The 115,343-nt window shown below is 64.4% G+C and carries 87 protein-coding genes and 1 tRNA gene (1 of these 88 cut by a window edge); 45 read left to right on the top strand and 43 right to left on the bottom strand.

Annotated features, from left to right (window positions below; all coding sequences use genetic code 11):
- The first annotated feature begins 132 nt into the window (after positions 1–132).
- The gene (locus VLA65_RS00690; RefSeq protein WP_284989842.1) at positions 133–1,125 is read left to right on the top strand and encodes a stage II sporulation protein M; all 993 of its coding nucleotides are present in this window, start codon (positions 133–135) and stop codon (positions 1,123–1,125) included.
- A gap of 140 nt (positions 1,126–1,265) precedes the next feature.
- Positions 1,266–2,456 carry a TIGR01906 family membrane protein gene (locus tag VLA65_RS00685; RefSeq protein WP_332601518.1) on the top strand — a complete coding sequence of 397 codons (1,191 nt, stop codon included), beginning with the start codon at positions 1,266–1,268 and terminating at the stop codon, positions 2,454–2,456.
- A 117-nt stretch (positions 2,457–2,573) separates the two neighbouring features.
- Here the strand turns inward: VLA65_RS00685 and VLA65_RS00680 are convergent, their stop codons facing one another.
- Positions 2,574–4,220 carry a dolichyl-phosphate-mannose--protein mannosyltransferase gene (locus tag VLA65_RS00680; protein WP_332601517.1) on the bottom strand — a complete coding sequence of 549 codons (1,647 nt, stop codon included), beginning with the start codon at positions 4,218–4,220 and terminating at the stop codon, positions 2,574–2,576.
- 155 nt (positions 4,221–4,375) lie between these two features.
- Here VLA65_RS00680 and rsmI point away from each other — a divergent pair, with 155 nt between their 5' ends.
- Together rsmI and VLA65_RS00670 are read left to right on the top strand one after the other, a co-directional pair.
- Positions 4,376–5,218, top strand: a complete 843-nt coding sequence (rsmI, locus tag VLA65_RS00675; RefSeq protein WP_284989869.1) for a 16S rRNA (cytidine(1402)-2'-O)-methyltransferase — start codon at positions 4,376–4,378, stop codon at positions 5,216–5,218.
- Positions 5,219–5,406: 188 nt separating this feature from the next.
- Positions 5,407–6,888 carry an NAD-dependent succinate-semialdehyde dehydrogenase gene (locus tag VLA65_RS00670; RefSeq protein ID WP_332601516.1) on the top strand — a complete coding sequence of 494 codons (1,482 nt, stop codon included), beginning with the start codon at positions 5,407–5,409 and terminating at the stop codon, positions 6,886–6,888.
- A gap of 217 nt (positions 6,889–7,105) precedes the next feature.
- On the opposite strand, the gene VLA65_RS00665 is transcribed toward VLA65_RS00670, so the two are convergent.
- From VLA65_RS00665 to VLA65_RS00655, 3 genes are all read right to left on the bottom strand, one after another.
- Positions 7,106–9,481: a DUF3488 and transglutaminase-like domain-containing protein gene (locus VLA65_RS00665; protein WP_332601515.1), complete on the bottom strand. Its 2,376-nt coding sequence runs from the start codon at positions 9,479–9,481 to the stop codon at positions 7,106–7,108.
- 155 nt (positions 9,482–9,636) lie between these two features.
- Positions 9,637–11,055: a DUF58 domain-containing protein gene (locus tag VLA65_RS00660; RefSeq protein ID WP_284989836.1), complete on the bottom strand. Its 1,419-nt coding sequence runs from the start codon at positions 11,053–11,055 to the stop codon at positions 9,637–9,639.
- 23 nt (positions 11,056–11,078) lie between these two features.
- Positions 11,079–12,155 carry an AAA family ATPase gene (locus VLA65_RS00655; protein WP_307052638.1) on the bottom strand — a complete coding sequence of 359 codons (1,077 nt, stop codon included), beginning with the start codon at positions 12,153–12,155 and terminating at the stop codon, positions 11,079–11,081.
- 188 nt (positions 12,156–12,343) lie between these two features.
- Between VLA65_RS00655 and VLA65_RS00650 the strand changes: the two genes are divergently transcribed.
- From VLA65_RS00650 to VLA65_RS00630, 5 genes are all read left to right on the top strand, one after another.
- A complete protein-coding gene (locus VLA65_RS00650; RefSeq protein ID WP_284989834.1) occupies positions 12,344–13,228 on the top strand; it encodes a TatD family hydrolase in 885 nt (294 codons plus the stop codon).
- 266 nt (positions 13,229–13,494) lie between these two features.
- Positions 13,495–14,646: a resuscitation-promoting factor gene (locus tag VLA65_RS00645; protein ID WP_059387941.1), complete on the top strand. Its 1,152-nt coding sequence runs from the start codon at positions 13,495–13,497 to the stop codon at positions 14,644–14,646.
- 107 nt (positions 14,647–14,753) lie between these two features.
- A complete protein-coding gene (gene rsmA, locus VLA65_RS00640; RefSeq protein WP_284989832.1) occupies positions 14,754–15,635 on the top strand; it encodes a 16S rRNA (adenine(1518)-N(6)/adenine(1519)-N(6))-dimethyltransferase RsmA in 882 nt (293 codons plus the stop codon).
- Complete coding sequence (locus tag VLA65_RS00635; RefSeq protein WP_284989831.1) at positions 15,632–16,609, top strand: 4-(cytidine 5'-diphospho)-2-C-methyl-D-erythritol kinase; 978 nt, start codon at positions 15,632–15,634, stop codon at positions 16,607–16,609. Before rsmA ends, VLA65_RS00635 begins: the two co-directional genes overlap by 4 nt.
- A gap of 39 nt (positions 16,610–16,648) precedes the next feature.
- The gene (locus VLA65_RS00630; RefSeq protein WP_284989830.1) at positions 16,649–18,484 is read left to right on the top strand and encodes an ABC-F family ATP-binding cassette domain-containing protein; all 1,836 of its coding nucleotides are present in this window, start codon (positions 16,649–16,651) and stop codon (positions 18,482–18,484) included.
- 913 nt (positions 18,485–19,397) lie between these two features.
- On the opposite strand, the gene VLA65_RS00625 is transcribed toward VLA65_RS00630, so the two are convergent.
- Positions 19,398–20,084 carry a TetR/AcrR family transcriptional regulator gene (locus tag VLA65_RS00625; RefSeq protein ID WP_442880124.1) on the bottom strand — a complete coding sequence of 229 codons (687 nt, stop codon included), beginning with the start codon at positions 20,082–20,084 and terminating at the stop codon, positions 19,398–19,400.
- Positions 20,085–20,273: 189 nt separating this feature from the next.
- Here VLA65_RS00625 and VLA65_RS00620 point away from each other — a divergent pair.
- From VLA65_RS00620 to VLA65_RS00590, 7 genes are all read left to right on the top strand, one after another.
- A tRNA-Gln gene (locus tag VLA65_RS00620) sits at positions 20,274–20,345 on the top strand.
- A gap of 154 nt (positions 20,346–20,499) precedes the next feature.
- Entirely contained in the window at positions 20,500–22,008 is a 1,509-nt protein-coding gene (gene glmU, locus VLA65_RS00615) for a bifunctional UDP-N-acetylglucosamine diphosphorylase/glucosamine-1-phosphate N-acetyltransferase GlmU (RefSeq protein WP_284989829.1), read from the top strand.
- On the top strand, positions 22,005–22,985 hold the full coding sequence (locus VLA65_RS00610) for a ribose-phosphate diphosphokinase (RefSeq protein WP_028266439.1): 981 nt from the start codon (positions 22,005–22,007) through the stop codon (positions 22,983–22,985). Before glmU ends, VLA65_RS00610 begins: the two co-directional genes overlap by 4 nt.
- A gap of 403 nt (positions 22,986–23,388) precedes the next feature.
- Positions 23,389–23,961 (top strand): 50S ribosomal protein L25/general stress protein Ctc, encoded by a 573-nt coding sequence (locus VLA65_RS00605; RefSeq protein ID WP_284752518.1) that lies wholly within the window; start codon positions 23,389–23,391, stop codon positions 23,959–23,961.
- Positions 23,962–24,082: 121 nt separating this feature from the next.
- Positions 24,083–24,667 (top strand): aminoacyl-tRNA hydrolase, encoded by a 585-nt coding sequence (pth, locus tag VLA65_RS00600; RefSeq protein WP_332601514.1) that lies wholly within the window; start codon positions 24,083–24,085, stop codon positions 24,665–24,667.
- 189 nt (positions 24,668–24,856) lie between these two features.
- Positions 24,857–27,577 carry a helix-turn-helix transcriptional regulator gene (locus tag VLA65_RS00595; protein ID WP_284989828.1) on the top strand — a complete coding sequence of 907 codons (2,721 nt, stop codon included), beginning with the start codon at positions 24,857–24,859 and terminating at the stop codon, positions 27,575–27,577.
- Positions 27,555–30,314: a LuxR C-terminal-related transcriptional regulator gene (locus VLA65_RS00590; RefSeq protein ID WP_332601513.1), complete on the top strand. Its 2,760-nt coding sequence runs from the start codon at positions 27,555–27,557 to the stop codon at positions 30,312–30,314. Before VLA65_RS00595 ends, VLA65_RS00590 begins: the two co-directional genes overlap by 23 nt.
- A gap of 169 nt (positions 30,315–30,483) precedes the next feature.
- On the opposite strand, the gene VLA65_RS00585 is transcribed toward VLA65_RS00590, so the two are convergent.
- Entirely contained in the window at positions 30,484–30,723 is a 240-nt protein-coding gene (locus VLA65_RS00585) for a hypothetical protein (RefSeq protein WP_172465510.1), read from the bottom strand.
- A gap of 46 nt (positions 30,724–30,769) precedes the next feature.
- Here VLA65_RS00585 and VLA65_RS00580 point away from each other — a divergent pair, with 46 nt between their 5' ends.
- From VLA65_RS00580 to VLA65_RS00560, 5 genes are all read left to right on the top strand, one after another.
- Positions 30,770–33,304 (top strand): helix-turn-helix transcriptional regulator, encoded by a 2,535-nt coding sequence (locus tag VLA65_RS00580; protein ID WP_332601512.1) that lies wholly within the window; start codon positions 30,770–30,772, stop codon positions 33,302–33,304.
- Positions 33,301–35,982, top strand: coding sequence for a helix-turn-helix transcriptional regulator (locus tag VLA65_RS00575; RefSeq protein WP_332601511.1), 2,682 nt, complete (start codon positions 33,301–33,303; stop codon positions 35,980–35,982). Before VLA65_RS00580 ends, VLA65_RS00575 begins: the two co-directional genes overlap by 4 nt.
- A 494-nt stretch (positions 35,983–36,476) precedes the next feature.
- The gene (locus VLA65_RS00570) at positions 36,477–37,859 is read left to right on the top strand and encodes a nucleotide sugar dehydrogenase (protein ID WP_284989824.1); all 1,383 of its coding nucleotides are present in this window, start codon (positions 36,477–36,479) and stop codon (positions 37,857–37,859) included.
- Between the two features lie 31 nt (positions 37,860–37,890).
- Entirely contained in the window at positions 37,891–38,895 is a 1,005-nt protein-coding gene (locus tag VLA65_RS00565) for a dTDP-glucose 4,6-dehydratase (protein WP_059387927.1), read from the top strand.
- Between the two features lie 121 nt (positions 38,896–39,016).
- On the top strand, positions 39,017–39,790 hold the full coding sequence (locus tag VLA65_RS00560) for a hypothetical protein (protein WP_059387926.1): 774 nt from the start codon (positions 39,017–39,019) through the stop codon (positions 39,788–39,790).
- A 204-nt stretch (positions 39,791–39,994) separates the two neighbouring features.
- Here VLA65_RS00560 and VLA65_RS00555 read toward each other — a convergent pair whose 3' ends face one another.
- Complete coding sequence (locus tag VLA65_RS00555; protein WP_332601510.1) at positions 39,995–41,158, bottom strand: chitinase; 1,164 nt, start codon at positions 41,156–41,158, stop codon at positions 39,995–39,997.
- A 488-nt stretch (positions 41,159–41,646) separates the two neighbouring features.
- On the bottom strand, positions 41,647–41,967 hold the full coding sequence (locus tag VLA65_RS00550) for a hypothetical protein (RefSeq protein ID WP_332601846.1): 321 nt from the start codon (positions 41,965–41,967) through the stop codon (positions 41,647–41,649).
- On the opposite strand from VLA65_RS00550, the gene VLA65_RS00545 reads away from it, so the two are divergent.
- Both VLA65_RS00545 and VLA65_RS00540 read left to right on the top strand, forming a co-directional pair.
- Positions 41,915–43,096, top strand: a complete 1,182-nt coding sequence (locus VLA65_RS00545; protein WP_332601832.1) for a polysaccharide deacetylase family protein — start codon at positions 41,915–41,917, stop codon at positions 43,094–43,096. The two genes, VLA65_RS00550 and VLA65_RS00545, sit on opposite strands and share 53 nt — an antisense overlap.
- The gene (locus VLA65_RS00540) at positions 43,093–44,475 is read left to right on the top strand and encodes a glycosyltransferase family 2 protein (RefSeq protein ID WP_332601509.1); all 1,383 of its coding nucleotides are present in this window, start codon (positions 43,093–43,095) and stop codon (positions 44,473–44,475) included. Before VLA65_RS00545 ends, VLA65_RS00540 begins: the two co-directional genes overlap by 4 nt.
- 125 nt (positions 44,476–44,600) lie before the next feature.
- On the opposite strand, the gene VLA65_RS00535 is transcribed toward VLA65_RS00540, so the two are convergent.
- Positions 44,601–45,338, bottom strand: a complete 738-nt coding sequence (locus tag VLA65_RS00535) for a hypothetical protein (RefSeq protein WP_307052629.1) — start codon at positions 45,336–45,338, stop codon at positions 44,601–44,603.
- A gap of 28 nt (positions 45,339–45,366) precedes the next feature.
- On the opposite strand from VLA65_RS00535, the gene VLA65_RS00530 reads away from it, so the two are divergent.
- From VLA65_RS00530 to VLA65_RS00510, 5 genes are all read left to right on the top strand, one after another.
- On the top strand, positions 45,367–45,576 hold the full coding sequence (locus VLA65_RS00530) for a hypothetical protein (protein ID WP_332601508.1): 210 nt from the start codon (positions 45,367–45,369) through the stop codon (positions 45,574–45,576).
- Between the two features lie 540 nt (positions 45,577–46,116).
- Complete coding sequence (locus VLA65_RS00525; RefSeq protein ID WP_332601507.1) at positions 46,117–48,771, top strand: helix-turn-helix transcriptional regulator; 2,655 nt, start codon at positions 46,117–46,119, stop codon at positions 48,769–48,771.
- Positions 48,772–48,872: 101 nt separating this feature from the next.
- Positions 48,873–50,207 carry an aminotransferase class V-fold PLP-dependent enzyme gene (locus VLA65_RS00520; RefSeq protein ID WP_332601506.1) on the top strand — a complete coding sequence of 445 codons (1,335 nt, stop codon included), beginning with the start codon at positions 48,873–48,875 and terminating at the stop codon, positions 50,205–50,207.
- On the top strand, positions 50,204–50,716 hold the full coding sequence (gene sufU, locus VLA65_RS00515) for a Fe-S cluster assembly sulfur transfer protein SufU (protein ID WP_059387921.1): 513 nt from the start codon (positions 50,204–50,206) through the stop codon (positions 50,714–50,716). Before VLA65_RS00520 ends, sufU begins: the two co-directional genes overlap by 4 nt.
- Positions 50,717–50,784: 68 nt before the next feature.
- Positions 50,785–50,922, top strand: coding sequence for a hypothetical protein (locus VLA65_RS00510; protein ID WP_172465507.1), 138 nt, complete (start codon positions 50,785–50,787; stop codon positions 50,920–50,922).
- Positions 50,923–51,309: 387 nt separating this feature from the next.
- Here the strand turns inward: VLA65_RS00510 and nhaA are convergent, their stop codons facing one another.
- The 3 genes from nhaA to VLA65_RS00495 form a co-directional block, all read right to left on the bottom strand.
- Entirely contained in the window at positions 51,310–52,617 is a 1,308-nt protein-coding gene (gene nhaA / locus VLA65_RS00505) for a Na+/H+ antiporter NhaA (protein WP_332601505.1), read from the bottom strand.
- Positions 52,618–52,799: 182 nt separating this feature from the next.
- Complete coding sequence (locus VLA65_RS00500; RefSeq protein WP_059387919.1) at positions 52,800–53,021, bottom strand: SCO4848 family membrane protein; 222 nt, start codon at positions 53,019–53,021, stop codon at positions 52,800–52,802.
- A gap of 1 nt (position 53,022) precedes the next feature.
- Entirely contained in the window at positions 53,023–53,520 is a 498-nt protein-coding gene (locus tag VLA65_RS00495) for a DUF2505 domain-containing protein (protein ID WP_284989813.1), read from the bottom strand.
- Positions 53,521–53,664: 144 nt separating this feature from the next.
- Here VLA65_RS00495 and mfd point away from each other — a divergent pair, with 144 nt between their 5' ends.
- Together mfd and VLA65_RS00485 are read left to right on the top strand one after the other, a co-directional pair.
- A complete protein-coding gene (mfd, locus tag VLA65_RS00490) occupies positions 53,665–57,381 on the top strand; it encodes a transcription-repair coupling factor (RefSeq protein WP_306961244.1) in 3,717 nt (1,238 codons plus the stop codon).
- Positions 57,382–57,387: 6 nt separating this feature from the next.
- Positions 57,388–58,191, top strand: coding sequence for a metal-dependent hydrolase (locus tag VLA65_RS00485; protein ID WP_332601504.1), 804 nt, complete (start codon positions 57,388–57,390; stop codon positions 58,189–58,191).
- 9 nt (positions 58,192–58,200) lie between these two features.
- Here VLA65_RS00485 and VLA65_RS00480 read toward each other — a convergent pair whose 3' ends face one another.
- The 8 genes from VLA65_RS00480 to VLA65_RS00445 all read right to left on the bottom strand — a co-directional run bounded on the left by VLA65_RS00480 (position 58,201) and on the right by VLA65_RS00445 (position 65,011).
- On the bottom strand, positions 58,201–59,703 hold the full coding sequence (locus VLA65_RS00480; protein WP_332601503.1) for an OmpL47-type beta-barrel domain-containing protein: 1,503 nt from the start codon (positions 59,701–59,703) through the stop codon (positions 58,201–58,203).
- Positions 59,700–60,209, bottom strand: a complete 510-nt coding sequence (locus VLA65_RS00475) for a hypothetical protein (protein WP_306961253.1) — start codon at positions 60,207–60,209, stop codon at positions 59,700–59,702. The genes VLA65_RS00480 and VLA65_RS00475 overlap by 4 nt, the downstream gene beginning before the upstream one ends.
- A 16-nt stretch (positions 60,210–60,225) precedes the next feature.
- Positions 60,226–60,987, bottom strand: coding sequence for a COG1470 family protein (locus VLA65_RS00470; RefSeq protein ID WP_332601502.1), 762 nt, complete (start codon positions 60,985–60,987; stop codon positions 60,226–60,228).
- Positions 60,988–61,164: 177 nt separating this feature from the next.
- Positions 61,165–61,620, bottom strand: coding sequence for a hypothetical protein (locus tag VLA65_RS00465; RefSeq protein ID WP_332601501.1), 456 nt, complete (start codon positions 61,618–61,620; stop codon positions 61,165–61,167).
- A 257-nt stretch (positions 61,621–61,877) separates the two neighbouring features.
- On the bottom strand, positions 61,878–62,102 hold the full coding sequence (locus tag VLA65_RS00460; protein ID WP_284989806.1) for a hypothetical protein: 225 nt from the start codon (positions 62,100–62,102) through the stop codon (positions 61,878–61,880).
- A 53-nt stretch (positions 62,103–62,155) separates the two neighbouring features.
- A complete protein-coding gene (gene deoC / locus VLA65_RS00455) occupies positions 62,156–62,860 on the bottom strand; it encodes a deoxyribose-phosphate aldolase (RefSeq protein ID WP_284989805.1) in 705 nt (234 codons plus the stop codon).
- A 94-nt stretch (positions 62,861–62,954) separates the two neighbouring features.
- Positions 62,955–63,860: an FAD-dependent oxidoreductase gene (locus tag VLA65_RS00450; RefSeq protein WP_332601500.1), complete on the bottom strand. Its 906-nt coding sequence runs from the start codon at positions 63,858–63,860 to the stop codon at positions 62,955–62,957.
- A gap of 140 nt (positions 63,861–64,000) precedes the next feature.
- A complete protein-coding gene (locus VLA65_RS00445; RefSeq protein ID WP_332601499.1) occupies positions 64,001–65,011 on the bottom strand; it encodes a LacI family DNA-binding transcriptional regulator in 1,011 nt (336 codons plus the stop codon).
- Positions 65,012–65,145: 134 nt separating this feature from the next.
- Between VLA65_RS00445 and VLA65_RS00440 the strand changes: the two genes are divergently transcribed.
- Positions 65,146–66,603, top strand: a complete 1,458-nt coding sequence (locus tag VLA65_RS00440; protein ID WP_332601498.1) for a sugar porter family MFS transporter — start codon at positions 65,146–65,148, stop codon at positions 66,601–66,603.
- On the opposite strand, the gene VLA65_RS00435 is transcribed toward VLA65_RS00440, so the two are convergent.
- From VLA65_RS00435 to nirB, 3 genes are read right to left on the bottom strand one after another with little or no spacing between them, the layout of a single operon-like run.
- Positions 66,600–67,760, bottom strand: a complete 1,161-nt coding sequence (locus VLA65_RS00435; protein ID WP_332601497.1) for a uroporphyrinogen-III synthase — start codon at positions 67,758–67,760, stop codon at positions 66,600–66,602. The genes VLA65_RS00440 and VLA65_RS00435 overlap by 4 nt on opposite strands.
- A 10-nt stretch (positions 67,761–67,770) precedes the next feature.
- Positions 67,771–68,805: a uroporphyrinogen-III C-methyltransferase gene (cobA, locus tag VLA65_RS00430; protein WP_332601496.1), complete on the bottom strand. Its 1,035-nt coding sequence runs from the start codon at positions 68,803–68,805 to the stop codon at positions 67,771–67,773.
- Positions 68,806–68,817: 12 nt separating this feature from the next.
- A complete protein-coding gene (nirB, locus tag VLA65_RS00425) occupies positions 68,818–71,451 on the bottom strand; it encodes a nitrite reductase large subunit NirB (RefSeq protein WP_332601495.1) in 2,634 nt (877 codons plus the stop codon).
- A gap of 279 nt (positions 71,452–71,730) precedes the next feature.
- On the opposite strand from nirB, the gene nirD reads away from it, so the two are divergent.
- Positions 71,731–72,102, top strand: a complete 372-nt coding sequence (gene nirD / locus VLA65_RS00420) for a nitrite reductase small subunit NirD (protein WP_284989798.1) — start codon at positions 71,731–71,733, stop codon at positions 72,100–72,102.
- 51 nt (positions 72,103–72,153) lie between these two features.
- Here nirD and VLA65_RS00415 read toward each other — a convergent pair whose 3' ends face one another.
- From VLA65_RS00415 to VLA65_RS00390, 6 genes are all read right to left on the bottom strand, one after another.
- Positions 72,154–73,902: a phospho-sugar mutase gene (locus tag VLA65_RS00415; protein ID WP_332601494.1), complete on the bottom strand. Its 1,749-nt coding sequence runs from the start codon at positions 73,900–73,902 to the stop codon at positions 72,154–72,156.
- Positions 73,903–74,054: 152 nt separating this feature from the next.
- Positions 74,055–75,710 (bottom strand): glycoside hydrolase family 32 protein, encoded by a 1,656-nt coding sequence (locus VLA65_RS00410; protein WP_332601493.1) that lies wholly within the window; start codon positions 75,708–75,710, stop codon positions 74,055–74,057.
- Positions 75,711–75,815: 105 nt separating this feature from the next.
- Positions 75,816–77,420, bottom strand: a complete 1,605-nt coding sequence (locus tag VLA65_RS00405) for a glycoside hydrolase family 68 protein (RefSeq protein ID WP_059387908.1) — start codon at positions 77,418–77,420, stop codon at positions 75,816–75,818.
- 505 nt (positions 77,421–77,925) lie between these two features.
- Positions 77,926–78,660 carry a YcnI family copper-binding membrane protein gene (locus tag VLA65_RS00400; RefSeq protein WP_332601492.1) on the bottom strand — a complete coding sequence of 245 codons (735 nt, stop codon included), beginning with the start codon at positions 78,658–78,660 and terminating at the stop codon, positions 77,926–77,928.
- A gap of 117 nt (positions 78,661–78,777) precedes the next feature.
- A complete protein-coding gene (locus VLA65_RS00395; RefSeq protein ID WP_332601491.1) occupies positions 78,778–79,380 on the bottom strand; it encodes a hypothetical protein in 603 nt (200 codons plus the stop codon).
- 105 nt (positions 79,381–79,485) lie between these two features.
- On the bottom strand, positions 79,486–80,286 hold the full coding sequence (locus VLA65_RS00390) for a purine-nucleoside phosphorylase (RefSeq protein WP_306961275.1): 801 nt from the start codon (positions 80,284–80,286) through the stop codon (positions 79,486–79,488).
- Positions 80,287–80,431: 145 nt separating this feature from the next.
- On the opposite strand from VLA65_RS00390, the gene VLA65_RS00385 reads away from it, so the two are divergent.
- Positions 80,432–81,847, top strand: coding sequence for an NAD(P)H-quinone dehydrogenase (locus tag VLA65_RS00385; protein WP_059387905.1), 1,416 nt, complete (start codon positions 80,432–80,434; stop codon positions 81,845–81,847).
- Between the two features lie 100 nt (positions 81,848–81,947).
- On the opposite strand, the gene VLA65_RS00380 is transcribed toward VLA65_RS00385, so the two are convergent.
- Positions 81,948–82,196 (bottom strand): type II toxin-antitoxin system RelE family toxin, encoded by a 249-nt coding sequence (locus VLA65_RS00380; protein WP_442880122.1) that lies wholly within the window; start codon positions 82,194–82,196, stop codon positions 81,948–81,950.
- Positions 82,197–82,254: 58 nt separating this feature from the next.
- Here VLA65_RS00380 and VLA65_RS00375 point away from each other — a divergent pair, with 58 nt between their 5' ends.
- The 3 genes from VLA65_RS00375 to VLA65_RS00365 all read left to right on the top strand — a co-directional run bounded on the left by VLA65_RS00375 (position 82,255) and on the right by VLA65_RS00365 (position 86,741).
- Positions 82,255–83,589 carry a DUF222 domain-containing protein gene (locus tag VLA65_RS00375; protein ID WP_332601490.1) on the top strand — a complete coding sequence of 445 codons (1,335 nt, stop codon included), beginning with the start codon at positions 82,255–82,257 and terminating at the stop codon, positions 83,587–83,589.
- The gene (locus VLA65_RS00370; protein ID WP_332601489.1) at positions 83,478–84,077 is read left to right on the top strand and encodes an HNH endonuclease signature motif containing protein; all 600 of its coding nucleotides are present in this window, start codon (positions 83,478–83,480) and stop codon (positions 84,075–84,077) included. Before VLA65_RS00375 ends, VLA65_RS00370 begins: the two co-directional genes overlap by 112 nt.
- Before the next feature lie 465 nt (positions 84,078–84,542).
- Complete coding sequence (locus VLA65_RS00365) at positions 84,543–86,741, top strand: hypothetical protein (RefSeq protein ID WP_332601488.1); 2,199 nt, start codon at positions 84,543–84,545, stop codon at positions 86,739–86,741.
- A 672-nt stretch (positions 86,742–87,413) separates the two neighbouring features.
- Here the strand turns inward: VLA65_RS00365 and VLA65_RS00360 are convergent.
- From VLA65_RS00360 to VLA65_RS00350, 3 genes are read right to left on the bottom strand one after another with little or no spacing between them, the layout of a single operon-like run.
- Positions 87,414–88,976: an FAD-dependent oxidoreductase gene (locus VLA65_RS00360; RefSeq protein WP_332601487.1), complete on the bottom strand. Its 1,563-nt coding sequence runs from the start codon at positions 88,974–88,976 to the stop codon at positions 87,414–87,416.
- Positions 88,973–91,201, bottom strand: coding sequence for a molybdopterin oxidoreductase family protein (locus tag VLA65_RS00355; protein WP_332601486.1), 2,229 nt, complete (start codon positions 91,199–91,201; stop codon positions 88,973–88,975). The genes VLA65_RS00360 and VLA65_RS00355 overlap by 4 nt, the downstream gene beginning before the upstream one ends.
- 1 nt (position 91,202) lies before the next feature.
- Positions 91,203–92,609, bottom strand: coding sequence for an MFS transporter (locus VLA65_RS00350; protein ID WP_370872196.1), 1,407 nt, complete (start codon positions 92,607–92,609; stop codon positions 91,203–91,205).
- 290 nt (positions 92,610–92,899) lie between these two features.
- Here VLA65_RS00350 and VLA65_RS00345 point away from each other — a divergent pair, with 290 nt between their 5' ends.
- On the top strand, positions 92,900–94,309 hold the full coding sequence (locus VLA65_RS00345; protein ID WP_332601485.1) for an MFS transporter: 1,410 nt from the start codon (positions 92,900–92,902) through the stop codon (positions 94,307–94,309).
- Between the two features lie 189 nt (positions 94,310–94,498).
- Here the strand turns inward: VLA65_RS00345 and VLA65_RS00340 are convergent, their stop codons facing one another.
- From VLA65_RS00340 to VLA65_RS00300, 9 genes are all read right to left on the bottom strand, one after another.
- Positions 94,499–96,307, bottom strand: a complete 1,809-nt coding sequence (locus VLA65_RS00340; RefSeq protein WP_284989788.1) for an acetyl/propionyl/methylcrotonyl-CoA carboxylase subunit alpha — start codon at positions 96,305–96,307, stop codon at positions 94,499–94,501.
- A gap of 149 nt (positions 96,308–96,456) precedes the next feature.
- Positions 96,457–97,131 carry a Maf family protein gene (locus VLA65_RS00335; RefSeq protein WP_059387898.1) on the bottom strand — a complete coding sequence of 225 codons (675 nt, stop codon included), beginning with the start codon at positions 97,129–97,131 and terminating at the stop codon, positions 96,457–96,459.
- A 170-nt stretch (positions 97,132–97,301) separates the two neighbouring features.
- Positions 97,302–99,824: an MMPL family transporter gene (locus tag VLA65_RS00330; RefSeq protein WP_332601484.1), complete on the bottom strand. Its 2,523-nt coding sequence runs from the start codon at positions 99,822–99,824 to the stop codon at positions 97,302–97,304.
- Between the two features lie 26 nt (positions 99,825–99,850).
- A complete protein-coding gene (locus VLA65_RS00325) occupies positions 99,851–100,537 on the bottom strand; it encodes a TetR/AcrR family transcriptional regulator (protein WP_332601483.1) in 687 nt (228 codons plus the stop codon).
- Between the two features lie 37 nt (positions 100,538–100,574).
- Positions 100,575–101,027, bottom strand: coding sequence for a YbjQ family protein (locus VLA65_RS00320; protein WP_332601482.1), 453 nt, complete (start codon positions 101,025–101,027; stop codon positions 100,575–100,577).
- 99 nt (positions 101,028–101,126) lie between these two features.
- On the bottom strand, positions 101,127–102,539 hold the full coding sequence (locus VLA65_RS00315) for a dicarboxylate/amino acid:cation symporter (RefSeq protein WP_332601481.1): 1,413 nt from the start codon (positions 102,537–102,539) through the stop codon (positions 101,127–101,129).
- Between the two features lie 230 nt (positions 102,540–102,769).
- Entirely contained in the window at positions 102,770–104,455 is a 1,686-nt protein-coding gene (locus tag VLA65_RS00310) for a DUF885 domain-containing protein (RefSeq protein ID WP_332601480.1), read from the bottom strand.
- 255 nt (positions 104,456–104,710) lie between these two features.
- On the bottom strand, positions 104,711–104,962 hold the full coding sequence (locus VLA65_RS00305) for an acyl-CoA carboxylase epsilon subunit (protein ID WP_332601479.1): 252 nt from the start codon (positions 104,960–104,962) through the stop codon (positions 104,711–104,713).
- A complete protein-coding gene (locus tag VLA65_RS00300; protein ID WP_284989782.1) occupies positions 104,959–106,542 on the bottom strand; it encodes an acyl-CoA carboxylase subunit beta in 1,584 nt (527 codons plus the stop codon). Before VLA65_RS00300 ends, VLA65_RS00305 begins: the two co-directional genes overlap by 4 nt.
- 211 nt (positions 106,543–106,753) lie before the next feature.
- Between VLA65_RS00300 and VLA65_RS00295 the strand changes: the two genes are divergently transcribed.
- The 8 genes from VLA65_RS00295 (at position 106,754) to VLA65_RS00260 (ending at position 115,081) form a co-directional block, all read left to right on the top strand.
- Positions 106,754–107,653 (top strand): SDR family oxidoreductase, encoded by a 900-nt coding sequence (locus VLA65_RS00295; protein ID WP_306961297.1) that lies wholly within the window; start codon positions 106,754–106,756, stop codon positions 107,651–107,653.
- Between the two features lie 47 nt (positions 107,654–107,700).
- Entirely contained in the window at positions 107,701–108,609 is a 909-nt protein-coding gene (locus VLA65_RS00290) for a biotin--[acetyl-CoA-carboxylase] ligase (protein WP_332601478.1), read from the top strand.
- Positions 108,602–109,237, top strand: a complete 636-nt coding sequence (locus VLA65_RS00285; protein WP_332601477.1) for a PH domain-containing protein — start codon at positions 108,602–108,604, stop codon at positions 109,235–109,237. Before VLA65_RS00290 ends, VLA65_RS00285 begins: the two co-directional genes overlap by 8 nt.
- On the top strand, positions 109,227–110,390 hold the full coding sequence (locus VLA65_RS00280; RefSeq protein ID WP_284989780.1) for an adenylate/guanylate cyclase domain-containing protein: 1,164 nt from the start codon (positions 109,227–109,229) through the stop codon (positions 110,388–110,390). The genes VLA65_RS00285 and VLA65_RS00280 overlap by 11 nt, the downstream gene beginning before the upstream one ends.
- Positions 110,390–111,184 (top strand): PP2C family protein-serine/threonine phosphatase, encoded by a 795-nt coding sequence (locus VLA65_RS00275; RefSeq protein WP_332601476.1) that lies wholly within the window; start codon positions 110,390–110,392, stop codon positions 111,182–111,184. Before VLA65_RS00280 ends, VLA65_RS00275 begins: the two co-directional genes overlap by 1 nt.
- A gap of 107 nt (positions 111,185–111,291) precedes the next feature.
- Positions 111,292–111,915, top strand: coding sequence for a hypothetical protein (locus VLA65_RS00270; protein ID WP_332601475.1), 624 nt, complete (start codon positions 111,292–111,294; stop codon positions 111,913–111,915).
- A gap of 65 nt (positions 111,916–111,980) precedes the next feature.
- The gene (gene ligA / locus VLA65_RS00265) at positions 111,981–114,257 is read left to right on the top strand and encodes an NAD-dependent DNA ligase LigA (protein ID WP_332601474.1); all 2,277 of its coding nucleotides are present in this window, start codon (positions 111,981–111,983) and stop codon (positions 114,255–114,257) included.
- Positions 114,254–115,081 (top strand): inositol monophosphatase family protein, encoded by an 828-nt coding sequence (locus VLA65_RS00260; RefSeq protein WP_307052598.1) that lies wholly within the window; start codon positions 114,254–114,256, stop codon positions 115,079–115,081. The genes ligA and VLA65_RS00260 overlap by 4 nt, the downstream gene beginning before the upstream one ends.
- Before the next feature lie 84 nt (positions 115,082–115,165).
- Here the strand turns inward: VLA65_RS00260 and VLA65_RS00255 are convergent, their stop codons facing one another.
- On the bottom strand, positions 115,166–115,343 hold the end of the coding sequence (locus VLA65_RS00255) for an LLM class flavin-dependent oxidoreductase (RefSeq protein WP_306961308.1). 1,178 nt of this gene lie beyond the right edge of the window; the window shows 178 of its 1,356 coding nt (coding positions 1,179–1,356); its start codon lies beyond the right edge, outside the window — the gene reads right to left on this strand; the stop codon is at positions 115,166–115,168.

Genomic DNA, 115,343 nt, shown 5'->3' with positions numbered 1-115,343 from the left:
CCAAGCATTGCCACGACCTCCGCAGGACCGGACGGCTCCCGCTGGATCGAGTCTAACCGCGGCCGCCGATGCGGAGGAGGGCTTTGCGTGGATGTGGGACTGTTTGGGGAGGGTGGGGATTAGGGTAGAGCCGTGGACATGGATGCCTTCTCCGTGGTGAACGGGACCAAATGGGCCCGCTTGCACGAGCTCGCGCACAAACGACGCCTGGACGGCGGCGAAGCCGACGAGCTGCTGCGTTTGTACCAAGTGGTGTCATCACACCTGTCCCTCATCCGGTCCGTGGCCCCGGAGAGCGCACTCTCCGCCTCCTTGTCGGCGGCCCTCGCCCAGGCCCGCACGCGCTTCACCGGGGCACGATCGAATTTCATGGAAGACCTCGCCCGCTTTTTCGTGGTGTCCCTGCCAGCCGCGTTCTACCGATTGCGGTGGCTCACTGTCTGGTGCGGGGTTTTCTTCTGCCTTGTGGCCGGTGCCTACACGTTCTGGATCGGAACGTCCCCGGACGCCTTGAGGGCCCTCGGAAGCAGCAACGCCGTGAAGCAATACGTCGACCACGACTTCGTTGACTACTACTCCGAGAACCCTGCTGCATCCTTCGCCGGCGCGGTCTGGACCAACAATGCCTGGATAGGGGCGCAGGCCGTGGCCTTGGGCATCACCGGATTCTGGGTACCCTACATGCTGTTCGGGAATGCCCAGGGCCTGGGAGTTGCGGCTGGCGTGTTTGCCGCCACCGGCAAGATGGACGTGTTTTTCAGCTACATCCTCCCGCACGGCCTCATGGAGTTGACGGCTGTGTTCATCGCCTCCGCGGGCGGTCTCCGCATTTTCTGGGCGATGGTTTCACCGGGTCCGAGGCGCAGGATGCAGGCAGTCGCGGAAGAAGGCCGTTCCCTGATCACGGTGGCCCTGGGCCTGGTGCTTGTCCTGTTCGTTTCCGGACTCGTCGAGGCCTTCGTCACGCCGAGCCCGCTTCCCGTGTGGGCCAAGATCCTGATCGGTTCGCTCGTTCTCGCGGCATACTGGATCTATGCCTTGGTGCTGGGCGGGCGGGCATTCCGCGCCGGCGCCACGGGTGACCTGGACGCAAACGACGCCGGATACCGGGAGATTGCCGCCTGACGGCACCCGGGTCCGGCCGCAATCCGACGTCCGCCGGGGTGGCTCATCGTCTCTCCGCGAGGGCTGACGGTAGGCTCGATGGCAGAGAAGATTGCCAGCGGACCGTTCCTGCTCCGGCATGTGAATCCTACGGAAGTGAAATGCAAGTGACCGAGAAGAGCCCGATCCCCAAAGATCCGGACGCGGATATCCACGACGACGGCGACGAGCCGGCCTTCGAATGGATGAAGCCTGCGGCCAAGTCCGCAGCCACTGATGCACGTCCGGCCGGGGCCCCTGACGGAGCCCGGGACTCTTCGAGCACGCGGGAGCCCGAAGAGGGCAGACCGGGAGACGGCGCCGTGGGAGCGGCAACCGCAGGCGAAGCTGCACTGCCGCCCGCGGGACGGCCCGTGGCAGGACCTCCCGTCGCAGGACAACAGGCGGAGAGCCGGGCAGACCGCAAAGCCGCCGAGGCTGCGGAGGCCGGACAGGAACCAGCCCTCTTCGCGGAGCCCCTGCCGACGTCGGCCCTTCAGGTCCGCCCCCCGGAAGCCGAAGTGGAACGCCGCAACCACGAGCGGGAGCAGGCCGCCAACGCCAAGCCGCTGGCCCCGCGCATTTTCCAGGTCCTGCTGGCCGTCTTCTACCCGGTGGTCCTCCTGGTGCTGGCAATCCGCGCCGTGGCGAGCCCGCTGTTCTTGTGGGTGGAGTACTACCGGCCGGGATTCCCTGGCGACGGCTACGGCTTCAACGCCGATGACCGGATGACTTATGGGTCCTACGCCCTGGACTATCTCAGCAACTGGTCCGGGCCACGCTACTTGGGCGAGCTCGTCAACCAGAACGGCGAGAAGCTGTTCAAGGAAGGCGAAGTTTCCCACATGGCCGACGTCAAGACCGTGATGCTCTCCGCATTCGGAGCCGGCGCGCTCATGATCATCATCGGCATCATCGCCATGCTCTATCTGCGCAAGCGAAGCACGGGCGGAATCCGCCGCGGAATGTTTGCCGGTTCGATCGTCACTTTGGTGCTCATCCTTGGACTGGGCACGCTTGCGGCCTTGGGCTGGCAGCAGTTCTTCACGGACTTCCACCACATTTTCTTCGCCAACGGCACCTGGACATTTGCGCTCGACGACACGCTGATCCGCTTGTTCCCGGGGCAATATTGGATGGACTCCGGGATTGCGATCGGTGCATTGGTCTTCATCACGGCCCTGCTGACACTCATCTTCACCTGGCCTACCCGCCGTCGTCGCGGACTTGCACCCAAGAACCAAGCTGCTGCGGAACACAGCGCGGATGCGGACCCGGAGGTCCGCGCGGAAGCCGGCACGCCGGAGAAGTAGCACCACCGCAACAACGAGGAAAGCGGTCCGCCTGGGAGTCTCCAATCCCAGGCGGGCCGCTTCGTTCATGCGGGGGTGTTTAGTGTGCGAGCCGTCCTGGCCTTCCGGTCAGGCCGCTCAGATCCAGGACGGCATCCACATGCGCATCCGCCAGTCCTGGTAGCTGATCACTTCCGCCGTCCACACCGGATAGAAGAACGCCGACAACAGCACGGCAAGGACCACCACAAGGCCCACCAGGTACAGGCCGGAGCGGCGCCGCCATGGAGGAGCCCCGCTCCTGCCGAGCACCAGTCCCAATCCATAGACGAGGGCCAGCACGAGGAAGGGCTCGAAGGAAAGCGCATAGAAGTAGAACATGGTGCGCTCCGGGTACATGAACCACGGCAAATACCCGGCGGCGACCCCGGCCAGGATGGCCCCTGCCCGCCAGTCGCGCCGTCCCGCCCACCAGAACAGCACCACAAAGAGCGCAATCGTGGCACCCCACCAGACCACCGGGTTGCCGACCGACAGGATCGCCGAAGTGCAGTTGGGCAGATCGCAGCCGGGAGTGCCCGGCTTGGGGGACTCATAGTAGAACGATGTGGGCCGCCCCATGACAAGCCAGGTCCACGGACTCGCCGAATACGGGTGCGGCGAGCTGAGGCCCTGATGGAAGTTGTAAGCCTGCACGTGGTAGTACGCCAGGGAGCGCAACGGCCCGGGAATCCAGCCCCACGTGGCGGAAGGATTCGTGTCGGCCCAGTGCCGGTAGTAGGCGTCGTTGGAAAGGAACCAACCGGTCCAGGTCGACAAATACACGGCAGTCGCCGCGGGAATCATGGTGAAGAACGCCGGAATGCCGTCCTTGATGATGCCTGCGCTGGGCCAGCTCCGGATGCCCGCAATGCGCCGCGCGCTCATGTCCCAAAACACCGTCATCAAGCCGAAAGCAACAACGAAGAACAGCGCCGACCACTTGGTGCCGACCGCCAAGCCGAGGCAGACACCCGCCGCCAGCCGCCACCACCGGAATCCGAGCCACGGGCCCGAGGCGAGGTGCACCGCCGTCGGACGGCCGTCCTTGGCTCCGCCCGCCAGCGCGGCAAGCCGTGCCGCCAAGCGGCGTCGTCCGTCGTCGCGGTCCATCAGCAGGGCGCCAAAGGCGGCGAGCAGCCAAAACATCAGGAAGATGTCCAGGAGCGAGGTCCGCGACATGACCAGGTGGTGGCCGTCCACGGCGAGCAACAGTCCCGCCACCGCGCCCAGGATGTGGGAACGGAACAGCTTCAGCGCGATCAAGGCGACCAGGAAGATGGAGAGCGTGCCGGTCAGAGCCGCGGAAAACCTCCAGCCGAAGGAATTGTCCGAACCAAAGAGCCACATCCCGAAGGCGATCATCCATTTCCCTACCGGGGGATGCACCACGTACTCGGGGGAGTTGAGCAGGACGTTGGGGTTGCCCGCATTGAAGGCATCGTTGGCCTTGTCCGGCCAGCTCCGCTCGTAACCGCTGACCAGGAACGAGTAGGCATCCTTGACGTAGTAGGTCTCGTCGAAGACGAGGCTATGCGGGTCACCGAGGCGGACAAAACGCAGAATCCCGCCGATCACGGCCGTGATGGCGGGGATCAGCCAGAACCACAGCCTCAACGACGGCGGATAATCCCGCCAGCTCTGGATGGTTCCAATGAGCCGCGTCCGCAGGGCCTCGGCCGTGAAAGCCTCCCGGGGCCGTATCAACCAGGTTTGCGGGGCGGGGCGCAGGGAGGTATCGGTCACTCAGCCCATGCTACCTTTTGCCTCCGGTAGCTCCCTGAAGGCCGGAGGCGGAGCCAGGGCATTAGGCTTGTTGGGTGACTGAACAGCTGAGCTCTCCGGATGAAACCACCGTTCCTGATTCGGCGGAGTCCCTTGAGGCGCACGCGCTTCCTGACCTGCCCGACGGCGTAGGCCGGATAGTGCTGGCTGCCACTCCCATCGGCAACGTTGGCGATGCCTCCAGCCGGCTCATCGAGTTGCTGCAGACGGCCGACATCGTCGCAGCGGAGGACACCCGGCGCCTGCATCGGCTCGTCCAGTCGCTCGGCATCACCGTGTCCGGCCGGGTCATCAGCTACCACGAGCACAACGAGGCCGCCAAGACCGAGGAACTGCTGGACCACGTCCGGGCCGGCAAGACCATCATCATGGTGAGCGACGCCGGAATGCCCGCAGTGTCCGACCCCGGCTTCCGCCTCGTGGAGGGAGCCGTGGCCGCAGGGCTTTTCGTCACCGCCTTCCCCGGCCCGTCCGCCGTGTTGACGGCCTTGGCGCTATCGGGGCTGCCCACCGACCGGTTCTGCTTTGAAGGATTCCTGCCCCGCAAAGCCGGAGAACGCAGCTCCCGGCTTGCGGACCTCGCCGACGAACGCCGGACGATGGTGTTCTTCGAGGCCCCGCACAGGCTTGAGCCAATGCTCCGTGCCTTGCACGAGCGTTTCGGCTCGGACCGTCGCATCGCGGTCTGCCGCGAATTGACGAAGACCTACGAGGAAGTCATTCGGGGAACCATCCGGGAATTGCTCGAGTGGGCCGAAAACAACGAGGTCCGCGGCGAGATCGCCGTCGTCGTCGCCGGCGCCCCCGAACAGGCGCCAGGCAAGCCTGAGGACCATGTTGCCGCCGTCAATGAACTCATCGCCCAGGGAATCAGGCTCAAGGAGGCGGTGGCCGCAGTGGCCGAGGACGCCCGCATCAGCAAGCGCGAGCTGTACTCTGCCGTGCTCGCGGCGCGTTAGGCCGTGCTTGCGGCGCGGTTGCTTCAGCCCCCACTCCGGGGCTGTGCAACTGCACAAACTCTTGCGCCCGCGGCAGTGCGCGAAGGCGTAGACACTGCTTCGCGGCGGGCAGTACCGTGACAGTAATTCCACAAAAATCAAGTGTTGGTGCATCCCTACAATGTGCGCTGACTGACGAAGGAGTCACTGTGACTGTTACCGCCGATCGCGAAAGCGAACTTCTCGCCTCCGTTCCCACGGGGCTGCTCATCAACGGCCAGTGGCTGCCTGCCGCGTCCGGCAAGACGTTCGACGTCGAGGATCCCTCCACCGGCAAGGTGCTTGTGAGCATCTCCGACGCCGGAGTGGAAGACGGCGCCGCGGCGATGGACGCTGCCGCAGCCGCCCAGGCCTCCTGGGCCCGTACCGCTCCGCGCGAGCGTGGCGAAATCCTGCGCCGGGCATTCGAGCTGGTCACGGCACGTGCCGAAGACTTCGCGCTGCTCATGACCTTGGAAATGGGCAAACCCTTGGCCGAAGCCCGCGGTGAAGTAGCCTATGGAGCCGAGTTCCTGCGCTGGTTCTCCGAGGAAGCCGTCCGCGTCAGCGGCCGCTACTCCGCGGCTCCGGACGGCAAGAACCGCATCCTCGTCCAGAAGAAGCCGGTTGGTCCCTGTCTCCTGATCACCCCGTGGAACTTCCCGCTGGCCATGGCCACCCGCAAGATTGCCCCCGCGGTGGCCGCCGGCTGCACCATGGTCCTCAAGCCCGCCAACCTGACCCCGCTGACCAGCCTGCTCTTCGCACAGGTCATGCAGGAAGCCGGCCTCCCCGCAGGCGTGCTCAACGTCATCCAGACCTCCACGGCCGGCGCCGTCACCGGGCCCCTGATCAAGGACGACCGCCTGCGCAAGATCTCCTTCACGGGTTCCACCGCCGTCGGACAGGCCCTCATGCGCGAAGCCGCGGACAAGGTCCTGCGCAGCTCCATGGAACTCGGCGGCAACGCCCCGTTCGTGGTCTTCGAGGACGCCGACCTGGACAAGGCCGTCGAAGGCGCCGTCGCGGCCAAGATGCGCAACATGGGCGAGGCTTGCACTGCAGCCAACCGCTTCATTGTGCATGACTCCATCGCTGACGCCTTCGCCGACAAGTTCGCTGCCAAGATCTCGGCACTGAACACCGCGCGCGGTACCGAACCGGACTCCACGGTCGGCCCGTTGATCGACGGCAAGGCCCGAAACGGGGTGCATGCACTCGTGTCCGACGCCGTTGCCAACGGAGCGGTCGCCGTCACCGGCGGTGCCCCGGTGGACGGCCCGGGCTACTTCTACCAGCCCACCGTGCTCAAGAACGTGTCCGCGGACGCGCGCATCCTGAAGGAAGAAATCTTCGGGCCCGTTGCGCCGATCATCACCTTCAAGAGCGAGGATGAGGCCATCAAACTGGCCAACAACACCGAATACGGCCTGGTGGCCTACGTCTACACCAGGGACCTGAACCGTGGACTGCGCGTCAGCGAAAAGATCGAGACCGGCATGCTCGGCCTCAACGCAGGCGTCATCTCCAACGCCGCGGCACCGTTCGGTGGCGTGAAGCAGTCAGGCCTGGGCCGTGAAGGCGGTTTCGAAGGCATCGAGGAATACCTCACCACGCAGTACGTCGGCATCGCGGATCCCTACGCCGACTAGTAGGACTTCGGCGGACCTCTCGCAACGGGGAACTGCCGTTGAGTGAAAGGCAGGGCACCGAAACCTTTGGGTTCCGGTGCCCTGCCTTTGCCGTTCCAAGCCCAACTGATCCCCACCGCCACCCTCGCCTCGCAAGCTCGGCCAGGGAACCCTGGCGGCGTGGCCCCTCACTGTCGTTTTAGGCGCCCATAACGACAACAACTGCTAGTGAGTTGGGTCAGGGCCGCCAGCGGATGGAACTGAACAGCCTTTGCCAGGATCCTGCCGCACGGCGAGCCGCGGCGGTGGACATGCCACCCAGCCAACGGAAGGGCGTCGATAGGAGCTGGAACCACCGGGACATCAAGGATGGCGGGAACCAATCCGCACGGAAGGCCTCGAACCATGTGGCATTGCGCCGGAACGCCGCACGGACAGCCGCGATCCGGATCGGGGCCGGGTTCGCTTGCTCTGCCGCAGTGTCCGCAGGGACGCCCGCCGGGGGACCGTAGCGCTGCCGTTCGAAGTCGCCCGTGAGCGAGGCGACTGCGTGCTGCCCGGCGTCGTCGTCGGCTCCCGACGGCGACGCTGCCGCCACGGGCGCGCCGAGCACAGCCGAGTTGCTCAATCGGGCCGCGAAATGCCGCGGCGTTTCGCTCGGCACCGGCGGAACACCGTAATCCGTGGCGAGGTCCTGGAGCTCAGCCCACGCCAGGACCGGACCACCCGGCCTCAGGCGCCGCGCCCGGATGCCGGAGCGGACCAGCCGCGGGGAGGCCACCAACACCGCCAAAAGGAGCGCCGCTGCGGTGACGTACAAAATGGCCGCGGAACCGGTGCCCGTGCCCGATCCGATCCCCGGACCCGCAACGGGCGGTACAGCGGCGGTGCTCGGCGCGGGAGTCGAGGCACCCGGGGCCAAGTTTTCGTCATGCAGGTTGGTGCTCGGGCCGCCCGCTGCAACAGGGTCGCTCGCGTAGGGCGGGACCACGCCGCGGGAAGGGGTTGGTTCGAAGGCGACCCAACCGACTCCCTCGAAATAGAGCTCGGGCCAGGCATGGGCGTCGCGGGCATCCACCTGGTATTCGGGAAGGGGTTCCTGTCCCGCCACGGCAACAGTGGCCCCCGTGGCGTGGCCCGGCGCGTAGCCGACGGCGATGCGGCTCGGGATTCCCTCCAGCCGTGCCATGACGGCCATCGCGGAAGCGAAGTGCACGCAATAGCCGCTCTTCTGCTGCAGGAAATCCGCCAGCACGGACAGGCCGTTGCCGTCATAACCGCCCTGGACGGGAGCCTGCAGGGAGTAGCTGAACTGGGACGAGCGGAGATAGTTCTGGATCGCCATCGCCTTGGCATAGTTGCCGTTGGCGCCTGCCGTCACTGTCTTGGCGGTGTTCTTCACAATGTCAGGAACATTGCTTGGCAACTGGATGAAATCCTGCGAGATGGAGGTGGGCTTGGCATTGTCCTGGCTCAACGTCGCGGACGTCACGGAAGGCAGCGCCGAATATACCGTGTACTGCTGGTTCCGGGTGGTGCTGTCCTCGCCGCGGATGCTCAGTGTCTCGGGATCCCAGGACCAGCGTCCGCTCAGGCCGTTGACGGCGGTCGGGGCATAGGGGACCGGGAGATACGGGCTGGTGAACTGTCCGGTATCGACCACGGTCAATTGGCGGACCAGCTCGGCGGGGAGCGGGTAGTCGGGCGCCATCCGGCCAGGCCCGATGCGCCGGGAGGCTTCGCGGTCGTCCGGCGCCCAGGTATCGCCGTCGAACTTGTCAATGGTGACGGAACGCAAGTACACCGGGGCCGTGGAACTCGTGGCGTAGGTGATGCTGCCGTCACCGGTGGGATTCCGCAGGCTGTTGCCGAGCGTGATCATGGGATTCAGGCCGTTGGAGACGCCCCAGGGATTCAGCCTCGAACCGACCGGAAACGTCCCGCGCTCAAAGCCCGGAACCGCCAACGGCAACAGCAGCCCCAGCACCAGGGCCACGCCACCGATCACCATGGACCGTTTGAGCTGCCCCGTACCGTGGGCGTTGTCGGTCTGCAGCCTCGAGTCCGGTGCGAACCACTGGCTGCAACCCAGGATCAGGATGAATCCGGCGGCGGCAGCCAGGAATCCGGGCAGGCCGCCGCCTTGCGGCTTGATGGTCGCCGGGAACACGAGGACTACCAGCAGGCCCAGTCCACTTGTCGCGGGCATGCCGAGCGGGACGGCCAAGGCATCGATGAGGATAGCTACCAAGCCCAGCCCCGCGCACGCAACGAAAACTATTCCGGCGTTCGGGGAGACGGGCGCCGTCTCAGATACCACCGTTTCGCCGGCCCGTTTCAGGAATTGGCCCAGCGTGTCAAGGGTCGCGCCGGAAGGAATGAAACCCGCGATGCTTTCCGGCCGGAAGAACGTGAAGTCGAGGATGAACACCAAGGCGAGAAACCCGCCCAAAGTGGTGAGTACCGGGTGGACCCTCAAGGCACGAAGGACGGCGAGGGTCAATCCGACGACGAACACCGTGGTGATAGCGGGAACCAACCACGCCCAGCCCCTGAAAACCCCGTTGAGGGAGAGCGAGGCTCCGAGTACGGCGAAAGCGATGGCCGCCGACATTGCCCAAGGGTAGGCTCCAGGTCCCGGCTTCCGCGGGGAAAGGAGCGCCCTTCCCGGACCGCTGGACCTTCCCGGACTGTTGGAGGATGGGTCACTTGTCCCCGGCGGCTCCGGGCTCGGGGGCCGTCCCGGAGGGCCGTTCCTGGAGGTTGTGGTCATCGTGGCACCGCCGCGCCACGGCGGACGTCCATCGCTGCGGCAGCAGCTGCGAGGATCTCTCCCTGATCGAAGCCGGCCCAGGCGGCGGGAAGGTCCGTCCTCGAGCTCACGGCGACGGCACGCCATCCGCCCAGCTTGAGGGCTTCGATGACAGGTTGGACATGGCGCGGGTGGTCGGTAACCACGAGGGCAAATGCGTTGGCCCCGTAGCCGGCGGCCGGCGCCAACGCCCGGGCCTCGGAGAGCGGCATGTTGCCCAGCAGCGCGAGAACGGGGCCACGGAGGCGGTGCGCGGCCAGCTTGTCCATCAGGTGGTCGTCGAAGGGGGCCTCTGCACCCTCGACGGCGGCGGTTTCTTTACGGCCGCGCTCGCCGTGGACGTGCCGTGGACCGCTGAGCTGGATGGCGGCGAGGCTTTCGGCAATGGACTGCAGGCCTCCCAAACCACTGAATTCCTCGGTTTCGGGATACGGGGCGGAGCGGGATGAACGGAATGCGGGGTGTCCCGCGGCATCCAGGAACCGCAGCGAATAGTTGCGATCGGCGAGGTGGGTGCTGATCGACATCGCCGCCGTCACGACCCATTCGAAGTTCTCGCTGCTCACCAGTTCAAAAGCGTCGTCGTGCGCAGGGCCGAAGACCGCGGCCGGGCCGGACACGAAAGCGGAATAGCGCTGGTCCAGGATGATGGTCGCCTCTGGCGTGGTGACGGATTCCTCTTGCCGCACCATGAGCTCTCCGTGCCGCGCTGTCGCGGCCCAGTGGACGCGTCGCATGGGGTCCCCGTGCCGGTATTCGCGGGTCATCACGTCGTCGTCACTGGGGTTGGCGCGGATCCGGGTGGCCGTCACGCCGTCGTTTCCGCGCGCCCCGGCCAGGCCGGTGGCGGGGAGTTCGACGGCGGCAGGCGTCACGGTGAGGATGTCGCCGTCGTCGATCTCGTGGCGGTGCAGCGACAAGCCGAAGGGATCGCAGAACTCGGCCGTCACCGGACCGATCTTGAACTGGCCGCGCTTACCGGAGCGCAAATGGTATTCATAGCGGCTGGTGCCGCCGGAAGCGGCGCGGGCAGGAAAGCGAAAGGCCGGAGGTTCGCCGAAGCGCGGCGGCAACTGCTCCTCCATGATCACCGGCCCGGCGGCTGCACCGGTCCGTGCCACTGCCAAGCGCACCGTGGCCGTGGAAGAGGTTTCCACGGAGGAGGGATGGAATTCGCGGAACACCTGGAAGCGCGGTTTGAGGATACGGACCCCGGCAAGCGATACCAGCGGCAGCACCAACAGCAGGATCCCCAGGGCCAGCAGATCCCGCCTGCCCATGATCTGGGCAAGCAGCAAGGAACCCACGCCGCTGGCAAGCAAGCCCCACCCACGGGTCGTGAACAGATGCTTCGGAAGTAGATCGACCAGCGCCATGCCTGCCCCCCTTCTTCGTTTCCCTAGGCGCCGCGGCGTTCCACGCCAGCGTCCTGGCTGACGGGGAGGGAGGCCAGGATGGCCCGGATGATGCTCTGCGGAGTGTCACCGGAACTCGCGGCCTTGCGGTCAAGGATGATGCGGTGTGCCAGGACGGACTCGGCGACGGAAATGACGTCGTCGGGAAGGACGAAATCCCTGCCGTCAAGGGCGGCCGTCGCTTTGGCCGCCCGCAGTAATTGCAGCAGGGAACGCGGGCTGGCTCCGAGGCGCAGGCGGGCGCTGTCCCGTGTGGCCCGGCCCAAGGCAACCGTATATTCCTTGACGGATTGGGAAACATAAACCTGCTGTACCGTGGCGATCATTGCCGCGACGTCCGCGGAAGTGACCACAGGGGTGACTTTGGCAAGGGGTGAGACAGCCTGATGCGTCTCGAGCATCTCGATCTCCGAGAGCTTGTCGGGGTAGCCCATTGAGATGCGGGCCATGAAACGGTCCCGCTGCGCCTCCGGCAACGGATACGTTCCTTCCATCTCGATGGGATTCTGCGTCGCGACAACCATGAACGGTTCGCCCAGTTGGTACGAATGGCCGTCCACTGTCACCTGGTGTTCCTCCATGCATTCGAGGAGGGCGGACTGCGTCTTCGCGGAGGCGCGATTGATTTCGTCGCCGATCACGATGTTGGCGAACACCGCACCCATCCTGAACTCGAACTGCCGCGAGGACTGGTTGTAGATGGAGACGCCCGTGACATCCGAAGGAAGCAGGTCCGGGGTGAACTGGATACGGCTGACCTTGCAATCGATGGTCCGGGCGAGGGTCTTGGCGAGCAGCGTCTTGCCAACGCCCGGCACGTCCTCCACCAACAGGTGGCCTTGGGCGAGGAGCACGGTGAGGGCAAGCGTGGCGGCCTCGGCCTTGCCGTCGATCACTTTGTTGATGGCCGCCAGGATCTTCTCGCTGGCAGCATGGAATTGCCCAGGATCCATGACGCTCGGCTTGTGCCCGTTAAGGGACTCGCGCTCAGGCGGCAAGGCAACCACGGCCTCGTCCCGTAGCAACTCTTCGTCAACGGTGCCGTGTCGCTTTGAGTCCATGGACAATCCCCTCAGCCATGACAGAAACCCCAGCCGGGCCGCGGTGCCCTGGCCGGGATATACCGCCTTTTGTACCAGACTACCCAGCCTAGGGCCGCCGCAGACAGAGGCATGTTCTTGAGGAATGGATACACGGGGGATTAGTTCGCGGTCCGGAAGGCATCAGCAGGGAAAGATAGGGTGGATCCATGTGCAATTCCCTCCCACCGGCTTCCTACCGCGCAACTGAAACCGGCGATTCCCGCAAGGAATACCCGCCGGCTCCCGAACCGCTGCCGGTCCCCGTGATGGACAACCACACGCACCTAGATTTCCGGCACGGCCTGCTCGAAGTAGCCGTCACGGATGCTTTGGACGCCGCCGAAGCCGTGGGGGTCCAGGGCGCCGTGCAGGTAGGTTGCGACCTTGAGTCATCGCGGTTCACGGTCCAGGCGCTGGACGCGGACCGGCGGCTCCTCGGAGCTGTCGCGATCCACCCCAACGATGCCCCCGTGTACGCGGGACGCGGAGAGCTGGAATCGGCGCTCGCGGAAATCGAGGAGCTTGCGGCGCATCCTCGGGTTCGTGCGATCGGTGAGACCGGCCTTGATTTCTACCGCACCCATGGCGACGGCCTGGTGCACCAGCGCCATTCGTTCCGCCGCCACATCGATATTGCGAAGCGGCTGGACCTCACCCTCCAGATCCACGACCGTGACGCGCATGACGACGTCGTCCAGGTTCTCCGGGAGGAGGGGGCCCCGGAGCGGGTGGTGTTCCATTGCTTCTCGGGCGATGAAGAACTGGCCCGGATCTGTAACCTGAACGGCTGGTACATGTCCTTTGCGGGCACCATGACGTTCAAGAACGCCGCCAATCTGAGGGACGCGCTGGCCATCGCGGATCCGGAACTGGTGCTCGTCGAAACGGATTCCCCGTTCCTCACGCCGCACCCCTACCGGGGCCGTCCGAACGCGAGCTACATGGTGCCGTACACCGTTCGTTCCATGGCCGAAGTGACCGGAACCGAGCTTTCCACGCTGTGCTCGCAACTGGCCCAAAACACCGTCGCAACGTACGGTTCCTGGGACTGAGCCGAATCCGGTTTACATACCCAGTATGTAAAAATCTTGGTCACTTTATAACGCTTCGGTTACAGTGGGTAACCAGTAGCCGGGGTCGGGGAAGGCCTTCGGACAACTAACTCCGTTCGCAATTGGTGTTTTCAGTTGAATTGAGTGTGGCGGCGCACAACTCCGCTGCAGTCCTCCAGCATGCTTCGGCAGGCATCCGGGACCGCGGCAGGAGGCCCCTGTGCGCTTTTCCCCGTGCCCGGATGGTCCAAAAGTTACGGGCAAACATGGTTAAGTTCTTCACCACGGGCGGCAAGTTCAGTTTCGTCAAAGTCGGTGCGCAGCTGCTGGTGCTTTCGGCACTGGTGCTGGGAGTGGTTGCTTTTACAGGCAACAACAAATCAGTCACCCTCAACGTCGACGGCAAAGTGAGTTCCGTCCAGACCTTCGGCAACACCGTTGACCAAGTGGTCAAGGCAGCCAAGGTCGATCTGAAGGCTGAAGACCGGGTATCCCCGGCCTTGGACGCCTCGGTGCAGAACGGTTCCATCATCAACGTCAACCTGGCCAAGGCCGTCACCGTCAGCCTTGATGGCGCCCAGCGGACCGTCAACACCACCGCCCCCAACGTCGAAGGCCTCGTTTCCGAGCTCGGCGTCGCGAGCGCATCGGCCGTCTCGCAGCCGAAAGACACGCAGCTGGCCGTCTCCGGATCCTACGTTTCGATCCTGACCCCCAAGACGATCAGCCTGATTGTCGACGGTCAGAGTTCGGCAAAGACCACGACGGCGGCCGACGTGGGCACCGTCCTCAGCGATGCCGGCGTCTCGCTTGGCGCCAACGACCGGGTTTCGCAGCCCAATTCGGCTCCCGTTGTCCAGAACATGGTGATCAAGGTTTCGCGGGTGGACACCAGCAAGACCGCCACCGAGACCGAGAACGTCCCGTTCGACACGGTCACGACGGAAGACGCCACCCAGTTCAGCGACCAGAAGACGGTCACCCAGGAAGGGGTCCTCGGGCTGCTCAGCAAGACGTTCAAGCTCGTCCTTGTGGATGGCCGTGAGGCTTCCCGGACGTTGGTCTCCTCTGACGTCACCGTCAAGCCGGTCTCCGCGAAGGTAACGGTCGGAACCAAGGAACGCCCCAAGCCCGCACCTGCCGCAGCTGTTGCCTCCGGACCTACGGGTGCGCCGAACGAGGCAATGTGGGACAAGATCGCACAGTGCGAGTCCGGCGGGAACTGGGCCATCAACACCGGCAACGGTTACTACGGTGGCCTGCAGTTCGACATCCAGACCTGGATCGGTTCCGGCGGTGGCGCTTACGCTCCCAACGCCGCCGCCGCCAGCAAGGCCCAGCAGATCGACATCGCCAACCGCGTCTACGCGCAGCGCGGCCTGTCTCCGTGGGGCTGCGGATGGGCAGCATCCAGCTAGGCAAAAATGAACGTGGCCGGGTCCGGAATTTTTCGGGCCCGGCCTTTTCGCGTGCTGAAGCCAAGAGGCGGCGCTCCCGCCGGTCGCTCAGACGATACGATACCTAGGTGACTGAACCGAATTCCGAACCCGCCGCCGTCGCGCCCCTTCTGGGAGCTGCGGACATCCGACGGCTCGCCGAGGAAATCGGTGTCCGCCCCACAAAGACCCTGGGCCAGAACTTCGTCATCGACGGCAACACGATCAGGAGGATCGTCTCCGCCGCCGGTATTGATCCCGAGGAAACCGTGCTGGAGGTCGGCCCCGGGCTGGGTTCGCTGACGCTCGGCCTGCTCGACGCCGCCAAGACAGTTGTCGCCGTCGAGATCGATCCCGTACTGGCCGGCAAGTTGCCGGAAACGGTGCGCACGTGGCGCCCGGAAGCCGTGGACGAATTCCACCTGGTCCTCTCCGACGCCATGAAGGTCACCGAACTTCCGGTTCAGCCCACGGCTCTCGTGGCCAACCTGCCGTACAACGTCGCCGTCCCCGTGGTCCTGCACCTGCTCCAACATTTCCCGAGCCTGCAACACGGGCTGGTCATGGTCCAGGACGAGGTGGCGGACCGGCTGGCCGCGGGGCCGGGCTCCAAGATCTACGGAGTCCCCTCGGTCAAGGCCGCCTGGTACGGCCACATGCGCAAGGCCGGCGTGATCGGCATGAATGTGTTCTGGCCGGCCCCCAAGATCCACTCCGGCCTGGTGTCCTTCACCCGCGGCGCGCCGCCGGCAACGCACGCCACGCGCGAACAGGTCTTCGCAGTCATCGACGCCGCTTTTGCCCAGCGGCGCAAGACGCTCCGCGCGGCCCTCGCGACATGGGCGGGGAGCGCGGCGGAGGCCGAACGTTTCATTGTCGCTGCAGGCGTTGATCCGACTGCCCGCGGAGAGGTGCTCGATATCAACGCGTTTGTCCGGATCGCCGAGGCACGCCACCCCCTGGACGCATGAATCCGGCAATCGGCGGTGCGAACCGCGGGCGCTTCGTCGCACGGACCGTACGCGTCCGGGCACCCGGCAAAGTGAACGTTTCCCTCAACGTCGGCCCCTTGCGGCCCGACGGCTACCACTCTGTGGCCAGCGTGTATCTCGCGGTGTCCCTGTACGAGGAAGTAGCCGCAACGAGCACGGAGGGGACCGGGATCACGGTCAGCATCGCTCCCTCAAGCACCTTGGACCTCGACGGTGTGGACATCCCGCTGGACGAGCGGAACCTGGCCTACAAGGCTGCCGCCATCATGAGGGATGTCTCGGAGAAAGCCACGGGCGTGCATTTGGAAATCACCAAGCGCGTCCCCGTCGCCGGGGGCATGGGCGGCGGCTCGGCCGACGCCGCGGCGACACTCCTGGCCTGCGATGCCCTCTGGAACAGTGGTTTGTCACGCGAAGAACTGGCCCACCTTGCAGCCGAGCTGGGCGCGGACGTGCCGTTCTCGCTTCTCGGAGGTACCGCCGTCGGGCTTGGCGTGGGCGACGAACTCTCACCTGCCCTCGCAAAAGCGCAGATGGACTGGGTCCTCGTCTGCGCAGACTACGGACTTTCCACACCCGAGGTTTTCCACACCTTGGACAGGCTTCGGACCACCGAGGGACTCGACATCCCCGAACCGCTCGAGGTGGACGCCAAGATCCTCCAGGCGCTGCGCGACGGGAATCCCGATGCCTTGAGCAAAGTCCTCATCAACGACCTCCAGCGCGCCTCGATCGAGCTGGCCCCGCAATTGCGGGACACCATAGGGATAGGGGAGTCCAGCGGTGCCCTGGCCGGGATTGTTTCCGGTTCCGGCCCCACCGTGGCTTTGCTTGCCCACAACCCCCGGGCGGCCGAGGGGCTCGCCGAGGATCTTCGGCACCTGGGACACAACGCCCTTGCTGTGCACGGCCCGGTTCCGGGTGCCCGAATCATCTCCGATACCCTTCTTTGACACGTCGCCCTGACTGTTCACACCAGAAAGTAGTACCCAGTGGCCCACCTGCTTGGCGGTGAAAACCTCACCGTTTCATTCGCAACCCGCACCATCCTCGACGGCGTAACCCTTGGTTTGGAGGACGGCGACAGGATCGGCATGGTCGGGCGCAACGGCGACGGCAAATCCACGCTGATGCGCTTGCTGGCATTGCGCTCGACGCCGGACTCCGGCCGCGTCACCAAACGCGGCGACGTCAACGTCGGCTACCTCGACCAGTCCGACGTGCTCGACGGCGACCTCACGGTCGGCGCCGCGATCGTCGGCGACCAAGCCGACCACGAATGGGCCGCGAACCCCAAAATCCGCGAGATCATGGGTGGCCTCGTGGCCGACGTCGATTGGCACGCCAACGTGCATGCCCTCTCCGGCGGACAAAAGCGCAGAGTCGCCCTGGCCAAGCTGCTCATCGAAGACCACGACGTCATCATGCTCGACGAACCAACCAACCACCTCGATGTGGAAGGCGTCGCCTGGCTTTCCCGGCACTTGAAGACCCGCTGGCGCGCCAACCAAGGCGCGTTCCTTGTGGTGACTCACGACCGTTGGTTCCTGGACGAAGTCTGCAACCGGACGTGGGAAGTGCACGACGCCATAGTGGACCCGTTCGACGGCGGTTACGCTGCCTACGTGTTGGCCCGCGCCGAGCGTGACCGCACGGCGTCCGTCGTCGAAAGCAAGCGCCAACAGCTGGTCAAGAAGGAGCTGGCGTGGCTGCGCCGGGGCGCCCCTGCGCGCACGTCCAAGCCCAAGTTCCGCATCGAAGCCGCCAACGAGCTGATCGCAGATGTTCCTGATCCGCGCGACTCGGTGGCCCTCAGCAAGATGGCAACCGCCCGCCTCGGCAAGGACGTGCTGGACCTTGAAGGCGTCTCCCTGGACTTCAAGGGGGACGACGCCGGCCGGAAGCTCTTCGACGACGTCACCTTGCGCTTGGCTCCGGGACAGCGGCTGGGGCTGGTGGGCGTCAACGGTGCCGGAAAGTCCACCCTCCTGAGGCTCCTTAACGGCGAGATCACGCCGAGTTCAGGCAAGGTCAAGCGCGGCAAGACTGTTGTCACGGCGGTGCTCAGCCAGGACGTCAAGGAACTCGATGACGTGTCCGACCTTCGCGTGATCGAGGTCATCGAACGCGAGAAGCGCTCCTTCAGCGTGGGCGGCAAGGAATTCACGGCCGGCCAGCTCGTGGAGCAGCTCGGGTTCACGAAGGAAAAGCAGTGGACTCCCGTCACCGACCTTTCCGGCGGCGAACGGCGCCGCCTGCAACTTCTGCGTCTGCTTGTGGGCGAACCGAACGTCCTGATGCTCGACGAACCCACCAACGACCTCGATACCGACACGCTTGCCGCCGTCGAAGACGTCCTGGACGGCTGGCCCGGCACGCTGGTTGTTGTCAGCCACGACCGCTACTTGCTGGAACGCGTCACGGATTCCCAAATGGCACTCCTGGGTGACGGCAAGCTCCGCGGACTTCCGGGCGGCGTGGACCAGTACCTGGAATTGCGCGAAGCCGCGCTGGCGAGCGGCGCGGTGACCGGCGGCGCGTCGAGCGGCAGCGCGAGGCCGACGGCGGGAAGCGGCTCGAGTGCCGCAGCCTCCGGGCCCAGCGAAGCGGAGAAGCGCGAAGCCCGCAAAGACCTGAACAGGATCGACCGTCAACTGGGCAAAATCGCGCAACAAGAAGAGAAGCTCCACGTCCAAATGGCGGCCAAGTCCCAATCCGGCGACTTCGACGCCCTCGGCGAACTGAACACCAAGCTCCAGGAACTCCTCGACGAAAAAGAAGGCCTAGAGCTCGAATGGCTCGAGGCGGCGGAGATCCTGGGGGAGTAGGCGGGCTGGGACGGGCGCCGGCATCCTTTGCGGTTGCCTTTGGTGCCTGAGCCGGCGCTTCCGCGTCGCTTAGACACGGCCCATATGTGGGCCTGCGGTCGCTGAGCGACCTCCGGCCCACGAAGGGCCGCGATGCGCTCCTTTCGGAAGAACCGCCTCCGGCGGGGGTAAGTCACCTCGCGGGGGCGGACTGCCGGCGTCGTCCGCCAGCGGTGGGATGGGTAGGGGGCCGTGGAACTCGAGGCACAAGGGAGACTTCGGCAATTCTTGACACACAAATTTGCCAGCGACACAGATCGAGAAAATCAATGCGCGGATTCCAGTGCCGATAGGAATTTTGCGCGTCGTCGGGGCACATCGGCGTCGGAGGTCCGGGCGCCAATCGAAGCGGTTGTTTGGTGAATCGGGGGCGATTCTCGACACCCAAATTTGCCAGCGACGCAGAAAGTGAAAACCGCTGCGCGGATTCCAGTGTCGATAGGAATTTTGCGCGTCGACGGGGCGCATCGGCGTCGGAGGTCCGGGCGCGGGTCGAAGCGGCTGTTTGGTGAATCGGGGGCGATTCTCGACCCCCAAATTTGCCAGCGACGCAGAAAGTGAAATCCGATGCGCGGATTCCAGTGTCGATAGGAATTTTGCGTGTCGACGGAGCGCCTCGGCGTTGAAGGCCAGGCGCCAACCGGAACGATGGCAAGAGCGGTGCTGCGGGCCTTCGGGTAGGAGCGCATCGCGGCGCATCGGGGTTTGGAGGTCGCTCAGCGACCGGAAGACCCCATATGCGCTGTGTCTAAGCGACGGCGAAGGGCCGTTGCGCCGCGGAGGCGACCACGGAAACGCAACCGCGGAGGCGACCGCGGACACGTGGGAAGGCGACTACGGACGCAACCGCAACCGCAAAAGCCAACCAGACGCCCTAGCCCTCGCTCCGGAGTTCCGGCTCCTTTTGCAGGCCCGTCAGGCCGTTCCATGCCAGGTTGACCAGGTGGGCGGCTACCGCGCGTTTGTCGGGCTCGCGGTGGTCCAGCCACCATTGGCCGGTCATCGCCACCATGCCCACGAGCATTTGGGCATACATGGCGCCGTCGGCTGCGCTGAAACCGCGCCGGGCGAATTCGTCGGCGAGGAGGTCCTCTACGCGATCGGCCACGTGGGAGAGGAGGGTGGAGAAGGCGCCTTCGGGCTGGGAGGGCGGGGCGTCGCGCATGAGGATCCGGAAGCCGTCGCTCCGCTCCTCGATGTAGCCGAGCAAGGCAAGTGCCGCCTGTTCAACGAGGACGCGTGGTTTGGCTTCGGCGGCGAGGGACTCGTTGATGGCGTCGAGGAGGATCCGGAATTCGAACTCCACAACCTGGGTGTAGAGGCCTTCCTTCGAGCCGAAGTGCTCGTAAATCACCGGCTTGGACACGCCCGCGGCGGCTGCGATTTCGTCGATGGTCGTGGCGTCCAGGCCGCGGGCGGCAAAGAGGCCCCGGCCAATTTCGATGAGCTGGGAGCGGCGCTGGGCGCCTGTCATCCGGGCACGGACAACCTGGGCTGCGGGTGGGTGGTTGATCACCCTGGAACCCGTCGACTGCCGGGGAAGTCCTGTGCTGTTGCTCACGCATCCATCATGCCTTATGGCAAGCGTGAAGCGGCCTCTGGAGTGCCCGCCAATACCGCTGGAAAGGACTCGGGGTTGCGCCAAGTCGCGAACACCGCGATGGTCATGGCAAACTAGATTCTTGTGTGTGCGACCCGGTCAATCGGGAACCCCGCGGACCCTGCGTCCGCAAGGGCTAAGTGCGCACGGTCCGCTCTGGTGTAATGGCAGCACCCCGGCCTTTGGAGCCGTGGAGTATAGGTTCGAATCCTATGGGCGGAACTTGTCGGTGGTCTGCCGGCGCCGCCTCTGAAGGCACCGTCTCTCCCGAAGCTGTCCACTGGCTGCACGGAAGGCTGTGAATCGGCAAGAGTAGGATAGAGCAGATGCCGCAGCCGGGTTCGCCCGGACGTAACCGAGCAAGGAGAGCGACTTCGTGAGCCCCGATACTACTGGCCCCGCCGCTGTAATTGTCCTAGCTGCCGGAGCCGGTACGCGGATGAAGTCACGGACTCCCAAAATCCTCCACGAAATCGGCGGACGCTCCATGGTGGCGCACGCCATCCTCGCAGCGCGCTCCATCGATCCCCGGCAGCTGGCCCTCGTGGTCCGCCATGAGCGGGACCTCGTCGCCGCGCACATTGAACTGATCGATCCCGACGCCGTCATCGTGGACCAGGACGATGTTCCGGGAACCGGGCGCGCGGTGGAAGTAGCCCTTGACGCCTTGGACGCGAAGGCAGAACTCACTGGCACGGTAGTGGTCACCTACGGTGATGTGCCTTTGCTGACCGGTTCCCTTCTGTCCGAGCTGGTCGCCACGCATGAATCCGAAGGCAACGCCGTGACGGTCCTGACCGCGGTGCTCGACGACGCCAATGGCTATGGCCGCATCCTTCGTGCCGAGGACGGCACCGTGCTGGGCATCCGCGAACACAAAGACGCGAGCGACGCCGAACGTTCCATCCGCGAAGTCAACTCCGGCATCTACGCTTTTGACGCAAAAGTGCTTCGCGAGCAGTTGCGCAAAGTGACCACCGAGAACATCCAGCAAGAAAAATACCTCACTGACGTTCTCGAATTGGCGCGCGACGCCGGAGGCCGGGTTTCCGCCGTCGTCACCGCCGACCGTTGGCAGGTCGAGGGCGCCAACGACCGTATCCAGCTCGCCGCGCTCGGCGCAGAGCACAACCGCCGCATCATCGAGGCGTGGATGCGTGCAGGCGTCACGGTCGTTGACCCGGCCACCACCTGGATCGATTCCACCGTCACACTGGACGAAGACGTCCGCCTCCTGCCCAACACGCAGCTCCACGGCACCACCACCGTGGCGCGCGACGCCGTCGTCGGCCCCGACACGACCCTCACCGACGTTTCGGTGGGCGAAGGCGCGAAGGTGACCCGCACCCACGGCTCAGGATCGACCATCGGTGCGGGAGCCAGCGTTGGTCCGTTCACCTACCTGCGTCCCGGCACTGTCCTTGGGGAGACCGGCAAGATCGGCGCCTTCTACGAAACCAAGAACGTGACGATCGGCCGCGGTTCCAAGCTGTCCCACCTCGGCTACGCCGGCGACGCCGAGATCGGCGAGGACACCAACATCGGCTGCGGCAACATCACGGCCAACTACGACGGCGAGAAGAAGCACCGCACGGTGATCGGCTCCGGTGTACGGACCGGTTCCAACACTGTCTTCGTGGCCCCCGTAACGATCGGCGACGGCGCATACAGCGGCGCCGGTGCCATCATCCGCAAGGACGTTCCCGCCGGAGCCCTCACCCTGAGTGTCGCTCCCCAGCGCAACGCGGAAGGCTGGGTCATCGCCAACCGGCAGGGCAGCAACTCGGCCCAACGGGCGCAGGCTGCGCAAGCCGCGCTTGGCTCCACTGCCACCCCCGATTCCTCAAGTACTCCGGCAACCACAGAAGAGGGCACACAGGCATGAGCGAAATTACCGCACACGGCGAGAAGAAACTAGTTCTCGCCGCCGGACGGGCCCACCCCGAGCTGGCGCAGGAAATCGCCAAGGAGTTGGAGACCGAACTCCTGCCTATCGACGCCTACGACTTCGCGAACGGCGAGATCTATGTGCGCTCAGCGGAGAGCGTCCGTGGCACCGATGCCTTCGTCATCCAGGCGCACCCGGCCCCGCTGAACAACTGGCTCATGGAGCAGTTGATCATGATCGATTCCCTGAAGCGCGCGTCCGCGAAGCGGATCACGGTTGTGTCGCCGTTCTACCCGTACGCCCGGCAGGACAAGAAGGGCCGCGGCCGCGAGCCGATCTCCGCCCGCTTGGTGGCAGACCTTTACAAGACCGCCGGCGCGGACCGCATCATGTCGGTGGACCTGCACACGTCCCAGATCCAGGGGTTCTTTGACGGCCCGGTGGACCACCTCATGGCCATTCCGCTGCTTGCCGACTACATCCGCACCAGGGTCGAAGCGGACAACATCACCGTTGTCTCGCCGGACACCGGCCGTGTCCGCGTTGCGGAACAGTGGGCCGAGCGCCTGGGCGGTGCGCCTTTGGCGTTCGTCCACAAGAGCCGCGACCTCACGGTGCCGAACCAGGCCGTCTCGAAGACCGTCGTCGGGCAGATCGAAGGCCGCACCTGCGTCCTGATCGACGACATGATCGACACCGGTGGAACGATCTCCGGCGCCGTCCAGGTCCTCAAGAACGCCGGCGCCAAGGACGTCATCATCGCGTGCACCCACGCCGTCTTCTCCGAGCCGGCGGCACAGCGCCTGGCCGATTCCGGTGCCCGCGAGGTGGTCGTCACCAACACCTTGCCGATTCCGGCCGACAAGCGCTTCCCGCAGCTCACGGTCCTGTCGATCGCACCGTTGATTGCGCGCGCCATCCGCGAAGTGTTCGACGACGGTTCCGTCACCAGCCTCTTCGACGGCAACGCCTGATCCCCACCGGCTCCCAGCCTTCGCAAGCTCAGGCCGGGGCCCTCGCCGGCGTGGGCCCACTCATCGCTGGTCCAACCCAACTGGCTCGCATTAGTTGTCGTTATGAGCCCTCAAAACGACAACTAATGCGAGCCAGTTGGGGCGGGGCGGGGCCGTTTTCCCTTTGGCGGGACCCGGCTGCTAAACTCTTGGGGATACCTTGGCGAGGGAGAGCACATCCGGGTTAAAACCGGATTGCGGGTCTCCGTTATCGACTGGGTCTGAATCTCCTTCAACGAAGGCGGACCGCACCTGCTGCTCAGCGGCTGGCATTCCGCCGGGCGTGGAAGGTCACCACAGACCTCCGCCCTTGCTGATCGACTTGCCGGCAACTCGCCGGCGCCACAGTAATCAAGGAGTACACATGTCTGAGCAGAAGCTCGCAGCAGAACTGCGCACTGAATTCGGCAAGGGTTTCGCCCGCCGCGCCCGTGCAGCCGGCCAGATCCCCGCCGTCATCTACGGTCACGGCGCTGAGCCCATCCACATCAACCTCCCGGGCCGCGCCACCACCCTGGCCGTCCGAGTTTCCAACGCCCTGCTGGCCCTGGACGTCAACGGCGAAGAGCACCTTGCCCTCGTGAAGGACATCCAGCGCGACCCGATCAAGCAGATCATCGAGCACATCGACCTCCTGACCGTCCGCAAGGGCGAAAAGGTTACCGTTGACGTTGCCGTCCACGTTATCGGTGAAGCTGCCATTGGCGCTGTCGCCAACCAGGAAGCCACCACGGTTTCCCTCGAAGCCGAGGCTACGCACCTGCCCACCTTCGTCGAAATCAGCATTGAAGGCCGCAAGGCCGGCGAGCACGTCCACGCTTCGGACATCGTCCTCCCGAGCGGTTCGGAATTGCTCACCGATCCCGAGACCCTCATCATCAACATCTCGGAGGCCACTTCGGAGGCCGAAGAAGAGGCAGCTCCTGCCGCTGAGTAGTCGTTCGGTTTATTAGTCTTTCCGACTAATTGCGGCATTAGCCTTAGCGGGTGGCCGGGTCCCTGAGGGGTCCCGGCCACTTCTTTTTCATTCCACACTCTTGATTCCCTAGGATGACTCCATGACAGACACCTGGCTGATCGTAGGCCTTGGCAATCCCGGCGCTGAATACAGCCACAACCGCCACAACGTCGGCCAAATGGTCCTGGACGAACTGGCCTCACGGATGGGCGGAAGCTTCAAAGCCCACAAGGCCCGGGCGCAAGTGGTCGAGGGCAGGCTGGGGATCGGCGGACCGCGCGTAGTGCTGGCGAAACCGATGAGCTACATGAACGTTTCCGGGGGACCCGTATCCGGCCTGGCCAGGTTCTTCGACATCGCCCCTGATCACGTTATTGCCGTCCACGACGAAATTGATATTCCCTTCAATACGGTCAAGCTGAAGATCGGCGGCGGAGAGGGCGGGCATAACGGCCTGCGGGATATTTCCAAGGCCTTGGCTACAAAGAACTACTTGCGGGTTCGCGTGGGGGTGGGCAGGCCGCCCGGAAGAATGGACACCGCGGATTATGTCCTCAGGGATTTTGGAGCTTCCGAGAAAAAGGAGCTGCCATTCCTCCTGGATGAAGCTGCGGATGCCGTCGAGGTATTGATGACTCAAGGTTTGCTTGCCGCCCAGCAGAAGTTCCACCCCGTCAAGGCCTAGCAGCGTGGGCCTACGTGCACTCATTTCGGTGGTTAACAAGTACCCTGATCGTTAGTCGGCTGGCTAATTGATTCACGCCGATCGCTATGATACTTTGCAAATCACTGCTGGGGGTGAAGAGGAAATACAAAAGCAAACGACCCGCTGAACGTCACGTCCGCCAGAGCTGCGAAGGTAGCGTGATCTAAATTGCGAGCAACACCGGAGTCTGAAACAGAGCGACCCGCAACGGAGCGGCAAGCACTGGGCGCTGCAGAGCGTCGAAAATGGTCGTCCCTGGTCCGGCAGGATCTTCAGAACACGGTTATCGACGCGCTCGGTGACCCGTCTTTGTACGGAGTGGTGGTGGTTGGCGCGCCGGGCGTCGGCAAAGCGACTTTCGCCCGTTCGGTTGAGGCCCGGCTCACTCCAAAGACTCACGTCCTGCACCTCCACGGCTCCACTGACGTCAGCACTCCTTTTGGGGCGCTGGCCCATCTGGTGGCGAGGCTTCCCGTCGATGCCGCAGATTCCCCTGGCGCGATCATCCACGGCATATCGCATTTGATAAGTTCGGACGCCGCGGGGCGCGAAGTGCTCTTGGTCCTTTCGGAACTGCCCGCTTTGGACAGCATGAGCACGGCCCTTCTGGTGCACTTGTTAATCAGTGGGACAGCGAAAGTCCTCGTCACTGTCCGCCAAGCCACAGACATGCCAGAAGACCTGATCAGGCTGTTGAAAGACGGCCTCCTGGACGAAGTTGAACTTCAGGTTTTTTCACGGGCGGAAGTTGCTAAATTACTGAGCGGCGTCCTTGGAAAACGGGTGACCGCTACTGCTGCAAGCGCTTTGCACGCGTCCAGCGGTGGAAATCCCTTGGTGCTCCAGGCCATCGTCACCGAACAGCTCCGCTCAGGCAACCTGCACCTGGCCGGACAGGTTTGGGCGATGAAGGGCGAAATCCACCTTTCTTCCGCTGAAGTCCTGACCGACCTGGTCCGCTCGCGCCTGGCCCGGGAGACCCCCGCGGTCCAGGAAGCCCTGGAGCTGCTTGCCCTCATTCGAACGGCCCCGCTCGCCGTGCTCTTGGACGTCCTGGAACCTGAAGTGGTTGCCGAGATGGAGTGGTCCGGCTACCTGCGCGTCGAACCGTCAGGCGCCCGCCGGGTGGCGCTGCGAGACGAGTACATGGGTGAGGTTATTCGGGGCTGGATGGATCTGCCACGGCGGAATGAACTGCGGCGGCTCGCCGCCGGGGTGATCGGCAGCATCACCCGGGACCTTGATGCCGAGGCGCTCCTGGGCTTTGCCTCTTCGACACTGAATGTCCGCGAAACCCTTGAACCAGGAGTGGCACTGGCAGCTGCGACGGCAGCGAACAGGCAATTCGATCCCTGGTTCGCCTTGGAATGCGCCCGGCAGATCGGCCGCGAGGACAAGGAATGGGTGGCTGCCGCCCAGCAGCGCTGCGTTTCCCACGTTATTCTGGCCGAGCACGAGGCCGCGGTGGCCGCTTTGAAGGATGTGACGCCCGAGCAGCTTCGGCGCCTCCCGGCGTATGACTACGCGGACTATGTCCAGGAACTCTGCAGCGCGCTGCTGTGGGTTCCAGGTGGGCACCTCCAAATACCCGGCCTCATCGCCGAGGCCCGGGAGGATCTTTCCCGCCGATCGCAGGAAACCGGAGCGGATGCCACGGAAATCGAACGGGCAAGCGGGATGCTCAGGCTCGCGAGTTTCGAGCTCCACGTCCATCAGGGCGAGTATGCCGAAGTTGCCGAAGCCTTGGAGCAGGAGTACCGGGACGGCATCGATCTTCAACAAAGGCTGAGCTGCGGGAGCCTGCTGATCATGGCCTGGGCGGTGTTGGGCAGGGAAATGGAAGCGATCGAGCTGGCGCGCGAGCTGAGGCACAAGATACAGCGTGCAAAGGCGCGGCCGCGGTTGCACAACTGGTTGTCCGAAGGCTTGTTTGCCGCACTCCTGTGCAGCGGACAGTGGGAAGAACTAGCCCGGATGCTGACTGCGACCCTCGATCAGCAACCAAAGAACATCCATTATCTTGGCGGTGCCGCCGAACTGGCGCTGGGCGTTTCCTACACCTACGCAGGACGGGCTTCAGTCGCGATCGACACCCTGCTGGGCGCCCAGGCGCAGTTGGAGATCAGGCGCAACTACTACGGACCAGCACTGGCCTACTCCGCGCTCGCTTTTGCGTACGCCCAGGCCGGAGACGTGAAGGAATCCCGGACTTTTCTCGAATTGGCCGAAAAGGGACAAGGGGAAACGGCCTGGTTCCCCGCCTGGATGGCCGAATTCTGCGTCAAGATGGCCAGGCGTTGGCTGAAGGATCCCGGGGCGAAGCAAAGCCTCATCGAGTCCGCCAACCGGGATTTGGCGAAAGGACGGATCACCACGGCGTCCATCAGCCTCTTCGGCGCCACCGTCCACGGCACCGAGGAGGAACTGTTGCTCCTGGAGCAGGTTTCGTCCCGCCGCCAGGGCAAGATGGCCGCAGTCAACCGGATGGTGGCGGAGGGAACCCGCAAGAAGGACCCGAAGACGTTACTACTTGCAGCTTCGGTTGCCCAGGAACTGAAATTGGATGCGGTGGAGTCCCGCTGTGCCGTCCTGGCCTTGGACATCGCCCGGGAAGCCGGCGATTCAGCGTCCGCAAGGCTGGCCCAGCAACGGCTGGACCGCTTGGTCGGGACCGTGCCGGTACTTCCCCTGACACCTCACACTTTTGGACCCGAACTGACGGAAAGGGAGCGTCAGGTTGCAAAGATGGCCAGTCAAGGGTTGAGTAACAAAGAGGTAGCCAACCAGTTGCAAGTTTCCGTGCGCACAGTGGAAGGCCACCTTTACCAAATCTTCACGAAAATGGGAATCTCATCGAGGAGCGAGCTTGAAGGAACCGCGCAGTCATGACAACGCTGCGGCGGTTCATGCTCATGCCGGAGAACGCGCTACAAGGCCGCCCGAACCGTGGCTCGATTATGGGCATTTGCTCCCCGGAATTACGGCCGCCATCCGCGCGGATGATTGTTCGGCAGTCTTCATCGTGGGCGATTCCGGCCTCGGCGCGTCGTCCCTCCTGGCCCAGCTGGGCAGGGTTTTTGGCGGGGAAGTTGCGGTAGTCCCGATACACGGAAGTCCGTCACTGACCGCTGTCCCGTATGGGGTACTGGCTCCTTTCCTTGCCCATCTTTCACTCGCCGACATATCTTCCCGGGTTGCCGTGCTTCGCTCACTGTGGGATCACCTCGAGGGCATCCGCGTAGGTACAGGACCGGCTTTGCTGCTGGTCGATGACGCGCACTACCTGGACGATGCCACGTGCGCGATGCTGACCGAGCTTGTCCAGGCAGGATGGGCCAAAGTCGTGGCCGCATGCGTTCCACGGCCGGGAGTTCCAGCACCGCTCTTGCGCATGTGGCACGAGGGGACCGCCGAATGGTTCGACCTGGAGCCTTTGACCGCTGAGCAAGGCCACGAACTGTGCGAGGCATTGCTCGGGGGAATCGTCTTGAACAGCACGAGCCATGGTTTCTGGACGGAGGCGGGCGGCAACACCCTCCTCCTGAAGACCCTTGTCCGCGAAGCTGAGAGCTCGGGAACCCTCGTCCAACGGCACGGCGTTTGGCTCAAGACGGCCGCGACTCCGGTCCACACGGTAAAGCTGGAGGCCGTCGTCAAACTTCAGCTGATGCGCATTTCGGCCGCGGGCAGGGAAGCCTTGAACTTGATCGCATTGGCAGAACCGGTGGACGAGACGTTGATTAACGTTGTGGCCGGTGAAGCGGCCGTCCAGGAGCTGCTTGACCAGCATTTGATCAAGCCCGGAGGCAATGGGTTGCCAAACCTCCGGCTCGTCAATCCGGTCTACGGAGAGGTGCTGAGAAGCATCGTCCCGGCCGCGCAGAGCCTCCAACTGCATCGGCAGCTGATCTCCCGGATGGATGTGTTGGAGGATAACCCGGATTCCTTGTTGCGGATGGTGACATGGTCACTTGATTGCGGGGCGGACGTGCCCGATCGTCTTTTGATCCGGGCCGCGGTCCTTTCGGCGAGGCTACTGCAGAGCGAGACCGCATTGCGTATGGCGTCGGCGGTCCGGGACGTGCAATGGCAATCGATTGCTCAAGCCGTTTTGGCCCGCTCATACTTCAATCTCGGCCGCCGGGACGAGGCCGCGGCAGCCTTGGCCCAGGAAACTGTGGATGGCGACGCCGGACCCTCCCAGGTCGTATCCAGCAGCGTCCTTCGCGCGGCCACGCGTGCAGCCGTCGGGCAGTCGGCTTCCTTGATCCGGGCGGAGGCCGAGATCCTCCGCGAATGGGGCGAACAGCAGCCCGGCCTCGACGGCCAGCGGACGCCGGCCGCGCAAGCCGCGGTGACGCTCGCCGCCACCGTGATCGGGCTGCTCGCCGGCTCCGTCGATGGCGATTACAAGAGGATGGGCCCGGAACTGGAGCGGGTGCTCCTCCAGTCGGGAACCGTGGAAGGCTCCTTGGCCCCACTGTTCAGGGGCCTGGCACTCGCACTTAAGGCAGAAATGATGTGCGCCCTCGGCCGCGGGCGCCAGGCGAGGCTATTGGTTCTCGAAGCTGCCGCCTTGGCGCAGCCCCAGGAGAACGATGTCTTCTTCATCCCCGAGTTCATCTCCGCCCGCCTCGTCATCTGCGCGTTGGCCGTAGGTGACTGGGCCGACGCACAAAATCTCCTCGACAGGTACTACGAATCGTCGGGCGTCTCGATGGCGACCTATGGCGGCGCGGCCTACGTGGTGGCCGGATACATTGCCATCAGGCAGGGAAAAACCGGCGACGCCCTGCCCTTGCTGACGGCGGGACTCGAAGCCTTGAGGGACAGCGATCCGCAGAATCTCTTCGGACTGTGTGCCGCCATGGCTTTCTATGCCGCAGCCGGCGCCGGGCTGCCTGAAGCCGAACGGTTCCGGGCGGACTTCAAAGCCTGGGGACAACACAGCACCCACCTTCTCGCGGCACAGGCAAACAGTTTTTTCGACGCCGGACTTGAACTCCTCAACGCCGACGGTTCGGGAGTGGAAGCGTTGCACCAAAACGCTGACGACGCGGCGAAGGAAAACGCGACGTACCTTGAACTTCATGCCCTTGAGCTTGCGCTCGGCCTGGGAGACACCAGCAGGTTGGACCGGTTTTGTGAAACCGCGGCTGCAACGGAGGGCGAGTGGGCACAAGCGCTCGCCGAGTACGGACGGGCACTCAAGTTCGGGGGAGCTGCCCGGTACCTGTCCGCAGGGGAGAAGCTACAGGCAGCCACTGCCTACCATCTGGCCGCGAAGGCATATGGATTGGCGTTGGCAGCACCGGATCGCGGCCAGACCAAGGAGCTCAGCGCCGTAGCGCGGGCGGGGCTGGCGCACTGCAACGAAGAACTCGGCCAGGGCAGCGAGGAAACGCAGAACGAGTCCGTGGTTCCGAAGCTGACCAAGAGGGAATGGGACATCGTCAATCTGGCGGTCCAGGGACTCAGCGACCGGCAGATTGCGGACACGCTGCTTATCTCGGTCCGGACGGTCGAAGGGCACCTGTACCGCTGCTATTCGAAATTGGGGATCACCGGCAGGGACGAACTTGCAGGAGCCGCGGCCGTCGCGCAGGGAGCGTCGAGTACAGGCTGAAGCCGGGAATGGCCGCGGGGGAGTAGTAGTGCACTCTCGATTCGAACGGACGCCACTGCCGGCGACGAGTACCCGCCACCCGGGGGAAAGGTACTCACACCCGCATACGAGTATCCGGCACCAGGAAAGTCGAGTACTCACTACTGGTGTGGGCCTGACGGCCAGCTGGTTAATTGGGGGGTGTCACCACTCGATCACTGGGGGTCTCGCTCATGTTGACAGCAGGCAGTGCATCTACGGTCCATGCCGTTCGGTCCGGGAACGCGTCCCGGTACCAGGCGTTCGACGCATCTTCGGCGACGTCTTCGTCGGATGGAACCGGAGGCAAATCGGTAATTTCGACGGCCTGGCCGCCGATTGGACCCAGAGCCGCTGTTGAGGACATCGCCGTCGCGCTGGCAGCTTCCAAGGGTGGCGTCCTTGTTACTGGGCCGTCGGGGAGCGGCAAGAGCTACTTGACTACTCGCGCGGTGAACGAACTACGCGGGCGCTCATTCGTCGTCGTCATCCGCGGCAGCGCGGCGTTGGCGAGATCACCGTACGGCGCCCTCAATATCCTTCTGAGCGATCTTGACCCGGGATACCTGGCACATCCAGTCCTGGTGTTGTCGGCACTCACCAATTTGCTCCGTGAGCGCTCCGAGGGAAAGCCGGTGTACCTGGTCATAGAAAACGCGACCGAGCTTGATGAGTTGGCGGCCATGACAGTGGCCCAACTTGCGAGGAACGGCACAGCGCAACTTGTCCTCACCTGCACCGACCCGCAGCGGCTCTGCGGCGAGATCACGCGGCTGTGCGGGGATGGCTTCCTGCACCGGATCGACCTCAAGCCCCTGACTTTCCAGGAATCGCACGCCTGGCTCGAAGCCGGGCTCGGAGCACAGGTCTCCCCGTCCGGCGCCCATGCCCTGTGGACGGCCAGCGGGGGCAACCCGCACTACCTCAAGATGCTCGCAGCGGAGCTCGCCGAATCGGGTTCGCTCCTGAAAAGCGACGGCGTCTGGGTCTTGACGTCCCGGAGCGAACAGCATGGCAGGGCAATCACCGATCTGATCACCACGCGGCTTGGGCGAATGGGCGACGGTGAGCGCAAAGTCCTGGAGATCCTTTCACTGGCCAGGGCCGTGCCCCTGGAATCCCTGCTGGCACTCGCCTCGGCGGACGATGTGGACTCCCTTGAGAAAAGGGGCGTCCTCGTCGTCGACGACTCGTTGCCCAGGATGGCCCGGCTCCAAAGCCAGCTGGTCGGTGACGTGGTCCGGGCGAACGTACCCCCTGGCCGCAGCAACGAACTCCGGGGCCTGCTCCTTAAATCGATGGATCCGGCCCTTGGCCAACGCTCGATGTTGCTATCCATGGCCGCTTGGGCATTGGACTGCGGAGCCAAGCTGGGAAGGGAAGAAGCGCTTGAAGCTGCCGCGATGGCGAACCGGCACCTTGATGCGCGGCTGGCCCTGCGCTTGGTCCGGTCCATTCCGGGCCACTCCACGGTGCCCGGGGCAGTAGCCGAGGAAGCCCGCGCGATGATGACACTGGGTGACGTCGCTGCGGCCCGGGAGCTGCTGGGTCTTCACTTGGATGAACCCGGGGATGAAGCCACCCTGGCCGAATGGGTCCGGCTCAAGCTGGCCGAGGCCGCAGTCCTTCTGGCCCTTCCCGAAACCACGGCGCAAGCCTGCGAAACGCTGGCCCGCGTTAGGCAGCGGCTCGAAGCCGAAACCGGCGAAGGGCAGGACATCGCAACACTTCGGGAGGAACTTGTCCTTGCCGAATCGCAGGCAGCCAGCTATTCGGGTTCCTACGCTGAGATGGCGGCAAGACTGGAAGAAGTTCTTCAAGACTTTGAATCGCACGGCACCGAGTTCCGCCTCCTTGCCGGAAGCTGGCTGTGCGAGGCGTGGGCCCTGACGGGACGGCAATCCGAGGCGGCGGACATGGCGGAACAGCTGACGGCTGACTGCCATGATCCTGCTGTTTCGGTCGCGGCGGCCCGACGCGCCACATCGCGGCTACGGTTCGCCTTCGTACTTGCAGGACGGTGGGATAAAGAGGCGGAAATGGTCCAACCCGGCGACGACCTCTTGGTTTCCGTCGCCGAGGCACTGCCCACAGCGATCGATCTTCCCAAAGCGATCTTCCGGTGCCTCCAGGGACGGGGCCAGGACGGTTTGGACGCGCTCATTCCGGTCATAAGCCAATTGCGCGTCCAGGACAACGAAGGCATGTTGGATGTCGCCTGCACTGCGGCGGCCTACGCCTCGGCTTTGCAGGGCGAGCAGGAGCAGGCCCTGCGCTACCTGAAGGAAGCCTCCACCCAGCTGCGCCGGCCGACGTGGCGGAAGGAACGGACGAAGAGGTACCTCGCGGCGTTGGCCCGCGATCGGGTCGACGGCCCGGATGCCGCCGTCGAGGAGCTCCTCCGCTTGGCCGACGCCGACCGGGACGAGGGCGCCCCCGGTCACGAGATCTTTTGCCTCAGTTCAGCCGTTCGGCTTGGCGCGGTGGCAGCCGCTCCACGGCTGTTGGACTCGGCACTCCGCTGCCAGGGACGATTCGCGGAACTGTGCGTTGCGTACGCACGGGCGACGATGTCCGGAAGCGCAGAGCTTCTTCTTGAGGCTGCGCGGTTGGCCGAAGACATGCAGAACGACAGGTTCGCCTTCGATATCGCGGAGACGGTGTTGCAGCTGGACCAGGTTCAGTTGGACAAGACGGCCCTCAGGAAGGCGCGGCAGCTCGCGGAAACGTGCCGGCAGCGCCTGCGCACCCCGCAAAGCGGAAACCAAGAGGGATTGAAGCTGACCGCTCGCGAGATGGAGATCGCCAAGCTGGCGGCGAACCGGGAGAGCAACAAGGGTATCGCCGCGAAGCTCCATGTTTCAGTTCGCACGGTGGAAGGGCATCTCTACCAGATCTTCGGCAAGCTGAAAATCGTTGAACGCTCTGAGCTGAGCTTCGCGCTTGGCAACGTCGAAGGTGGTGCGAAATGACTGAAGTGGTTGCGGCCGATGCGCTTGTCGGACGATTCAACGTGATGGCCGCCGTCGTCGACTGCCTTCTCGACGCCAATGGGCCCGGAGTCCTGCTTTTCGGTGACGCGGGCATCGGCAAGACGGCACTGATTAACGAAGTGGTCTATGAATTAGGGCAACGTGTCCGCCCCTTCAGGGTCTTTGCCGGTCCAACCCTGGCCTCGGTACCGTTCGCTGCCTTGGCGCCCCTTTTGACGGCCTTGACCCCGAGCCAGATCAACGAGCCATTGTCGGTCCTGAGGGCCGTGGTCGCGGCGTTGAACCCGGCAGGCCAGCCACATCCGGCACCGGCGGTCCTGATCGTGGAGGACGCACATCACATCGATGACAGCAGTGTGGCTGTCCTGGCCCAGTTGGCAGCCGCGGAAGCCGCCAAGGTCGTGTTCCTTTGCCGTCCGTATCCGGCGCCGCCCGCAGAGGTCTTCTCGATGTGGTCCGAGGGACTCGTGGACCGATTCGACTTGCAGCCGCTCAACGAGCAGGAAGTCAACCAACTTTGCGCCCAGGCCTTGGATGCGCCCGTCGTCCAGGGCACCAGCGCCGTCCTTTGCAAGTACTCGGGTGGAAACCCGATGTTCCTGCTGGAACTCATCGAACACGCCAAGTCGTTGGGCCAACTGGTCTGCCGCAACGACGCCTGGATGCTTTCGGGTGAGCTTCGGGGAACCAGCGTGCGTTTGATGGACCTTGTCCGGAACCAGATCCTGATGCTGGGCGCCGCGCAGCGCGACACCCTGGAGACGGTGGCCCTCGCCGAGCCTGTCCCGCTGAACGTCGTGCAACGGGCCGGCGACTCCAGCGCCGTGGACGAACTGCAGGAACTGCACTTCATCGAGATTGCGTCCGACCCCGAGCGGCATGTCCGGCTGGCCCAGCCGCTGGTTGGCGAAGTCATCCGCCAGCTGGTCCCGACCGCCCACAGCATGACCATCCGGCGGCGCATCGTGAACCTCATGGAGTCCAAGCCGCAGACCATGGACGGGCTGCTGCGCTACGTCTCCTGGGGATTGGAATCGGGCACCGAGGTTCCGGACTCCGACATCCTGGAGGCGGCCCAGCTGGCAAACCGGTTGTTCATCCCCAGCTACGTGGAGCGGGTTACCGGCGCGATCAAGGATCCGTCCCTGAGGCTTGCCGCCCAAGTAGAGGTTGCGCGGGCCAAATGGTACCGGGGCGACATCAGGGGATCGGTGTCCTCGCTTGCGGGGGTCGTGGATCGGACCAATGATCCGCGGACGGTCCGGCAGGCATCGATGTTGGCGGCCCAGCTCGCCGGGCGGCAAGGCGTCGGGCCGAACGCCATCAAACAGGCTGCGTACGAATGGGAGGCAGCCTTGGCCAGGCTTGCCGAATCCCGTCAGGGCATCGACCCCGATGAGCTGGAACGCGGGAAACTGGGAAGCAGGCTCCTTTCGCTGGAAGGCCTCCAAACCGAAGGCCACTACGTCGAGACAGAGCGGGAACTCCGCCAGATCTGGAAAGAAGCGGACGACGACGAGTCCCGCCTCGTGGCGGGCACCCTCCTCGCAGAGGCCATGGCGGTCACGGGACGGCCGGTGTCCGCCATCCAGATTCTGATGGAGATACAGGAAATGGTCGCCGCGAGCGGCGACTGGAGCCTCCAGTACGCAGGAATGGTGATGCGCCGCTACATCCTGGCTTTGCAGCAGGCAGGCGAATTCGGCGTTCTTGAAGCGTTCCTCAAGAACCATGTTTCCCAAGCACCGAACTCCCTGATCTATTCGGGCGGGATGCTCCACCTGGCTGCCGGAATGGTGGACCTGCGCCGGGGAGACCTGGGAGTGGCCCTGCCCCGGCTTCGCCAGGCTGTCAGCATGCTGCGCGTCTCCGACATGGGGAGCGACTTGCCCGACGCCGTTGCTGCCGCCGCCTACGCGGCGTCGATCCTGAAACGCCGGGAAACCGCGATGACGTACTCGAACGAATACGACACATTGGTCCGGGAAGGCGTGCATCCGTCGCTGCTGGCACAAGGTCATGCGGCAGTTGCGCGAGCCGAGCACACCGGAACGCAAACGGCGATCTCGAGACTCATGTCCCTTGCGGATTCCGCGGCCGCGGACGGGGCTATCGGCGCCGAGATCGACATCCTGATGTTGGTCCTGAGGCTGGGAGACCCCAGTGTGGCGCGTCGGCTGGTAGCGGTAGCCCAGGGCAGCGAAGGCCGCACTGCGGAGTTCGCCTTGAGCGTCGGGCTTGCCCTCGCGCACAAGGACGCGGATCGCCTCATTGAGCTGAGTGATTCGGCAGCCAAGGACGGACTGGAGCTTGCCGCCGCTGACTGCGCCGGCCACGCCCTACGGATCCTGGAAAGCAGGGGGGACAAGGCGCGCCAGCTCGAAGGACAGCGACTCCTCAAGCGTCGCACCGCCGCTCTCGACAAGGCCGGCCCGGCCGTTGAAGGGGCCTCCCCGGATCTCCAGAAGCTGACCCGGCGCGAACAGGAAATCGCGACGCTCGTGCAGTCGGGGTCGAGCAACAAGGACATTGCGCTGAGCTTGGGCCTGTCATTGCGCACGGTTGAAGGCCACTTGTACCGAATGTTCGCCAAGCTTGGCATCAGCCACCGCGAAGACTTGATGAACGGTGCCCACGGCACGCAGGGACTGGGCTAGCCGCAGGCGCGACTGGGTTCACCACTGGGATCGGGTGACCGCTTCCCCGAAGCCGCGTTCCGCCGTCGTGCGCTTGAACAGACGGCACGCAAAGGGCGAAAGGCCTAAAAGCGAGTACTGAATCGAGTGGTTAAAAGCGCTCGGACGGGTAGTCAATCGCCGCGGGAGGGACCGCGCATCCAAAGACGGGTAGAGCCCACTCGCGCCCGCCTTGGGGGTTCGTTAATACGCTTTTCCTGATGGCAACCGCCACTCATTTGGGGATAAGTGGGTCTCGAGATGAAACGCAGGAAGAATTCTTTGCTACAGGAAAACCACCCGGTGATCCAGCGAGAAGTCAACTCCAATGCGACCGGTTTCCCGCATTCCGCGGGCACCCCCACAATCGAGCCGGCGGCGGGCGGTCATGTGCCCTCTGAGACCAGGGCACGTCCCGTTCCGCCGCCGGCTTTCTTTCACACTGGAGACAACAGGCACCGGGAGGTCGACTGACCATGGCACCGAACACGAAGGTAAAGACCCTCAAGGCAGAGCCCAACGGGAGCTCGCAGTCCTTGCACACGCAGGCACCAGCTTGGCCGGAGGGCGCGGGAACACGGACAACCACGCAAGATCAGGCGTTTACTTTCGACGTGGCGATCGTGGGCATGGGCTATGTGGGCCTGCCCACGGCGCTCGCCATCAACGCTTCCGGTCGGCGTGTCCTCGGCCTTGACGTGTCCGACGCCCGCCTGGCCGTGATCCGGGAGCAACGGGCAGATCTTCTGGACTCCGACCGGGAACGGCTGAGCAACGCGCTGCTGGACCCGACCTTCATGCTGAGCAGCGATTTGTCATTGCTTGCCCGCGCGGCGGCAGTGGTTGTGTGCGTTCCCACTCCCGTGGACGAGTACCTGGTTCCGGACCTCTCCATTCTCCGGGCGGCCTGTGCCTCGGTGGTCGATTTCGCCACCACTGGCCAGTTGCTGATGCTGACCTCCACAACGTACGTCGGATCCACGCGCGACCTCCTGGCTTTGCCCTTGGCAGCGCGGGGACTTATCCCGGGCCATGACGTGTTCGTGGCCTTCTCGCCCGAGCGCATCAACCCCGGCGTGGATTCGTTCTCCCACGAAGACGTCCCCCGGGTAGTCGGCGGCGTGACCCCGGCGTGCGGCGAAGTTGCCGAACGGCTCCTGAGCGCCAGCACCAAGTTGGTTCACGTGGTGCCGTCGGCGGATGTCGCCGAGATGACCAAGCTTGTGGAGAACACGTTCAGGGCCGTCAATATCGCCCTGGCTAACGAATTCGCCGATATCTGCCACGAACTCAACATGGAAGTCATGGACGTCATCGATGCGGCGTCCACCAAGCCGTATGGATTCATGGCGTTCACACCCGGTCCCGGAGTCGGCGGACACTGCATACCGTGCGACCCCCACTACTTGCTGTGGCAATTGCGCAAGGCCCGCTTGACAGCCCCGGTGATCGAGCAAGCGATGGCCGGGATTGCGGGCAGGCCGCACCAGGTGGTGGAGAAGGCCAGGCGTATCCTGTCTGACCGCAACCACGGTGTTTCCGGTGCACGCGTTATGGTCCTCGGGGTTGCGTACAAGCCCGACGTCGAAGATCTCCGGGAATCCCCGGCGTTGGAAATCATTGCCGCCTTGATCGCCGACGGAGCGGAAGTGGCATTCTCGGATCCTTGGTGCCAGACGGCTCCCGACGGCCATGGCGGGACCCTTCAATCCGAGCAATCGCCTGCTGACTGGGGTGCGGACCTGGTGATCCTGCACACGAGGCACAGCCAGATGGAACTTGACTGGCTGGCCGGAGCCCCGGCAGTCCTGGACACGACATACCGCTTGCCCAAGGCCGGCAACGTGACCCGGCTCTAGATCCACCAGGTTTTCGACGGAAGCAGGAGTAATGAAAACAGCAATAACCGGCGGTGCCGGGTTCATAGGAAGCCATCTTGTTGAGTACTTGTTGGCGGCCGGGGACGAAGTCGCCGTGCTGGACAACTTGTCGACCGGACGCCTGGAGAACCTCAAAGGCGTCATAGGCCACAGGAACTTCCACTTCGTCGAGGGCACCATTCTCGACCGTGACGCAGTGGACAAGGTGGTGGCGGGTGCCGACAGGGTCTTCCACCTGGCCGCCGCGGTTGGCGTGAATTTGATCGTCGACCACCCGTTGGAGAGCCTCCGCACGAATATCCATGGCACCGAAGTGGTCCTGGACTCGGTCCTCGAATCAGGTGCCTCGCTGTTGCTGGCATCCACAAGCGAGATATACGGGAAGAACACCTCGGACAGCCTCTCGGAGGAAGCGGACCGCATCCTGGGATCCGCGCTCAAGTCCCGGTGGACCTACGCAGCCGCCAAGGGTATTGACGAGGCATTTGCCCACGCATACTGGCGCCAATTCGGGTTGCCGGTTGCCATCGTGCGGCTCTTCAACACGGTCGGTCCGCGGCAGACAGGCCGCTATGGAATGGTTGTTCCGCGGCTTGTGCGGCAGGCGCTCGTCGGTGAACCCCTGACGGTTTACGGAGACGGCCATCAAACCAGGTGCTTCTCCTACGTCGGCGACATCGTTCCGGCCATCGTCCGCATTTCCGAGGAACCGCTTGCCTACGGAAATGCGTACAACCTCGGCGGCAGCTACGAGATTTCCATCCTGACGTTGGCCGAGAGGATTGTCGAACTCCTTGGGAGCGGCAGCGCGATCACTCTGGTGCCTTATGAGCAGGCCTACTCAGAGGGCTACGAGGACATGCGCCGGCGGGTTCCGGACAACAGCAAGTCCTTCGGGCTTGTTGGCTTCGAGCCGAAGACCACCTTGGATGAGATCATCCTCAACGTCGCGGCCGACTACAAACCCGCAAAAGTCCTGGATCCGGCAGGTTGGAAGATTACCCTCGCGTCGTGAACGAAGGGACGGCATAGCCTACAGCGTAAGGACGGGCGGCTGGGTGAGTGGAGTACACGCTGACCGGTCGCCCGCCCTTGTCCAAGGAAAGATCCGACGAACCCTTTTCCAGGAGCACGATGTGAATCGCCCAGCATCCGGATCCAAGCGTCACGGCCGGGGTGGAGCGGCTGTGCTTGCGGTCCTGACCTTGCTGACGGCAGCGTGCGGTGGACCGAGCCCGAGCCCGAGTCCGACGCAATCAGCCGGCCGGTATCCCTGGCACACCGGGATTGTATCCACCACCTTTTGGGTCGGCGAGATCTTTGATCCCAAAGCGGCAGACGGGAGCCAAGTGATGTCGACCTACGACTCCCAGTGGATGCAGAGCTATGGAGGCTGTGACGGCGTCGTGACGAACGGCTGCAAGACCGAGGCGAGAACGCAGGCCAAAGGCTATGCACCGACCAGCATGACTCCAAAGGAGAACCCGTTCTACCTCGATCTTCCTTACGACGACGTCAACGATCCCACCGCCTTCGCGGAACGGGCCAGTGTCATCCCGTGGGCAAACGATCCGGGTTTCGCGGGCAATGCCCAGAACCGTTCCTTCAGTTACATGAAGAACCAATGGGTCAGGATCCGGATGGGCAACCGGGAATGCTACGGACAGATTGAAGATGCGGGTCCGGGCCAGTATCACGACAAGGACTACGTTTTCGGCTCCAATGACGCCCGTCCGGCCAACAAAAAGTTCAACGGTGCCGGAATGGACGTCTCGCCTGCGCTCAACGGGTGCCTTGGTTTCTCCGATCTTGATGGCGAGTCGGACAAAGTCGACTGGCAGTTCGTGCCACGGGACCAGGTTCCCGCTGGACCGTGGCTGAACATCGTCACGGTCAGCCAAGTGAAGTAGCACCGGCAACCGGAGCCGTCCAGGCAATCCGGTAGTGACAGTCCCAAGAAAACCGGAGGTATCCATGCAGTGGCTTAAGAAGCTGTTTCGGCACGGTAACGGAAGGCACCTCGCCCGCCCGGCCGAAGCCAAGAACCAGAACAGGGCGGACCGTCCAGGCCAGGCATGATCCTCTGCCAATCGGCGGGATCGTTGATCGGCGGGTCAGGGCAGTTTGGCGTGGAATCCCGCGCTCAATACATCGGAGAAGCGTTGGGTTCCTTGATCGATCCCGCTACACACATGGCTGGCCGGATCCTCGGGGGTGTCCTGGGGGCACGACGTGTCCCGGTTCAAGGACCACATGGACACCCGTTGAACCCCCTTGCTGATGGCGAATGAGTTCAATCCGCGGGCCGCGTCAAGGTCGAATATCTCGCCCGGGAGGTCGTTCCGGCCGATCATAGGTGTCAGGCCCATCTTTCCCCAGATCTGTTCGCTGTTAAGGGTGATTCCCGCACGCTGGTAGATGATGCTTAGCTGGTCGTTGGTGGACTGGGCCGCTGAGGTTCCGGCATCGAGCATGCTTTGCGATTCGCTCCGGCTTGAACCGTAGTTCATGGTCATGATGTTGACCCCGGAGAGTTCGACGCCGGCGGCGAGCATCTGGTCGACGGCGGAGGTTCCGGCGTCGGTCAGCCCTTGCGGGGTGACCGGGAGGGTAAGCCAAATTGAGAGGGCGTGCCCTTCCTTGATCCTCTCCTTCTGGAGGGCAGCGACGGCTGCGGCGCGGCGCTGCCAGGCCGCGCTGTCCGCCAGGTTGTCGCCCTCAACGTCAAAGTCGATTGTTCCGGGGTTGTAGCGTTCCAGGACCGCACGATAGGCCCTTTCCAGATCTGTTGCATTCGAGCAGGAGTTGGCGAGCTCACTGTTGACTGAGCCGCCGAAGGACACAGCGAAGGCGCCGCCGTTTGACCGAAGCTTGGCGATACGTTCTTCGAGCTTGAGCGAGGTCTTCGCGGCATCGAGGCTGTATGTGCTACCCCAACTCGGTGTGCAGGGCTGTCCAGCCATTGCCACCACGAACGCCAGCGTGACATTCTTGGTGCCCTCGCCCACGGGTTTCTCGAAAGCGTATTGAGGGACCACAGTCACGTCGACGTAGCCGGAAAACCACGGGGGCTCGAGGGAACCGTTTGCGTCCGTGGTAAAACGCCACACGAGGATGCCTCCCATCCCCACCGCCACAAGGATTGCGGCAATGCAGGCCCGGGCGAAAGCTGACAGCTGGCGGCGAGGTCCCTTGGCCGGGGACGACGAGCGACGGACGTCCCGCGCGCCGTCCGACTCAGCCGAAACGGACGCGCCGCTTCCCCGGTTCCTGGACACTCTCTTCCGCCATCCTTAAATTCCGACTGCCTGATTGCACCATTTGACCACGAACGGATCGGATTCGCCCCTGCCCGCGCCCCGACGTTTGAGCCCGGTGTTGCGCGCGCAGCGCACGAGTAGTGGCACCGTCCGGACGTCAAGGTTGAGTGTAAAGACGGGTAGAGCGTACTCGTGTCCGTCGTCGCCCTGGTTCTTACGCTGATGGTGTCAGTTGGTTGAGGGCAACGGGGGAAAGACAGGTCTCACAATGGAAATGGACGCTCTGGTCCGAGCGGCATTAGGACGCGGCGGATTAAACCGAGAAGGCGTTTGCCTGGAGTTCGAACCTGCTCTTGGGGGATCCGGCACGGTCCCTCCCATGGACCCTGCGCCAATTGACGGCGCTGCCGGACGGCAGCGCGCCCTCATCGAGAGGGCCCCTGAGCGGGGGCCGGTGGTGAATAAGCCTTTGAGACCGAGGCTTCCCCCAGTCGCCACCGGCCCCTTCAGGAACCACGGCAGTGCGGGTTGGCGATGAGTCCGCGGGGGAAGGGCATCGCATCCGGACCGATCCGCATGTCGAGGAAGCGGGCAGGTCTTTGGGCTGCCTCGTGGGTGTCGGTGCTGCTCCTGTTGACGGGCGCAACATCGCTGATCAACGGAAGCCAGGCTCCCTCCGGATCCGGATCCGGATCCGGAACCACCAGCCCCACGCCGTCTGCCGCCCCGCTCTCATCCGTTAGCTTGACGTTTGATGCGGGCCGGTCAAGCCAGATGGAGGCGGCCCGGATCTTGAAGGACCACGGCCTCCGGGGCACGTTTTTCATCGATTCGGGCTTTGTTGGAGCGCCTGACTACATGACAACGGACAATCTCCACACCCTGGCCGCGGACCAGAATGAGATCGGCGGGCATACGGTCACCCTTGCCGATGTGACTTCCGTAGAGCCTGACGAAGCATCGAGGCAGATCTGCAACGATCGCGTGAACCTTACGGACTGGGGCTTCAAGGTCACCTCCTTTGCCTATCCGTTTGCGGCTTCGACGCCGAAGTCGGAAGAGCAGGTCGCTGGATGTGGCTACAACAGCGCGCGTGGCCTCGGCGAGATAACCACTCCCATCGACTGCGCGGGCTGCGCTGCAGCGGAAACCGTCCGCCCGGCGGACCTGTTCCGGACACGGGCAACATCGGAAGTCGGCAGCAAGTGGACGTTGGCCGACCTTCAGGCGACAGTAGCGCAGGCCGAAAAGGCCGGGGGCTGGTTGCAATTGACCTTCTACGACGTCGACAACAGCGGCAGCCCCCGCTCCATCAGCCCCGCGTTGTTCGAACAGTTCGCCACTTGGCTGGCGGCCAGGACCCAACAAGGGACCATGGCCGTGCGCACGGTACACGACGTGATCGGCAGCGTGGCGAAACCCGTAGTGAACGGTCCCGTCGCGGCGCCGGCTGCACCAGGAACGAACGCCCTCCGGAATCCGGGGCTGGAAACGGCTGGAAAGTATGGCTTGCCGCAATGCTGGCAGGTGTCGTCCTATGGCAAGAATGCCGTGGTCCTGAGCACCTTGAACCCTGGACACGCCGGCGTGGTGGCCCGACGCCTGGACGTGAGCGAATACTCGTCCGGTGATGCCAAACTGCTTCCCGTCCTCGATCTGGGAGCATGCGCTCCGAGCGTGAGTACCGGCCACAGCTATTCGCTCAGGGCGTGGTACCAGTCCACCGCGAAGACCCAATTCGAAGTGTATTACCGCAACAAGCTGGGCACGTGGACCTACTGGACGGCCAGTCCGTGGTTCGCGGCCAACACCAGTTACGAGCAGGCGATCTGGGATACGCCGCCCGTTCCGGCAGGAGCCGAGGCCATCAGCTTTGGACTGAACCTCTTCAGTGATGGCCAGCTTGCTACCGATGATTACGAAATGTACGACACAGTGGGAGCTCCGTCGCCGTGATAGTTCTGCTTTCGATCTTCTTGGTTCTGGGGGTCAGTACGATCTTTTGGTCGGTTGCCGGGCTGGTCCGCCTGGCGGGTGAGGAATCGTGGCGGGTCAAGGGGTTGTCTTCCCGGATCCGGGGGTGGATCGCGCTGCTGCGCGGCGGCACGTTACCGATCCCTCGGCGTCCGCGGGCCCGCCATCGTGCGAAGGGGGTGCGGCTCTACCCGGCGAATGTCGCGGTCCTCGTGGCCGCCCACAACGAGGCCCTGGTCATCAGGGAGACAATCCTCGCCGCGTCCGCTTTGGTACCTCGCCGCAACATCCACGTCGTTTCGGACATGTCCACTGATGACACCGCAGCTATTGCTCGGGCCGCGGGGGTGAAGGTCCTTGACCTTGAACCGAACCGTGGCAAGGCAGGCGCACTCGCGGCGGGCATCGCCCACTTCGACCTGTGCAAGCGGTTCAAGGTGGTCATGCTCCTGGACGCGGACACACGCCCGACGCCGGATTACCTCGAAACGGGGTTGCCGCTGTTTGACGATCCGACGGTGGTTGCCGTCGCGGGACGGGCCAAATCGATCATGAGTCCGGCACCTCCGACGGCGATCGGCCGCTTCCTCGTGGCATACCGGGAGCGCTTGTACATCGTGGTCCAATTGCTCCTCAAATACGGCCAAGCGGCGCAAGGGGCAAATGTCGTCTCCATCGTGCCCGGGTTCGCCAGCATGTACAGAACCAGTGCGCTCGCAAAAATAGAGGTCCTGGCGCCGGGGCTGGTGATCGAAGACTTCAACATGACGTTTGAAATCCATGCGAAGAAACTGGGAAGGATCGCATTCCATCCCTCTGCGGCTGTTGCGTATACCCAGGATCCGGACAACCTGAAGGACTATATCAAGCAGGTGCGGCGGTGGATTCTTGGTTTCTGGCAAACCGTCAGGCGGCACGGCCTGCAATTCAGCAGATTTTGGTTTGTCCTGGGGCTGTACATTGTTGAACTCGTAGCCAGCTGCCTTTTCTTCGTCCTTCTGGTGCCGGCATTCCTGCTATCGTCCCTCGCTGCCATCGAGGTGTGGATTTTCGGCAATCGCTCAGAGGTTTTTGTCTTTCTTTCAGGCGTCCTGCGGCCCCAGGACGTTCTCATTGGGGTCTTCCTGCCGGACCTCTTCTTGACAGTCCTTGCCGCAGTTTCGATGCGCAACCCGCGCTTTTTGTTGATGGCGCCCTTCTTTCCGTTGATGCGGATATTGGACGCAGTGATTTGCCTCCAGGTCTTGCCCAAGGCGTACTCGGCGAGTTCGTCGGGAGTTTGGGTCAGCCCGGTTCGGAGGATCCAACGCCAACCTCAGGAAATCGCGACGCCGGGGCCGTCCGTGGTGCGGACCGGCTAGGGACAGCCCTGGAAAGGTGGCGGACACGCGGACGCCCATGCCAGGCAGCCATTGCGGCTGGGTGGCATGGGCGTCCGACACTCCCGGAGTGGGTAATGTCCTGCTGACCCGTGGGTCCCGGGATATTAGTTGGTGACTCCCGAAGTGGTGACAACGTTGAGCCACGGACCGGCCGGCACGCTGGCACGGTCAACGAAACGCCACGATACGTGGTCATTGTCGCCGTTCAGCTCAGCGAAGCCCAGGCAGCCGTTCAATGCAGGGGAGACATCCATGCCTGCACCCTGGCTCGGGTCGCCGGAGAAGGACTTGTTGGCCGGACGCGCGTTGTTCGCGCCGAAGACGTAGGCCGAATCGTGGTAGAGCGAACCGCTCGAGGGCCCGGCGTCTTCAACTTGTCCGTAGCAAACGGCGCCATTGGGGCCGGTGATCTGGACCCATGCGTTCTTCATGTAGCTGTAGCTTGAGTCCGCACAGTGGTTGATGCCCGTTTTGGCGTTGTCCGCGGCGGCCCACGGAATAACATTGCAACGCTCGGCGAAAGCGACGCTGTCATTGACGTCGTCGTAAGGCAGGTCCAAGTAGAACGGGTTCTGCAAAGGCTTGGGCTGGTGCAGCGGGAAGTACCCATTGCTGGCTACGCGCTGTTCCGTGGCGCACTGGAAGCTCGTGCCGGTGCCGGAGCTGACTCCGTCGCAACCGCCGTAAGTGCTGCCGGGACAACCGCTCGCGCTGGACGGAGTGGTTCCCATGTTGACCCCCGTGTGCTGCAAGGCCCACTGGCCGTTGTAGGTGGAGCAGACCTGGGAGCCGTCCGAGAGGCTGGCATTGAAGATCTCGCCCACCCAGAACGTGGTGCTCACGATGTTGGTGTGGAGGGGGTAGGTTCCCGTGACGGGGAGGGGCGCTGCCGTTGGTGCGGGTGCGCCGGCGGCTGTTGCGGCCGGAGCGGGGGCGGCGGCAGCGGGCGTGCTCGACGGCGCCGCGGCCGGAACATTGCTGGGCGTGGGCGTCGGCGTCGGCGTAGCGGTGCGCGTTTGCGCGGATGAAGGCGAAGGCGATGAGCTTGGCCGCGAATATGAACCGCGGTCGCCGGCCTGATAGGAGGATTTGTGTGATGACTGGACAGCTGAGATGGTGGCGAACCCACCAAAGGCAAGTACAGCCACGGCGATGAGTGCTGTGAACAGGTGTTTCATATTTTGGGTGACATATCTGTTGGGGACATAGACATACGAGACCTGGGCAATGGATAAGGCGAGCTGCAGCTGAACGTGCGGCAGCGTCGTACACGGCCAAACGGTGTGTCACGACAGAGTTGTTGCGGAAATCGGCTGCGCTTCAACTCCCCAGAAGTAGCCAGCCGGAACTTACTCTTGCGGCACCAGCTTACACAGTCAGATCACAGAGCGGTAACAGAGGATGCAAATCCGGCGGGAAAACCGGGGTGGAAACGGCGTCGTGGTGCGTCGCCCGGAGGCTCCGTGGAGCGGGGATGTTTCGTGCAAGTAGCCCCGGAAAACCAAGTAGTTACCACTCAATCCAGGGACTGAAACCCGAAGGTAACGTTTGGAAATGACACCGGTCCGTGCCACAGCCGTCAGGAACGTGTGTCCGGCGGCCCGAAGATGAGACAGGACCATGGACGATACCGAAGGGACCCACACCCCGCCCCCGATTATTCGGGCCGCGGAGCTCCAGGAGATTGTTATTGCCTTGTCCGGGCCGGAACCGGCCGGGATAGTCATCTCGGGACCGGGAGGCTCCGGAATGACCACCCTCTTGGACGCAGCGGCTTCAGTGCTGGGCGGTTCCTTCAGCGTGATCGCCCACAACGTCTCGGAGTCGTTCGCGGACATTCCCTTTGGAATCGCCATGGCCCTTGTTCCGGACCTGCCGGCGAGGGCCAAAGTGTGGCCGGGTTCCATCGTGGCGGCTTGCCGCAAAGCGGTGCGTGGCGCAGCGACCTCCGGATCCGCCGCACTGCTGGTACTGGACAACATAGATTTCCTGGATGACATGTCTCTTTGGCTCCTGAGCCAACTGCTTGTTGAACCGGACATCCGCCTGATTGCCACCCACCGCTCGGACCGGCCCTTGAGAATGGAACTCATGGAATCCGTGGTGTCGCGGCAGCTGTCGGTGGTGACCCTGGACGATCTCACGCAGGAGCAGCTTCGCGAATTCCTTGATGATCGCCTCGGCGGGCGCGCAGCCCGCAGCCTGGTCCGGGACATCCATACCCTCACCGGTGGAAACCTGCAGACCGCGAAATTGTTGGTGGACGAAGCCGCAGCGCGTGGCGAGATCGTGGAACAGGCCGATTCCTGGATGTTGTCCGGACCAATCCGCTTGGACGGTTCGCAAGCGCTCGAGCTGACCCGCCACCGGCTTGAGGGCTATTCCGTGCCACAGCGGCAGGTGGTGGACATTCTGGCGGTGGGGGAGCCGATACCGCTGGCCGTCCTTGAACAACTCGGCCCAAAGCGGGCGATCGACGCGCTGCGGTCCGACGGAACCATCCGGGTCCTGAAAGACAGCCCGGAGACGGCAACGCTCAGCCATGCCATCGAAGCGAGGCTGGCCCGGCAGCACTTGGGACCTGAACGGATCCTCGAACTTCGGAGGAGCATCTACGCGACGTCCTCACCCGTTGGCGATGATTCGCTGTGGACGCTGTTCCGCCGCGTGGACCTAGAACAGGCAAGCGGTTTACCGGTGCCGGATGCCGATCTTTTGGCCGTGGCCATCGCCGCGAACGACATTCACGACAACCGGAGGGCCCGGCGGGCCGCGGAAGCGGTGCGGGCGCCGGAACTCGGACTGGTTGCCGGCGTGGAACTGGCGAGGGCGCTCTATCAGACAAGGGACTTTCCCGGGGCTGTGACGGTCTTGAAGGGTCTGGTGGCGAACACCCCCGACGTCCTGACGCTCGACTTCGCCCACGCTGTGTGGCTTCTGCTGCATGCGCTTCTGCCGACATCGCCGGGAGCCAATGTGCTGAAGGCGGTCCTCCAGGATGCCCGACGGCGGCTGGTGGCTGCCGCCGTCGGCATCCAGCCCGGCGAGCCAGCCCATCTTGGCGAGTCCGCCGTCCGGGACGAACTGGACGTCCTCCAGCTGTATCTGGACGCCCAAAACGGTAGCTGGCCTTCAGCCAACACCGAGCTGTTCCAAAGGCTTTGCCATAGCCAATTGGTCGATCCTGGATTGAGATCGGAGGGCCATCCACCCCCGCCCACCCAGGCCGGCGTGCTGTTGATGGCGCTCGTCTCCCAAGGGCTGGCTGTCAGCGGACGGTTCGCGGACGCCGTCGCACTTTCGACCCTGGCGCTCGAAGCGGTGGGGCGGCTGCCGCGCTGCCCCGTGGACTTCCACTCCACTGTGCTGACCATCCACGGGTCCAACCTGATCTGGCGCGGGCAATGGGGCGGGCCCGAAATGTTCTGCGCCGGAAGTTCCAGCTTCAGCAACCGGATGAGCTATTTCGGTGGCTCAGCGCATCTGTACAGGGCACTCGTACTTGCCAGGCAGGGGAGCCTGGAACTGGCATGTGAACAGTTCCGCCAGGCCAAGGCCCGGCTGGATGAAGCCGATCCTGACGGGCTCCTCCCGCCGGCGCTCGGCGGACTTGCCGCGGCTGCGTGGTTGCTGGGGGACGTCAACCAGGTCCGTCGCGCCCTGGCTGCCTACGATTCGCGGGCCAGCGGAGGGAACTACCTGGCCTCGCAGCTCGCCGAAAGCTATTCGTCCGCCGCCCGGTCAGTGCTGATTGGCGCTGAGCACTCGCACCGGAAGCTGCTCCAACTCGCCGGGTCTGCCGCCAAAAAGGGGCACCGGGCGCTTGAAATGTTGAATCTCGGCCTTGCGGCCCGTACCGGCACCCGGGGAGACCGGCAGCTGGGGGCCGGAGTGTCCGAGCTGGTGTGGAGTGTCGAGTCCGGCATGCCGTCGGGACAGGAAGCAGGACAGGAAATGGGAACAGGGCAAGTAGGCATCGGAGAACCTCAGCAAGCGTTGGACCAGGAGGAGGCTTTCGTTTTTGACGAGCCCCACCCGGCCAGTCCGGAGGCCGGATCCTCCGTCCTTCCCGGCGTCGTCAAGCTTTCCCAGCGTGAACGCGAAGTGACTGCCCTGGTGGCCTCCGGTTTGAGCAGCGCGGAGGTGGCTGCCCGCCTGGGTATCGCCGTGAACACGGTCAACGCCCACCTGCAGCGGGTCTACGGCAAGCTCGGAGTGTCCCGCAGGCAGAAGCTTTCCGAACTGTGGGACGAGCTCGCGAAGCCGGAGGAGTAGGGCCAACGCTCCTATTGGTGGGACAATTACAAGGTGACGCCGCCAGTCCTGGCGGTCCGCCGCTGGCGATTGCCACGTAGTCCTGACAAGGAGCACCGGTTTTGACAATGGTTTCCACCCCCGCGTGGGGAGATGCCCAGGTTTCCGCACTCGATGACGATGAAGTCCGTCGCATCCGCAACGACTTCCCCGTTCTTGGGCAGGAAATCAACGGCAAACCGCTGGTCTACCTCGATTCGGGGGCCACCTCGCAGAATCCCCGGAGCGTCCTTGAGGCTGAGCAGGAATTCTATGAACAGCGGAACGCTGCCGTCCATCGCGGAGCGCACCACCTTGCGGTAGAGGCAACCGACGCCTTCGAAGACGCACGTTCCACCGTGGCACGTTTTGTGGGTGTGGAGGACGATGAGCTGATCTGGACCGCCAACGCCACCGCCGGGCTGAACCTCCTGGCCTATTCGTTTTCGAACGCCAGCGTAGGCAGTGCGGGCGGGGAAGCCGGACGCTTCGCCCTCAAGCCGGGGGACGAAGTCCTTGTCACCGAAATGGAACACCACGCCAACCTGATTCCGTGGCAGGAGCTGTGCCGGCGGACCGGGGCAAGCCTCAAGTACATTCCCCTCGACGACGCCGGTGCGCTGCGTCTCGAGGAGGCAGCACGCCTCATCACCCCGCGCACCCGGATCCTGGCCTTCACCCACACGTCAAACGTCCTCGGCAATATCAACCCCGTTGGCGTGTTGGTCGGAATGGCGCGGGAAGTAGGCGCCTTGGTGGTCCTGGACGCATGCCAGTCCGCGCCGCACCTCCCCTTGGACTTCAAGGCGCTGGACGTGGATTTCGCCGTGTTCTCCGGCCACAAAATGCTGGGGCCCACGGGAATCGGTGCGGTCTATGGCCGCAGCGAACTGCTCAATGCCATGCCACCGTTCCTGACCGGCGGTTCCATGATCACCACAGTGACCATGGAGGAAGCCCAATACTTGCCTGCTCCCCAGCGTTTCGAGGCTGGAACCCAGCCTATTTCGCAGGCTGTGGCCCTCGCTGCCGCAGCAAACTACCTCAGCGAAACAGGAATGCAGCGGATCGCCCGACGTGAGGCGGAGCTCGGCCAAAGGCTTGTCACCGGCCTCAGCGCCATCGACGGCGTGCGTGTGCTGGGCCCCGGGCCGGGAGAAGAACGGACCGGTCTTGCCGCGTTCGACGTCGCCGGAGTGCACGCGCACGACGTCGGGCAGTACCTCGACGAGCTGGGCATCGCCGTCCGGGTGGGCCATCATTGTGCCCAGCCGTTGCACCGCAGGCTGGGCCTGAGCGCGTCCACGCGGGCCAGTACCTACCTCTACACCACATCCGATGAAGTCGATCTGTTGGTGGATGCGGTTGCCCGGATCAGGCCGTACTTTGGGGTAGCGGCTCCTGGAGCCACATCATGAGCGGCCTGGACTCGCTCTACCAGCAGTTGATCCTGGAGCATTCCAAGGCGCGCAGCGGCGGAGACCTTGCCAAGCTTCCGGCCCCGGGAACCGGCACCCCCGGCACGGAACAGAGCTACACGGGCCAGAGCCACCAGCTGAATCCCATTTGCGGGGACGAAATCACCCTCCGGCTGAGTCTTGGCACCGCCGGTGACGGACAGGCCGTCACGGAAATCCATTGGGACGGCGACGGATGTGCCATTTCGATGGCGTCGGCGTCCATACTCAGTGAAATGGCACCGGGCATGTCCCCGGTGTCTCTTCGCCACACGATCGACCACTTCCGCGAATTGATGCGTTCGCGCGGCAAGCTGGAAGCGGATGAGGAACTTCTCCAAGACGCTGCCGCCCTGGCCGGCGTTGCCAAGTATCCTGCCCGGGTGAAGTGCGCCATGCTCGCGTGGGTTGCCGCGGAGGACGCGCTGCGCCAGGCCGAGGCGGGCCAAGGGTTGGCCCAGGCTCTTTAGTGCGGGTGGGCCGAGGTCGAGTACCCTCCACTCTATTTCGGCCCGTGGTCCGGACTTAGCCTCGAAGCATGATTACTTTGGAGAGCAGGCGCGAATGGCGCCAGAGCCAGCATAGGGTCCGCCGGGCGGAATTCGTGGTTGTGGGATTGTTGCTCGCCCTCGTCGCCGCGACAATTCTTGCCGCCGTCGCGGGATTCGTGCGGTAAGGCCGAATGGTTCACCGCAGCTGTGCTGCGGCCTTCACGGCTGACTATATAAAGGTTGGAAAACCGCACGAGGCAAAGAAAAGCTCGGACCCGAAAAACCGGTCCGAGCTTTTTTGTACCATTGGCCTAGTCATCGCATCATTTGGGTACCCGCTGCGATGAGCACCGAAATCGACATGAGACCGAGAATTACCCAAACAAAGATCAATGACCAGTTCTTCTCTTGGGCTTTCCTGTGGGCCCCATGCCACACTCGTTCCATACTATTCGCGTCCATAGCAGCAAGGTATTCCTGCAGATACCGCCCAAACAGCGTGCCGACCACCCCAATTGAAAAGGGCATTACTCGCATTAAAATGCGGGCTACTCGTATGCGGTCCCGGCACGTCAGGCGCGGGTAAAAACGTCAGGCACGCCGTCGCCGTCGTCGTCCCTTAGCTCCTCCCGCACCACGTGGCGGTAGTGCCGGTTACGGGCTTTGAGTACGACGGCGGCAAGCACCGCCGCGGCGAGGGAACCGGCGAGGATGGCCACTTTCGCGTGGTCGTCGTGCGGAGAACCGCTACCGAAGCCCAGCTCGGCGATCAGGAGCGAGACGGTGAAACCGACGCCCGCCAGCATGGCCAGCCCTGCGACGTCGATCCATGCCAGGCCGTCATCCAGCCGCGCGCGGGTGGTCTTGGTGATGAGGAACGTGGTGCCGAGCACTCCAGCCGTCTTGCCGGCCACGAGGGCCAGGACGATGCCCGCCGCCACGGGATCGCGCAGGGCCGCTCCCAGTCCTTCGGCCCCGCCCAAAGCCACGCCGGCGGAGAAGAAAGCGAAAACAGGCACCGCAAAGCCGGCGGAGAAGGGACGCAAGCGGTGTTCGAAGCTTTCGGCGAGCCCGGCGGCAGGTTCGCCGTTCTTGCCTGAGGCTACGACCGGCACCGCGAAACCAAGCAGGACCCCGGCCACGGTGGCGTGGATGCCCGAGGCATGGATGAAGGCCCACGTGGCTGCGGCCAAGGGGAGCAGCAGGTACCAGCTGCGGACGCGTTTCTGGACCAGGAACGTAAAGAGGGCCAAGGGCACCGCGGCGGCCAGCAGCATGAAGGGCTGTAGGCCGCTCGAGTAGAAGAAGGCGATGATGCCGATGGCAATCAAGTCGTCCACCACTGCCAGTGTCAGCAGGAAGGTCCGCAATGGCGCGGGCAAATGCGTGTTGATGACGGCCAGGACGGCCAACGCGAAAGCGATGTCAGTGGCAGTAGGGATGGCCCAGCCCTTGAGTGTTTCCGCGCCCGAGCCGAGGTTGATCACCACATAGATGAGCGCGGGAAGAACCACGCCGCCCACCGCTGCCGCCACCGGAACGATCGCTTTTGCCGGCTTCCGCAGTTCCCCGGCCACGAATTCACGCTTGAGTTCCAGTCCGGCGATAAAGAAGAAAACGGCCAAGAGCCCGTCGGAGGCCCAGTGGCCCAGGCTCAATTCCAGATGCCAGGGAGCGTAGCCGATCTTCACTTCGCGCAGCGCGAAGTAGCCGTTGGCAAGGGGCGAGTTTGCCCAGGCGAGTGCGGCCACAGTAGCGGCGAGCAAAAGCGCGCCACCAACGGTTTCAGTGCGGAGAATAGCCAGGATCCGTTGATATTCCGGGAAACTGGATCTGCTGAATACCCTTGAGGGGGCAGCGTCGTGGGGGCGGTTCGCCATGTGGCTCCTTGGGGAGTGCGGGGTCAACAAAACTATTGCCGACCAGACTTCCCGGCGCACCTGTGTTCTATTTTAGCGGAACGGTCACCTACCCCGCCGAGGCCCCAACTAGCTCGCAGTTAATGTCGTTATGAGGCGTCATAACGACAACAAATGCGAGTCAGTTGGGGCCGGAAGGGGCGTTACGTGAGCAGCGCCGTGATCCCGATGACCGCCGTCGCGAGTCCGAGCACCATGGAGATGGCGACCAGCACGACGTGGACGGTGAGGAACTTCGTGGCCTTCCCGTTGGCGTCGCGGGCACGGGGGTCCGACATGACCCGGCGCAGGAACTGTGGCCACACGATGAGGGACCACGCACCCGCGACGATCAGCACGATCGACAGCCCGGCTGCCAACTGCACGCTAGTGGCTTTCGAGCCAGGCCTGGGCCTGCTGGGACTGGATGTTCAAGGCCTTGCCCACCATCGGTTCGGCTGCGTCGGCGATCTTGCCGCCGAGGAACGGAACCGACGACGTGACGGCACCTTCGAGCTCGACGCGGGTGCTGCCGCCGTCGGCCACCAGGCGCTGCGTTGCGGTGACATCCAGCGGGGCGCCGGAGATCTTGAGGGAGATGTTGCTGGTCCGCGAGCCGTCGGCCGTCGGGGCGTCCCACTTCTCGGTCTGGGTGACGGTGAGCTTCTCGCCCACGAACTTCCGGGCGATCTCCGGGAGGCGCGTGGTGGGCAACGTGCGGACCGTGGTGGTGGTGAAGGCGCCGGCGACGTCGCCGTCGATCTGGAATGATTCCAAAGTGCCGCCGACATACTCGCTCGTGTGGCGCAGGAAGTCTTCGTCGATGAAAGTGGCGGCTACGCGGTCGACGCCGTAGGGCAGGGTGGTGGATGCGTTCAGGGCCATGGGGGTCCTCCGTGAATATCTCGGTTGAAAGCTCTTGCGGCTCCCAAACATCCTACGGTGTGGGCGGGGTAGGCTAGGAACGCCCCGGGATTCGAGAGAATTTCGGGTTTTCGTGCTGCCTTCCCCACTCCAGGAGTGCCATCCATGAGCCCCAAAGGCCAACCGTCAGCGGTCAACTCAGGAATCAGCCCTGCCGGCACTGTCGCATCCCTTGATGGATTGCGTCGGGCCCTGGGTGAGGACCGGACCTTCGCCCGGGTCCGGCCCGAGGCCTCCCGGGCCTTCACCGAACGCAGTTCCGACTACCAGATCAGCGCCCCCGCGGGCCTGAGGGCCGCGCTGCTGGCCGAGATGGCCGATGGCCTCGCCTCCCAGAGTCTTGAAGACAGCGCCGTGGTGCTGGCCGTGACGGCAACGGGCCGCGAAGCCGAGGACCTCACCGAGGCCTTGGCTGCCTATCTCCCGGCGGACTCGGTGGCGGCCTTCCCCAGCTGGGAAACCCTGCCGCACGAACGGCTCTCCCCGCGCTCGGACACAGTGGGCCGCAGGCTCTCGGTCCTTCGCCGCCTTGCCCACCCGGAGAGCTCGACGGCGGGTCCCTTGCGGGTGGTCGTGGCGCCGGTTCGCGCCGTGGTCCAGCCGGTCGTGGCGGGCCTCGGAGAACTGGTCCCGGTGACGTTGAGGGTGGGGCAGGAAATGCCCTTCAGCGACGTGGTACGCCGCCTTGCCGACGCTGCCTATTCCCGCGTGGACATGGTGACCCACCGTGGTGAATTCGCCGTCAGGGGCGGTATTTTGGACGTTTTCCCACCCACCGAGGACCACCCGATCAGGGTGGAATTCTTCGGCGACGAAGTGGACCAGATGCGCTGGTTTGCGGTGGCAGACCAGCGTTCGCTCTCCGGTCCGGCCGTGCACCACCCCAGCGAATTGCACGCCCCGCCGTGCCGGGAAATCCTCATCACGCCGTCCGTCATGTCCCGGGCGGCAAGGCTCAAGGCCGAGATGCCGGCCGCCGCGGACATGTTGGAAAAGATCGCGGGCGGCATCGCCGTCGAGGGCATGGAGTCCCTGGCGCCCGTCCTGGTGGACGCCATGGTGCCTTTCGTGGACCAGCTGCCGGCCGGTTCCATCGGTGTGGTCATCGAACCGGAAAAGGTCCGGACCCGAGCCCATGACCTCGCGGCGACCAACGAGGAATTCCTCGAGGCAGCCTGGTCCACGGCGTCCGACGGCGGGACGGCTCCCCTCGATCTCGACTCGGTACTGGGCTCCCAAGCCGCCTCGGCGTTGCATGCGGCCAGCTTCCAATCCTTGACGGACACCCGGAGCGCAGCACTGGCCCACGGGGTCTCCTGGTGGTCCATCACGTCCTTGGCGACGGACGAGGACCTGGTCCTCGACATCGACGTCCTGAACTTGCACGCCCGTGAACCGCGCGGCTACCAGGGAGACGTCGCGGAGATGCTCGAATTCATCGGTTCCCATGTGCGGGACCAGTGGCGCATCGTGGTGGCGACGGACGGGCCCGGTCCTGCCCAGCGTCTCGCCGAGTTGTTCCATGATGCTGATATCCCGTGTTCCCGCGTCGACTCCCTGGCCCACGAACCCCAGGCGGGCATCATCGAGGTGACCACTGCCGCCGTCGGACGCGGTTTTGTGCTGGACGGCCTCAAGCTGGGGCTGCTCACGGAAGCGGACCTCCTGGGCCGCTCGTCGGCCGGGTCCACGAAAGACATGCGGCGCATGCCCTCGAAGCGGCGCAACGCCGTCGACCCCCTCCAGCTGCACGCCGGTGACTTCGTGGTCCACGAACAGCACGGGATCGGGAAGTTCGTGGAGCTGATCCAGCGCAAGGTGGCCGGCTCGTCTGCCGGTTCTTCCGGGGGAGACGCCGGTCTTCGCGAGTACCTCGTGCTCGAATACGCGGCGTCCAAGCGCGGTGCCCCCGGCGACCGGCTTTTCGTGCCCACGGACCAGCTGGACCAGGTGACCCGCTATGTCGGCGGCGATACGCCCTCGTTGAGCAAGATGGGCGGGGCGGACTGGGCGAGCACCAAGTCCAAGGCCCGGAAAGCTGTCAAGGAAATCGCGGGCGAGCTCATCAGGCTGTACTCCGCCCGCATGGCCTCGCGCGGACATGCCTTCGCGCCGGACACGCCGTGGCAGCGGGAACTTGAGGAAGCCTTCCCGTATGTGGAGACGCCGGACCAGCTCACCACCATCAACGAGGTCAAGGCCGACATGGAACGCGAGATCCCCATGGATCGCCTGGTCTCGGGAGACGTCGGCTACGGAAAGACCGAGATCGCGGTCCGGGCCGCGTTCAAGGCGGTGCAGGACGGCAAGCAGGTCGCGGTACTGGTTCCCACCACGCTGCTCGCCCAGCAGCACTATGAGACATTCACCGAGCGATTCTCCGGATTCCCTCTGCGCGTCAAGCCGCTGTCCCGCTTCCAAGGCGCGAAGGAAGCCAAGGAAACCATGGAGGGAGTCAAGAACGGCTCCGTGGACGTGGTCATTGGCACGCACCGCCTGCTGTCCAAGGACTTCGAGTTCAAGGACCTTGGCCTGGTGATCGTGGACGAGGAGCAGCGCTTCGGTGTGGAGCACAAGGAAGCGCTCAAGAAGATGCGCACCAACGTGGACGTCCTGGCCATGAGCGCCACTCCCATCCCGCGTACCTTGGAGATGTCCCTCACGGGCATCCGCGAAACGTCCACGCTGGCCACACCGCCGGAGGAGCGGCACCCCGTGCTGACGTACGTCGGGCCGTTCACCAACAAGCAGACCTCCGCGGCGATCCGGCGCGAACTCATGCGCGAAGGCCAGGTCTTCTTCGTCCACAACCGGGTGTCCTCGATTGAGCGCATCGCCGCCCAGATCCGGGAACTCGTCCCCGAAGCCCGCGTCGAAGTGGCGCATGGGCAGATGTCCGAGAGCCGCCTGGAAAAGATCATCGTGGATTTCTGGGAGAAGCGTTTTGACGTCCTGGTCTGCACCACCATCATCGAAACCGGCCTGGATATTTCCAATGCCAACACCCTGATTGTGGACGGCGCAGACAAGTACGGCCTCTCCCAGCTCCACCAGTTGCGTGGCCGCGTGGGCCGTGGCCGGGAACGCGCCTACGCCTACTTCCTGTACCCCTCCGAGAAGCCGTTGGGCGAGGTGGCGCTCGAACGGCTCAAGGCCGTCGCGGCCCACAACGAGCTTGGCGCGGGCATGCAGTTGGCCATGAAGGACCTCGAAATCCGCGGTGCCGGCAACCTGCTGGGCGGGGAACAGTCCGGGCACATCCAAGGGGTTGGCTTCGACCTGTACATCCGCCTGGTGGGCGAAGCCGTGGCCGAATACCGCGGCGAGGCCGAAGAGAAGGCCGCAGACATGAAGATCGAGCTGCCCGTCAACGCCCACTTGCCGCACGATTATGTGCCGGGTGAACGCCTGCGCCTTGAGGCCTACAGGAAACTGGCCGCAGCCATCACCAATGAGGCCATCGACGAGGTATTGGCCGAACTCGTCGACCGGTACGGAGAGCCGCCGCTGCCCGCGAAGAACCTGATCGCCGTCGCCCGCTTCAGGGTGGGTGCCCGCGAAGCCGGGCTGTCCGACGTCGCGCTCCAAGGCAACTTCATCCGTTTCTCGCCCGCCCAGTTACCTGAATCCAAGGTCATGCGGCTCAACCGCATGTACCCGGGATCGCAGATCAAGCCGGCCCTCGACGCCGTATTGCTCCCCAAGCCGAAGACGGCAAGGATCGGCGGCCGCGACCTGCAGGACGCCGAAATCCTGGAGTGGGCCAACACGGTAATCGAAGCTATCTTCGCGGCTTCGCCGGCCACCCAGACTGCGGGCTGAAGCTTGATGGGAGGACACCACGCCGCGTCCGGGGCCGCGGCGTGGATAGCTATCGCTTCAACCGGCCCGTACGCCTTGGGCTGGTACCCGCTGGACGCCACCGGAATCCTCATCGGAGCGATGACGACGGCGGGAACTGCCTTGGTGTGCGATTGGGACCACCGCTCAAGCACCATCGCCCACTCGCTGCCGCCGCTGTCCAACGTGATCGCCGTCGGGATCGAGAAGGCCAGCGGAGGGCACCGGCAGGGAACCCATTCGCTGCTGGGCGCTTCGGCTTTCGTGGTGCTCGCCGCCATGGCCGCCCAGTTCCAGCTGGACACTCCCGTAGGCCGTTTGTCCGTGGGTGCCGGACTGTTGTGCATGTTCATGATCAACCTGGCCGCAAAAGCACTGAAGCTGTTCCCGAACTCGGGGTGGATCTCCAATTGGATCTTCGCGCTCGCCATGGCCGGGCTGGTCACGTGGTTCGCTCCGCATCAGTGGAGCTGGCTGCCCTTGGCCATGCTCACCGGCGTCGTGGTCCACATTGCGGGCGACATGATCACCACCGGGGGAGTGCCGCTGTTGTGGCCCATCGTCATCAAACCGCCCAAGTTCTGGCGCAAGCTGCCCCTTGTCAGCGGGATTTGGCGGGCCAACGGCGCGTTCTCCATCCCGTTGCTTGGCAAGGCCGGCTCACGGCGGGAATGGCTGGTCCTGATTCCCGTGAGCGGCTACGCCATGGTCGGGCTTGGCCTGGCGGCGTGGGCATTGCTCCGGAACCAGTGGCCTGCCCTCCTGGCACTCATGGTGGGGCTGGGTGGTTGACGGTGGATCTCAGAACTTCGATTGGCCGCCGGCGGTCACAGTTCCAACAGGGTTGCCAGCCTTGTCAGTAGCGCCCGTTGCCGGAGAGTAGACCGGAGTAGCCGGTGAGAGGCCAGTTCCCGCGGTGCCACCCGAGCCGTTGGAGGTGAAGGTGATGACGAGGGTTCCGGAGGACTGGGTCCAGGCCATGGTTGCCGAGAAGGTTCGAGCCGAGGTGCCTGTGTTGTAGGCGGCACCAAGGGAGACGCTGCCAAATGCTGGCGCCGGGCAGGTGGAGCCAACGAACGTCAATACGTTGCCTGCGCTGATACTGGCGGTGCCGGTGGCAGTCAGGGTGGCGGACGTCGAATCCCAACCACTGCACAGGGTGTGTGCGTCCATGTCGGTCGAGAAGACGATGGTGAGCGTATCTCCTAAATCGGCTGTCTTTCCTGTCCCACCGTTGGCCATGGTGACCGAGCTGACAGCCGGGGCCGTAGTGTCGATCTTGACCGTTTGAGTTTGGGAATTGCTGGTGTTCCCTGCGATATCAGTGGCGGAGTAGAACACCGTATGAGTGCCGTCACCGCCGCTGACACTCACCGCGGCTGTGGCCGCGTTGACGGTGACCGGGGGAAGGGCGTCCACATGGTAGGTAATCGACGCGACGCCCGAACCGCCGGCGTCTGTCGCGCTGAGGTTAACCGTCACCGTGCTGGTCCTGTTGTAGCCCAAGGAGTTTGGCGTTGGCGAGATTGAGGCAACTCCCACCACCGGGGCAGTGGTATCGATCTTGACCGTTTGGGTCTGCAGGGTGCTGGCGTTCCCGGCGACGTCAGTGGCGAAGTAGGACACCGAGTGGTTGCCGTCGCCGCTGACGCTTACGGCCGCCGTGGCGGCGTTGACCGTCACTGTGCTGCCGCCGTCGACCGCGTAGTTGATGTTCGCAACGCCCGAACCGCCGGTATTGTCCACGGCGGCGAGGTTGACCGTGACCGTGCCCGTGCGGTTGAAGCCTGCCGTGTTCGGCGTCGGGGAAACCGAGGTCACGCTAATAGTGGGGGGCGTCGAATCAGTATTGACTGCAGAACTGCGTGCGCTTTCAGCGCCGGCCCACAAGGAGATGACAGGCGTGACTGTGTAGTACCAGGAGCCGCCTGGCACGCCTTGTTCAACGCAACTAAGGGTGGTCACCGTGCCCGCGCATCCGCCTCCTGCGGCCACCGCGGTACCACCGCTCGCAGAGGTGTAGCGGGCGACGGTGTAACCCGTCACTGCATGTCCGGCCGGTGTGGAAACAGCCGCCCAGCTGACGGTGACATTCGTACCGCTCAGGGACGCAGAGGGAGTGCCGCCTTGCGGCATGCTGTCGGCTTTTGCCGCCCCGAAGTTGCTGCTGCTCAGCGACTGCCAAAAGGCGTTGGCTGCCGGGCCGCCCCAGGAGATGAACAGCACCGCAAGGAGCGTCCACGTCACGCGACTGCGGACCGCCCGATTGTTTCCGCGGCCTGCAGAGTGCTTGGACTTGTTCATTTGCGGACCGCCATCGTCACTGGAAGGTGGAATACAGCGCCTTGGCAGCTGGATTGTGAAGCCGTCGACATCGACGCGGCTGCTGGCAGGGTGATCAGAATGGAGGAATTCGCCGGTATGGAAACCGTTGGCGTCAAAGGAGCGCCGGGAGCATTGAACGTCACGCCCGTAGTGGTGCACAGCGGGTGGGATGCATCCGCGGTGGCTGTTCCGTTCGCGGTGAAACCGTACACTTGCACCGCGAAGGCATTCGGATTGCTTGCCCGCACGATGGCGTCCGCGGTACCTCCCGGGATGAGGGTGGTAGCGGGACTGTCACCGGCAACGAAGGCGTCCACGGTCACTGTCTGCATGGTGGCGCTGGCTGCCGAGCCGCTGCCGATCCCGACGGTGGACCAATAGGCGTAGGCCGATCCGACACCCAGCACCAGGCTGAGCACGGCAGCCGTCGCGGCTGTTTTGGCTGCAGCCAAGGAGCCGGCCTTCATCCACCTGTTCGCTTTCATGTCAGTTGCCCGCATTTCAATTGCCCTGTCCCGTCCCGGAGTAGGAAATCTGGAGTGTTGCGCCTTTGCAACCGTCCTGGTTGAGCGAAGTGTCCAGCATTGTTATCTGTGGCCACCGAGACGCCGGAATACCGCTCGACGAGAGCGAGGAATTCCCTGGCGGGGCGGCGATCGGATAGTTGCCGCTGAATTGGGTTACTGAATAGTCCGAAGGATTGCACGGCCGGTTGTTCGCCACGGCCTGGGCATTCCGGGTAACTCCTGTCACGGAAACGGTAAGGCCCGTGACGTTGAGGCTGGAATTGCCCGGGTTCGTTAATTGAAGATTAATCGGCACCGAGTTGCCCGGTGCCAGCAGGCCGGTGGGGTCGCCTGAGATGGTGAACGGCTGGTGCTGGCCGGCGGTCACCGTCAAGGAAACGACGACGACGGCGGACTGTAGCGTCCCGCTGGTGCCCTTGAGGCTCAGGGAGTAGGTTCCAAGAGGTGTTGCTGAAGTCGTGGAAACGTCGAGGTTTGCCGTCGCGGATCCCGGCCCGACGGCGACAACCGCAGGCGAAAACGATGCTGTGGCTCCTGCCGGCAGACCTGAGATCGAGAGTGAGACGTTGCCGACAAAGCCGCCCGAAGACTGGACCACGACGTTGTAGCTCGCCGAAGTCCCCTGCGTGACGGATCTGCTGCTTGGCGCAAGCTGCAAGGTGATGGCTTTTGGCGTGTTCTGGTTTCCACTGCCATTACTACTGGCGGCAAGCACCACGCCCGATGTGAGAGTCACCAAAAGGAGGCCCGCCAGAAGCACTTTGGCTCCCGCTCGGACGATGCGAAGCGGCGAGTGGAATAACTCCGGAATGCTCGGCACCTGGGCCTCCTCTAGATCTGTTTTCGTGGGTTTTTCTCAAGCGAACGCACAGCGACAACTGGTGGGCCCGTGATGGACCCACCAGTTGAATTACTAGAGACTTCCGACCGTGACGGTAACCGTGGCGCTTTTGCAGGAGTCTTGGCTCGCGGCGTCGTTGAGGAAGGTCAGTGTTCCGCTGCCGACGGACGTGCCGGTTGAGTTGTGTGCCACGGGCGAAGTCGAGGTCACCGCCGTGACCGTGAACCAGGTAGCGAGGCAATGCGTGGGGTCGCTGGTGGATACCGTTGCTGTGAGGGCTCCCACCACTGTGTCAGTGTTGCTCGCATTGTCGGCCGTGTAGGCGACAGACGTCGAGTTACCGGGGGCAAGTCCCGGGGCGAAGTTTGCGTGCAGCGTCACCGTTCCGCCGCCGGCCGAGTTGGCCGCTCCGCCAGATCCGCTACCGGTGGTGCTCCAGTAGGCATAAGCCGCTCCGCCGCTTGCTGCCACGAGGGCGAGTGTTGCTGCTGCCGCGTAGACTTTTCCCTTTTTGCTGAATTTGCGCATGAGTGAGACTCCTTTGTGAATTGGTATTCCCCAGAACAGGCGACAGCGGCAATGAATTCGAAATTTCCAACCCTTGCTTCGATTGCCCATTCAATCGATGACCACATGCTGGCATGGGCGGTCTTTAACAAACAACGAGTGGTGTTACCCGTTTTTTCAGCCCCATGCGAGTGGTACTACTTGGTTTCGAAGGAGTCGCACTTAAACAACTGTGGCCCCGGACTAAATGTCCGGGGCCACAGTTTTGCGGTTAGGTCTTAGCTTTCGCCCGCCGAGTTGGAGCGGCCGAGAATGGTCTGCGGGATCCAGAAGGCGAGGCCAAAGAGGACCAGGCAGACGGCCATCGGCCAGGTGTTCTCCAGGGTCAGGAAAGTCAAGGAGTAGATGGCGCCCAGGAACAGGACCATGCTGAATACAAAGAGCAGAATGCTCTGGCCCATGGGGTTCTCTTTTTCGATGGGCTGGCTGGCGTTCTGGGACATGCTTTCCTCCTCGGCCCCGGGGGGCTCAAAAACTATGGCGGCTGCCGGGAAACTCAGTACGCGGATGAACCTTGTTCACCTTTGACGATGGCAATTCCGGAGCTCGCACCGATACGTGTTGCACCAGCAGCAATCATAGCCTGTGCATCGGCGAGGGAACGTACTCCACCCGAGGCCTTGACGCCGAGATCCGGGCCTACCGTCTTGCGCATGAGGGCTACATCTTCCACCGTGGCGCCGCCACCGTTGAAACCGGTCGAGGTCTTCACGAAGTCCGCCCCGGCCTCCACCGACGCCTCGCAAGCCAGGACCTTCTGCTCATCAGTCAGCAGGGCGGTCTCGATGATGACCTTGAGGATGGCTCCACCCGCGTGGACCGCCTCCGCCACTGTCGTGATGTCATCCACCAATGCGCCTTTGTCCCCGGCGCGGGCCGCGGCGATGTTGATCACCATGTCGATTTCATCGGCGCCATCCAATACGGCACCGCGTGCTTCGAAAGCCTTGACGTCGCTGGGGGTGGCGCCCAGCGGAAAGCCGACAACCGAGCAGGTGAGGACTCCGGAACCCTTGAGCGCCTTCGTGACGGTCTTGACCCAAATCGGGTTGACGCACACCGACTTGAACTTGTACTCAGCCGCCTCGGCACAGACTTGGCGCACCTCGGCCTCGCTGGCCTCTGGCTTGAGAAGAGTGTGGTCGATGTATGAAGCGATGCTTGCACTGTTGTCCAGTACGCTCGAGGCTTCGTTGCTCATGGAGGTCCTTCCGTGGCGGGCCCGGTGTGCCGCAAGGGTCGCGGCTCATCAAATGACCATCTTGCCACACTGCCCGGCTGCCGTGGAGGCTCCCTTAGGCGGCTGCGGAGCGCGCGGAACCCGGGGACTGGGTGGCACTGGAAGTGCGGAGCCTGGCGTCTTCCTCAAGCCGGGCGGCGCAGTGAGCCGCTGCGGCATTCGAGGACAAAACAAGCCCAAGGCGCATGCCGTCCCGGGAGGCGGCGTCCCCGATCGCCCAGATGCCCGGCACTGAAGTGGCGAAGTCGCGCGCCACCTTGATGCCGCCGTCGGGAGCTGTTTGCAGGCCGGCACTTTCAGCGAGCTCGTTGCGGGGGAGCCGTTCCTCGGCGAGCACCACAAGGTCGCCGTTCATGCTGCTACCGTCCTCGAAAACGATTCCGGTAGCCGGCAGGACCGAACCGGCGACGGAAGGCATGACCGCAGCCGGACGCAAGGTGGTACGGATGGGCCGGACTCCGCGGGCACGCAGCACCGCTTCGGCCTGGCCGGCCGCCGGACCGGTACCAACCAGAATCCCCAAAGGACGACGTCCCAGGACCCTGGTGATGTCCTTGACCGCGGTGCCGATCGGTTCGGCGTCGTCGATGGTGGAGTAGTTGAGGCTGCGTGCTGCGCCCTGCACCGGCGGGTACATGGGGGCGGAACCGGTGGCAATGACCAGCTGATCGTAGGTGAACTCGAGGCCTTCGGTGGTGGTCACCGTACGGGCCTGGACATCGATGAAGCTCGCGGCCTGGCCGAAACGCACGGAGACCTGGGGGAGGGCGGCCAGCTCCAGGAGCGCATCGGGGCACTCGTCGCGGTTGCTCAGCACGGTGATGTTGCCGGGGAACACGGTGGTTCCCGGCTGTCGCGAAGTAGTGCTGTTGCCTGTCAGCCGACGGACCAGGGCCTGGGCTGCGGGCCCGGCTCCGGCGATGACGAGGTGGACGGAGCCTGCGGACGGTGTGATGGACATGATGGTCCCTTCGCTGAACTGAGCTGTGGTTGATGTGCCTATGCCCAGCGTAGGCGGGGGGTTTTTCGGTGGTGTTTCCCTGTTGTTGCCATTTGGCGGTGGCCCGTTCCCTGATGGTTACCCGCCGGTAATGAGCTGGGTCACATGGGGGCGGGCGCCGTTGAGTTGCGGACCACCAACTCGGGAATGAGGCGCTCGTCCGCGATGGGAGCCTGAGCATGATTGAGCCGGTCCATGGCCACGGCTCCGGCGACACTTCCCAGTTCCATCGCGTGGAGGTCGACGGACGTCAGCTCGATGCCGTGGAGCCGGCTGGTCCGTGAATTGTCATAGCCGACCAGCGACAGGTCCCCGGGAATGGCCAGGCCCCTGGCGTAGGCGGCTTCGCGTGCCGCCAGCGCGAACTGGTCGTTGTGGGCGAAGATGGCGGTCGGGCGGTCCGCTGAGTCAAGGATTTCACTTGCGGCACGCATTCCGCCATCTTGCGTGAAGTCATGGGCCGGTACGGTCCGGGGAGCCAGGCCGGCGCCGCGCATTGCCTTCTCATAGCTTCTCCGGCGGACCGTATGGCCGTCATAATCGGGTCCGGCCAGATGGGCGATCCGGGTGTGTCCAAGGCTGAGGAGGTGTTCGGTGGCGGCGCGGGCGCCGGCGGCGTCGTCGGAATACACGCTGTCGACGCCGGGTACTGGCCGCGCGACGCTGACGATCGGGACTATCCGGGCCAGTTCCCGCACCCGTTCGTCCGGCTCCAGCAGCGTTGCGGCGATGATGATCCCCACCCGTGCCTCGATCAGCGAGTCCACGGCTCCCGCGTCTACGCCGTCAATTGACTGGGAGACGCTTAAGATGAGTCGGTTGTGGGCCTGGGGGAGCGACATCCTCACGCCGCTGAGGATGTCGGCATAGACCTCGTTGTGGATGTCCATCAAATAGAGCCCGACGGCGGAGCGATGCTTGCGTGCCAGGTCGGCAGCGGCGGCGTTGGGTCGGTAACCGAGACGTTTTGCCGCCTCGAAGATGGCCTGCTTCGTCTCGTCGCTGACGCCTGGAGCACCACGGAAGGCGAAAGACACGAGCGTGCGGGAGACGCCGACTTCACGAGCAACATCGCTCTGTGTTGCGGGACGGAGCTGCCGGTCAAGACCCATGCCCTCATCTTCCCACGGCGGAGAAAGTCTCAATTAAGTCATTTGTTAGATTGACCTTACATTTAAGTCTTTCGCGCGTTAGTCTGTTATTCAGAGCGGGTGTATGACCCGCATCACAAGACAAAGGAGTCCTGATGTCTGCTACGCAAAGCCACAGGGGAGTCGGCAGCGCGGTCGCGCTTCCTCCCCTGAGCAACGGCCCGCATCGTAAGCGCCTTGGCCTGGTCGCCCTGATTGCCACCTTCGGTGGACTGCTGTTCGGTTATGACACGGGTGTCATCAACGGCGCCCTGAGGCCAATGACGGCCGAACTCGGCCTCACCCCGTTCACCGAGGGGATCGTCGCCAGCTCGCTCGTCTTCGCCGCGGCGATCGGCGCGCTCTCGGGCGGGCGCATCTCCGACGGGTGGGGGCGTCGCAAGACGATCATTCTGCTCGCGGTACTGTTCTTCGCCGGCACCTTGGTGTGCGTGTTCACCCCGAGTGTCGGCGTGCTCGTCGTCGGCCGCGTCCTGCTCGGTCTCGCCGTGGGCGGCGCCTCGGCGGTGGTCCCCGTGTTCCTGGCGGAGATGGCCCCGTTCGAGATCCGTGGTTCCCTGGCGGGCCGCAACGAGCTCATGATCGTCGTCGGTCAGCTGGCGGCTTTCGTCGTCAACGCCATCATCGGCATCGTGTGGGGTGACGTTCCCGGCGTCTGGCGCATCATGCTTGCGGTCTGCGCGTTGCCGGCGATCGCGCTGTTCTTCGGCATGCTCCGCGTGCCCGAGTCGCCGCGCTGGCTGGTGGAGAAGGGCCGGCACGATGAGGCCCTCGCCGTGCTTCGGTCCGTCCGTTCCGAGGACCGTGCGCTCGCGGAGCTCGGCGAGGTCGAGCACGTCGCCAAGGAGGAGCGGGAGAGCCAGCAGATCGGCTGGCGTGCGGTCTTCAGCAACAAGAACCTGTTCCGCATCCTGCTTGTGGGAATCGGCTTGGGCGTCGCCCAACAGCTGACCGGCATCAACTCGATCATGTATTACGGCCAGACGGTGCTCGTCGAGTCGGGCTTCAACGAGAGCGGCGCGCTCATCGCGAACACCGCGCCCGGAGTGATCGCCGTGATCGGCGGCGTCATCGCCTTGACCCTGATGGACCGGATCGACCGTCGCAAGACCTTCATTCTGGGCCTCGCGCTGACCACCAGCTGCCACCTGCTCATCGGGTTCGCCTCCATGATGTTGCCCGTCGGCAACCCGATCCGCCCGTACGTGATCCTCTTCCTGGTGGTTGCCTTCGTGGGGTCCATGCAGACGTTCCTGAACGTCGCGGTGTGGGTCTACCTGTCGGAGGTCTTCCCGCTGCACATGCGCGGCTTCGGCACCGGCGTCTCGATCTTCTTCCTCTGGGTCGTCAACGGATTCCTTTCGCTGTTCTTCCCGTCGCTGGTCGCGGGGCTCGGGATCACCGGCACTTTCTTCCTTTTCGCCGTCGTCGGGGCGCTTGCCCTTGTCTTCGTCGTCAAGCAAGTTCCGGAAACCCGTGGCCGGACCTTGGAAGCGCTGGAGGAAGACGTCACCACCGGCGCCATCTACCTCGTCCACAAGAACCAGGGCTAGACGCGCAACCGGTAACCCCGCTTGACGACGGTTTCCACGAGCTTTCCGTCCGGCAGCGAGGACCGCAAGCGGCTCACCGTCATGTCCAGGGCGTGGACCGAGCCACGCAATTCCAGAAGGTCGGAAAGGGCCTCTCGGGACAGCACCGCGCCCCCGGCTCCCAAAAGCGCGCGCAGCAGGAGCAGCGGAGCCGGGGCCAGTTCCACCACGGAACCATCGATCCTCAAACAGCGGCCGCGCAGCTCGATGTGCCCTGCGGGGGTGTCGAGCCGGCGGACATGGTTCAGGGCCAGATGTTCGGTGACGAGCCGGATGAGCGCACCCATGCGGTAGCGGTCCGGGATGAGGGGGCTGAGCCCGGCGTCGACCAACGGCTGTGCGGTGACAGGCCCGACGGCGGCGACTGTCACCTGGGTCTTGAGGGCCTCGATCAGCTGGCGGTACAGGCCCATCTCGTGGGCCGTGCTCCACATGGCGTCTACCGCGGGCGCGCTCGTAAAGGTGAGCACATCCAAGTCCCCGGAGCAGGCGGCTTCGATGAGGCGCGGAAGCTTGTCTTCGCCGTCGGGCTTTACCCAGCGGTACGGGGTGACAGTGAGGACCGTCGCGCCGGACATGCGGAGGCGCTCCAACTGGCGGACGTCGGTGTAGCCGTGCAATTGCACGGCGACGGTCTTCCCGCGGACTCCTTCCTGAAGGAGCATGTCCACCAGTGTGGCGGTGGTTTCGTCACTGCTGATCCCGACGTCGGCAAGGCCTGCCGCGCGGACCGCGCCCCGGGCTTTTGGCCCGCGCACGAACATGCGGCAGGCCCCCAGCACATCGAGAAGTTGCTCGCCGATGCCGAAGGAGTCCGCGGCTTCGCACCAGCGCCGCATGCCGTAGGCGGTGGTGGCGATGCAGATATCGGGCTTGGCCGCGATGATCGTTTTCGTGTCCTCGATGAGGGTGATGTCTTCCTGGACCGGCGCGATCTTCAAAGCCGGAGCGTGCAGCACGGAAGCGCCGCGCCGCTCGAGCGCCTCGATCAGGTCACGTGAACGCCGGTGTGAAGTCACTCCGATCCGGAAACCGTCCAGCGGCGCATCGTCGCTTGGTCCAGGGGTGGCCAGCGGCGAGCCTGCATCGATGGAATCAAGGGCATTCAGCGTAGTCATGTGTGTTCTTTCAGGCTTCAAGGAGGGAAGCCGCGAGGAGGTCAAGGTCTGCGGTGGCTTCGGTGTGATCGCGGTTGGCTTCGGCCACGCGGACCACCTCGCCGATGACCAGGACGGCCGGGTTGGTGCAGCCTGCGGCCGCGGTTTCAATGGTGCCGAGTTCGGCGATGGTGGTGCGCTGCCCGGGGCGGTAGCCGCGTTCGACGACGGCCATGGGCATCGCTGGATCCATCCCGGCCCGCCGGAGCCCGGCAGCGAGCTGGGGGAGGGTGCCGATGCCCATGAGGACCACGATGGTCCCGCCGAGTCCGGCCAGGTGCGTGTGTTCCTTCTCGGTCAGCGGTGCATGGCCGGAAACCACGGTGAACATGTGGCTGACCTCGCGGTGAGTGACGGGAATGCCCGCGGCCGCCGGGACCGAGATGGCGCTCGTGACGCCCGAGATGACGCGGACCGGGACCCCAGCCTGCACACAGGCGCTGACTTCTTCGCCGCCACGGCCGAATACATAAGGGTCGCCGCCTTTGAGCCGGACTACGTTCTTGCCGGTCAACGCGGCGTCCACCATGAGCGTTTCGATGTCGCATTGGGCGACCTTGTGGTGCCCTGGGAGCTTGCCGACATCCACCAGTTCCGCGGACGTCAGTCGCGCCAGTTCCGCGTAGGGGGCGAGCCGGTCGTAGAAGACGACGTCGGCGTCCCGCAGCGCGTTGACCGCGCCTATGGTCAGCAACTCGAGGGTGCCGGGACCGCCGCCGACCAGGGTGACGTGCCCGGACTCGCCAGCAGCCGGTTCGCTGGCGACGGGGATCCCCGCTTCCCGGCAGCGTGCGAGCAAGGGCTCCCAGCCGGGCTGGCCGTCGTCGACGGCCGCGACCAGGAAGGGGCGTTCGGGCAGCGGGCCGTCAGAGTCGGCGCCATCGGGAGTGCTGAGCCGATGGACGACGGCGCCCGCGGCTTCGAAGCGCCGTACGGCTTGCCGCGCGGCGTGGGTAGAGCCTGTGACCAGAACGTCGCGGCCTGTGAGGTCGATGGTGAGCTGCATGGTTTGTGCTCCTTAGTCCTGGCCGCGAACGGGGATCGTGCTGGCGATGAGGACGCCGCCCTTTTCCTCGTTGGTGGCGGGGCGGATTTGGCCGCGTTCGGGGACGAAGGCGATGGCCTCGTCCTTCTGGTCGGGTGCGTTCACGAAGGAACGGAAGCGGCGCAGGCGCTCGGGGTCCTTGAGGGTCTCTGCCCATTCGTCCTGGTAGGTGTCGATGTGCCGGGCCATGGCGGCTTCGAGGTCGTCCGCGATGCCAAGGGAGTCGTGGATGATGACGTCTTCGATGTGTTTGAGTCCGCCGTCGAGTTCTTCCTGCCAGCGGGCGGTGCGCTGGAGGCGGTCGGCGGTGCGGATGTAGTACATGAGGTAGCGGTCGATGTATTTGATCAGGGTGTCGTCGTCCAGGTCCTGGGCGAGGAGCTGGGCGTGGGCGGGCAGGAAGCCGCCGTTGCCGCCGACGTAGAGGTTCCAGCCCTTGTCGGTGGCGATGACGCCGACGTCCTTGCCGCGGGCTTCGGCGCATTCGCGGGCGCAGCCGGAGACGCCCATTTTGAGTTTGTGCGGGCTGCGCAGGCCGCGGTAGCGCAGTTCCAGGTTGATGGCCATGGCGACGGAGTCCTGGACACCGAAGCGGCACCACGTAGATCCGACGCAGGATTTCACGGTGCGCAGGCTCTTGCCGTACGCCTGGCCGGACTCGAAGCCGGCGTCGACGAGTTCCTTCCAGATCTCCGGGAGCTGTTCGAGGCGGGCCCCGAACATGTCGATCCGCTGCCCGCCGGTGATCTTCGTGTAGAGGCCGTACTTCTCGGCAACGCGGGCAATGACACCCAGGCCCTTCGGCGTGATTTCGCCGCCGGCGATGCGGGGGACCACGGAGTAGGTGCCGTCCTTTTGCATGTTTGCCAAGGCGCGGTCGTTGGTGTCCTGCAGGGTACCGCGCCCGGCACCGAGCACGTATTCACTGTTCTGTGAGGCGAGAATCGACGCGATCGTCGGCTTGCAGATGTCGCAGCCCGCGCCGGTGCCGTATTTGGCCAGGATGTCCTCGAAGGAGGTCAGCTCCAGCACGCGGATGGCGTCGAAGAGTTCCTGGCGGGAGAGGCTGAAGTGCTCGCACAGGGCCTTGGAGACTTCGATGCCGGACTTCTTCAGTTCCCCTTCGAGGAGCTTCTTGATCATCGGCACGCACGAACCGCACTGGGTGCCGGCCCGCGAACATGTCTTTAGTTCGCCGAGTTCCTGGACGGGGGCGTTGCCCTCGCAGGAACCGCAGCCGTTGATGGCATCGCGGACGCTGCCTGCGGCGACGTTGTTGCAGGAGCAGAGGATCGCGTCGTCCGGCAGTTCGGTCTCGGGGGCGTCCCCGCCGCCCGCAGCGGTGAGGTAAGCGCCTGGTTCGGCGGGGAGTTCGCGGCCGAGCAGGGGGCGCAGGCTCATGTAGGGGGTGGCGTCGCCGACGAAGATCCCGCCGAGCAGGGTCTTGGCATCGTCGGTGGTGACGATCTTCTGGTAGACGCCGCGGGCGGGGTCGGCGTACACGATCTCCAAGGAGTGCTCGGTTGTGGCGAACGCATCGCCGAAGCTGGCCACATCCACACCGGAGAGCTTGAGCTTGGTCGCGGTGTCGAAACCCGGGAACGTCGCTTGGCCGCCGTGCAGCCGGTCGGCCACGATCTCAGCCATGGTGTTCGCCGGAGCCACGAGCCCCAGGCACATGCCATCGAAGTTGGCGACTTCGCCGATGGCCCAAATGCCGGGGACCGGGGTGGCGCAGTGGTCGTTGATGACCACGCCGCCCTTCTTGCCGAGTTCGAACAGCTGTTCAACGGTGGGGCCGTCCGCGGCGCCTTCCGTTCCGCGGAACAGTTCATCGCGGGGGCGGATGCCGATGGACGCGATAACCATGTCGGCGGGGATGACGCGGCCGTCCTTCATGAGGACGCCGGTGACCTGGCCGTCGTCGTCGGACAATACTTCGGCGGGGTAGGTTCCCGTCAGGACTTCGAGTCCCTTGGCGGTGACCAGACGGCCCAGTGCCTGGCCTGCGCCCTCGTCCAGCTGGGCGTTCATGAGCCAGCGTGAACCGTTGATGACGGTGGCCTGTGCGCCCAACTCCATGGTGCCCGCCGCTGCTTCCAAGCCGAGGAGGCCGCCGCCGATGGTCACGGTCCTGACGGTCCGGCCAAGCTTCTCCGTGAGTTCGGCGATGGCCTTGTTGATGGCCCAGACGTCGTCGAGGGTGCGGTAGACATGGGCGAGCTCACCGCCAGGGAAGGGGAGCTGTGCCGCGTCCGAGCCGGTGGCCACCACCAGGTGGTCGTAGTCGTAAGTGTTGCCGGCCGCGGTTTCCACGGATTTGGCTTCGGGGTTGATCTTGACCACCCGCTCGCCAGTGCGCAGGGAGATGGATTCGTGCTCCCACATGGACATGTCGCCCAAGGTGAGGTCATAGTCCACATCGGTCAGCGCCTTGCTCAGGGTGACCCGGTCATACGGAACGTGGGCTTCCTCGGTCAGGACCGTGACGTGCCAGCCCTCGAGACCGCGGGTATGCATGGCATCGGCAAAACGGTGGGCCGCAGGGCCTCCGCCGGCGACAACAATACGGCGCTGGTTTTCTGGGGTGGAAGTGTGTCCGGTCACTGGTGGCCTTTCGCATACGCCGCAGAACGTGCTCCGCAACTTGTCACTTCAGACTACGGACGGGCAGTTTCTCCTCAGTTTCCCTTTTGTTTCGTGATCTTAACTTCTGGGTCACGATTGGATGTCGGGACCCGTGAGGTCTCTTTTACGCACCCGACACATTGACTGCATTCGAGTGAAACACTCCCCGCCTACCTTGAAGACATGGCCGCTCGGCGGCCACCGCCTGAAGGAAAGGACAGCATTTGTCCGGCTGCAGGCATAGCGAGAGGGGTTGGCATGACCGTCATTCTGGAACGGGAAGAACAACTGACGAGCGCGCCGACCGAGTCCGGCTGGCACCGTGTATGCCCGTTGGACGAGCTGGAACCGGCTTGGGGCGAGGCGGCGTTGATCGACGGCGTGCAGGTGGCGCTCTTCCGCCTCGATGCCGACAATGTCTACGCAGTCGCCCAGCAGGACCCTGCAACCCTGGCCAATGTCATGGCCCGGGGGATCACCGGCTCCCGGGGATCACGCCCCACTATCGCCTCGCCGTTGCACAAGGAGGTCTACGACCTGCAGACCGGTGAGTGCTATTCCAACCCCGGGCTCCGGCTTCCGGCATTCAAGACCCGCATGGTTGACGGCTTCATCGAAGTCGAACTGTAGCCCGGAGCCCCCAGCCGCGCACCGCCGTCGTCCGTCGTGGAGCCGAAGCGCTCAGAGCCCGAGCGCCTCGCGGACATCGGCAAGAATGTGGTCCAAAGTGGTCCGCGCGGCGTGCCGGGTTTCGGCGAGTTCCGCCGCCGAACCGACCGACTTGATGACCTCCAGGTAGCACTTGAGCTTTGGCTCGGTGCCACTGGGCCGGATGATGACGCGGCTTAGGTCCTTGGTCAGGTAGAGGAGGCCGTCCGTCGGCGGCAGTTGCTCGCTTCCCTGGGCCAAATCCACAAAGGTCTCGATGGCGGAACCGCCAAAGGACTCCGGCGGATCGGCCCGGAGCCGGTTCATCATGGCGTCCAGCAAACCAAGGTCCGCCACCCGGATGCTGAGCTGGTCGCTCGCATGCAATCCATGCACCAGGTAGATCTCATCCAAGGTGTCGAAGATCGTCTTTCCTTCGGCGTTGGCCGCCGCCGCCAGTTCGGCGATGAGCAAGGAGGCGGAAATGCCGTCCTTGTCCCTGACGAGTTCGGGTGCAACGCAGTAGCCCAGGGCTTCCTCGTAGCCGTACACAAGTCCCGGCACCCGGGAAATCCACTTGAATCCCGTGAGCGTTTCCTCGTGGGCGAAGCCGGCCGCCGCCGCGATGCGGGAAAGCAGCCGGGACGAGACGATTGAGTTGGCGAAAACGCCCCGTGTTGAATCGCCTTGCCGCACATCCGCGGCGTGCCGGGCCACCACATGTGCCCCAAGTAAGGCGCCCACTTCGTCGCCCCGCAACATCCGCCAAGCACCCGTATCCGGGTCCTGTGCCGCTACGGCCGCGCGGTCGGCGTCGGGGTCGTTCGCCAGCACGATATCGGCACCCAAACGCGCCGCTGCCGCCAAAGCCAGGTCCAGTGCGCCGGGCTCTTCCGGGTTCGGAAAACTGACGGTGGGGAAGTCCGGATCCGGTTCTGCTTGCTCTTCCACGAGTGAGACGTCGGTGAAGCCTGCCGCATTCAGCACAGACACCGCAGTCTCACCACCCACGCCATGCATGGGGGTCAAAACGATCTTCAGTTCACGGGCCGGGAAATTCTCGACGTCGGCGAGGCCGGCCATCGCGGCCTCATACTCCCCGGTGATGGAAGCGGGCAGTTCAGTCCAGCCGGACTCGGCCAGTTGGATGGAATCCAAGGGGCCCACGGCTTCGATGCTTGCCGCGATCTGCGAATCGTAGGGTGCCACGATCTGGGACCCGCGGCCGCTTTCCTCCACGGCCCGGCCGCCCAAGTACACCTTGTAACCGTTGTCCTGCGGCGGGTTATGGCTCGCTGTGACCATGACACCGCCGTCGCAATCAAGCGAACGGACCGCGTAAGCCAGCAACGGGGTGGGAAGCGCCGAGGGCATCAGGAAGGTCTCGATTCCCGCGGCCGTGAAGATGGCTGCGGACTCCCGTGCGAAGACGTCCGAGTTGTGCCTCGCGTCATAGCCGACGACGGCGCGCGGCCGCGTTCCGGGGGCAGCAGCCTCAACGGCGTCCTTGAGGAAGGCCGCCAAACCTGCCGCTGCCCGGCGCACCACTACGCGGTTCATCCTGTTGGGACCAGGACCGAGGGCGGCACGGAGCCCAGCGGTACCGAACTGCAGCGTTCCGCTGAAGCTGTCTTCAAGCTGTTGACGGGCCGCGGCGACGCCATTGGAGGCGAGTCCGGCCAGCTCGGACAGCGCTGCCGCAGTGACCGGGTCCGGGTCCTGGGCAGCCCACTCGCCGGCGTCGGATATCAGCTTTTCAAATTCGGCATCGCTCGATGTCATAGGGATAAAGCTATCGTCAAAGGGAATGAATGCCGAGGTCACCGGCTATGTCAGCCGTCACAGTCCGGCCCACGCCACCCAACTGACTCGCATTAGTTGTCGTTATGAGGCGTCTAAACGACAACTAATGCGAGTCAGTTGGGCCCCTGGCGTCAGGGTCGCTGCCGCGTGGTGGTGAGGACGAAGCTCGCCGGGCCGCCTGCACTGAACGCTGCGGCACCCGTGTTCCCCCATTGCGGGAAGAAGATGTCCGAGATGACTACCGAGCCGTCTTGTGTGAAGACCTCCACCGACGAGGAATCCAAGAGGATGCGGAGACGGACCTTGCCGTCCTTCAGGGGCACGGAGGCTTGGTGGTAGGGGCTGAATTTCGGCGAGAAGTTGGAGGTCCCGGCTGCAGAGCGGTCCACTTTGAGGGTCTGGCTTGCGCGGTTGTACGAGATCCGGAGGCCTGCCTTCCCGTCCGCCGAAGCCCGCAGTACCAATCCGGCCTCGGAGGCGCCCGCAACGTCCATTTCGGCGTCGATCAGCTGGGTTCTGGTTCCGAAATCGCCGCCGAGGGGTTCCGTTGAATCGGTGACGGTGAGGTTTTTGCCATGTACTTCACTGGTCTTGGTGTCCGTGAGCGCATCCGCGGCAGCCTGGGCGATGCTCGAATGGAGCTCGAAACGGCTTCCTGTGGCTGCGAGGGTGAGCTGGCGGGGGATGGCCATTGACCCGCGCCATGGCGTGCTCGGGACGGTTTGCGCATAGTCCCAGTTCCCCATCCAGCCGAGAAGCACCGGCTTTCCACCAGGAGCCCCGGTGATGGTGTTGGCCGCATAGAAGTCCGCGCCATGGTCAAGCCATTGCGATTCCGTCAACGGGTCGCCCGGCTTTGCCGCGTTTTCCGCCGTGAACCGTGTGCCGTCGAAATTGCCCACGAAGTACTGCATGCCGGAGCCTCCTGCGATGCCTCCCGGGTTGATGCTCAGGATCATGACCCACTTCTTCAGGCCGTTGCCGCCGTCGACGTCCATCTGGAGCAGCTCGGGAACTTCCCAGAGCCCGCCCTGGGCGCCCACTCCCGAGAAGTCGCTGAGGAAGTCCCAGTGCAGCAGGTCGGTGGATTTGAAGAGTTTCACCACCTGGGCGTCAGCTACCACCGTGGTCATGACCCAGTATTTGCCGGGCTCGTACCAGGTAATCTTCGGATCCCGGAAGTTGTTCGACGCCGGATTCAGGCTGAGCACCGGATTGCCCTTGTACTTGGTCCAGGACGTTCCATGGTCCAGGCTGTAGGCCACGGACTGGGCCTGGCTGCCCTTGGGCAGCGCCCCGCCGTCGCCGTACGAGCTGGTGTAGAGGGCTACCAGCGGCGGGTTTCCAGCGGTGCCCAGGCCGGAGGCGTTCTTGGTGTCCGGAACGATGGCGCCGGAAAAGATTTCCTCACTGGCGGAGCCTTCCAGGGCCACGGGCTTCTGGGTCCAGTGCACCAGATCCGTGCTGGTGGAATGGCCCCACGACATGTCTCCCCAGAAGTTGCCGTGCGGATTGTGCTGGTAGAACGCGTGATAGGTGCCGTTTTCGTAAACAAGCCCGTTGGGATCGTTGATCCAGTTTTGCGACGCCGTGAGGTGAGCGGCGGGCCGCCAAGGGTCCGATTTGGACGGTGCGGGGGAAGCCATCCCGACGGCGGTGCCGCCGGTGGACGGCGACGCGTCCGGAGTCGGGGTGCAGGAACTCGCGAACATTGCGATGACGGCGGCGACGACGGCGAGTGCCGGCTTGCGAGCGGGCCGGAACGGGCGTTGGGGAGAGTGGAGCATGGGACTTCCTGGGTTGTGGAGCAGGGCGCCCGGGGTGAACCGGGCGCCCCATGTTGCCGGGCAGGCAGCAAATCCCCTGCCTGCCCGGCTGGTTTTGACTGTGGCCTACTTGTAGAGGCCTTCCCCGCCGACGCGGACGTTGGTGGGGAGGTAGCCGAACGGGCCGAGGCCGTTCTTGCCGAAGCTGCGGTCAACCTGCGTGACGCCACCGGCGAAGTTGATCTTTACCGTAGGGGAGAGGGACCCTCCACGGACTCCGTCAACGTTGTCGATGAACGACTGCACCAGGCCGCCCGGCTGCACGTAGTGCGAGTAGGCCTGGAACTGACGGCCGTTCTGCTGTGCCGACTGGGTGCCGCTCGGGTTGTTCGCCGGCAGGTTCAAGTCGGTCGGCGAGCCGAGCGCGAGGCCCGAGTTGTTCACCGGCTGGAAGTCCGAACGGACACCGTTGCCAACAAAGCCGTAGACGCCGTCGGGACCACGCATGCCATCGGCGTAGGTGAACTGGTGGCTGATCGTGAACAGGTAGTACTTGTTCTTGCCGTTTTCATTCTGGATGAAGATCTGAGGGCGCTCGGTCTGGTCGTTGACGCAGTTGGCGGACAGGATCGGCGGCAGGAAGTGCCACTGGGTCAGGTCCTTGTTGTCTGCGACGGCCAGGCCCACGCTCGCGGTCTGGAACCAGGAACCGGTGGTGGTGTTGACCGTGTTGGTGTTTTCGGCGTGGGGATCGCCTGCCTGGTAACCGAGATCAGCATCGGTGCACTTGTAGGAGCCGCGGTTTCCGGCGGTGTTGCCCTCAAAGACCATGAAGGTCTGGCCCGGGTGGGCCGGGTCTTCGAACGTGTACGGGTCACGGAAGGCGAAGCCGGCGTTCTGGGCCTTGGTCTGGTACAGCTTTCCGTCCGGTTCGAGCAGCTTGGTGTGCTGGAAGCCGTCGAAGGTCACGCCGTTCTGGTCGGCGTGGATGTTGCCGAGGGCCTTGGCAATGACTGCGTCCGGAGCGATCCCGCCTCCGCCCGCGTTGCGCTCTGCACGGTCGTAGAACGTGGTGGCCGTGTAGAACACGTTGACGTGGTCACCCTGCATGAGGCGCGTGGAACCGGACCATTCGGTGTTGCCGATGGAGGTGTTGTCCAGGAACAGGTGTCCGCCGTAGTTCCACTTGTCCTTCGCGGGGTCTGCGTTGGTCTTGCGGAAGAAGTAGCCGATGCGGGCGTTCCAGTGGCGCTGGTCGAAGCCGTAACCCGCGTGGCGGTCGGCGACGAGGGAGAAGATGACATCCCAGCCCTTGTAGCTGATCTGGTTGGCGTTCTGGTCGGTCAGGGACCACGTGTCCCAGACCCACACGTCGTCGTTCATGGCCGGGAAGTCCTTCGGGATCTCCGGCATGGTGACGTTGGGGCTCATGGAGTTCTGGCCGGCGGTCACGTTCGGGTTGCTCTGGGCCATGATCTGCTTGGCATCCGCCCGCGTCCACTTGGACGTGAAGTTTGCGGCGGGATCAAAGGCTTGTTGCGTGTGGACCGTCGGAAGCGGGAATCCCGGCGTGGGAGCCGGCATCGTGGTGGCCGGCTTGTCGGCAGGCAGGTTTGCCTGGGCTGCCGGGGATGCCATGAGCACCGTCGCGGCCACACTGGCAGCGGCCGCAAAAGCGGCTACAGACCGCAGGCGTCGGCGTGGCCTGTTGGGGGTTGAGTGAGATTTCATGCTTGCTCTTCTCGCGGAGGTTGGACTACGTGGAATTGGCGCAAGGCCTGGTCCGCACTCCGGCGTTCCCGTAACACCAATGGCGTCGTCGGGAACGCCATCGTGTCGGGTGGACGGGGGATTCTTAGGAAGCCCCCATCCTTCGGTCCGGCACGTCGACTTGCCGGGACCGTTCAAAGCTTGACGTGCGCATGATGCGGTTGCAAGCCGTGTTTCGAGTGCCGTTCCGGGCTCTGGAGCACATGTCAGACATATGTGCGCAAGCGTTTACATTTTTACACCGCGCGCGTGCCATGGAAAGCGCGGCGGGTCAAATGTTTCTGAATAAATCTGATTTATTTGAAAAGTTCACATGCCATTAACGCGGGGGCGAATTGACTTGACAGGAGTCGGAAAATTGCCGTGGGGACGGCTGTCGTTGGTGGGATTCGTGGTCCGGCTGGAGCGGGATACAAAACTGCCCGCGCCGGGGTCCGGCGCGGGCAGTTCGCTCGTTCGAGGGGGGCTATTTGGCCTTCGTGGAGCGGGTTCGCACCAAGGCGGTGACGCCCGCGGCCAGGCCGATGAGGCCGACCGCGAGTCCGAACCAGCCAGCCGTGGATCCTGCGTCGCTGGATGTCGTCGATGCCGCGGCCGACGGCGCCGGGGTCACGGACGGGGAGGACGTGGGAACCGCCGATGCGGCTGCGTCGCTCGCGGTGGTGACGAACGAGGGAGCCGGGTGCTCCGGTTCAGGCTGCCCCTCAACGGTCTTCTCGTCCCACTTCACCACCGTGCCGTCGGTGTAGCTCTGTGTGGCTGGCAGCGTCACGGTGGTGCCGGCGTCGGGGAGTACACCCACCGAGATCGAGAACGCCTGGTATTCGTTCTGCCCGATCTGGTGTGCGGCGTCCGCGGTCCAGACGACCGAACTGACCGCCTTGGTCACCGTTGCCCCTCCAACCGTGACGGGTTTTGGCAGGGTGGTGGTGACGAGCTCGGCCGTCCAGCCCTCGACCGGCTTCACGGACACAGAGTTGAAGGGCGTATCCGTGGGGAGTGATACTTCGAGTTTGTTGGTCTTGGCCGTCGGGGACTCGTTGGGAACGTTGAAGGTCAGGTGGGTGTAGCCGCCTGCTGCGGGGTCGTCGGGATTGACGTTGACGTGTGCGGACGCTGCGGAGATGCCGAAGGCGAGCAGCCCGGCGGCCATCGTCGCGGCGCAGGCGGTTTTGAGGGTACGGCGGGAGGAGGTCTTCATGGCAATGATGCCCTTTCACAAAGGAAATGCGGTTTGGGGACCGGGGCGGACGGAGGTCCGGACCGGTGAAGGCAGCGAGGTGCCGCCTGTCCCTGGCTATATGTGAAAGGGAGAGTCTCAGACGGCGGGCATCAGGGCTGGCGGGCCGCGCAGGGAAGGAAGCCGAAGGCCGGGAAGGCTGCGTGGATGCACAAACGGGGTCGGGCACGGAGCGGGGGTGCGGAGTGGCTGAATCGCTGTTGGAGCAGGCAGTTGGACCAGCGGCCGCAGCCACGCTGCCAGTGCCCACAGTGCTTGTTCGCCGCGCGCGAGGACCAGGGCCGTGGCCAGGGTTGCGACTGAGTGCGCCCCGAGCATGTGCCAGTCGCTGGCCGAGGCGTGGGTTGAGGCGATGGCGCTTACGCTTTCCGGGGTTGACGCCAAGGGAACATGTCCTGCATGCCCGAACTGCAACGATGCCGCGGTGGACGTTCCGGACAGGGCGCAGAATGCCCAGTGAAGGCAGAGCTGTCCGGCTCCCAGCAGCCCTGCGACGACGGGAAGCGAAAGCCGGGCGCGCGTCAGGATGGCGACAGGGAGGATTGTCAGGGCAGAGAGCGCCGCCAAAATGGCCGGTGCCGGAAGGTTTCCGCCGCCGGCAAGGTGCCCACCCGCGGCCAATCCAAGAATGATCGAGCCGACCAGGCTGGTCCGCAAGAACCGGAAAGGCGCGGATGTCATGATCGGCGGTCCTTCCGGTTCGAGCGCTTAGGGCGGAGAATCACTCAAATTCTACTGCGCTACGAACTCCGGAATAGCCGGGAGCCTGGGCTCCCGGCTATTCGATCAAAGCTTGGCGATGATGTCCGCCAGGAGGCGCGAAATGCGTGCGCCCGCCGTCTGGCCCGCCTCGATGACTTCCTGGTGGCTCAGCGGTACCGGGCTGATGCCTGCGGCGAGGTTGGTCACGAGGGAGATGCCGAAGACCTCCATACCTGCGTGCCGGGCGGCGATGGCTTCCAGAGCGGTGGACATGCCCACCAAGTCCGCGCCGATTCGCTTGGCGTATTGGACCTCGGCCGGAGTTTCGTAGTGCGGGCCGGTGAACTGGGCGTAGACGCCTTCGTCGAGCGTCGGATCCACTTCGCGGGCCAGTCCGCGGATGCGCGAGGAGTACAGGTCCGTGAGGTCCACGAACGTGGCGCCTTCAAGGGGAGAAGCCGCCGTCAGGTTGATGTGGTCGCTGATCAGCACGGGTGTGCCGGGGGTCCAGGCTTCGTTCAGGCCACCGCAGCCGTTGGTCACCACCAGGGTCTGGCATCCGGCTGCCGCGGCTGTGCGTACGCCGTGGACTACAGCGCGGACGCCTTTGCCTTCGTAGTAGTGGGTACGCGCGCCGAGAACGAGGGCCCGCTTGCCTTCCTTGGTCAGGACCGAGCGGATGGTGCCCACATGCCCCTCAACGGCAGGAGCGTGGAAGCCGGGAACTTCCGACGCCGTGAGGGTCGCCGTTGTTTCGCCTATGAGATCCGCAGCGGCGCCCCAGCCTGAGCCGAGCACGAGTGCGACGTCGTGGGTTTCGACGCCGGTCTCCGCCGCGATGTAGTCGGCCGCAGCTTTGGCGGCCTCGAATGGGTCTGTATTCATCAGCTCTGTGTTACTCACTGGTACAAACTACAGTGCTGCGCGCGTTGTTGAACAGGGCGCAGTTGGGCAGGTAAGCGGCCTCTACAGGCGTTCTCAGGTGGGGCTTAGTGGCAGGTCCGCCCGCATTAAGTGAGAATGGAACATTGTGACCATGCATCCTGACTTCAGCTCACCACGAATCGCGATCCTGGGCGGAGGTCCAGGCGGATATGAAGCGGCCATGGTCGCGGCGCACTTGGGAGCGAGGGTAACCCTCATCGAGCGCGCCGGACTCGGCGGCTCAGCCGTCCTCACCGACGTCGTACCCTCCAAAACCCTGATCGCGACGGCGGATCTCATGACCCGCGTCGGCGAGGCGGGGGAGCTGGGAGTCAAGTTCGCCGTCGACGGCAGCGATGTGGCGCCGGGCATGCGCGCGGACCTGGGCCACATCAACGACCGTGTCCTGCACCTCGCGCGGGAGCAGTCGGACGACATCCGGGTGGGCCTTGAGCACCTTGGCGTAGAGATCCTGATGGGCTCCGGAAAACTCCTGGACAACCACACCATCGAGGTCATTACCTCGGAGGGTGTCAAGACAATTACCGCCGATGCCATTCTTCTCGCCGTCGGCGCCCACCCCCGCGAACTGCCCACGGCAAAGCCCGACGGTGAGCGCATCCTGAACTGGGCACAGATCTACAACCTCGAGGAACTTCCGGAAGACCTGATCGTCGTCGGTTCCGGCGTCACCGGCGCCGAATTCGCTTCGGCCTACAACGGCCTTGGTTCGAACGTCACCCTGATTTCGAGCCGCGACCAGGTCCTCCCCGGCTCGGACACGGACGCGGCCCAGGTCCTTGAAGGTGTCTTCAAGCGCCGCGGCGTACGCGTCTTGTCCCGCTCACGCGCGGAGGCCGTTGAAAGGACCGACGGCGGTGTTAAGGTGACGCTTGGCGACGGCACCACCGTCTCGGGCAGCCACTGCCTCGTCTGTGTTGGCTCCATCCCCAACACGGCCGGAATCGGACTCGAAGAGGCGGGCGTGGCTGTCACTGAGTCCGGCCACATCAAGGTCGACGGCGTCTCCCGCACCACCGCGCCGAACATCTATGCCGCCGGTGACTGCACCGGAATCCTGGCCCTCGCCTCGGTCGCTGCCATGCAGGGCCGCATCGCTGTTGCGCACTTCCTGGGCGACGCCGTCATGCCGATCAAGCTCCACCAAGTGGCTTCCAACATCTTCACTTCACCCGAAATCGCCTCTGTGGGCGTCTCCGAGGCCGACCTCGAATCGGGCAAGTACCAGGGTGATGTGGTCATGCTGTCCCTGCTGAGCAATGCCCGCGCCAAGATGCGCAACACCAAGGACGGCTTCGTGAAGATCATTGCGCGCAAGGGCTCGGGCACCGTGATCGGTGGCGTCGTCATTGGTCCCAACGCCTCCGAGCTCATCTATCCGATCGCCGTTGCCGTGAAGCAGAAACTGCACGTCGACGACCTCGCAAGCACCTTCACGGTGTACCCATCGCTGACCGGTTCCATCTCGGAAGCGGCGCGGCGGCTGCACGTGCATATGTAGGGCTTGGCTCTCGACTCGCATTCGATCCTGCGACACAGAAAATGCCCCACGACGCGCGAATTCGCGTGTCGTGGGGCATTTTCCGTCGCGTGAAACCAGATCAAGCACTTTGGACGACGATGACGAGTCGGCCGTCGTCGATCCGGTAGAGCACCCGATAATCTCCCGTTCGGACGCGCCACTCGACCCGCCCTGCCAGCTTCTTGGCGCCGGGCGGGCGCGGAGTCTCGGCCAGTAACTCGATGGCTGCTTGGGCCCGGCGGCGGCCCTCGGGAGGGAGCTTGCGCAGTTGCCGAAGGGCCGCCGGTAGGAACGTGATGCTGTAGCTCACGTCAAGCCCAGATCGCATGTGCGTTCCAGATCAGTGGGTCGGCTATTTTGTCAGAGCCTCCTGAGATGCTTCGGGTATGGAAGCGATCGGACACCTCACTACCCGCCAGGCCGCTGCGCCCGGCGGCGGGTTCGTCGTGTTCCATAAGGTGCGCGAGCCGCGGATGGTGACGGCGGCTGCTCAAGCGGCGGGTCAAATGCCGGGGCCGCGTCGGCTCGCTCTGCTGGATCCGCCCGAGGATCGCGACAGCCGTCACGACGGCGGTCGCGGTGGTCCGCACGGTGTTCTTGAGGGCGCACTCGCGGCGTTGCGCTCGCTGGCACGGACGGCTGTGGACGACGTCGGGACGCTGGGGTTGCAGGCCTCCGCCGCGTTTGCCTCAGGCGTGGAGGAACTCTCCCGCACCCTGGACTACTTGCAGCTCGTCGCCGCGGGGCAGTTGCACCGGGCCCGGCAGGAGGAGCCGGCCGGCGGGACCGGCTGGACGACCGGCTGCGGAGCCGAAGCGCGGGAGGGCGGTTCCGGCGATGGGCCCGGTAGCGCGGAAGCTGAAGTCGGGGCAGCCGGTGCCAGGGCCGGCGTCGAGGGTGGCGGGCTTGCCGCGGGTGACGCGCGCGCCGGGTTCCGGGAGTTCAGGAACACGGGCGAGCACCTGCGCTCGCTGCTGCGGATCGGTGCGGCGGAGGCCCGGCGCCGCCTTGCCTTGGCGGAGGATCTGCTGCCGGGCCGCTCCCTGACGGGGCAACGGATCGAGCCGCGGTACGGGGAAGTGGCCGCGGCCTTGGCCTGCGGGAGCATCGCGTCCCGGCCGGCGACCACCATTACGATGGCCCTGGACCGGGTCCGGCCCCTGTGCAGCGCGGAGACAGCCGCGGACATGGAACACGCGCTGACCATGACGGCGGCCGAGAACGACGCCGATTTCCTGGCCAGGATCGCCCGCCGCTGGACCGACGCGATCGACCAGGACGGTGCCGAACCCAGCGAAGAAGCCTTGCGCCACCTCCAGGGCGCTTTCCTGCGGAAACCCAAACACGGGCTGCAGCATGTGGAGATCTTCGCCACCCAGGATCAGTACGAGCACCTGCTTACCGTCATGAACACGGCCACCAATCCCGGAGCCGCACGTCCGGGGAGCCCGGGGCCGGGGACCAAGCGGTGGACGCGGGCGGCGGAGACGGCGGGAGCGGGCCGGCAAACGCTCCGACGGACGGCCGGGCGGATGCTCTGCCGGGTGGTTCAGGTGATGATGCCGCGTCCCTGGACCGCCGCACGAGGGCGCAAAAACTCCTGGACGGGTTGCTGGGCGCCTGCAAGATTGCCCTCGCCACCGGTGCACTGCCTGCGGCCGGAGGCCAACGCCCCCAGATCATGGCCACCATCGATCACCGGGAGCTCCTGGCAGCGCTGAAAGACGCGGAGCAGCTCACGTTCCTCGGGCAATCTGGACAAGCCGGGCGCTCCGGCGGGTCGCAACGCGGCACGGGGAGCTTTACGTTCACCGGCCCGGTCCCGGCGGCCACGCTGCGGAAGATCGCCTGCGACGCCGACATCATTCCCGTCGTCCTCGGCGGCGACGGCCAGGTGCTGGACATCGGCCGGTCCTCCAGGATCTTCCCGGCGCACATCCGTAAGGCCATTACCGCCCGGGACAAAGGCTGCGCGTTCCCTTCGTGCACCATGCCGGCCCCGTGGTGCGAAGCCCACCACATCGAGTACTGGTCGCGGGGTGGACCAAGCAGTGTCGACAATGGTGTCTTACTCTGCAGCCACCACCACCATCTGATCCACAAGGAAGAGTGGCACATCCAAGTCCAAACAGGCGTGCCCTGGTTCATCCCGCCACCCCACATCGACCCACGCCAACAACCACGCAAGAACCGCTACTTCCATGTGTGACCATATGCTTCGGTTGGACATGCCTTGAGAGAGTGAACGGCAGGGGCCGACTTTATACCGGGTGATGACGTGCTCACGAGGTGACCTTGCTGCAAGCGCGCGCCTCGCCAGTGAATGTTAGGTTCGACGCGAAGCCGGCGAGCGGTCGGCGGGTCGCTTTGTAAACCTTCGGCACAGAAGAGCGCCTGTCAAGACGGCTTCTTCGGTGCCCCCGCTGACGACTGCGCAGCGGTACGCCGCGCTCTGGGGGGTCGTTGTTGGCTCCGGCGGGGTGGTGCGGCACGTCGAACGCGTGCAGAGCTAGAGTGAAGTACTCGTGCTGTACAACTAAAGGGAGATCTCGTGGGGTCGGTTGAAAGTCTCAGCAGTTTGGGTGCCTTTTCCGCGCGCTGTCTATTGCCTGACGGGTACGAATTTCCTGCTGCGTTGGCTCAGCCGGTTCACCTATCGCCCGCAGGTAGAGACATGGTGGAGGCGGTATGCGAGAAGTTTCCCACGAGTGACGCTGATGCCAAGGCAGCCGCCTTAGGACTGTTCGTTGCAGGCGACACTCTCCTCATTGATGCCGCCCAGACTGACGAGGATGAAGTTTCCCAAATTCTCGGTGCTGAAATTTCGGAGCGGCGGATCCGCTACCCATGGATATATGGACGTCAGCTTGACCTGCACTACGCTGCGGTTTACGACCAAGCGACTGCGCCAAGGAGTCTGCCGGCGCGTCAGTCCTATAATCTCTTGGACGGCGTTCCTCAAGGCGTTGCCCAAATTCGGGATGTAGTCGTAGGCCCTTTTGGGATCCTTCGCTCCGCTGATCTCAGGTACACCCCGCCCCTGACTTGTGGTCCAAATTTTCAGTGCACCCGGGTCGGCTGCAACACGGCACACCACGTCGAGATGCAAACGGGGTCTACACCGTCATCGGCGTTTTATCGTGAACTTAGGCGCATGTATCCTTCCTCGGAAAGAATTCGAAGCTACCACGGGGATATCCTGCGGCCGGATTGGGCGTACTGGGATCCGTTCAACAGTGATTCGCTATCTTGGTTGTTAGGAAATGGACTAACGCCAAGTGAGCAGAGGTTGTTGTTGGGCCGACTGATTTACCGCGGATCGGCAAGCGCCAAAGATCAGATCGGGTCCCTCAGCGCTTTTTCCGCTCCTAGGGGAAAGTGGTCTGCAGTCCTTCCCACCATCAACGATGCCCAGGTTTTGCAACTACTTCTGGTTTTCAGTACAGACGAATTGGTTTCACACCTGGAGTATCTTGTTGATACTGATGAGATCTCACTCACCTCGAGTGAAAAGCGAACCCCAGTATTACAGCGGCATTCGAGTGGGGGCGGTTTCGGCACAAGATTGCAGCTAAGCCGCGCTGGCGTTCGGTTCATGCCAGATGCGCCAGTACCGCTAATGCGCACTATGCTGCAAGCGCTTTATGCTGAGGCACAAGACGAGCTTGCCTACAGGCTCCTCGACTATTCAGGTTCGGCCTTCGAACGACTTGACTTATTTCTTCGTTCCGCCAGCGAAGAGGAGGTGCTTCAGCGCCTCGTTTTTTCCTCGCGATCCACCCTGGTTCGTGCTTTTAAGGAGTTGAAGTATGGGCGCTTTGCCATCCCTGGCAGCGCAGACGAGGCGCGGGCTCTCGAAGCGAGACTCATGTGGAAGTTGGGAGGAACAATGGAGGCGCCGACGAATCCTTATGCGCCGCTGCGACAATTTGGGGAAGTTTTGCGAGGGGTTGTCGGGACTGCTCAAGGGGCACCTTCGGAAGAGTGGGTTACGGCGGTTCGCAGTGCCGGGATGGACTTCTTTGTTGAAGCGGAGGCCGTTTTGGCATTGGCGATTGACTTTAGCGCCTGGATGATGACTACCGACCACTACTCCCAAGGCCGGGAGGCTTTCGCCTTTAGTCGTGTCCGCGCCAGGCAAACCGCAGCACGCCTTCTTGCAGAAAAGGGTGGTGATGAACTGGCCTTTAGGGAGAGCGGTAATTCAATGGGAACATTGCTGCAGGCATGCCCGGTGCTGGCTGATGCGGTCGACGAGATACTAATGCACGAGGAAAGTTACAGCCGAGACGAACAACCACCGTGGGCTAATCACACGCAAGTCCTGCTTTTCCCATTCCGGCACACCAAGCTGGTATGTGACCTGGCTGATAATTCTGTAAGCCAAATTGTTGCTTCCCTGCGTGGGGTGCAGTCTCAGTTTTCCCGCGCAGATGTAGCGAGAACACGCAATCGGCTCGGACATCCCCCTGAATCGTTCCCGTCAGCACAAGAATTGTTGACTGCATTGGATGGGGTCCTAGGCGCGCTGGGTGAAGTTGCTTCATTGGGACTTGTCCCAACGATTTACCAACTGCACTCGAAAACCGAGGATGCTTCAAAGCGCCAAAGCCGTGTGATGCGTGAGGGGGGCGGCAATGAGGTCGTACTTCATAGTCCTTCTGAACTGGTGTTGTCTTCAATTCCGTTGAACGCGGCACAACTTGTAGTGGTTCCCGGAGCGCTAATCCGTGGGACAGTGCATCCGATGGTATTTAGGCATTTAGAAGATACAGAATTTGCTAAGGAATGGAGCGAGTATCTGCAGTTCGACCGATCGGAGTCACATGGAAATGAGAACCCCATCGGACCGCCCTCCGCGGCGGGAGTGTAAGCGGTTGCTTGGGCGCCGCGCGGAAGCCTTTTGACTCGAAATAGCAACATAACTCGGGAGGCGTCTCGATAAGGCCCGGAGTCGCCGCGCTTAACCCTGGCAACGGACGCTGCGCCCCGGAGGACGCGCCCCGTCAGAGGTCGAAATTGGTGAGTGCTTGTTGGATCAGGGGCGGACCGGTCTAGAGAAAGGTGCTCGCGCGACGTGACATGATTGCCGGGGCGCGCCGCACCAAGGGATGTTGTGCTCTTCGAGAGCCGGTGATGTAAGTTGATCGGACCTGTCGTGCCTCCACACCGCGGCTGCCCTGATGCGCACACAGAGCGGACCGAGTACTCTTGCTCAGACTATGGGGCCGCAACCTCCCTGAAGATTGTCCATAAGGCCGAGCTGCGTTCTGTGGGTCACTAAGGCCACGGGGGCTTGTAAAGAGCGACGATCGCACACTCAAAGGGGTGTTGTCGTTGCAGCCTGGCTTCGCGGAGCGTGTGCCGGCTTATAACTGGGCTAATCGCTGTTTGACGCTTTCGCGGGCTACGAGGCATCAGCCTCAGTGTGAAGGATGGCAACCGCGCGCTGGGATCTATACGAGCGGCTCGTACGGGCGGGCTGCCGAAACGGCGGCCCGGACACCGTGCTGCTGCAGCTGTAGAGAGTCCGAGCCCGCAACCCCTACGCCGCAACGCCCTGGAAATGCTTCTCGATAATCCCCTTGATGTCCCCATGGCACCCTCCGCACCCCGTCCCCGCGCGGGTCGCCTTGGAAACTTCCGGCACGGACGAGCAGCCATCCAACACGGCTTCCTCGATGCTCGCGCCGCTGACGCCTGCGCAGCGACACACTGTGCGCTGCGGATCATCATTCGAAGCGGAAGAGCCGAGCTGGTCCGGCCCGTCCAGGCGTAGGAGGAGTGAACGGTCTGCTGGCAACTCGGAGCCGCGTTCGAACAGCATCACGAGCTCCGCGGCCGTGCGCGGCATGCCTACGGTGACGAGTCCTTCGAGCGCGCCGCCCCGCGTCGTCATTTTGACGTAGCGGCCGTGTTCGGGATCGGCCCACTGGGCGACCTGGCGCCGGGGCGTTCCCTCCGAGACACCCACGGACAACAGCTCGTCATCCCACGGCTCAGCGCTGTTGTCGCCAGCGACCGCCAGGTTGATGCCTCGCGCCTTCAACACCACGACGCCGGGCTTCTCCTGCGGCAGCGGTGCCAAGGTGTCGGCAGCGTCCTGGCCGCCTTCGGCAAGAAGGATCAGGTACTCGGCAAGCCACTCGGCCTGCCGCCAACCCGGTCCCACCAGCCCGGAGGGGCCAAGTGCTGTGCGGCATTCGGCGCACTCGGCATCGGCGCAGCGGACTTCGGCGCAGTCCCCGATGGCGAACATGTGCGGCTCGTGATAGGTCCGCAAATGGTGATCCACCAGGATGCCGGTGGCCGCGGGCAGCCCGCAGCCTTCGGCCAGTTCGATCCGGGGGCGCACGCCGCAGGAAAGGACAAGAAGGTCGCCTTCGATCCGCGACCCGTCGTTGAGGACGAGGGCGGAAAACATGCCGTCGGGGCCATTGTGCTCCACCGCCGTGGAACGGGCGTTGCCCACCATGGTGATCCCGCTGTTGCGCAAGCTCGCCGCGAGAACGGCTCCACCGCCGCGGTCGATGTTGCGGCCCAGCGGGAAGGAACCGTTGTGCACCACCGTGGCCAGGGCACCTTCTTCGGCTGCGGCCAACGCCGTTTCAAGGCCGAGTACACCGCCACCGAGCACGATCACGCGCTTGCCGGCAGTCACGGCGTCGCGCAATTGAGCAGCGTCGCGGAGGTCCCGGAGGGCGGTCACCCCTGGAGGGAGGACAGGGTGTGAAGGGTCGGGGTTGATTCCCGTGAGGTTCGGAATGACGGGTCGCGAACCCGTGGCGAACACCAAACGGTCGTAGCCAGGCGTGGTCCCGTCCGAAAGGACAAGCTGCTGGCGTGCGCGGTCGATGCGTTTGACGGTGACACCCAGCCGGACTTCGACGCCGTCCGCCGCCAAATCGGCAGCGTCCGCCATCGCGAGGGCTGCCGCGGTAGTACGACCCACGCCGAGTTCTGCCACCATGACACGGTTGTAGGCCGCTTCGCTTTCCTGCCCGACGACGAGCAGCTGGACAAGGCCGCCGCGCACGGCGGGCAACAGCTCGTCCACCAGCCGGGCTGCGACCGGTCCGAATCCGACCACCACAATTCGCTCGCTCACGATGCCTCCTTGACCTGCGTTGACAAGCCGGCGCCCGCTGGAACAGCCAACTGGCCAGCCAACGCCGATTCGATATTTGGTAGTGCTGCCTTCCGGACCCAGACCGTGCTGGTCTTGAACTCCGGCATGCCCGAGATGGGATCCGTGACCGCTTCCGTGAGCAGGTTGGCGCTGCCCAGTCCCGGGAAATGGAAGGGGAGGAAGACGGTGTCCGTCCGGATGCTGTTGCTGAGCTCCACCCTGCACAGGACCTCTCCGCGTTCGTTGGAGACCCGGACAAAGTCGCCGTCGGTGATGTCCCTGACGGCCGCCGTCGCGGGGTGGATCTGCAAGAGCGCCTCCGGCTGCGCGGCGGCGAGTTCGGCCACGCGGCGGGTCTGGGCGCCCGATTGGTAATGTTCCAGCAACCGCCCGGTGACAAGCGTCAGCGGGTCAGGATCAGAGCCGACGACGGCGGATCGCCGGGACCGCGTCCGCGGTGCCACCGGGACCATCACCGCGCGTCCGCTGGCGTGCGCGAAACCGTCGAGGAAGAGTCGCGGCGTTCCCGAACTACCGGTGGGATAAGGCCAGTAGGCAGCCTCTCCTCGATCCAGCATGGCGTAGTCGATTCCGGAGTAGTCGGCCAGGCCGCCCGCCGAGGCGAGCCGGAGCTCCTCGAAGACGGTCTCGGGATCGTCGCTGAACGTGGACGGAGCGTCGAGCGATTCGGCGAGCCGGGCCATGAGCCACAATTCGCTGCGGACGCCGGGGGGAGGGGTGAGCGCCTTACGACGGCGGAGCACGCGGCCCTCGAGGTTGGTCAGGGTACCTTCTTCCTCGGCCCACTGGGTGACCGGGAGGACCAGGTCGGCTTCCAGCGCCGTCTCGGACATGAAGAAGTCGCAGACAACCAGGAAGTCCAGGCTCCGCAGGCCCTCGATCACCGCGCCGGCGTCGGGGGCTGACACCGCAACATTGGCGCCGTGCACGAAGAGGCAACGGACGCCGTCGGGCTGTCCCAAAGACTTCAACAGCTCCACGGCGGGAAGACCGGGGCCGGGGATGAGTGATTCGTCGACGCCCCACACCTTGGCGACGTGGGCGCGGGCGGCGGGATCGGTGATCTTGCGGTAGCCGGGGAGCTGGTCGGCCTTTTGGCCGTGCTCGCGGCCGCCCTGGCCGTTTCCCTGGCCGGTCAGTGTGCCGTAGCCGCTGCGGGAGGATCCCGGCAGGCCGAGGAGGAGGCTGAGGTTGATGGCGGCGGTGGCGGTGTCCGTGCCGTCGACGTGCTGTTCGACGCCGCGGCCGGTGAGGATGTAGCTGCCGCCGCGCCGGGCGCCGTCGGCGAGGCGGCGGGCGGTTTCCCGGATAAGTGTGGCGGGCACGCCGGTGATTGACTGGACGCGCTCCGGCCAGAAAGCGGAGAGGCTACGAACTATCGCAGGGTACCCGGTGGTGCGATCCTCGAGGTATTCGGCGTCGGCGAGGCCTTCGTGGACCACCACGTGGGAGATACCCAACAGCAGGGCCAGGTCTGTTCCGGGGGTCGGCTGCAAGTGGATGCCGCCGCCGTCGCCGGTGAATGCGGCCGTCGCGGAACGGCGGGGATCGGCCACGATCAACCCGCCGGAATCGCGCGCGCCCTGCAGGTGCTGGACGAATGGTGGCATGGTCTCGGCGACGTTGGAGCCGAGAAGGAAAATGACGTTTGCCGAATCGAGGTCTTCCACGGGGAACGGGAGGCCGCGGTCCACACCGAACGCGCGGTTTCCGGCCGCCGCGGCGGAGGACATGCAGAAACGTCCGTTGTAGTCGATGCGCGAGGTTCCCAGCGCCAAGCGGGCGAACTTGCCCAACTGGTAGGCCTTCTCATTGGTGAGTCCGCCGCCGCCGAACACGCCGACGGCGTCGGGCCCGTACTGCTCGCGGGTCTGCTTGACGGCGCCGGTGACCAGCATGAGTGCCTGGTCCCACGTGACTGGCCGGTGGACGCCGTCGGACCCTTTGAGCATGGGTTCCGTGACGCGTCCGGTGTGGTTCAACAACGACGCCGATGTCCAGCCCTTGCGGCACAGCCCGCCCCGGTTGGTGGGGAAGTCGCGGCCGGACACGTCCAGGAGCGGAAGTGCCTTTGCCGCGGGAGCGGGGTCTGACCCCGGCTGCGCCGAGGGCGCCGCCGGGGTCAGGGTCATGGCGCACTGCAGCGCACAATACGGGCAGTGGGTGTTGGCGCCATTGGGCATATTAGATGTGTCCCATCGCGGTACGGTTGGCCTTCCGGAGGTAGCAGACCCAGCAAACGATGAGCATCAGCACGTAGGCGCCGACGAAGCCATAGAACGCGGGGGTGTAGGAGCCGGAAGCGCTGGATGCATTGAGTACCTGAGGGATGACGAATCCGCCGTAGGCGCCGATCGCGGAGATCAGGCCGAGCGAGGAAGACGCAAGGCGTGCCGTGCTGGCGGCGCTCGCACCGGAGCGCGCTGCGCGGCTGGAGGTGGCGAAGATGACCGGAATCATGCGGTACGTGGCGCCGTTTCCGAAGCCGCTCGCCGTGAAGAGGAACAGGAACAGGACCAGGAAGAGCCAGAAGTTCTTGAGCGGAAGGGTCCAGATCATGGTCAAGGTGATGACGGCCATGGCTGCGAACGCCGTGACGGTCATGCGGGCTCCGCCCATGCGGTCAGCCATGCGTCCACCGTAGGGGCGGGCGAGGGAACCGACCAGCGGGCCAAGGAAGGCGAGCGAGAGGACAACCGCGCCGAGGTGCATGGAGGAGAATGCCGGGAAGTAGTCCTTGATGAGCTTGGGGAAGACGCCGGAGAAGCCGATGAACGAGCCGAAGGTACCGATGTACAGGAAGGCCATGATCCACAGGTGCGGTTCCTTGAGTGCGGCGATGGAGCCTGCAACGTCACCCTTCGCGCTGGTGAGGTTGTTCATGTACTTCCAGGCGCCGAACGCGGCGACGAGGATGAGCGGAATCCAGATGAGGCCGGCCATGGGCAGGTTGACCGTACCGGCGGCCAGGAGCGTGACGGCGATCGGGACGATGAGCTGCGCGACGGCGGCACCAAGGTTTCCGCCCGCGGCGTTCAGGCCCAGTGCCCAGCCCTTTTCACGGGCGGGGTAGAAGAAGGTGATGTTTGCCATCGAGCTGGCGAAGTTGCCGCCGCCGAAGCCTGCAAGGCCCGCAACCAGCAGCATGACGCCGAAGGGGGTGCCGGGGTTTGAGACACAGAGGGCGAGGCCCGCCGTCGGGATCAGCAGCAGGAGGGCCGAGACGATGGTCCAGTTGCGGCCGCCGAACCTCGGGACCATGAAGGTGTACGGGATGCGCAGTGTGGCACCGACCAGGCTGGGGATCGAGATGAGCCAGAAGATCTGGTTGGTGTCGAACTTGAAGCCTGCTGCCGGGAGCTGGACGACGACGATCGACCAGAGCTGCCAGACGACGAAGCCGAGGAACTCGGCGAAGATGGACCAGTACAGGTTGCGCTTGGCGATGGAACGGCCAACGGCGTCCCACTGCTCCTTGTTCTCTGCATCCCAGTTGGCAATCCAGCGGCCAGGGCGGTGTTCAAGCTCGGGGACGAGGGCGGTGGGCGCCTGCTCGTTGGTGAGGATTTCGGTGCTTCGGTCAACTGTCACGGAGTGCCTCCTTTGTGGGGACGTTGTCCTTACACGTTAGGTACGGCGCGTTTCGCGGACCGTCGCGGTTTGTAAACGTGCTGTGACATTCACCTATCGGAGGGGGTCACCACTGCGTGAGGCGATGGTGAGGTTGTTGTGGCGCGGACCACAGAGTGAGACTTTTCCGGGCGTCCGCATCTTGGACTTGATTGTCCATTTGGTGGATACCGGGAACTATTATTGAACTCTCAATAATCTGCCGGCAGGCTCAGCGACGCCGGGCCGGCGTGAACGAAAGCATCCACTACATGTCTTCCATCGCTGAATCCAAGGAAAGCGAGTCAGTCAAGCCGGTCAACTCGCGGGGCCGGGTGATCTTCGCCAGCCTCATCGGAACGTCCATCGAGTTCTACGATTTCTACGTTTACGCCACGGCAGCTGTGCTCGTCTTCCCTAAACTCTTCTTCCCGACGGCGGACGAGACCACCCAGCTGTTGAGCTCCTTCGCGGTGTTCGGTGTCGCCTTCGTCGCCCGACCGCTCGGCTCTATAGTTTTCGGCCACTTCGGTGACAAATTCGGTCGCAAGGGAACCCTGGTTGCGTCCCTCCTGACCATGGGTATTGCCACGTTCCTGATCGGTTGCCTCCCCACGGCACAGGTTCCGGGCTGGACCTTCCTGGCTCCCACTTTGCTGGTTGTGCTGCGGTTCGCCCAAGGCCTGGCCCTCGGGGGAGAGTGGAGCGGCGCCGCGCTGCTCGCAACGGAGAACGCGCCGGCCAATAAACGCGCCATCTATGGAACATTCCCGCAGATGGGTGCGCCGATCGGCTTCATCCTGGCCAACATCATCTTCCTGGTCTTCAGCTACACCTTGACTCCCGAGGCCTTCGCCGCCTGGGGCTGGCGCGTGCCGTTCCTGCTCAGCGCCGTCATGGTGATCCTTGGCCTCTACGTGCGCCTCAAGCTCATTGAAACTCCCGCATTCACCAAGGTGCTGGAGTCCAACGAGGTGGCCAAGCTGCCCATCGGACGCGTGTTCAAGAAGAGTTGGCGCCCGCTGATCCTCGGTACCTTCATCATGCTTGCGACGTACGTGCTGTTCTACCTCATGACCACGTTCACCCTGACCTACGGCACCAAACCAACCCTGGCGGGCGCCCAAGCCGCAGCGGTCAAGGCCGGAAAGCCCATGACCGACGCGGCCGCCGCGGCGTTCGTACCAGGCCTGGGTTTCAGCCGGAACGACTTCCTCTGGATGCTGATTGCCGGCGTCGTCTTCTTCGGCATTTTCACCCTGGTGGCCGGTCCGCTGGCCGAAAAGTATGGCCGCCGCAAGATGCTCCTGGCCGTGACCGCGGGAATCCTGGTATTCGGCTTGCTCTTCGTGCCGTTGTTCAGTGGCGGCTTTGTTGGCACCATGGCGTTGCTGATCATCGGCTTCTCGCTGATGGGCCTTACCTTCGGCCCCATGGGTGCGCTGCTTCCGGAACTGTTCCCGACCAACGTCCGATACACCGGATCCGCCGTCAGTTACAACATGTCCAGCATCCTCGGCGCGGCTGTGGCTCCGTTCATCGCGGTCTGGCTCTGGGAGTCGGCCAAGGGCAGCACGGTCCTGGTGGGTGTCTACCTCAGCGCCATGGCGGTACTGACGCTCGTGGCCCTGTTCCTGTCCAAGGAAACCAAGGACACGGATTACGAAAACAACGTAGCTTGAGCTTGAATTAACGGGCTCGGGTTAAATGGCTCCGGCCCCGCACCCATGGTGCGGGGCCGGAGCTCTTTAATTGGGCCCACGCTGCCCGGGTTCCCTGGCCGAGCGAAGCGAGGCTAGGGAGGCAGTGGGTGGGCCCACGCTGCCCGGGTTCCCTGGCCGAGCGAAGCGAGGCTAGGGAGGCAGCGGGGACTAGTCTTCGATTGTCGCGATGACGGCGCCCGCGGAGACGGTCTCGCCTGCCTTGGCCACCAAGCCATGAATGGTGCCGGCTTTGTGGGCGGTGAGCGGCTGTTCCATCTTCATGGCTTCGAGGACCACGATCAGATCGCCTTCTGCAACCACGTCGCCGGCGGCTACTGCCACCTTGACGATGGTGCCCTGCATCGGCGAGGTGAGGGCGTTGCCGCCCGCGACTGCGGCTGTGGCGCCCGCAGAGCGGGAACGCTTCTTGACCTTGGCGCCCTTGGTGCCCGCGTTGGCGACAGAGGAAACCGAGCCGAGGGTCGCCGGAAGGACAACTTCCAGCCGCTTGCCGCCAACCTCGACGACGACGCGCTGGCGCTCACCGGCGTCGGCGGCTTCTGTTCCGGTTCCGGTAGGCGTCCACGCGGGGACGTTGTTGACGAACTCGGTCTCGATCCAGCGGGTGTGCACCTTGAACGGGCCTTCGGCCGGAGCGAACGCGGGATCGGTCACCACTGCGAGGTCGAAAGGAATGACGGTGGGGATGCCTTCAACCACCATTTCCTCAAGGGCGCGGCGGGAACGCTGGAGGGCCTGTTCGCGGGTAGCGCCGGTGACAATCAGCTTCGACAGCATGGAGTCGAAGTTCCCGCTGATGACGTCGCCCTGCTCCACGCCGGAATCGATGCGGATGCCCGGACCTGTCGGGTTCTTCAGGGTGCTGATGGTTCCCGGTGCGGGCATGAAGTTGCGGCCCGGGTCTTCGCCGGTGATGCGGAATTCGAAGGAGTGGCCGCGGACCTCGGGATCGCCATAGCCGAGTTTCTCGCCACGGGCGATGCGGAACTGCTCGCGGACCAGGTCGAGGCCTGTGACTTCCTCCGAAACGCAGTGCTCCACCTGAAGACGCGTGTTGACTTCGAGGAATGAGATGATGCCGTCCTGGCCCACCAGGAATTCGCACGTTCCAGCGCCGAGGTAGCCTGCCTCTTTCAGGATGGCCTTGGAGGACTCGTAGAGGCGCTCGTTCTGCTCCGGGCTCAGGAACGGCGCGGGGGCCTCTTCCACAAGCTTCTGGTTGCGGCGCTGGAGGGAGCAGTCGCGAGTGGACACCACAACGACGTTTCCGTAGGCGTCAGCGAGGCACTGGGTCTCGACGTGGCGGGGGGAATCCAGGAAGCGCTCGATGAAGCACTCGCCGCGGCCGAAGGCGGCAATGGCTTCACGTACTGCGGACTCGAAAAGCTCGGGGATTTCCTCGATGGTGCGGGCCACCTTGATGCCGCGTCCGCCGCCGCCGTAGGCGGCTTTGATGGCGATCGGGAGCCCGAACTCCTTGGCGAAGGCCAGGATCTCGTCAGCGGACTCGACCGGGTCGGCCGTACCGGGAACCAGCGGAGCGCCGACCTTTTCGGCGATGTGGCGGGCCTGCACCTTGTCGCCCAATGCGGAGATTGCGTCCGGGGACGGGCCGATCCAGGTGATGCCGGCGTCGATGACCTTGGCGGCAAACTCGGCGTTCTCTGCGAGGAAGCCATAGCCCGGGTGGATGGCGTCCGCACCCGACTGCTTGGCGACGTCGATCAACTTGTCCATCACGAGGTACGACTCGGCAGCGGTGTTGCCGCCCAGTGCGTAGGCCTCATCTGCCAGCCTGACGTGCAGGGCGTCGCGATCGGGGTCTGCGTAGACGGCCACGGATGCGATGCCTTCGTCCCGGGCTGCGCGGATAATGCGGACCGCGATTTCGCCTCGGTTGGCGATCAAGACCTTGGTGAGAGGGCTGGAAATGGGCTGCGCCGGATTAGCTGACAAGTTGACTCCTTCTGTCCTTCAGGGAGCCTAGCGTGATTTTGAGGGTTCCGCCCATATTGATGGGGGATTCCGTGTGTGAGACGGCCTGTCTTTGTAGGGTTGCTACAAAGGCTGGAAATTGGCCGTCGCGCTGGCGACCTGGACCGCCGCTATTCGCTGCCCGCTTCGGAGCCGTTGTGGGTCCAGAGTTCGGTGATCCCGACGTTCGCTTGCCCGAGCAGATCGCGGAGGGTCGAGATGGAGAGCCCGACGACGGCGTGCGGGTCGCCGTCGACCTTGCGGATGAAGGCCCCGCCCAAGCCGTCGATCGTGAAGGAACCGGCGCAGTGCAGGGGCTCGCCGGTTGCGATGTAGGCGTCGATGTCCTTCTCGCTCATCTCCGCAAAGTGGACCTCTGCGCTGGACACCGCACCGACCGTTGCTCCGGTGCCGACGGCCGTCTCGCCGTCGTTCATGTCCGCTGCGGTTTCGCGGCAGTCCACGAGCCAGTGCCCGGTGTGGAGGACGCCCTTGGAGCCGCTCATGCGCAGCATCCGTTCCTTGGCAATGTCTACTGTGTACGGCTTACCGTGCGATTCGCCGTCGAACTCGAACACGGAATCGCAGCCGATCACCAGGGCCCCCTCGGCGTCGGGCAGGGAAGCGACAGCCTCGGCCTTGGCGCGGGCAAGGAGGAGGGCGGTGTCATGCGCATCGGTGACGCCGTACCGGGCTTGCACGGCGTCCTCGTCCACGTCCGAGACGAGTACCTCGTGGTGGATGCCGGCCTCCGTGAGGAGCTTGGTGCGGGCGGGGGACTGGGAAGCCAGGATCAATCGGGTCACGGCTCAAGCGTAGTACGCGCCGCCTTCCTCGGACGCTCGCTCACCTATACGGGTGTTTGGCCCGACGCTCGCTCACCTGGGTGAGCGGGCGTTTGGGGAAAGGGCCTTAAAGGTGAGCGGGCGTCGGTTCTGGACACAGAACCGACGCCCGCTGATAGGCAACCAGGCGCTTAGTGGACCAGCTCCTTGGCCCCGCCCGCCGCCGTCGTGCGCTGCAGGTTTGCGCCCTCGACGTCGACGTCGGGCAGGACCCGGGACAGCCATCGCGGCAGCCACCAGGCCTTTTCGCCCAACAGGTACATCACGGCCGGGACAATGGTCATCCGCACCACGAACGCATCCACGAGCACGCCGAACGCCATCGCGAAACCGAGAGGCCGGACCATGGTCAGGTGGCTGAAGATGAAGCCGGCGAACACGCTGACCATGATGATGGCGGCGGCCGTGACCACCGCTGCGGCATGGCTGAAGCCGCTTCGGACGGCCTGCTTCGCGTTCTCACCGTGCATGAACGATTCGCGCATGCCTGAGGTGATGAACACCTGGTAGTCCATGGCCAGGCCGAACAGCACACCAATGAGGATGATCGGCAGGAAGCTCAGCACGGCTCCGGGGTTGGGCACGTCGAACACGGTGCCCAGCCAGCCCCACTGGTACACGGCCACCACGGCGCCGAACGCTGCCGCGAGCGAGAGCAGGAAGCCGCCGGTGGCCAGCAGCGGGACGACGATCGAGCGGAACACCAGGAGCAGGAGGACCAGCGAGAGCCCGACGACGATCGCCAAGTACGGCGGCAAGGCGGCACCGAGCTTCGCGGAGACGTCGATGTTGCCGGCCGTCTGCCCCGTCAATCCGATGGTGGCGCCTGTGGCCTGCTGGATTTCGGAACCCTTGCCCCGCAGTTCCGAGACCACCTGGACGGTGCTGGCGCTCGCGGGCCCGTCCTTGGGGATGACCTGGAAAACGGCCGTGCGGTGATCCTGGCTGAGGGCTACCGGAACGGCCGCCACGACGTTGTCGACACTGCGCAGCTTGTCCGCGACGTCGAACTGCTTCGTCTTGGCCTGATCGTCGCTGAGCCCGTCCGGGAAGGTGCCGACAACCACGATGGGACCGGTCATTCCCTCGCCGAAGCTGGTCCGGGTGAGGTCGTACGCCTTGAACGCTTGCGAATCGACCGGTTCCGAACCGCCGTCGGGCAAAGCGAGGCGCAGCTGGGAGGCCGGGAGGGCCAGCACCCCGAGCAGCACGACGCCGGCAAGCAGCGAGACCACCGGATGCCGGGTCACAAGCCCGCCCCAACCACGGCTGCTCCGCCGCTGGTCCGCCGCGCGGTCCGCAGAGGCGTGGTCCGGCTCGGCGTTGTGGTGCTCTGCCTTGGCCCAGGCCCGCTTGGAGATCAGTTTGCGGCCCACCAGCGAGAGGACTGCCGGAGTCAGAGTGAGGGAGACGACGACGGCGACTGCCACCGTCGCGGCGGCCGACAGGCCCATGACCGCAAGGAATGGCAGCCCGGGAACCACCAGTGCCGCAAGCGCGATGACGACAGTGAGGCCGGCGAAAAGGACGGCGTTGCCTGAAGTGCCGGTGGCGAGGGCCACTGATTCCTCGGCGTCCATCCCCGAAAGCAATTGCCTGCGGTGGCGGTTGACGATGAAGAGCGAGTAGTCGATCCCGACGGCGAGTCCCAGCATGAGCGCGAGCATCGGGGAGATGGAACTCATGTCAATGACGCCGGTGAGGGCAAAGGTACCGCCGACGCCCACCGCCACGCCGATGATCGCCATCAGCAGGGGAAGGCCGGCGGCGACGAGCGTTCCCAGCATCACAATCAGGGCAATGGCCGCGACGGCGATACCGATGATTTCGGAGACACCGAACAATTGGGAGACGTCCTCGGTGATTTCCTTGCTGGCCAAGGCTGTGACGCCTGCCGAGGAGACCCCATGGACAATGTCCTGGACTTGCTGCCGGACGGCGGGGGTCAGGCCATTGATCGAGGTCTTGAACTGGACCTGTGCGATCGCCGCTTTACCGTCCGTGGAGACAAAGCGCATCCCTTGGGAAGCGGTCACTTGGCGTTTGGCCAGGGCGAGGGTGGCGGCGCCGTCGGCGGCTTGCTTCTGGCCGGCATCGAGCTTCTGGCGTCCGGCCAGGAGTTCGGCCTGTTGAGGGGCAAGTTGGGCCTGGATCTGCGCCGCGGGCATACCGACGGCGGTCATTTGCTGCTCGGCGGCCTTGAGTTGGGCATCGCCTGCGTCGAGCGTGGCCCGCGCCTTGTCCAGCTCAGCTTGCCCGGCGGCAGCTTTCTGTTCCCCGGCAGCAAGATCGGACGGTGCCTTGTCCAGGGCGGCTTGGGTCGTGAACGGGTTGACCGTTGACTGCACATCGGGCAGTTTTTCCAGCTGGGGGAGGGCCGACGCAATGGCGTCCTTGCCGGCTTGGTTGAATCCGGCGTCGCCGGCTTCGAAGACGATCCCTGCGGAACCGCCCGAGGAGGCAGGAAGGTCCTTCTTGAGTTTGTCCAGCATCTGCTGGGTCTCAGTGCCGGGGATCTGGAAATTGTTGGACATGGTGCCGTGGAAGGCAGCGGCAGAGCCGCCGACGGCCACGAGCACTGCCAGCCAGAGGGAGATCACCAGCCAGCGGTGACGGTAGGAGAACTTGCCAAGGCGGTAGAGCAGGAGTGCCATATCGGAACCGATCTGTCGGTGTGTGGTTATGCCGAGTGTTGGGAGTCTGCCGCGGGCTGAGGGCTGTGCGCCGACGGGGTTTGAGGGGCGGGTGCCGTGAAGCCTGAACCGAGCAGGCCAATAGCGTCGATCAAGTGCTGCCGCAAGCTCGCGAGGGATTCAGCGGATAGATCCGGGCCGTGTTGTTCGAACCAGACGCTCATGGCGGCCTTGCCGCAGGAAATGATGGACCCGGCCAGGGCCCGCAAGTAGAGCTCGTTGACATCCGGGCCGAGGCGACGACGGGCAGCGTCGATGATCTGAGTGGTGCAGTGGTCCCAGGCTTCCAGTTCGGAACGCACCAACGCACGGTTGTCGTGGGTGAGACTGAAGAGTTCGGCCATGGGGGAAACCGTCATCGGGTCAGCCAGCGCCATGAGGGCGGCCCGGGCGGAATCGAGGATGGGTTCGTCCGAAGGGCGCAATCGGAACTGTTCCAAGGCATGGTCCAGGAAGCCTTCGGTCACGGACGCCAAGGCTGCTTCGAGGCTGGGGAAGTAGTTGAAGAAGGTGCGCCGGGATACGCCGGCTTCTTCGGCGATGTCTTCCACGGTGAAATTGCCGGCCCCCTTGCTGCGCAACACGGCGAGGGCCGCGTCGGCGATCGCTTGGCGGGTGGCCAGTTTGTTCTGTTCGCGGCGCGACGGGAGGGCGATAGTACCGGAAGGCGTCACATAGTTACACTAAGTGCAACTTTGCACTCAGGGCAAGTTAAATCTCGGGTGGGATCTCGTGTTCCTGGGGCGCGGCCGACGTCGCGGTCTGCGTGGATTGCTGGGTGGGCTGTTGGGCTGCCGCGCTGGTGAGGTAGATCGACTGGCCTGTGGCGCCTGGCTCGCCTTCGGCCAGGGGAATGGCGAAAACGGCAGTCCCGTAAGCGCACACTTCGGTCCAGTTGCCGCCCATCTCGGACGTGTCGAAGCGCATCGCGACGATTGCGTTGGCACCGCGCTGCTGTGCCTCGTTGACCATGCGGGCCATGACTTCCTGGCGGCTCTCATAGAGCGCCTTGGTCATTTCGGGCAGCTCGCCGCCGCCGAGGGAACGGAAGCCGGCCATTACCTGGGCGCCGATATCCCGTGAGCGGACGGTGAGGCCCATGACTTCGCCGAAGACGGCGTCGATCTTGTGGCCCGGAATCTTGTTTGAGGTGACTATGAGCATGGACAGAGCCTATCCAGAATCCACCCCGTTAAAAGGACAAATCCCCGGGGCATTTTGAACTGGCCCCCGGGGATTTGTCCGCGCGACGATGTGCCGTCGCTAGGCCTTGGCGCCAGCGAGCTCGCGGGTCTCCTCGGATGCCTCCGGGGACTCACCCTCGGCCGCGAATGCCGTTCCCTTGCGGGGCGCGTTGTAGAGCGATTCGTCCAGGATTCCCTGCCGCTTGGCGACGATGGCCGGAACCAGCGCCTGTCCTGCCACGTTGACGGCCGTGCGGCCCATGTCCAGGATGGGGTCGATCGCCAGGAGGAGTCCGACGCCGGCGAGCGGCAGTCCCAGCGTGGAAAGTGTCAGCGTGAGCATGACGACGGCGCCCGTGGTGCCTGCCGTTGCCGCGGAACCAAGGACGGAAACCACCACGATCAGCAAGTACTGGCTGAAGTCCAGGTTGATGCCGAAGAACTGGGCAACGAAGATCGCGGCGACGGCCGGGTAGATGGCTGCGCAACCGTCCATCTTGGTGGTGGCGCCGAGTGGCACGGCGAAGGACGCGTAACCCTGGGGGACGCCCAGGTTGCGTTCGGTGACGCGCTGCGTGAGCGGCAGCGTGCCGATCGAGGAACGCGAGACGAATGCCAACTGCACGGCGGGCCACACGCCCGAGAAGTACTGCTTGACGGACAGTCCATGGGTCTTGACCAGGATGGGGTAGACGACGAACAGCACCAGGGCGAGGCCCGCGTAGATGGCCACCGTGAACTTGCCGAGCGAACCGATGGTGTCCCACCCGTAGACGGCCACTGCGTTGCCGATCAGGCCGATGGTGCCCAGCGGGGCAATGCGGATGATCCACCAGAGGACCTTCTGGATGACGGCCAGGGCGGAAGCGTTGAGGTTCAGGAACGGTTCGGCCTGCTTGCCCACCTTGAGGGCTGCGACGCCGACGGCGATGGCGATCACCAGGATCTGCAGCACGTTGAAGGTGATCGACGTGCTGGCGACGCCGTCCGTGACGCTCGTGCTCGCGCCGATGCCCAGGAAGTTCTTGGGGAAAAGACCGGTCAGGAACGCCCACCAGTCGCCGGTCTTTCCGGCGTACTCGGCCTTCTTGGTGATGCCGGTGCCGGAGCCTGGCTGCAAGAGCACTCCAAGTCCGATGCCGATCGTCACGGCGATGAGTGACGTGATGGCGAACCAGAGCAGGGTGTTCCACGCCAATTTCGCGGCATTGGACACTTGGCGCAGGTTCGCGATGGAGCTCACCACGGCGGTGAAGATCAAGGGCACGACGGCGGTCTGCAGCAGCGAGACGTAGCTCGAGCCGATGGTCTGCAGCGTGGCGCCGAGCCCGTTGGGAGCTTTCGTGGTGCTGCCGGTGGCTTTGGCCAGGAGGCCGAGGGCCAGGCCGATCACGAGGGCCGCGATGATCTGGACGCCGAAGGACGTTGCCCACTTGGGAACCCGGGACGAAGTCATTCCGGCGGAAGTCAAAGTGTTGGATGAATTGCTCACCGGAACAAACTAGGCCCCGAAAAATACCACCGCGACCCGACGTTGAGAAATGTTACGGTCTCACATTCGACCCACCACCAAAAAGGCCCAAGAATTCGCCGCCAATCCACCCATTTATGAAGTTATTCCCGGACGGAATGTGGGGAATGTCTCGTACGTCTCAGCCCATCTGACTCGCATTTGTTGTCGTTATGAGCCTCCAAAACGACAACAAATGCGAGTCAGTTGGGTCACCCCAGCAGCGCCCGGCGAAGCGTATCCAGGCCCACAGACCCGATGTTCAGGGCATCCGTGTGGAAGGACTTCAAGTCAAATCCGTCGCGGCGTTCGAGTTCAGCCCGGATTTCTTCCCACAGCCGTTGCCCCACCTTGTACGACGGAGCCTGGCCCGGCCAGCCGAGGTACCGGGTGAATTCGAACTGGAGCTGGCCCGCGCTGATGGGAAGGTTGGCCTTGAGGAATTCGAAGCCCTTCTCCGAGGTCCAGGTGCCGCTGCCCCAGCGTTCCGGAACTTCCAGCTCGAGGTGGACGCCGATATCGAACACCACGCGGGCCGCGCGCATGCGCTGCATGTCCAGCATGCCCATGTGGTCGCCCGGGTCCTTGAGGTAGCCGAGCTCGAGCATGAGCTTTTCTGCATAGAGTGCCCAGCCTTCGCCGTGCCCGGACACCCAGCAGACGTTCCGCCGCCAGTTGTTGAGGAGCTCGCGGCGGTAGACGGCGATGGCCACCTGGAGGTGGTGGCCGGGGACGCCTTCATGGAACACCGTGGTGGTTTCGGCCCAGGTGGTGAAGGTATCTTCGCCGGCGGGGACGGACCACCACATGCGGCCTGGCCGGGAGAAGTCGTCCGAAGGGCCCGTGTAGTAGATGCCGCCTTCGTCCGTGGGGGCGATGCGGCATTCGAGCGTCTTCATGATGTCCGGGATATCGAAGTGCACGTCGGCCAATTCGGATACTGCCCGGTCGGAGAGTTCCTGCATCCAGGCTTTGAGGGCGTCGGTGCCCTTGATTTGCCGCGCGGGATCGTTGTCGAGGATGGCTTTGGCTTCCTCGATGGACGCGCCGGGCTTGATTTGCTCGGCCACCTGTTCCTGTTCGCCGATGAGCCGCTCGAGTTCCTGCACGCCCCAGACGTATGTTTCCTCGAGGTCCACGGTTGCGCCAAGGAACAAGCGTGAGGCCAGTGCGTAGCGTTCGCGGCCCACGGCGTCCTTTTCGGGAGCAAAGGGCAGAAGTTCCGCTTCGAGGAAGGCGGCAAGACGCAAGTAAGCGGAGCGCGCGACGGCGGCACCGGCGTCGAGCTTTTCCTGCAGTTCCGCCGGCAGCGGCTGGCCGTCGATGGTGGCTTCGGCGGCGAGCTTGGCGAAGAAGCCGTCTTCGGCCGCGTATTTGCTGGTCTGTTCGATGACGATCTTGACCTGGCGGACCGCGGAGACTTTCCCTGCGTCCTTCGCCGAGCGAAGGGAAGCGATGTACCCGTCGATCGCTTCCGCAACGTTGGCAGCGCGGCCGGCGATGTGCTCCCAGTGTTCGGCCGTGTCGGTGGGCATAAGGTCGAAGATCGCGCGGATGGTTTGGGCGGGAGATTCGATGTTGTTCAGGTCCGCGGCGTCCCAGCCGGACTCGTGGATCTCAAGGGCCAGGCCGAGCCGTTCCCGCATCGCGTCCAGCGTGACGACGTCGGAGGCGTCCGTGGGTTCGAGGGTGGCGAGCTCGTCGAGGGTGCGGCGGGCTGCCTCGGCGAAGGCCGCCGCGCCTGCGGGCGAGAAATCCTGGTATTCGGTTTCGTGTCCCGGCAGGCCGAGGGTGGTGGCGAGGCTCGGGTTGAGGGCAAGGAGGGTGTCCGTATAGGCGTCGGCGACTGCATCGATGGCAGTCTGGAGGCGTGCCGGAGCTGTGTTAGAGGTAGTCACCCCACGAGCCTAACCGCGTCCAGGCGCCTTATGAAAGGGTTGTTGCAGAAGATCCGGCCGCCAACCCAACCATCCCCACCGCCACCCTCGCCTCGCAAGTCCCCACCGGCTCCCAGCCTTCGCAAGCTCAGGCCGGGGCCCTCGCCGGTGTGGCCCCACGGCCAGGGAACCCTGGCGGCGTGGGCCCCCGCATTTAATGTCGTTCCGGGCCTTCAAAACGGCATTAAATGCGTGTCGGTTGGGTGACCACAAAACTCAGCCCCGGCTGCGCTTCCAGGCGCCTGGACCCGGTGTGGGATCCATGCGCAGTTGCTGCCGGCGCAGCCAGTGCCGCGTGCTCGGTTTTGGAGCTTCGGCTTCCTCGGACGCTCCAAGGGAGGCGACGACGGCGGCAAGCGCCGCGAGCTCTTCCGGCGTAGGGTCTCCCTTGACCACCGAAAGAAAGGGCTCGGCGGGCGCCGCGTCCGTGGAACCGGGCCCGGAGCCTGGGTTCTGTTCGACGCTCACAGGGGGATGTTTCCGTGCTTCTTGGTGGGCAGGCTGGCCCGCTTGTCGCGGAGGGCGCGGAGGCCCTTGATGATCTGCAAGCGGGTCTCCGACGGCGCGATGACGGCGTCGACGTAGCCCAGCTCGGCCGCCTGGTAGGGGTTGAGGAGTTCTTCCTCGTACTGGCGGATGATCTCGGCGCGCTTGGCTTCGACGTCGCCACCGGCCTCGGCGACCGCGGCAAGATCGCGGCGGTACAGGATGTTGACGGCACCTTGGGCGCCCATGACGCCGATTTGCGCCGTGGGCCAGGCCAGGTTGAGGTCGGCGCCGAGCTTCTTGGAGCCCATCACGATGTACGCTCCGCCGTAGGCCTTGCGCGTGATGACCGTCAGCTTGGGCACGGTGGCTTCGGCGTAGGCGTAAAGCAGCTTGGCTCCGCGGCGGATGATGCCTTGGAATTCCTGGTCCTTGCCGGGCAGGAAGCCGGGGACGTCCACCAAGGTGATGATGGGGACGTTGAAGGCGTCGCAGTGGCGGACAAAGCGGGCGGCCTTTTCCGAAGCCGAGATGTCCAGCGTGCCCGCGAACTGCATGGGCTGGTTGGCCACGATCCCGACCGTGTGGCCTTCAACCCGACCGTAGCCGATGATCACGTTGGGGGCGTAGAGCGACTGCATTTCGAGGAAATGGGCGTCATCCACGATCTGCTCGATGACCTTGCGCATGTCGTAGGGCTGGTTGGCCGAGTCCGGGATGAGGGTGTCGAGGGCGAGGTCGTCGTCGTCGAGCTCCAGTTCCTGCTCGTGCTCCAGGACGGGCGCCTCGGACAGGTTGTTGGACGGTAGGAAGTCCAGGAGTTCGCGGACGAACTCGATCGCGTCGGCTTCGTCATTGGCGAGGTATGTTGCAGTACCGGTGGTGGCGTTGTGCTGGCGTGCGCCGCCAAGGGTTTCCATGTCCACGTCTTCGCCGGTGACGGTCTTGATGACGTCGGGGCCGGTGATGAACATGTGGGAGGTCTTGTCCACCATCACGATGTAGTCGGTGAGGGCGGGGGAGTAGGCCGCCCCGCCGGCGCACGGGCCCATGATGAGGGAAATCTGGGGGACGACGCCGGAAGAATGGACGTTGTTGCGGAAGATGTCAGCGAACATCGCCAGCGAGGCGACGCCTTCCTGGATACGCGCGCCGCCGCCGTCGTTGATGCCCACCATCGGGCAACCGTTGCGGAGGGCGAATTCCTGGACCTTGACGATCTTCTCGCCGTTGACTTGGCTCAGGGAGCCACCGTAGACGCTGAATTCCTGGCTGTAGATGGCTACGAGGCGGCCGTCGACGGTGCCGTAGCCTGAGACCACGCCGTCGCCGAGGGGCTTCTTCTTTTCCATGCCGAACGCGGTGGAGCGGTGGACGGCCAAAGCATCGAACTCTATGAAGGAGTCTTCGTCGAGGAGCATGTCGATGCGTTCGCGGGCGGTGTTCTTGCCGCGGGCATGTTGCTTCTCGATGGCTTCGGGGCCGGACGGTTGTTCTGCACGGGCCTGGCGGTCGCGGAAGTCGGCAATCTTTCCCGCTGTCGTTGTCAGATCGTGGCTCATCAAATGTCTCCGGCTCTGTAGCTGATTTACGCTGGCACTGCTTTGTTAGGCATGCGCTCTTAAGTAGCATCCGTACAAAGTGCGGGCCCTGTTGGCTAGTCTAATGACGCAAAAGCCACAGACCGCTGTAGAAACCCTACAATTTTCCGACTTCAAGTCGAGCATCGAGTGATGTTACTCGCCAGTAACATAGTTGGGCTACAGTGTCCTCATGACCTCAAGCAACGATGCTTCTGCAAGCCCTGCCCTTCCCTACCAGGCACGTGGATCACTGAAGGGCCGCACCATTCTGATGTCCGGCGGCAGCCGCGGCATCGGCCTGGCAATCGCTACCCGCGCAGCACGTGACGGCGCCAACATCGTCATCATGGCCAAGACCGGGGAGCCACACCCCAAGCTTGAAGGAACGGTCTTCACGGCCGCCGAACAACTGGAAGCGGCGGGCGGCCAAGCGCTGCCGCTGGTGGGTGATGTCCGCAACGACGGCGACGTTGCCGCGGCGGTTGCCGCCGCCGTCGAACACTTTGGCGGAATCGACGTCGTGGTCAACAACGCCTCGGCGATAGACCTCTCCCGCACTGACGCGATTGACATGAAACGCTATGACCTCATGCAGGACATCAACGTCCGAGGCACCTTCCTGCTGTCCAAGCTCGCGCTTCCGGCCCTGCGGACATCGAACAACGCCCACATCCTGACGCTCTCGCCGCCGCTGAACCTTGACCCGAAGTGGGCAGGCATGCATCTGGCCTACACCATGGCCAAGTACGGCATGAGCCTCACCACGCTGGGCCTGGCCGAAGAACTCAAGAACGACGGCGTGTCGGTCAACTCGCTGTGGCCCTGCACGCTGATCGACACTGCCGCCATTCGGAATATGCCCGGCGGGGCACAGATCGTCCAAGCGGCCAGGGGCCCGGAAATCATGGCCGATGCGGCCCACGCTGTCCTGACCGGGGCGAACCTGTCCGCAGACTCAGGCGCTTCAGCAAGCAATACGGGCAACTTCTATACGGACGAACAAGTGCTGAGGGCTGCCGGAGTTTCCGACTTCAGGCCCTACAGTCTGGGTGCCCCGGAGGAGAAGCTGGTACCGGATATCTTCCTCTAAGCGGACAACTTCTTCCCGGACCGGCCTGGCTGGATAGGATTCTGTCTATGGACGTCGAACAGCCTGCCAGCAGCGAACCACGTGCCCCGCGCTTGGGCCTGGACCGCGATGCCTTGCTTCACCCCGACTTCCTCGCGGCCCCCGGTATTTCGCAATTGAAGATCGTGGAGATCACAGGCTCCACGAACGCCGATCTGCTGCGCGCCGTCACCATCGAGCCTAAGGAATGGGCAGACCTCGCCGTCCTTACCGCCGAGCACCAGACGGCGGCCCGGGGCCGGCTCGACCGTCACTGGGAGTCTCCCGAACGTTCGGCGATTTCCGTTTCGATCGTCCTGCGTCCCGTGAATTCCCAAGGCCTCCCCGTTCCCACCCAGAGCTATTCCTGGCTGTCCCTCCTGGGCGCGCTGGCCTTGCGCGAGACCCTCCTGGAAACCGCCGGCCTGCCCGCCGAGATCAAGTGGCCCAACGATGTCCTGGTCCGAGGCAAGAAGATCGCCGGGATCCTGGCCCAGATGGGACCGATGGGCGATGGCTCCGTTCCGGCCGTGATCCTGGGCACCGGCCTCAACGTGACGCTCGGCGAGGATGAATTGCCTGTCCCCACGGCAACCTCCCTTCTGCTTGAAGGTGCCACGACCACGGACCGCACCGTGCTTCTGCGGAACTACCTGTCACGCTTCGCGGCGCTCTACCGCAGTTTCTGCAATGCCGACGGCGACCCCACCGCGGGATTGGCCGGCGGCTCGTCCCTGCACAAGCGGGTTGAAGCTGTCATGGTCACCTTGGGACGAGAAGTGAAGGCGCATTTGCCGGGCGACCACGAATTGGTGGGGCATGCGTCCAGGTTGGATGAGTATGGTTCCCTTTTGGTGGTGGACCATGGTGGCCGCGAGCACGTCGTGACTGCCGGCGACGTCGTCCATCTGAGGGCTACCGAAAGCGGTTATGCGTAAAGAGCTCCTGCGCGGGGAGCAAGTCATCGTGATTACGCGGCAGCAGCCCAGGGCGCTTTTCGGTCCCGTCCTGGCGTTCATCTTGGTCCCCGCCGCGGCCGCCTTCGCCTGTGCATGGATAGTCAAGGGCGGACCAGGTAAGTTGCTTCCGGTCATCACGAGTGATTGGACCCAATGGTTGGTGGCCGCATGCCTGGCCATCGTGGCGATCGTGCTGCTTGGCTACAGCCTTCCGCGATTCATCCGCTGGCGCGGCCTACGGTACATCCTGACAAGCGGCCGGATAGTTGCCCGTTTCGGAATGCTTCGCCGGGGAGACTGGCAGGTCCCGCTGGCCGCGGTGCGCAGCGTGGGGATCAAACAATCGCTGCTCCAACGGATATTGCGCTCCGGGAATATATCCTTGGATACCGGGCACCCCGGCGAGGCCGTTCTCGCGGATGTTCCGGAGGTCGGCAAGTTTCGAAGTTTCATCCTGGATGCCATGGCCGAGCTTCCGACAAATGTCGGGTTCGGCCCGGGCGCCGTACCGGAGCGTGGCGACTTTGACGGTTTTGTTGGACCAGTTGACTACTCTGGTGCCGCGTTGCCCTGGGATGTGAGAGAAGGTGGAAGAGATGAGCGTTGACGAGCAGGAGCCTGAGTACATGGACCACGAGCCCGACGCCGTGCCCGAACCTTCCGTGGACCAAGCACCTACGGGGGTCCTCCCCGTGGTGTCCCCGCCCACCGGCGCATTGTCAGCAGAACGGCTTGCCATCAAAGCGCTGGAAACGCGGCTCTTGGGCGGCGAACGCAAACTCCGGCGGCGCGAAGTGGCGGCCGGAGCAGGCGTCTCGCTGTTGTCAGCCCGCAAGCTGTGGCGGGCGCTGGGGTTCCCGAATTTCGGTGACCAGGATGTAGCGTTCACCGAGCGCGACCTCGCGGCGCTTTCCACCATCCTCGACCTGGTCCGCGCCGGAAAGCTCACCGAGGAAGCTGCCATCTCCGTGACGCGCGCCATCGGTCAGATGACCGACCGCATGGTGGTGTGGCAAGTCGAGGCGCTGATTGAAGACATGGTGGTGCAGCAAGGCATCCCCGATGCCGTTGCCCGCAAGCAGCTGGTCAATGAACTGCCCAACCTTGTGGACGCCATGGAAGAGATTCTGCTGTACTCATGGCGACGCCAGATGAACGCCGGTGTGCAGCGCCTGGCCGTCCGTGCAGAGGCAGGTTTGCAGGCGAGCGAAGCAGGCCGCGAAGGAGATGAAGACGACGCTCCTTTGCCTTTGGCGCGCGCCGTAGGTTTTGCCGACCTCGTCTCCTACACGAGCCTGTCCCGCCGCATGAACGAGAAAACCCTGGCCCAGTTGGTCCAGCGCTTCGAGAACAAGTGCGCGGAGATCATCTCCATCGGCGGCGGACGCCTGGTCAAGACCGTCGGCGACGAAGTCCTCTACATCGCCGAGACGCCGGCCGCTGGTGCCGAGATCTCCTTGGCGCTCGCCCAAGCCTTCACGGAAGACGAAATCCTCCCGGAAGCCCGCGTGGCCATGGTCTGGGGACGGATCCTTTCCCGTCTCGGCGATATTTACGGCCCCACCGTCAACCTGGCGGCCCGCCTCACGGCCTTGGCTGAACCCGGCACGGTCCTCGTGGACGAGATGACGGCGGCAGCGCTGGGCCAGGACGAACGCTTCGTCCTGGTTCCGCAGACGGCCGAAAACGTTCGTGGTTTCGGGGAAATCCTTCCCGTCCGGCTTGCCCGCGGACTTGGCAAGGGACTGGTCCTCGACTGATGAATTCACCGTCCGCAGCAACCGCCCCTGAGCCGGGATTCACCTTGAGCTATGGTTTCGGGACGGACCGTGGACTCAGCCGGGAACTCAACGAAGACTCGCTCATCGCAAAGGATCCGGTCTTCGCGGTGGCTGACGGCATGGGCGGGCATGAGGCAGGCGAGATTGCCAGCGCGTTGTGCGTGCGTACCCTCGGCAGCATGCCGCAATTGGCGCCGGGAGTCCGCACGGCAACTGCCGTTGCCCTGCAAAGGTGCATCCTGGCTGCCGACTCCCAGATCCGGAATGCCACGGGTGGCCGCGCTGGAACAACGCTCACCGGCGTCGTCGTCGCCGAGCATATGGGCGTCCCGTATTGGCTGGTCATGAACATCGGCGATTCACGGACGTATCGGGTGAACGGGGGCGAATTCAGGCAGATCAGCGTGGACCATTCGGAAGTCCAGGAACTCGTGGAGGCCGGAAGCATCACGCGGGAAGAAGCCATGGTGCATCCGCGCCGCAATGTGGTGACCCGCGCCCTCGGCACAGGGGGCGAAAACGAAGCGGACTTCTGGTTGCTGCCCATCCGGGACGGGGATCGGATGCTGATCTGCTCGGACGGACTCACCGGGGAGCTGGGCGACGAGCACATGTTCCGGATCTTGAACACGGTTGAGAAGCCCCAGGACGCGGTGGATGCCCTCATCCACGAGGCGTTGCTGAGTGGCGGGCGGGACAATGTGACCGCGATTGTGGTTGATGCCAGGATCGAGTTGAACGACGCCGCAAGGACCGGCACCGGCTCTTCCTGATGGCCTTTGCAGGGAACGGGATTTGCGACATGCCCGGACTATGTAGGAAGATTCCGGTCAATACCACCCCAACTCCGGGCGGCCCGTGCCGTCCTGCAGAGGTAAACATGACCCAACGCTCCTCAGCGCGCTCTGGCGGCGCGACCCGTGCCGCCGTGCGACGCCCGTTCTCCGTTGCCTTCGCGGGCATTGCCATGGCCGTGGTGATGTGCGCCTTCCCGTTGCTTTCGGCCCATGCCGAGACCACTCTGGCTCCTCAGAATAGCCAATCGACCACTGCCCCGACCCCGGCCCCGGACCCGGCACCAACCGAGCCCATGCCAACCCAGCCGATAATCGTGGACCCGGCGCCCTCCAAGCCACCCGTCGTCGTGCCGGTGGCCCCGGCACCAGCCCCGGTGGCGCCCGCGCCCGCCGCGCCCGAACCGGCCCCCATGACTCAGGTGACCGTGGAACCGGAACCCAGCGTGGCGCCGTCGGAGGCTTCTGTCGCCTCCAGCCCGGCGACCCCGTCGAACAGCCCGACGGCGAGCGCCTCGCCGTCGGCATCGTCCAATTGGAATACCCCCATCCAGGACGGGCTCAAGGCCACGCAAGCTGCCTCGGTGAGCGGCACCAAAGGACCGGGCTCGGACATGTTCGCCGTGATCGCGATCATGGGCGGCGTGCTTTTGGTGGCGGCCGGAGGCATTGCCTTCGCCTTGTGGAGCCGCCACCGCTTTACGCACTGATACCCGCTTGTGATTCCTGCTTGTGATCCCTGCTTCCCGTCCGGGGGCCGTATTTTGTCGCGGCTTTGCGGCAAGATAGGTACGTGAGCACAGCAGAGAGCGAAACCGCAGTTCCAACGGAAGCCGTACGGGAAGAGTACGAAAACCTCGCAGACCTCGTCCGCAAGTACCGCTACGCGTACTACCAGGAAGATGCGCCGACGGTTTCGGATGCCGAGTTCGACTCCCTGTACCGCCGCCTCGAGGAGCTCGAGGCCCTGCATCCCGAGCTCGTGTCCAACGATTCGCCCACACAGGAAGTAGGCGGCGAGGTGTCGGCTGCTTTCGCCGCCGTCGAGCACCTCCAGAGGATGTACAGCCTGGAGGACGTCTTCTCGCTCGACGAGTTGGAAGCGTGGGTCCGCAAGGCCGAGGCTTCGGTCGAAAAGCTGGGCACGGCGGCTTCCCGCATTGCGTGGCTGACGGAGCTGAAGATCGACGGCCTGGCAGTGAACCTGCTGTACCGCGACGGCAAGCTGGTCCGTGCCGCCACGCGCGGAGACGGCACCACGGGCGAGGACATCACCCACAACGTGCTCACCATCAAGGAGATCCCGCGCCAGCTCAGCGGCAGCGGATATCCGTCCGAGGTGGAAATCCGGGGCGAAGTCTTCATTCCGTCCAAGGCATTCGCCGAATTCAACGAAGCGCTGATCGAGGCCGGCAAGGCGCCGTTGGCCAACCCCCGCAACGCCGCGGCCGGCTCCCTGCGCCAGAAAGACCCCGCGGAAACCGCCAAGCGTCCGTTGCGGATGTTCGTCCACGGCATCGGGGCACGCGAAGGCCTCGACTCCACGAGCCAGTCGGAAACGTACAAGCTGCTGGAGGAATGGGGCTTGCCGGTCAGCCCCTACCTGAAGGTCCTGGACTCCTTCGAGGAGGTCCTCGACTTCATCAAGCACTTCGGCGAACACCGGCACGACCTCCTGCACGAGATCGACGGCATCGTGGTCAAAATCGACGACTTCGCCACGCAGCGTGCCCTCGGTTACACCTCGCGCGTGCCGCGATGGGCCGTTGCCTACAAATACCCGCCGGAGGAAGTCCACACCAAGCTGCTGGACATCCAAGTCAACGTCGGCCGCACCGGCCGCGTCACTCCCTACGGGGTAATGGAACCGGTCAAAGTGGCCGGATCCACTGTGGAGATGGCCACCCTGCACAACCAGGACGTGGTCAAGGCCAAGGGCGTCATGATCGGCGACATCGTGATTCTCCGGAAGGCCGGAGACGTCATTCCTGAGATCGTCGGGCCGGTATTGGCGCTGCGCGATCAGCAGGATCCTCCTGTGCGCGAGTTCGTGATGCCCACGGAATGCCCCTCCTGCCACACGCCCCTTGCTCCGGCGAAGGAGGGCGACGTCGATATCCGCTGCCCCAACGCGAAGTCGTGCCCCTCCCAGCTGCGCGAGCGTGTCTTCCACGTCGCGAGCAGGGGAGCCTTCGACATCGAGGCTCTCGGGTGGGAGGCAGCCATCGCACTCACCCAGCCTGCGGAACCGGAAACTCCGCCCCTGCGCAGCGAGGCGGCCTTGTTCAGCCTCACGCCGGAGGACCTCGCCGACGTCCGCATCCACCGCGAGAAGCGCTCCAAAGGCGTGGGCACGGGAACGTTCGAATTGGTGCCCTACTTCTATTCCAAGGCCACCGCCAAGACCCCTTCCAAACCCACCGCCACCACCGAGAAACTGTTCAAGGAACTTGAGAAAGCCAAGACGCAACCTCTCTGGCGCGTCCTGGTTGCCCTTTCCATCCGGCACGTCGGCCCCACTGCGTCCCGTGCCCTGGCCACGGCCCTCGGGAGCATGGACGCCATCCGGGCCGCCTCCGAGGAGGAACTGGCCAACGTTGACGGGGTGGGACCGACCATCGCCGCGGCACTCAAGGAATGGTTCGCCGTTGACTGGCACCAGGAAATCGTGGATAGCTGGGCAGCTGCCGGGGTGCGCATGGTTGACGAGCGCGACGCCGGCATCCAGCGGAACCTGGAAGGCCTCACCATCGTGGTGACAGGCTCTTTGCCCACCCTAAGCCGGGACGAAGCCAAGGAAGCCATCATCATCAGGGGCGGCAAAGCGGCGGGCTCGGTTTCCAAGAACACCAGTTACGTCGTGGCCGGCGAGAACGCAGGCTCCAAGCTGGACAAGGCTGAGCAACTCGGCATCCGGGTACTGGACGAGGACGGCTTCAAGGCATTGCTCGACGGCGTCCTGGAACCCGCCGGCGGCACGGCTCCGGATGATGAAGACGCAGCCATTGCCCTGGCGGGCGTTGCGGCGGCGGAAGTGGACGCTGCCGAATGACGGCCGATGTCTTGGAGCTTCTCGCTGTTGCCCGCGTGGCGGCGGCGGCAGGAGCGGAGGTGCTCGCCGCCCGGCCAGCCGGCCCCGGCTCGGCGCGGAACCTCGGCGTCGTGAACAAGGGCGACGCCGGCGACTGGGTGACGGCCTTCGACGTCGCGGCGGAGAACGCTGTGCGGGACGCAATTACGGCAGCACGCCCGCACGACACCATCACGGGCGAGGAACATGGCACCACCCGGCCGGAGCAGCCCAGCGGCTACCGATGGTCCATCGATCCTTTGGACGGCACCACCAACTTCATCCGGAACATCGTCTACTACGCCACGTCCGTGGCCGTTGCGGATGCCGACGGCGTCTGGCTGGCCGGCGTCGTCAACGCCCCCGCGCTGGGACGCATCTACTCGGCGGCACGCGGCCATGGGGCGTGGCTTGAAGAGAACGGGCAGCGCACCCAGCTGAGCGGACCGCTCCTGGGCCGGACGGGACTGATTGTGGCCTCCGGGTTCAGCTACGATCCCGCCACGAGGGCTGAGCAGTTCGCCGGTCTCGGGAACCTCATGGAAGGCTTCGCCGATCTCCGGCGGCTCGGCTCCGCCGCATTGGATCTCTGCCTCGTGGCGGATGGAACGCACGACGCCTTCGGAGAACGCGGGCTCAACGAACACGACTACGCGGCTGGTGCGTTGATCGCTGAGGAGGCCGGATGCTGGGTCCGCCGCCCACGGCTGGCCAGCCCCCTGGATGGCGGCCCCACGGATGCGGATCGTTTGGAAGCGTGGACCTGCGCGGGAACCCTCGAGCTCTCGGGCAAGTTCCCGCTCTAAGGCCCTTCACCTTGGCCCCGACGACGCGGGATGACCGCCGTCGTCGGGGCTTTGTGGCTGGCTGCGCGTCTGGACCCTTCGTCGTTAGGCCCCGGCCGCGGCGAGCGACCCAAGCTCCGAGAAGCGGTTCGCCGGGCGGTCCAGGCCGTAGTGGTCCCGCAGCGTGCTGCCCGTGTATTCGGTGCGGAACAGCCCCCGGTGGCGCAGCACCGGCACCACGCGGTCAACAAAGGTTTCGAGACCCGACGGTAGAACGGCCGGC

Source organism: Arthrobacter sp. S2(2024) (assembly GCF_036662515.1).
In the GTDB taxonomy this organism is placed as follows: domain Bacteria; phylum Actinomycetota; class Actinomycetes; order Actinomycetales; family Micrococcaceae; genus Arthrobacter.
Note: the sequence above shows the minus strand (reverse complement) of the source record. Positions and strands in the feature narration are given on the sequence as shown.

What these genes read in the sequence shown, in the direction of transcription:
- VLA65_RS00685 (WP_332601518.1), top strand. Translation starts at nt 1,266, where the DNA reads ATGCAAGTGACCGAGAAGAGCCCGATCCCCAAAGATCCGGACGCGGAT.
- VLA65_RS00665 (WP_332601515.1), bottom strand. Translation starts at nt 9,481, where the DNA reads ATGTCGGCGGCCATCGCTTTCGCCGTACTCGGAGCCTCGCTCTCCCTC.
- VLA65_RS00660 (WP_284989836.1), bottom strand. Translation starts at nt 11,055, where the DNA reads ATGGCGCTGGTCGATCTACTTCCGAAGCATCTGTTCACGACCCGTGGG.
- VLA65_RS00655 (WP_307052638.1), bottom strand. Translation starts at nt 12,155, where the DNA reads ATGGACTCAAAGCGACACGGCACCGTTGACGAAGAGTTGCTACGGGAC.
- VLA65_RS00650 (WP_284989834.1), top strand. Translation starts at nt 12,344, where the DNA reads ATGTGCAATTCCCTCCCACCGGCTTCCTACCGCGCAACTGAAACCGGC.
- VLA65_RS00645 (WP_059387941.1), top strand. Translation starts at nt 13,495, where the DNA reads ATGGTTAAGTTCTTCACCACGGGCGGCAAGTTCAGTTTCGTCAAAGTC.
- VLA65_RS00635 (WP_284989831.1), top strand. Translation starts at nt 15,632, where the DNA reads ATGAATCCGGCAATCGGCGGTGCGAACCGCGGGCGCTTCGTCGCACGG.
- VLA65_RS00610 (WP_028266439.1), top strand. Translation starts at nt 22,005, where the DNA reads ATGAGCGAAATTACCGCACACGGCGAGAAGAAACTAGTTCTCGCCGCC.
- VLA65_RS00605 (WP_284752518.1), top strand. Translation starts at nt 23,389, where the DNA reads ATGTCTGAGCAGAAGCTCGCAGCAGAACTGCGCACTGAATTCGGCAAG.
- pth (WP_332601514.1), top strand. Translation starts at nt 24,083, where the DNA reads ATGACAGACACCTGGCTGATCGTAGGCCTTGGCAATCCCGGCGCTGAA.
- VLA65_RS00575 (WP_332601511.1), top strand. Translation starts at nt 33,301, where the DNA reads ATGACTGAAGTGGTTGCGGCCGATGCGCTTGTCGGACGATTCAACGTG.
- VLA65_RS00570 (WP_284989824.1), top strand. Translation starts at nt 36,477, where the DNA reads ATGGCACCGAACACGAAGGTAAAGACCCTCAAGGCAGAGCCCAACGGG.
- VLA65_RS00565 (WP_059387927.1), top strand. Translation starts at nt 37,891, where the DNA reads ATGAAAACAGCAATAACCGGCGGTGCCGGGTTCATAGGAAGCCATCTT.
- VLA65_RS00545 (WP_332601832.1), top strand. Translation starts at nt 41,915, where the DNA reads ATGGAGGCGGCCCGGATCTTGAAGGACCACGGCCTCCGGGGCACGTTT.
- VLA65_RS00550 (WP_332601846.1), bottom strand. Translation starts at nt 41,967, where the DNA reads ATGAAAAACGTGCCCCGGAGGCCGTGGTCCTTCAAGATCCGGGCCGCC.
- VLA65_RS00525 (WP_332601507.1), top strand. Translation starts at nt 46,117, where the DNA reads ATGGACGATACCGAAGGGACCCACACCCCGCCCCCGATTATTCGGGCC.
- sufU (WP_059387921.1), top strand. Translation starts at nt 50,204, where the DNA reads ATGAGCGGCCTGGACTCGCTCTACCAGCAGTTGATCCTGGAGCATTCC.
- VLA65_RS00510 (WP_172465507.1), top strand. Translation starts at nt 50,785, where the DNA reads ATGATTACTTTGGAGAGCAGGCGCGAATGGCGCCAGAGCCAGCATAGG.
- nhaA (WP_332601505.1), bottom strand. Translation starts at nt 52,617, where the DNA reads ATGGCGAACCGCCCCCACGACGCTGCCCCCTCAAGGGTATTCAGCAGA.
- VLA65_RS00495 (WP_284989813.1), bottom strand. Translation starts at nt 53,520, where the DNA reads ATGGCCCTGAACGCATCCACCACCCTGCCCTACGGCGTCGACCGCGTA.
- mfd (WP_306961244.1), top strand. Translation starts at nt 53,665, where the DNA reads ATGAGCCCCAAAGGCCAACCGTCAGCGGTCAACTCAGGAATCAGCCCT.
- VLA65_RS00485 (WP_332601504.1), top strand. Translation starts at nt 57,388, where the DNA reads ATGGGAGGACACCACGCCGCGTCCGGGGCCGCGGCGTGGATAGCTATC.
- VLA65_RS00480 (WP_332601503.1), bottom strand. Translation starts at nt 59,703, where the DNA reads ATGAACAAGTCCAAGCACTCTGCAGGCCGCGGAAACAATCGGGCGGTC.
- VLA65_RS00475 (WP_306961253.1), bottom strand. Translation starts at nt 60,209, where the DNA reads ATGAAAGCGAACAGGTGGATGAAGGCCGGCTCCTTGGCTGCAGCCAAA.
- VLA65_RS00465 (WP_332601501.1), bottom strand. Translation starts at nt 61,620, where the DNA reads ATGCGCAAATTCAGCAAAAAGGGAAAAGTCTACGCGGCAGCAGCAACA.
- VLA65_RS00460 (WP_284989806.1), bottom strand. Translation starts at nt 62,102, where the DNA reads ATGTCCCAGAACGCCAGCCAGCCCATCGAAAAAGAGAACCCCATGGGC.
- deoC (WP_284989805.1), bottom strand. Translation starts at nt 62,860, where the DNA reads ATGAGCAACGAAGCCTCGAGCGTACTGGACAACAGTGCAAGCATCGCT.
- VLA65_RS00450 (WP_332601500.1), bottom strand. Translation starts at nt 63,860, where the DNA reads ATGTCCATCACACCGTCCGCAGGCTCCGTCCACCTCGTCATCGCCGGA.
- VLA65_RS00445 (WP_332601499.1), bottom strand. Translation starts at nt 65,011, where the DNA reads ATGGGTCTTGACCGGCAGCTCCGTCCCGCAACACAGAGCGATGTTGCT.
- VLA65_RS00440 (WP_332601498.1), top strand. Translation starts at nt 65,146, where the DNA reads ATGTCTGCTACGCAAAGCCACAGGGGAGTCGGCAGCGCGGTCGCGCTT.
- VLA65_RS00435 (WP_332601497.1), bottom strand. Translation starts at nt 67,760, where the DNA reads ATGACTACGCTGAATGCCCTTGATTCCATCGATGCAGGCTCGCCGCTG.
- cobA (WP_332601496.1), bottom strand. Translation starts at nt 68,805, where the DNA reads ATGCAGCTCACCATCGACCTCACAGGCCGCGACGTTCTGGTCACAGGC.
- nirD (WP_284989798.1), top strand. Translation starts at nt 71,731, where the DNA reads ATGACCGTCATTCTGGAACGGGAAGAACAACTGACGAGCGCGCCGACC.
- VLA65_RS00415 (WP_332601494.1), bottom strand. Translation starts at nt 73,902, where the DNA reads ATGACATCGAGCGATGCCGAATTTGAAAAGCTGATATCCGACGCCGGC.
- VLA65_RS00410 (WP_332601493.1), bottom strand. Translation starts at nt 75,710, where the DNA reads ATGCTCCACTCTCCCCAACGCCCGTTCCGGCCCGCTCGCAAGCCGGCA.
- VLA65_RS00405 (WP_059387908.1), bottom strand. Translation starts at nt 77,420, where the DNA reads ATGAAATCTCACTCAACCCCCAACAGGCCACGCCGACGCCTGCGGTCT.
- VLA65_RS00400 (WP_332601492.1), bottom strand. Translation starts at nt 78,660, where the DNA reads ATGAAGACCTCCTCCCGCCGTACCCTCAAAACCGCCTGCGCCGCGACG.
- VLA65_RS00395 (WP_332601491.1), bottom strand. Translation starts at nt 79,380, where the DNA reads ATGACATCCGCGCCTTTCCGGTTCTTGCGGACCAGCCTGGTCGGCTCG.
- VLA65_RS00390 (WP_306961275.1), bottom strand. Translation starts at nt 80,286, where the DNA reads ATGAATACAGACCCATTCGAGGCCGCCAAAGCTGCGGCCGACTACATC.
- VLA65_RS00380 (WP_442880122.1), bottom strand. Translation starts at nt 82,196, where the DNA reads ATGCGATCTGGGCTTGACGTGAGCTACAGCATCACGTTCCTACCGGCG.
- VLA65_RS00375 (WP_332601490.1), top strand. Translation starts at nt 82,255, where the DNA reads ATGGAAGCGATCGGACACCTCACTACCCGCCAGGCCGCTGCGCCCGGC.
- VLA65_RS00365 (WP_332601488.1), top strand. Translation starts at nt 84,543, where the DNA reads ATGGTGGAGGCGGTATGCGAGAAGTTTCCCACGAGTGACGCTGATGCC.
- VLA65_RS00355 (WP_332601486.1), bottom strand. Translation starts at nt 91,201, where the DNA reads ATGCCCAATGGCGCCAACACCCACTGCCCGTATTGTGCGCTGCAGTGC.
- VLA65_RS00345 (WP_332601485.1), top strand. Translation starts at nt 92,900, where the DNA reads ATGTCTTCCATCGCTGAATCCAAGGAAAGCGAGTCAGTCAAGCCGGTC.
- VLA65_RS00330 (WP_332601484.1), bottom strand. Translation starts at nt 99,824, where the DNA reads ATGGCACTCCTGCTCTACCGCCTTGGCAAGTTCTCCTACCGTCACCGC.
- VLA65_RS00320 (WP_332601482.1), bottom strand. Translation starts at nt 101,027, where the DNA reads ATGCTCATAGTCACCTCAAACAAGATTCCGGGCCACAAGATCGACGCC.
- VLA65_RS00300 (WP_284989782.1), bottom strand. Translation starts at nt 106,542, where the DNA reads ATGAGCCACGATCTGACAACGACAGCGGGAAAGATTGCCGACTTCCGC.
- VLA65_RS00295 (WP_306961297.1), top strand. Translation starts at nt 106,754, where the DNA reads ATGACCTCAAGCAACGATGCTTCTGCAAGCCCTGCCCTTCCCTACCAG.
- VLA65_RS00290 (WP_332601478.1), top strand. Translation starts at nt 107,701, where the DNA reads ATGGACGTCGAACAGCCTGCCAGCAGCGAACCACGTGCCCCGCGCTTG.
- VLA65_RS00285 (WP_332601477.1), top strand. Translation starts at nt 108,602, where the DNA reads ATGCGTAAAGAGCTCCTGCGCGGGGAGCAAGTCATCGTGATTACGCGG.
- VLA65_RS00280 (WP_284989780.1), top strand. Translation starts at nt 109,227, where the DNA reads ATGAGCGTTGACGAGCAGGAGCCTGAGTACATGGACCACGAGCCCGAC.
- VLA65_RS00275 (WP_332601476.1), top strand. Translation starts at nt 110,390, where the DNA reads ATGAATTCACCGTCCGCAGCAACCGCCCCTGAGCCGGGATTCACCTTG.
- VLA65_RS00270 (WP_332601475.1), top strand. Translation starts at nt 111,292, where the DNA reads ATGACCCAACGCTCCTCAGCGCGCTCTGGCGGCGCGACCCGTGCCGCC.
- VLA65_RS00260 (WP_307052598.1), top strand. Translation starts at nt 114,254, where the DNA reads ATGACGGCCGATGTCTTGGAGCTTCTCGCTGTTGCCCGCGTGGCGGCG.